This window comes from Rossellomorea sp. ABR4_004 (genome assembly GCF_056159585.1).
This window is the reverse complement of the sequence record NZ_JBSWVM010000001.1, coordinates 1091770-1207112: the sequence shown is the minus strand read 5'-3', so window position 1 is coordinate 1207112 and position 115343 is coordinate 1091770. Positions and strand designations below refer to the sequence as shown.

At 39.9% G+C, this 115343-nt stretch carries 117 protein-coding genes, 2 pseudogenes and 1 riboswitch (2 of these 120 only partly in view); of the genes and pseudogenes, 101 read left to right on the top strand and 18 right to left on the bottom strand.

Features of this window, described 5'->3' with window-relative positions:
* Positions 1–146 carry the 3' end of a nucleotide-binding domain-containing protein gene (locus ACXAF2_RS06440; protein WP_475137853.1) on the top strand. The gene continues 1147 nt to the left of window position 1, outside the view, so the window shows 146 of its 1293 coding nt (coding positions 1148–1293); its start codon lies beyond the left edge, outside the window; the stop codon is at positions 144–146.
* Positions 147–151: 5 nt separating this feature from the next.
* Positions 152–628, top strand: coding sequence for a Pycsar system effector family protein (locus ACXAF2_RS06435; protein ID WP_475137852.1), 477 nt, complete (start codon positions 152–154; stop codon positions 626–628).
* Between the two features lie 301 nt (positions 629–929).
* Here the strand turns inward: ACXAF2_RS06435 and ACXAF2_RS06430 are convergent, their stop codons facing one another.
* Positions 930–2258, bottom strand: coding sequence for a purine-cytosine permease family protein (locus tag ACXAF2_RS06430; RefSeq protein WP_475137851.1), 1329 nt, complete (start codon positions 2256–2258; stop codon positions 930–932).
* Between the two features lie 241 nt (positions 2259–2499).
* Here ACXAF2_RS06430 and ald point away from each other — a divergent pair, with 241 nt between their 5' ends.
* From ald to ACXAF2_RS06410, 4 genes are all read left to right on the top strand, one after another.
* Positions 2500–3618, top strand: a complete 1119-nt coding sequence (gene ald / locus ACXAF2_RS06425; RefSeq protein WP_475137850.1) for an alanine dehydrogenase — start codon at positions 2500–2502, stop codon at positions 3616–3618.
* 161 nt (positions 3619–3779) lie between these two features.
* Entirely contained in the window at positions 3780–4460 is a 681-nt protein-coding gene (locus tag ACXAF2_RS06420) for a metal-dependent hydrolase (RefSeq protein ID WP_475137849.1), read from the top strand.
* A 105-nt stretch (positions 4461–4565) separates the two neighbouring features.
* Positions 4566–4808, top strand: a complete 243-nt coding sequence (locus ACXAF2_RS06415; RefSeq protein ID WP_397551920.1) for a hypothetical protein — start codon at positions 4566–4568, stop codon at positions 4806–4808.
* A gap of 305 nt (positions 4809–5113) precedes the next feature.
* Entirely contained in the window at positions 5114–6433 is a 1320-nt protein-coding gene (locus ACXAF2_RS06410; protein ID WP_475137848.1) for a DRTGG domain-containing protein, read from the top strand.
* A 73-nt stretch (positions 6434–6506) separates the two neighbouring features.
* On the opposite strand, the gene ACXAF2_RS06405 is transcribed toward ACXAF2_RS06410, so the two are convergent.
* Entirely contained in the window at positions 6507–6812 is a 306-nt protein-coding gene (locus ACXAF2_RS06405; RefSeq protein WP_148970857.1) for a YtpI family protein, read from the bottom strand.
* Between the two features lie 93 nt (positions 6813–6905).
* Between ACXAF2_RS06405 and ACXAF2_RS06400 the strand changes: the two genes are divergently transcribed.
* The 8 genes from ACXAF2_RS06400 to ACXAF2_RS06365 all read left to right on the top strand — a co-directional run bounded on the left by ACXAF2_RS06400 (position 6906) and on the right by ACXAF2_RS06365 (position 16079).
* On the top strand, positions 6906–7847 hold the full coding sequence (locus ACXAF2_RS06400) for a DHH family phosphoesterase (protein WP_475137847.1): 942 nt from the start codon (positions 6906–6908) through the stop codon (positions 7845–7847).
* Positions 7848–8136: 289 nt separating this feature from the next.
* The gene (locus tag ACXAF2_RS06395; RefSeq protein WP_475139125.1) at positions 8137–8415 is read left to right on the top strand and encodes a heterocycloanthracin/sonorensin family bacteriocin; all 279 of its coding nucleotides are present in this window, start codon (positions 8137–8139) and stop codon (positions 8413–8415) included.
* Positions 8416–8550: 135 nt separating this feature from the next.
* Positions 8551–10455 carry a putative thiazole-containing bacteriocin maturation protein gene (locus ACXAF2_RS06390; protein WP_475137846.1) on the top strand — a complete coding sequence of 635 codons (1905 nt, stop codon included), beginning with the start codon at positions 8551–8553 and terminating at the stop codon, positions 10453–10455.
* Positions 10452–12398, top strand: a complete 1947-nt coding sequence (locus tag ACXAF2_RS06385; protein WP_475137845.1) for a TOMM precursor leader peptide-binding protein — start codon at positions 10452–10454, stop codon at positions 12396–12398. Before ACXAF2_RS06390 ends, ACXAF2_RS06385 begins: the two co-directional genes overlap by 4 nt.
* A 20-nt stretch (positions 12399–12418) precedes the next feature.
* Positions 12419–13993 (top strand): SagB family peptide dehydrogenase, encoded by a 1575-nt coding sequence (locus tag ACXAF2_RS06380; protein WP_475137844.1) that lies wholly within the window; start codon positions 12419–12421, stop codon positions 13991–13993.
* Between the two features lie 232 nt (positions 13994–14225).
* Positions 14226–14603 (top strand): iron chaperone, encoded by a 378-nt coding sequence (locus ACXAF2_RS06375; RefSeq protein WP_475137843.1) that lies wholly within the window; start codon positions 14226–14228, stop codon positions 14601–14603.
* A 58-nt stretch (positions 14604–14661) separates the two neighbouring features.
* Positions 14662–15129, top strand: coding sequence for a GNAT family N-acetyltransferase (locus ACXAF2_RS06370; protein ID WP_475137842.1), 468 nt, complete (start codon positions 14662–14664; stop codon positions 15127–15129).
* Positions 15130–15482: 353 nt separating this feature from the next.
* Entirely contained in the window at positions 15483–16079 is a 597-nt protein-coding gene (locus ACXAF2_RS06365; RefSeq protein ID WP_475137841.1) for a DUF1062 domain-containing protein, read from the top strand.
* 257 nt (positions 16080–16336) lie between these two features.
* Here the strand turns inward: ACXAF2_RS06365 and ACXAF2_RS06360 are convergent, their stop codons facing one another.
* Positions 16337–17119: a helix-turn-helix domain-containing protein gene (locus ACXAF2_RS06360; protein WP_475137839.1), complete on the bottom strand. Its 783-nt coding sequence runs from the start codon at positions 17117–17119 to the stop codon at positions 16337–16339.
* 480 nt (positions 17120–17599) lie between these two features.
* Between ACXAF2_RS06360 and ACXAF2_RS06355 the strand changes: the two genes are divergently transcribed.
* The 3 genes and pseudogenes from ACXAF2_RS06355 (at position 17600) to ACXAF2_RS06345 (ending at position 19912) form a co-directional block, all read left to right on the top strand.
* On the top strand, positions 17600–18085 hold the full coding sequence (locus ACXAF2_RS06355; protein ID WP_475137838.1) for an NUDIX hydrolase: 486 nt from the start codon (positions 17600–17602) through the stop codon (positions 18083–18085).
* Between the two features lie 235 nt (positions 18086–18320).
* Positions 18321–19144 (top strand): annotated as a pseudogene (locus tag ACXAF2_RS06350) (lipid II flippase Amj family protein).
* A gap of 483 nt (positions 19145–19627) precedes the next feature.
* Positions 19628–19912 carry a hypothetical protein gene (locus ACXAF2_RS06345; protein ID WP_475137836.1) on the top strand — a complete coding sequence of 95 codons (285 nt, stop codon included), beginning with the start codon at positions 19628–19630 and terminating at the stop codon, positions 19910–19912.
* Between the two features lie 337 nt (positions 19913–20249).
* Here ACXAF2_RS06345 and ACXAF2_RS06340 read toward each other — a convergent pair whose 3' ends face one another.
* The gene (locus tag ACXAF2_RS06340; RefSeq protein ID WP_475137835.1) at positions 20250–20852 is read right to left on the bottom strand and encodes a LysE/ArgO family amino acid transporter; all 603 of its coding nucleotides are present in this window, start codon (positions 20850–20852) and stop codon (positions 20250–20252) included.
* A 98-nt stretch (positions 20853–20950) separates the two neighbouring features.
* On the opposite strand from ACXAF2_RS06340, the gene ACXAF2_RS06335 reads away from it, so the two are divergent.
* The 24 genes from ACXAF2_RS06335 to ACXAF2_RS06220 all read left to right on the top strand — a co-directional run bounded on the left by ACXAF2_RS06335 (position 20951) and on the right by ACXAF2_RS06220 (position 42027).
* Positions 20951–22372 (top strand): aminotransferase-like domain-containing protein, encoded by a 1422-nt coding sequence (locus ACXAF2_RS06335; RefSeq protein ID WP_475137834.1) that lies wholly within the window; start codon positions 20951–20953, stop codon positions 22370–22372.
* Positions 22373–22600: 228 nt separating this feature from the next.
* A complete protein-coding gene (locus ACXAF2_RS06330) occupies positions 22601–22969 on the top strand; it encodes an NUDIX domain-containing protein (protein ID WP_475137833.1) in 369 nt (122 codons plus the stop codon).
* A gap of 179 nt (positions 22970–23148) precedes the next feature.
* Positions 23149–23685: a hypothetical protein gene (locus tag ACXAF2_RS06325; protein ID WP_475137832.1), complete on the top strand. Its 537-nt coding sequence runs from the start codon at positions 23149–23151 to the stop codon at positions 23683–23685.
* 611 nt (positions 23686–24296) lie between these two features.
* Complete coding sequence (locus ACXAF2_RS06320; protein ID WP_475137831.1) at positions 24297–24593, top strand: hypothetical protein; 297 nt, start codon at positions 24297–24299, stop codon at positions 24591–24593.
* 727 nt (positions 24594–25320) lie between these two features.
* Complete coding sequence (locus tag ACXAF2_RS06315; protein WP_475137830.1) at positions 25321–25491, top strand: hypothetical protein; 171 nt, start codon at positions 25321–25323, stop codon at positions 25489–25491.
* Positions 25492–25655: 164 nt separating this feature from the next.
* Complete coding sequence (locus ACXAF2_RS06310; protein WP_475137829.1) at positions 25656–25964, top strand: hypothetical protein; 309 nt, start codon at positions 25656–25658, stop codon at positions 25962–25964.
* 112 nt (positions 25965–26076) lie between these two features.
* A complete protein-coding gene (locus ACXAF2_RS06305) occupies positions 26077–26502 on the top strand; it encodes a hypothetical protein (protein WP_475137828.1) in 426 nt (141 codons plus the stop codon).
* 112 nt (positions 26503–26614) lie between these two features.
* Positions 26615–27052: an NUDIX hydrolase gene (locus ACXAF2_RS06300; protein WP_475137827.1), complete on the top strand. Its 438-nt coding sequence runs from the start codon at positions 26615–26617 to the stop codon at positions 27050–27052.
* A gap of 192 nt (positions 27053–27244) precedes the next feature.
* Positions 27245–27937 (top strand): aspartate/glutamate racemase family protein, encoded by a 693-nt coding sequence (locus tag ACXAF2_RS06295; protein WP_475137826.1) that lies wholly within the window; start codon positions 27245–27247, stop codon positions 27935–27937.
* Between the two features lie 288 nt (positions 27938–28225).
* Entirely contained in the window at positions 28226–28555 is a 330-nt protein-coding gene (locus tag ACXAF2_RS06290) for a DUF6678 family protein (RefSeq protein ID WP_475137825.1), read from the top strand.
* 161 nt (positions 28556–28716) lie between these two features.
* On the top strand, positions 28717–29226 hold the full coding sequence (locus ACXAF2_RS06285) for a GNAT family N-acetyltransferase (RefSeq protein WP_475137824.1): 510 nt from the start codon (positions 28717–28719) through the stop codon (positions 29224–29226).
* Between the two features lie 340 nt (positions 29227–29566).
* Positions 29567–30232 (top strand): HAD family hydrolase, encoded by a 666-nt coding sequence (locus ACXAF2_RS06280; protein ID WP_475137823.1) that lies wholly within the window; start codon positions 29567–29569, stop codon positions 30230–30232.
* Between the two features lie 131 nt (positions 30233–30363).
* Positions 30364–30807: a hypothetical protein gene (locus tag ACXAF2_RS06275; protein ID WP_475137822.1), complete on the top strand. Its 444-nt coding sequence runs from the start codon at positions 30364–30366 to the stop codon at positions 30805–30807.
* Positions 30808–30898: 91 nt separating this feature from the next.
* Positions 30899–31528, top strand: coding sequence for an immunity protein Imm33 domain-containing protein (locus tag ACXAF2_RS06270; RefSeq protein ID WP_475137821.1), 630 nt, complete (start codon positions 30899–30901; stop codon positions 31526–31528).
* A gap of 493 nt (positions 31529–32021) precedes the next feature.
* Positions 32022–33062 carry a serine hydrolase domain-containing protein gene (locus ACXAF2_RS06265; RefSeq protein ID WP_475137820.1) on the top strand — a complete coding sequence of 347 codons (1041 nt, stop codon included), beginning with the start codon at positions 32022–32024 and terminating at the stop codon, positions 33060–33062.
* 539 nt (positions 33063–33601) lie between these two features.
* A complete protein-coding gene (plsY, locus tag ACXAF2_RS06260; RefSeq protein WP_475137819.1) occupies positions 33602–34183 on the top strand; it encodes a glycerol-3-phosphate 1-O-acyltransferase PlsY in 582 nt (193 codons plus the stop codon).
* A gap of 140 nt (positions 34184–34323) precedes the next feature.
* On the top strand, positions 34324–35586 hold the full coding sequence (locus ACXAF2_RS06255; RefSeq protein ID WP_475137818.1) for a neutral/alkaline non-lysosomal ceramidase N-terminal domain-containing protein: 1263 nt from the start codon (positions 34324–34326) through the stop codon (positions 35584–35586).
* A 201-nt stretch (positions 35587–35787) separates the two neighbouring features.
* Positions 35788–35934, top strand: a complete 147-nt coding sequence (locus tag ACXAF2_RS06250; protein ID WP_475137817.1) for a hypothetical protein — start codon at positions 35788–35790, stop codon at positions 35932–35934.
* Positions 35935–35976: 42 nt separating this feature from the next.
* A complete protein-coding gene (locus ACXAF2_RS06245) occupies positions 35977–36264 on the top strand; it encodes a hypothetical protein (RefSeq protein WP_475137816.1) in 288 nt (95 codons plus the stop codon).
* A gap of 211 nt (positions 36265–36475) precedes the next feature.
* The gene (locus ACXAF2_RS06240; RefSeq protein WP_475137815.1) at positions 36476–37249 is read left to right on the top strand and encodes a class I SAM-dependent methyltransferase; all 774 of its coding nucleotides are present in this window, start codon (positions 36476–36478) and stop codon (positions 37247–37249) included.
* A 200-nt stretch (positions 37250–37449) separates the two neighbouring features.
* On the top strand, positions 37450–37935 hold the full coding sequence (locus ACXAF2_RS06235; RefSeq protein WP_475137814.1) for a hypothetical protein: 486 nt from the start codon (positions 37450–37452) through the stop codon (positions 37933–37935).
* A 717-nt stretch (positions 37936–38652) separates the two neighbouring features.
* On the top strand, positions 38653–39435 hold the full coding sequence (gene bioW, locus ACXAF2_RS06230) for a 6-carboxyhexanoate--CoA ligase (RefSeq protein ID WP_475137813.1): 783 nt from the start codon (positions 38653–38655) through the stop codon (positions 39433–39435).
* A 102-nt stretch (positions 39436–39537) separates the two neighbouring features.
* Positions 39538–40707, top strand: coding sequence for an 8-amino-7-oxononanoate synthase (bioF, locus tag ACXAF2_RS06225; protein WP_475137812.1), 1170 nt, complete (start codon positions 39538–39540; stop codon positions 40705–40707).
* 114 nt (positions 40708–40821) lie between these two features.
* The gene (locus ACXAF2_RS06220) at positions 40822–42027 is read left to right on the top strand and encodes a cytochrome P450 (protein ID WP_475137811.1); all 1206 of its coding nucleotides are present in this window, start codon (positions 40822–40824) and stop codon (positions 42025–42027) included.
* A 286-nt stretch (positions 42028–42313) separates the two neighbouring features.
* Here the strand turns inward: ACXAF2_RS06220 and ACXAF2_RS06215 are convergent, their stop codons facing one another.
* Entirely contained in the window at positions 42314–42676 is a 363-nt protein-coding gene (locus ACXAF2_RS06215; protein ID WP_475137810.1) for a hypothetical protein, read from the bottom strand.
* Positions 42677–42815: 139 nt separating this feature from the next.
* On the opposite strand from ACXAF2_RS06215, the gene ACXAF2_RS06210 reads away from it, so the two are divergent.
* From ACXAF2_RS06210 to ACXAF2_RS06190, 5 genes are all read left to right on the top strand, one after another.
* Positions 42816–43115, top strand: coding sequence for a hypothetical protein (locus tag ACXAF2_RS06210; RefSeq protein WP_475137809.1), 300 nt, complete (start codon positions 42816–42818; stop codon positions 43113–43115).
* A gap of 275 nt (positions 43116–43390) precedes the next feature.
* Positions 43391–44227: a S8 family peptidase gene (locus ACXAF2_RS06205; RefSeq protein ID WP_475137808.1), complete on the top strand. Its 837-nt coding sequence runs from the start codon at positions 43391–43393 to the stop codon at positions 44225–44227.
* Positions 44228–44240: 13 nt separating this feature from the next.
* Positions 44241–45041 (top strand): SAR2788 family putative toxin, encoded by an 801-nt coding sequence (locus ACXAF2_RS06200; protein WP_475137807.1) that lies wholly within the window; start codon positions 44241–44243, stop codon positions 45039–45041.
* 15 nt (positions 45042–45056) lie between these two features.
* Entirely contained in the window at positions 45057–45611 is a 555-nt protein-coding gene (locus ACXAF2_RS06195) for a hypothetical protein (RefSeq protein WP_475137806.1), read from the top strand.
* 276 nt (positions 45612–45887) lie between these two features.
* A complete protein-coding gene (locus ACXAF2_RS06190; protein ID WP_475137805.1) occupies positions 45888–46331 on the top strand; it encodes a GNAT family N-acetyltransferase in 444 nt (147 codons plus the stop codon).
* A 253-nt stretch (positions 46332–46584) separates the two neighbouring features.
* Here ACXAF2_RS06190 and ACXAF2_RS06185 read toward each other — a convergent pair whose 3' ends face one another.
* The gene (locus ACXAF2_RS06185; RefSeq protein ID WP_475137804.1) at positions 46585–46989 is read right to left on the bottom strand and encodes a DUF4279 domain-containing protein; all 405 of its coding nucleotides are present in this window, start codon (positions 46987–46989) and stop codon (positions 46585–46587) included.
* Positions 46990–47493: 504 nt separating this feature from the next.
* On the opposite strand from ACXAF2_RS06185, the gene ACXAF2_RS06180 reads away from it, so the two are divergent.
* From ACXAF2_RS06180 to ACXAF2_RS06135, 10 genes are all read left to right on the top strand, one after another.
* Positions 47494–47964: an N-acetyltransferase family protein gene (locus ACXAF2_RS06180; protein WP_475137803.1), complete on the top strand. Its 471-nt coding sequence runs from the start codon at positions 47494–47496 to the stop codon at positions 47962–47964.
* Between the two features lie 91 nt (positions 47965–48055).
* Complete coding sequence (locus ACXAF2_RS06175; protein WP_475137802.1) at positions 48056–48652, top strand: class I SAM-dependent methyltransferase; 597 nt, start codon at positions 48056–48058, stop codon at positions 48650–48652.
* Between the two features lie 153 nt (positions 48653–48805).
* Positions 48806–49498, top strand: coding sequence for a response regulator transcription factor (locus ACXAF2_RS06170; protein ID WP_475137801.1), 693 nt, complete (start codon positions 48806–48808; stop codon positions 49496–49498).
* A 108-nt stretch (positions 49499–49606) separates the two neighbouring features.
* Positions 49607–50530: an ATP-binding cassette domain-containing protein gene (locus ACXAF2_RS06165; protein WP_475139124.1), complete on the top strand. Its 924-nt coding sequence runs from the start codon at positions 49607–49609 to the stop codon at positions 50528–50530.
* Positions 50523–51272: an ABC transporter permease gene (locus tag ACXAF2_RS06160; protein ID WP_475137799.1), complete on the top strand. Its 750-nt coding sequence runs from the start codon at positions 50523–50525 to the stop codon at positions 51270–51272. The genes ACXAF2_RS06165 and ACXAF2_RS06160 overlap by 8 nt, the downstream gene beginning before the upstream one ends.
* 20 nt (positions 51273–51292) lie before the next feature.
* Positions 51293–52201, top strand: a complete 909-nt coding sequence (locus tag ACXAF2_RS06155) for a sensor histidine kinase (protein ID WP_475137798.1) — start codon at positions 51293–51295, stop codon at positions 52199–52201.
* A gap of 193 nt (positions 52202–52394) precedes the next feature.
* A complete protein-coding gene (locus ACXAF2_RS06150) occupies positions 52395–52733 on the top strand; it encodes a PadR family transcriptional regulator (RefSeq protein ID WP_148969987.1) in 339 nt (112 codons plus the stop codon).
* 1 nt (position 52734) lies between these two features.
* Positions 52735–53079, top strand: coding sequence for a DUF1048 domain-containing protein (locus ACXAF2_RS06145; RefSeq protein ID WP_475137797.1), 345 nt, complete (start codon positions 52735–52737; stop codon positions 53077–53079).
* 156 nt (positions 53080–53235) lie between these two features.
* Positions 53236–54009, top strand: a complete 774-nt coding sequence (locus tag ACXAF2_RS06140; protein ID WP_475137796.1) for an ABC transporter ATP-binding protein — start codon at positions 53236–53238, stop codon at positions 54007–54009.
* Positions 53999–54748, top strand: coding sequence for an ABC transporter permease (locus ACXAF2_RS06135; protein ID WP_475139122.1), 750 nt, complete (start codon positions 53999–54001; stop codon positions 54746–54748). The genes ACXAF2_RS06140 and ACXAF2_RS06135 overlap by 11 nt, the downstream gene beginning before the upstream one ends.
* 349 nt (positions 54749–55097) lie before the next feature.
* Here the strand turns inward: ACXAF2_RS06135 and ACXAF2_RS06130 are convergent, their stop codons facing one another.
* Both ACXAF2_RS06130 and ACXAF2_RS06125 read right to left on the bottom strand, forming a co-directional pair.
* Entirely contained in the window at positions 55098–58133 is a 3036-nt protein-coding gene (locus ACXAF2_RS06130; RefSeq protein ID WP_475137795.1) for an efflux RND transporter permease subunit, read from the bottom strand.
* A gap of 1155 nt (positions 58134–59288) precedes the next feature.
* Complete coding sequence (locus ACXAF2_RS06125; protein WP_475137794.1) at positions 59289–59900, bottom strand: YitT family protein; 612 nt, start codon at positions 59898–59900, stop codon at positions 59289–59291.
* Between the two features lie 156 nt (positions 59901–60056).
* Here ACXAF2_RS06125 and ACXAF2_RS06120 point away from each other — a divergent pair, with 156 nt between their 5' ends.
* Positions 60057–60860 (top strand): MerR family transcriptional regulator, encoded by an 804-nt coding sequence (locus ACXAF2_RS06120; RefSeq protein WP_475137793.1) that lies wholly within the window; start codon positions 60057–60059, stop codon positions 60858–60860.
* Between the two features lie 203 nt (positions 60861–61063).
* Here the strand turns inward: ACXAF2_RS06120 and ACXAF2_RS06115 are convergent, their stop codons facing one another.
* Together ACXAF2_RS06115 and ACXAF2_RS06110 are read right to left on the bottom strand one after the other, a co-directional pair.
* Positions 61064–61378 (bottom strand): DMT family transporter, encoded by a 315-nt coding sequence (locus ACXAF2_RS06115; protein ID WP_475137792.1) that lies wholly within the window; start codon positions 61376–61378, stop codon positions 61064–61066.
* Between the two features lie 2 nt (positions 61379–61380).
* Positions 61381–61719: a DMT family transporter gene (locus ACXAF2_RS06110; protein WP_475137791.1), complete on the bottom strand. Its 339-nt coding sequence runs from the start codon at positions 61717–61719 to the stop codon at positions 61381–61383.
* A 67-nt stretch (positions 61720–61786) separates the two neighbouring features.
* Positions 61787–61884: riboswitch (guanidine-I (ykkC/yxkD leader) on the bottom strand.
* Between the two features lie 93 nt (positions 61885–61977).
* Here ACXAF2_RS06110 and ACXAF2_RS06105 point away from each other — a divergent pair.
* The 10 genes and pseudogenes from ACXAF2_RS06105 to ACXAF2_RS06060 all read left to right on the top strand — a co-directional run bounded on the left by ACXAF2_RS06105 (position 61978) and on the right by ACXAF2_RS06060 (position 70877).
* Positions 61978–62178, top strand: a complete 201-nt coding sequence (locus ACXAF2_RS06105; protein WP_475137790.1) for a hypothetical protein — start codon at positions 61978–61980, stop codon at positions 62176–62178.
* 201 nt (positions 62179–62379) lie between these two features.
* Positions 62380–63048: a DNA alkylation repair protein gene (locus tag ACXAF2_RS06100; RefSeq protein ID WP_475137789.1), complete on the top strand. Its 669-nt coding sequence runs from the start codon at positions 62380–62382 to the stop codon at positions 63046–63048.
* A 275-nt stretch (positions 63049–63323) separates the two neighbouring features.
* Complete coding sequence (locus ACXAF2_RS06095) at positions 63324–63806, top strand: DUF2975 domain-containing protein (protein ID WP_475137788.1); 483 nt, start codon at positions 63324–63326, stop codon at positions 63804–63806.
* A gap of 11 nt (positions 63807–63817) precedes the next feature.
* Positions 63818–64033 carry a helix-turn-helix domain-containing protein gene (locus ACXAF2_RS06090; protein WP_299739043.1) on the top strand — a complete coding sequence of 72 codons (216 nt, stop codon included), beginning with the start codon at positions 63818–63820 and terminating at the stop codon, positions 64031–64033.
* A gap of 28 nt (positions 64034–64061) precedes the next feature.
* Positions 64062–65309, top strand: coding sequence for a DUF4153 domain-containing protein (locus ACXAF2_RS06085; protein ID WP_475137787.1), 1248 nt, complete (start codon positions 64062–64064; stop codon positions 65307–65309).
* 192 nt (positions 65310–65501) lie between these two features.
* Positions 65502–66419 carry a GNAT family N-acetyltransferase gene (locus ACXAF2_RS06080; protein ID WP_475137786.1) on the top strand — a complete coding sequence of 306 codons (918 nt, stop codon included), beginning with the start codon at positions 65502–65504 and terminating at the stop codon, positions 66417–66419.
* A 154-nt stretch (positions 66420–66573) separates the two neighbouring features.
* Entirely contained in the window at positions 66574–66792 is a 219-nt protein-coding gene (locus ACXAF2_RS06075; RefSeq protein WP_475137785.1) for a cyclase, read from the top strand.
* Between the two features lie 190 nt (positions 66793–66982).
* Positions 66983–67509, top strand: a pseudogene (locus ACXAF2_RS06070) (DinB family protein).
* Between the two features lie 180 nt (positions 67510–67689).
* Positions 67690–69636, top strand: coding sequence for a S9 family peptidase (locus ACXAF2_RS06065; protein WP_475137784.1), 1947 nt, complete (start codon positions 67690–67692; stop codon positions 69634–69636).
* 398 nt (positions 69637–70034) lie between these two features.
* The gene (locus ACXAF2_RS06060; RefSeq protein ID WP_475137783.1) at positions 70035–70877 is read left to right on the top strand and encodes an alpha/beta fold hydrolase; all 843 of its coding nucleotides are present in this window, start codon (positions 70035–70037) and stop codon (positions 70875–70877) included.
* A 347-nt stretch (positions 70878–71224) separates the two neighbouring features.
* Here ACXAF2_RS06060 and mraY read toward each other — a convergent pair whose 3' ends face one another.
* A complete protein-coding gene (gene mraY / locus ACXAF2_RS06055; protein WP_475137782.1) occupies positions 71225–72175 on the bottom strand; it encodes a phospho-N-acetylmuramoyl-pentapeptide-transferase in 951 nt (316 codons plus the stop codon).
* 338 nt (positions 72176–72513) lie between these two features.
* Here mraY and ACXAF2_RS06050 point away from each other — a divergent pair, with 338 nt between their 5' ends.
* The 3 genes from ACXAF2_RS06050 to ACXAF2_RS06040 all read left to right on the top strand — a co-directional run bounded on the left by ACXAF2_RS06050 (position 72514) and on the right by ACXAF2_RS06040 (position 74681).
* Positions 72514–72753: a hypothetical protein gene (locus ACXAF2_RS06050; protein WP_475137781.1), complete on the top strand. Its 240-nt coding sequence runs from the start codon at positions 72514–72516 to the stop codon at positions 72751–72753.
* A gap of 858 nt (positions 72754–73611) precedes the next feature.
* On the top strand, positions 73612–73959 hold the full coding sequence (locus ACXAF2_RS06045; protein ID WP_475139121.1) for a VOC family protein: 348 nt from the start codon (positions 73612–73614) through the stop codon (positions 73957–73959).
* Between the two features lie 59 nt (positions 73960–74018).
* On the top strand, positions 74019–74681 hold the full coding sequence (locus ACXAF2_RS06040; protein ID WP_475137780.1) for an AraC family transcriptional regulator: 663 nt from the start codon (positions 74019–74021) through the stop codon (positions 74679–74681).
* A 34-nt stretch (positions 74682–74715) separates the two neighbouring features.
* Here the strand turns inward: ACXAF2_RS06040 and ACXAF2_RS06035 are convergent, their stop codons facing one another.
* On the bottom strand, positions 74716–75678 hold the full coding sequence (locus tag ACXAF2_RS06035; RefSeq protein WP_475137779.1) for a helix-turn-helix transcriptional regulator: 963 nt from the start codon (positions 75676–75678) through the stop codon (positions 74716–74718).
* Between the two features lie 112 nt (positions 75679–75790).
* On the opposite strand from ACXAF2_RS06035, the gene ACXAF2_RS06030 reads away from it, so the two are divergent.
* Positions 75791–76276 carry a GyrI-like domain-containing protein gene (locus ACXAF2_RS06030; RefSeq protein WP_475137778.1) on the top strand — a complete coding sequence of 162 codons (486 nt, stop codon included), beginning with the start codon at positions 75791–75793 and terminating at the stop codon, positions 76274–76276.
* A gap of 164 nt (positions 76277–76440) precedes the next feature.
* Here the strand turns inward: ACXAF2_RS06030 and ACXAF2_RS06025 are convergent, their stop codons facing one another.
* Positions 76441–77112: a 5'-methylthioadenosine/S-adenosylhomocysteine nucleosidase family protein gene (locus ACXAF2_RS06025; RefSeq protein ID WP_475137777.1), complete on the bottom strand. Its 672-nt coding sequence runs from the start codon at positions 77110–77112 to the stop codon at positions 76441–76443.
* A 538-nt stretch (positions 77113–77650) separates the two neighbouring features.
* Between ACXAF2_RS06025 and ppsA the strand changes: the two genes are divergently transcribed.
* From ppsA to ACXAF2_RS06000, 5 genes are all read left to right on the top strand, one after another.
* Positions 77651–80242: a phosphoenolpyruvate synthase gene (gene ppsA / locus ACXAF2_RS06020; RefSeq protein ID WP_475137776.1), complete on the top strand. Its 2592-nt coding sequence runs from the start codon at positions 77651–77653 to the stop codon at positions 80240–80242.
* A 284-nt stretch (positions 80243–80526) separates the two neighbouring features.
* Positions 80527–81495 (top strand): glycerophosphodiester phosphodiesterase family protein, encoded by a 969-nt coding sequence (locus ACXAF2_RS06015; RefSeq protein WP_475137775.1) that lies wholly within the window; start codon positions 80527–80529, stop codon positions 81493–81495.
* Positions 81496–81639: 144 nt separating this feature from the next.
* A complete protein-coding gene (locus ACXAF2_RS06010) occupies positions 81640–82062 on the top strand; it encodes an SRPBCC family protein (RefSeq protein ID WP_475137774.1) in 423 nt (140 codons plus the stop codon).
* A gap of 183 nt (positions 82063–82245) precedes the next feature.
* The gene (locus ACXAF2_RS06005; protein WP_475137773.1) at positions 82246–82800 is read left to right on the top strand and encodes a sigma-70 family RNA polymerase sigma factor; all 555 of its coding nucleotides are present in this window, start codon (positions 82246–82248) and stop codon (positions 82798–82800) included.
* Positions 82784–83794: a hypothetical protein gene (locus tag ACXAF2_RS06000; protein WP_475137772.1), complete on the top strand. Its 1011-nt coding sequence runs from the start codon at positions 82784–82786 to the stop codon at positions 83792–83794. The genes ACXAF2_RS06005 and ACXAF2_RS06000 overlap by 17 nt, the downstream gene beginning before the upstream one ends.
* Positions 83795–83894: 100 nt before the next feature.
* Here the strand turns inward: ACXAF2_RS06000 and ACXAF2_RS05995 are convergent, their stop codons facing one another.
* The gene (locus tag ACXAF2_RS05995) at positions 83895–85136 is read right to left on the bottom strand and encodes a TolB family protein (protein ID WP_475137771.1); all 1242 of its coding nucleotides are present in this window, start codon (positions 85134–85136) and stop codon (positions 83895–83897) included.
* A gap of 185 nt (positions 85137–85321) precedes the next feature.
* Between ACXAF2_RS05995 and ACXAF2_RS05990 the strand changes: the two genes are divergently transcribed.
* The 6 genes from ACXAF2_RS05990 (at position 85322) to ACXAF2_RS05965 (ending at position 89975) form a co-directional block, all read left to right on the top strand.
* Complete coding sequence (locus ACXAF2_RS05990) at positions 85322–85792, top strand: DinB family protein (RefSeq protein ID WP_475137770.1); 471 nt, start codon at positions 85322–85324, stop codon at positions 85790–85792.
* 284 nt (positions 85793–86076) lie between these two features.
* Entirely contained in the window at positions 86077–86799 is a 723-nt protein-coding gene (locus tag ACXAF2_RS05985; protein WP_475137769.1) for an HAD family hydrolase, read from the top strand.
* A gap of 92 nt (positions 86800–86891) precedes the next feature.
* Positions 86892–87662, top strand: coding sequence for a hypothetical protein (locus tag ACXAF2_RS05980; RefSeq protein WP_475137768.1), 771 nt, complete (start codon positions 86892–86894; stop codon positions 87660–87662).
* 312 nt (positions 87663–87974) lie between these two features.
* Entirely contained in the window at positions 87975–88442 is a 468-nt protein-coding gene (locus ACXAF2_RS05975) for a GNAT family N-acetyltransferase (protein WP_475137767.1), read from the top strand.
* Positions 88443–88571: 129 nt separating this feature from the next.
* Positions 88572–89351: a nitroreductase family protein gene (locus ACXAF2_RS05970; protein ID WP_475137766.1), complete on the top strand. Its 780-nt coding sequence runs from the start codon at positions 88572–88574 to the stop codon at positions 89349–89351.
* A gap of 90 nt (positions 89352–89441) precedes the next feature.
* Positions 89442–89975, top strand: a complete 534-nt coding sequence (locus ACXAF2_RS05965; RefSeq protein ID WP_475137765.1) for a chloramphenicol phosphotransferase CPT family protein — start codon at positions 89442–89444, stop codon at positions 89973–89975.
* Positions 89976–90158: 183 nt separating this feature from the next.
* On the opposite strand, the gene ACXAF2_RS05960 is transcribed toward ACXAF2_RS05965, so the two are convergent.
* On the bottom strand, positions 90159–92291 hold the full coding sequence (locus ACXAF2_RS05960) for a carbohydrate-binding domain-containing protein (protein WP_475137764.1): 2133 nt from the start codon (positions 92289–92291) through the stop codon (positions 90159–90161).
* Positions 92292–92470: 179 nt separating this feature from the next.
* Here ACXAF2_RS05960 and ACXAF2_RS05955 point away from each other — a divergent pair, with 179 nt between their 5' ends.
* From ACXAF2_RS05955 to ACXAF2_RS05885, 15 genes are all read left to right on the top strand, one after another.
* Positions 92471–93157 (top strand): response regulator transcription factor, encoded by a 687-nt coding sequence (locus ACXAF2_RS05955; protein WP_475137763.1) that lies wholly within the window; start codon positions 92471–92473, stop codon positions 93155–93157.
* Positions 93150–94451: a sensor histidine kinase gene (locus ACXAF2_RS05950; RefSeq protein ID WP_475137762.1), complete on the top strand. Its 1302-nt coding sequence runs from the start codon at positions 93150–93152 to the stop codon at positions 94449–94451. Before ACXAF2_RS05955 ends, ACXAF2_RS05950 begins: the two co-directional genes overlap by 8 nt.
* A gap of 105 nt (positions 94452–94556) precedes the next feature.
* The gene (locus ACXAF2_RS05945) at positions 94557–95255 is read left to right on the top strand and encodes a polyphosphate polymerase domain-containing protein (RefSeq protein ID WP_475137761.1); all 699 of its coding nucleotides are present in this window, start codon (positions 94557–94559) and stop codon (positions 95253–95255) included.
* 28 nt (positions 95256–95283) lie between these two features.
* A complete protein-coding gene (locus ACXAF2_RS05940; protein WP_475137760.1) occupies positions 95284–95967 on the top strand; it encodes a DUF4956 domain-containing protein in 684 nt (227 codons plus the stop codon).
* A 154-nt stretch (positions 95968–96121) separates the two neighbouring features.
* Positions 96122–96766 (top strand): TetR/AcrR family transcriptional regulator, encoded by a 645-nt coding sequence (locus tag ACXAF2_RS05935; RefSeq protein WP_475137759.1) that lies wholly within the window; start codon positions 96122–96124, stop codon positions 96764–96766.
* A 4-nt stretch (positions 96767–96770) separates the two neighbouring features.
* Complete coding sequence (locus ACXAF2_RS05930) at positions 96771–97679, top strand: ABC transporter ATP-binding protein (RefSeq protein WP_475137758.1); 909 nt, start codon at positions 96771–96773, stop codon at positions 97677–97679.
* A complete protein-coding gene (locus tag ACXAF2_RS05925) occupies positions 97679–99280 on the top strand; it encodes an ABC transporter permease (protein ID WP_475137757.1) in 1602 nt (533 codons plus the stop codon). The genes ACXAF2_RS05930 and ACXAF2_RS05925 overlap by 1 nt, the downstream gene beginning before the upstream one ends.
* A gap of 173 nt (positions 99281–99453) precedes the next feature.
* Positions 99454–100008: a nitroreductase family protein gene (locus ACXAF2_RS05920; protein WP_475137756.1), complete on the top strand. Its 555-nt coding sequence runs from the start codon at positions 99454–99456 to the stop codon at positions 100006–100008.
* A gap of 159 nt (positions 100009–100167) precedes the next feature.
* A complete protein-coding gene (locus tag ACXAF2_RS05915; protein WP_475137755.1) occupies positions 100168–101784 on the top strand; it encodes an AraC family transcriptional regulator in 1617 nt (538 codons plus the stop codon).
* A gap of 74 nt (positions 101785–101858) precedes the next feature.
* Positions 101859–102827 carry an ABC transporter substrate-binding protein gene (locus ACXAF2_RS05910; RefSeq protein ID WP_475137754.1) on the top strand — a complete coding sequence of 323 codons (969 nt, stop codon included), beginning with the start codon at positions 101859–101861 and terminating at the stop codon, positions 102825–102827.
* 18 nt (positions 102828–102845) lie between these two features.
* Positions 102846–103862, top strand: a complete 1017-nt coding sequence (locus ACXAF2_RS05905; RefSeq protein ID WP_475137753.1) for a FecCD family ABC transporter permease — start codon at positions 102846–102848, stop codon at positions 103860–103862.
* Positions 103849–104865 (top strand): FecCD family ABC transporter permease, encoded by a 1017-nt coding sequence (locus tag ACXAF2_RS05900; protein ID WP_475137752.1) that lies wholly within the window; start codon positions 103849–103851, stop codon positions 104863–104865. The genes ACXAF2_RS05905 and ACXAF2_RS05900 overlap by 14 nt, the downstream gene beginning before the upstream one ends.
* A gap of 17 nt (positions 104866–104882) precedes the next feature.
* Positions 104883–105701: an alpha/beta hydrolase gene (locus tag ACXAF2_RS05895; RefSeq protein ID WP_475137751.1), complete on the top strand. Its 819-nt coding sequence runs from the start codon at positions 104883–104885 to the stop codon at positions 105699–105701.
* A gap of 46 nt (positions 105702–105747) precedes the next feature.
* Positions 105748–106200: a GNAT family N-acetyltransferase gene (locus ACXAF2_RS05890; protein ID WP_475137750.1), complete on the top strand. Its 453-nt coding sequence runs from the start codon at positions 105748–105750 to the stop codon at positions 106198–106200.
* Positions 106201–106423: 223 nt separating this feature from the next.
* On the top strand, positions 106424–106612 hold the full coding sequence (locus tag ACXAF2_RS05885) for a hypothetical protein (protein ID WP_475137749.1): 189 nt from the start codon (positions 106424–106426) through the stop codon (positions 106610–106612).
* Between the two features lie 682 nt (positions 106613–107294).
* Here ACXAF2_RS05885 and ACXAF2_RS05880 read toward each other — a convergent pair.
* Positions 107295–108260, bottom strand: coding sequence for a quinone oxidoreductase family protein (locus tag ACXAF2_RS05880; protein ID WP_475137748.1), 966 nt, complete (start codon positions 108258–108260; stop codon positions 107295–107297).
* A gap of 379 nt (positions 108261–108639) precedes the next feature.
* Between ACXAF2_RS05880 and ACXAF2_RS05875 the strand changes: the two genes are divergently transcribed.
* The 3 genes from ACXAF2_RS05875 (at position 108640) to ACXAF2_RS05865 (ending at position 111162) form a co-directional block, all read left to right on the top strand.
* Entirely contained in the window at positions 108640–109845 is a 1206-nt protein-coding gene (locus ACXAF2_RS05875) for an MFS transporter (RefSeq protein WP_475137747.1), read from the top strand.
* Between the two features lie 130 nt (positions 109846–109975).
* Positions 109976–110101 (top strand): hypothetical protein, encoded by a 126-nt coding sequence (locus ACXAF2_RS05870; protein ID WP_475137746.1) that lies wholly within the window; start codon positions 109976–109978, stop codon positions 110099–110101.
* Positions 110102–110313: 212 nt separating this feature from the next.
* On the top strand, positions 110314–111162 hold the full coding sequence (locus tag ACXAF2_RS05865) for an alpha/beta fold hydrolase (protein ID WP_475137745.1): 849 nt from the start codon (positions 110314–110316) through the stop codon (positions 111160–111162).
* Positions 111163–111538: 376 nt separating this feature from the next.
* Here ACXAF2_RS05865 and ytrI read toward each other — a convergent pair whose 3' ends face one another.
* Positions 111539–112042, bottom strand: a complete 504-nt coding sequence (gene ytrI, locus ACXAF2_RS05860) for a sporulation membrane protein YtrI (protein ID WP_475137744.1) — start codon at positions 112040–112042, stop codon at positions 111539–111541.
* Positions 112039–112374 carry a sporulation membrane protein YtrH gene (ytrH, locus tag ACXAF2_RS05855; protein WP_044339284.1) on the bottom strand — a complete coding sequence of 112 codons (336 nt, stop codon included), beginning with the start codon at positions 112372–112374 and terminating at the stop codon, positions 112039–112041. The genes ytrI and ytrH overlap by 4 nt, the downstream gene beginning before the upstream one ends.
* A 137-nt stretch (positions 112375–112511) precedes the next feature.
* On the opposite strand from ytrH, the gene dnaE reads away from it, so the two are divergent.
* On the top strand, positions 112512–115343 hold the 5' portion of the coding sequence (gene dnaE / locus ACXAF2_RS05850) for a DNA polymerase III subunit alpha (RefSeq protein ID WP_475137743.1). 519 nt of this gene lie beyond the right edge of the window; 2832 of the gene's 3351 nt are visible here — the first part of the coding sequence; its start codon is at positions 112512–112514; the stop codon falls past the right edge of the window.

The following is a 115343-nucleotide window of genomic DNA, read 5'->3' as shown; positions in this document are numbered from 1 at the left end:
AATCAACGGCATATACTGGCATGCATTTTATGGAGTGTCATATATATAATTATAACGGTAACTTAATTGCGAAAGATAAGTTTGGTATATTTATAAATGATGAAATAAGAGAACTAAGAATACTAGGTGTACCGGAAAGTGGGTGAAAGAAATGGAAAAAGGAGATTTTGCTAAGCACCATAACTCATATCTAAATGATTATATTAAATTTGCAGATGCAAAAGCACTTGCAATTATTACAATAAATGGATTAATTATTAGAATCCTTTTTGGCTATCTTACCAACGACTTGGGTGTGACGAAATATTTCTTAACTTTGTTATCTTGTGTATTGCTACTAGTTGCTATATTTATTGCAGTATTGGTAGTGTATCCAAGAACTTCAGCAAAGAATTCAAAGGGACTAATATTTTGGGAAAATGTTAGTTCTATGGATAAAGAGGATTACATGATGGAATTAAAGCAAATTAAGGAAGTAGACTTGTTAGAAAAAGTGGTTGAACAGAACTATTTTTTATCTAAGACTGCTACAATGAAATATAAAGTTCTCAGAAAAGGATTTTGGTTTTCTGGTCTTGGATATGTTGGTTTAACAATAGCAGGGCTATTTTGGGTATTTGGTGGTTAAAACCAATGCCTTTTTTAGAATAATGGGATTTGACCCCCTGCCCGGTAAGCAGATGAAGCTAGGATCTGATCCCGATTTTCTCACTCATTACTTTTGGGTTACTGAAGAAGAGGTGTGAACAGGCACGAATGGGTAACTGAGTTGGAGCTGCAATATATCGATCAATTGAAGGTGTAAGGTAAGATCTCTGAAAAAGAGTACGAAACCCGAAAAGAAGGATTGATATAGGAGAACTAACAATAGGTTACAATCCATATAAAGAGAAAATAGTGAACCTTATATGCAGGTTCACTATTTTTCCTTAACCAAGTTTCTGAACAGGATTCTGTTCTTCCATCCTACCCCTTATTTTACTAATAACATATATAATAGAAGTCATAATAAAACAACTAAACCCCGGCGAAAACGAATCTGGTATCACCAAATAAACCACCATCCCAAATACTAAAACAACTAAAGCCTCACGATTACAATTCGCCTCCCCACTCGCAAGTCTCACCAGCGCACTCTCAGAAATTCTCCCTTTCCGAATAACCAAATAATCAGCCACCACAATAGCCGATATCGGAATAATCAGGATCCCCAGATAAGAAATATACTCCTGAGCATTATAAACCAACTGCGGAAACGAACTTAGAATAATTCCGGCAACACTGAACAATAGAGCACTTTGAATCCGCGATAAGGAAGGCAGTGCATTAAGCAAACTATATCCCCCTGTATACGCATTGCTTAAGTTAATAGAAATCATCGACACCATCGCACAAGCAGTAATCACCAAGAGAAACAAACTGGAGTCAGTCAGCTGCCCAGCTGCCACGAATGGATTCAGATCCTTGAACAAGCTGGCACTCATTCCTCCGAGCAAGGCGGTCATCATAAATCCGACGACGTTTCCTCCATACAGTCCCCAGTATCCGTGCCGATCACTCTTGCTATACCGGGTAATGTCGGAGGAAGCACTCACGCCCGAGATGTATTGGACGAAGACGAGGCTTGAGTAGAATAGGAACGTTCCGATGGAAAAGGGTTCCTGGCCTTGGCTTAGGGTTGTGAGGGAATCAGCTCCTTTTGTCAGGAACAGGTAGAGGATGATTCCCTGGCCGATCACGAGTATCGGGATGAATAGTTTCGTAGCTTTCTTGACGGCTTCGAAGCCGATGAGGGCCAGAAGGGCCATGATGATGGCGAGTCCGATGGCGACTGGTATGAATGGTATGGTGTACGGTGTTACTTTTTCCACCATGGAGATGATGACGAAGGTTCCTCCGATGGTTTGGACGCTGAACCAGTAGAGGGACGTCAGGGACCGGATGGGGGATGCGATGAGCATCGACAGCCGGGTTCCGATGATGGACCGTAGGACGTATTGGGCGGGCAGGCCGTAGCGGGAGCCCGGTAGAGACAGGAACGATACGAATAGGAAGGCGACGCTTGCTCCGAGTACGGTGGCTGTGAACGCTGCCTGAAAGGATAGTCCGCCTTCCAGGACGGCCAGTGCCGGAATGAGGAAGTTTCCTGCGTTCACGGAGAAGGCGAGTTGCATGATGAAGTATTCGATCCATGTGGTTGATTTTAATTGGGTTGGGACCGTTTCAAGTCCGAGTCTTTCGATCATGGGTTGTTTCATGAAAAAGTCTCCTTTGGGTATACTAGGATGCATGGTTTCTATTTTAAAGAATTTTTGGAAAAAAGCGAAGAAATAATCATTAAATTTTTTAAAGAAAAATAGAGATATTTCCTTATTTATTTGTTAGAATGTAAGTGCTTACAGGGTGAGTAATTGCCCTTCGCTATTATATATGAATAGTGTTATATTTAGGAAGTAAATGCTCCAAGGAGCAATAGTGCATTTAGGAGGTTGGCTTAGTATGCGTATTGGTGTACCAACGGAAATTAAAAATAATGAAAATCGGGTGGCTATGACTCCCGCAGGTGTTGTGAATCTGGTTCTTTTTGGACATGAGGTTTACATCGAATCAGGAGCTGGGTTAGGCTCAGGATTCACAGACGAAGATTACGTAGCAGCAGGTGGACACATCGTTGATTCTGCAGCGGAAGCATGGTCCATGGACATGGTCATGAAGGTAAAAGAGCCACTTCCAAGTGAGTACTCTTATTTCCGTGAGGGACTTATCTTATTTACATATTTACATCTTGCTCCAGAACCTGAATTAACGAAAGCGTTAATCGATAATAAAGTGATCGGAATTGCGTACGAAACGGTTGAACTGAATCGCGCCCTTCCATTATTGACTCCGATGAGTGAAGTGGCTGGACGTATGGCGACTCAAATCGGTGCTCAGTTCTTAGAGAAGATCCACGGTGGTAAAGGTGTATTACTTTCAGGTGTACCAGGGGTTCGCCGCAGTAAGGTAACGATCATCGGTGGAGGAGTTGCCGGTACGAATGCAGCGAAAATGGCTGTCGGACTTGGTGCCAACGTAACCATCCTTGACCTTAACCCGGATCGCCTTCGTCAGCTGGATGATATCTTCGGTAGTGATGTAACGACGCTTATGTCCAACCCGCTGAATATCGAACAAGCTGTAAGAGAAGCGGACCTTGTCATCGGAGCTGTTCTGATTCCAGGAGCGAAAGCACCTAAATTGGTAACAGAAGACATGATCAAAGCGATGACGCCTGGTTCTGTTGTCGTCGATATCGCCATCGACCAAGGTGGAATCTTCGAAACAACGGACCGCATCACAACGCATGACGATCCAACTTACGTGAAGCACGGCGTTGTGCACTATGCCGTTGCCAACATGCCTGGTGCTGTACCACGTACGTCTACGATTGCACTGACAAACGTAACCGTACCTTACGCGGTTCAAATCGCAAACAAAGGCTACAAACAAGCGTGCCTGGACAACGAAGCGCTATTAAAAGGTATCAACACATTGAACGGATATGTGACATACCAAGCCGTAGCCGAAGCACACGCTGTAGACTACTCGGACACAAGAACACAATTAGAGCAACAATAACACCACGAAGCCGACTGCATGGGAATGTTCAGTCGGCTTTTTTTATATGCTGAATTCTTTATCGATGAACAAACTCACTTTTATTTTTATGAAATACGGGTATAACATAAAGTAGCATACGAGATAAAAAAATAGATAAGTTTATTTGGAGGAGATGCAAAATGAAGATTTCTTATCATGGACATTCAGTAGTGAAAATCGAAACAAACGGTAAAACCATCCTGATCGATCCGTTTATTAACGGAAACGAACTGACAGACCTTAAAGTGGATGACGAAAAACCGGATGTCATCATCCTTACACACGGTCACAACGATCACGTAGGTGACACCGTCGAGCTTGCGAAGAAAAACGACTCACTTGTCATTGCCAATCATGAACTGGCGACGTACTTAAGCTGGCAATTAGTGAAGACTCATCCGATGCATGTCGGGGGAGCGTATGAATTTGACTTTGGGAAAGTGAAATTGACACAGGCGTTCCACGGCTCGGGCCTGATTACAGACGGCAATGAAATCATTTATATGGGTATGCCAGCCGGCGTCCTTTTAATGATTGAAGGGAAAACCATTTTCCATGCAGGGGATACCGGATTATTCTCCGATATGAAGCTGATCGGGGAGCGACATCCGATTGACCTTGCTTTCCTTCCGATCGGGGATAATTTCACAATGGGACCAGAGGATGCGGCAACGGCCGCAAGCTTCTTAAAAGCGAAGAAAGTCGTTCCAATCCACTATGATACATTCCCGCCAATCAAGCAGGATCCAAACAAATTCATCGAACTGCTCGAGGATTCTGAAGGGCAAATCATGAAAGCCGGAGACATAATCGAATACTAATAAAGGATGGGTGGTGCATTTGCATCACCCTTTTTCTCATGTTTACACAATATCCTCCACTCCCTCGCATATACATAATACAAGCCTAGAGGGGAGGAAAAACGTGTGAAACAACGATACATTCTCTGTCTACTATTCACAGGGGCTCTCATCTATTACGGAGCCCCGCGCATGTCCATATTTGCAGAAGGTTTGCAAGGGACCTTTGCCATCAGCTGGCTTGTACTTGCCACCTTTGTTGTAGCAGGAAACCTTGCAGCCCTACTTTACACACCTAAGGGAACAAGTAAGGGCAAGAAGTTGAAATCGAAGCCGGTACGGAAAGTTAGATCAAGATCATTTGGATGAGCTTTTTATTTTATAGGGTATTGTTTCATGTGAACTTGATAGAACCGAACCGCTGATGTTGATTGGAGCGGAAGGTGCTCGACTCCTGCGGGAATAGCGTGAAGGTTGAGACCCCACAGGGCTTTAGCCCGAGGAGGCTCAACTCACGCCCCGCGGAAAGCGAGCACCTGCAGCGGAAATCAACCAGCACTCTCTAATCTAAAGTGGGGCTTTCACCACCGAAAGCCCCGATTAAATTGAAACACCACGCTTTTCACATTATAATAAACATATGAAGCAGGACGTTATAAAGAAGGGTGAAAAGCTTGGCTACTAAACACGAACAAATAATAGACTACATAGATACCTTGCCAGTCGGTGAAAAAATCTCTGTCCGCCAAATTGCAAAAGCTCTGAACGTGAGCGAAGGCACCGCGTACAGGGCGATTAAAGATGCGGAAACCAAAGGATATGTCAGCACCATCGAACGCGTTGGTACGATCCGGATCGAACAAAAGAAGAAAGACAACATCGAAAAGCTCACCTATGCAGAAGTGGTCAATATCATTGATGGACAAGTATTGGGTGGAAGAACCGGATTACATAAAATGCTCAATAAGTTCGTCATCGGAGCGATGAAGCTTGAAGCCATGATGAGATACACAGAAGCGGGGAACTTGTTGATCATCGGGAACCGGACCCAGGCCCACGAGCACGCACTACGAGCCGGGGCTGCCGTATTGATCACCGGTGGATTCGATACAGAAGATCATGTCAAGAAGCTTGCAGATGAGCTCGAACTCCCGATCATTTCTACTTCCTACGATACTTTTACCGTGGCGACTATGATCAACCGAGCGATTTATGATCAGCTCATCAAAAAGGAAATCGTATTGGTAGAAGATATTCTGACAAAAGCGGATGACACGGCTTACCTGCATATTAATGATACGTTAGAAGAATGGTACGAAAAAAATCAATATACCTTCCACAGCCGTTTCCCGGTTGTCGATAACAATCTGAAAGTACATGGGATGGTCACCTCTAAAGACGTCATGGGGCAGGAAAAATATACGGGCATCGATAAAATCATGACCAAACAACCGATCACCGTCAGCCCGAATACCAGCGTTGCCTCAGCTGCCCATATCATGATCTGGGAAGGGATCGAATTACTCCCGGTCGTGAATGAACAAAACAGGCTCCAGGGAATCATCAGCCGTCAGGACGTATTAAAGGCACTGCAAATGATCCAAAGGCAGCCGCAGGTCGGGGAAACGATTGATGATCTGATCAGTAACGGAGTAGAAGCAGCCGCTGAGAAGAAAGGCGATAAAGAAGTCTACCTTTTTGCGGTGACTCCACAGATGACCACGGGAATTGGTACGATCTCGTATGGCGTATTCACGACGCTTATGACCGAAGCAGCCAATCGTGCATTGAAGCCCTACAAAAAAGGCGATATTGTCATCGAAAACATGACCATCTATTTCATCAAGCCTGTCCAAATGGAGAGCATGCTCGAAATTCACCCGAAAGTTCTCGACGTCGGAAGGAAATTTGGTAAAGTGGATGTAGAAGTATATTGTGAAGGTGTAATGGTCGGGAAATCATTGATGATCTGTCAGTTGATTGATCGTCATTAAGGTAGTTAATTGATAAACAAAGGCTACGGAATCAGAAAAAAAGACCGGATAAGCATCCAGTCTATTGTCGCATTTATTGGTTATCCAGTTCTTTCGCTTCTCTTTGAGCATAAGGAAGCACGTGCTTGTACAGCTTATACCCTGCCCAGCAGCTTCCAAGCCCGATCAGGATGAAAAGACCGCCGATAAAATACGTCAGCGTTCCTGGGAATAAAAACAGCTGATTGATCCCAAACAGGGCAACAAACAGCCCGAGGGCAATGCTTGCCTTCGCCGATAACCATTTCTTTTCCATCGGTCGATTCGTTCGAACCTGTCTGATTTTATAAAAGACATAAAACGTGAATGTTACGACAATCAGTAGTGCGAGAAAATACATAGTTTTGTCCTCCATCGTTGACTTCTCTCGCTACTATTTTACAGATATCAGGACAGAATGCCAAATAATAAATCCACTACAAAGGAGATTCCCATGAAAGAACAAATACTGGAACTCATCAAACAATATGAAACGATTATCGTACATAGACATGTTCGCCCGGATCCTGACGCATACGGCTCTCAGGGAGGACTGGTGGAAATGCTGAAAACGTCCTTCCCGGAAAAAAAGATTTATGCCGTCGGGCAAGAAGATGAAAGTCTTCATTATTTAAAACGCCTGGACGTCATTGAAGACCATGTGTTCGAAGGAGCGTTAATCATCGTTTGCGATACGGCGAATGAAGAACGGATCTGTGACCGTCGTTATTCATTAGGGGATAAGCTCGTGAAAATCGATCATCACCCCAATGAAGATGCTTACGGAGACTATTTATGGATCGATACATCTGCAAGCTCAGTAAGCGAAATGATTTATGAATTCTACTTGTTCGGTAAGGATAAAGGACTCACACTTTCTAATGAAGGTGCAAGACTTTTATTTGCCGGGATTGTGGGGGACACGGGAAGATTTCTTTATCCGAGCACAACCCAGAATACGTTTGATATCGCAGGTGAATTGATTCGCTTTGATTTTGACCGTAATGAACTATTCAATAAAATGTACGAGATCGATTCCAATGTCATCAAGCTGCATGGATATGTCCTTCAAAACTTCGAAATGGATGGGGACGGCTGTGCAAGTATGATCATGACGAAAGAAATTCTCGAGGAGCATCAGGTGATTCCTTCAGAAGCTTCTTTACTGGTCAGTACACTGGGGAACGTAAAAGGCATCAAAGCGTGGGTATTCTTCATTGAAGAAAGTGATCAAATCAGGGTCCGTCTACGCTCAAAAGGACCAGTCATCAACACCATCGCCAAAAAATACAACGGCGGCGGGCATCCACTTGCTGCAGGGGCTTCGATCTATTCATGGGAAGAAAAAGAAGAAGTGATGAAGGATTTAAGAGAAGCGTGCAGGAATCATCGATAAGTGTTAAGAGGAGCCGGCAGATGCCGGCTCCTCTATTTCATGTTCTGATGGAACTAGATAAAAAGGTCAAACTCCGGTCCATTGACGGGAGTATTTTTGTGTTCATCCCCTGTAAAATAGGCTTTTGTATCAGTCACAATACCCAGCCAGATGACATAAATTGTTTGGGAGTGTTCATATTTATAGTGAATTTACCTAAATGACAGAATTTTTTCTTGGAAAGCTCGACTGTTCTTGTTCCTTAATTGTGAGAGACAATGGGTAACTTACTTGGGAGGTAATAAAATTGATGAATCATTTTCATAATGAACTTCAAAATCTGAATGTTGGTGATTTCCAGGCAACACAACCTGTTTCATGGGATCAAAACATGTATGATCCGAATGACGAACGACTTTTCCTTGGATTTGGAGGCTGTTTCGGCTTTGGATTCTCATGCTTCTTTAGCTGCTTTGGCTGTGGTGGATGTTTCCGTTGCGGAGGCTGTGGCAGATGCGGAGGCTGTGGCAGATGCGGTGGCTGCGGAAGATGTGGCGGTTGCGGCCGGTGTGGACGCTGCGGGCGTTAATCAGCTTTTAGAATATCGTGTTCAACTTGATCCCTGCATGACTCAGTGCAGGGGTCTTTTTTTATACATAAGGGACAAAGTGAGACTCATACGATGATAATGATAGTCACATTAGCGGGTGTAAGGAGGAGCGCTATGGAAAAATTGGACCCTTCTATGCGTTTAAAAGTAAAGAGGGATACGTTTTACCTCCCTGAACCAAATAGCGGTGTTTTCTTTAGGAATAACCAATGCTCTTTCCGCATGGAGGGACGTGGAATTGATCAATGGGTGGAGAAGCTGCTTCCGATGTTCAATGGGGAGTACTCCCTTGAGTATTTGACGAACGGACTGCCTGAACCTTATAAAAACAGGGTCATGGAAATAGCGGAGGTTTTGCATAAGAATGGATTTGTCCGGGACGTGAGCAGGGATCTGCCACACCAGCTGCCCCAGCATGCAGTGAATAAATTCTCCTCACAGATCGAATTTGTCGACAGTTTGGCAGGTTCAGGGGCTTCAAGGTTTGAAACCTACCGAGGGGCCAATGTCCTGGCAGTGGGGTCTGGTCCTTTTCTCACTTCACTCGTTTCATCGCTGATAGAATCTGGTTTGGCTAAGCTGCAGGTACTGTTGACCGATGAGGTACCGACGAATGGAGGGCGGCTGCAGGAACTCGTGGAACATGCGCGTAAAACGGATCCGGAGGTAGAGCTCCTGGAAGTCGGTTTCAGTGAAGACGGGTGGCGGGAGACCCTGAAGCCCTTCGATTCCATTTTATATGGTAGTCAAAACGAAAACCTTGAGGAATTGGAGCTCCTCCATGCCATTTGCCGGACCGATAAGAAGCTGTTGATTCCGGCGATATATCACGGACAGAAAGGAATCGCAGGACCCATCATCCATCCTGATTCCGAGGCTGGATGGGAATCTGCATGGAGGCGCATTCACACTAATGCCTTACGAAATGAAAACCAGGTTATGATCAAATCGGCGGTCCCTGTATCGATGCTTGCGAACATGATCGTCTTTGAACTATTCAAAGAGATGACGGGAGTGTCAACATCCAAGCAGAGAAATCGAATCTTTCTGCTGGATACAGAAACGCTTGAAGGAAGCTGGCATTCCTTTCTACCTCATCCCCTGGAGACAGGACATTTAGCTGCTGAAGCGGTTCAGAATGTGGAAACACGGATTGAACAGGTTTCAGAAAGGTCTGACCGTGAAAAAGTGCTGTATCTCTTTACCCTGCTGACGGCAAAAGAGACGGGGATTTTTCATGTGTGGGAAGAGGGAGATACGAAGCAGCTGCCATTGGCTCAATGCCGTGTCCAGTCGGTTGATGTCCTGTCAGAGGGCCCTGCCGAACTGTTGGATGAGGTGATCTGCAGCGGCTTGACCCATGAAGAAGCACGCCGGGAAGCAGGGTTAAGAGGGATAGAGAGATACGCTTCAAGAGTGGCCAGTTTGATCGTTCCTCGAGAGACGGGTGAATATATGGCCACCTGCGCAGGCGCAACGTTTGCAGAGTGTGTTGGCCGCGGTCTTCGGGAGTGTTTGACTGATCGGCTGAGGAAAAGAGAATCGGTTCAAAGCAGCACGATTTCCCGTCTTGAATTGGATAGGGTTGAGGATGAAACATGCCGTTATTATTTACAGGCACTGACCACCATGCAAGGAATGCCGGAAATCGGATTAGGTGAGGATTTGGATGGATTTCCTGTCGTCTATGTTCGCGGAAAGAATGGCTGGTATGGAAATACCGATGTAACGATCACCATGGCACTGAGGAACTCTCTTCAGCATGCACTCTTTCAAGCTCAGAACGATCAGGAGGCTTCCGACGCAAAACCGGTTGTTGTTGAGGTAGAGCAAGGGCAGCCAGAGAGAATCACCATTCCAGCCAATGAAGACAGGACCCAGTCTCTGAAAGAAGCAATCAAAACCTTGAAAAGGAATCAGAAGCAGGTAGTGGTGTATGAACTGAATATTGAGCCCGTTTTTAACCAGGAGCTCGAAGGCGTGTTTGGTGTGCTGCTGCGAGAGGAGGAAACTGGATGAATTCTTTCGTGGTGATAGTGGGGGATGGGCTGCTTGCGGACCTTGTATGTGCGCAAATTTCAGCCCGGTATCCCGTTTTCAGGCAAGAAACTGTTGAAAAAAAGTTCCCGGCACAGACAGATTTGGTGCTGACTTTGGATGATACATGGAATCCGGCTGTGCATCAAATGGCGGAAGAAGTGATGAAGGAGTCGTCTATCCCATGGCTGAGAGGCTTCGTTTCGTTTGGAGAGGGAATCATCGGCCCGCTGGTTCGTCCGAACACACCAGGATGCTCACAATGTGCCGATTTAAGACGTCTCCTTGGAGGGAAGGAACGGAATGAGATGCGGGAGGTACAGGAAAAACTCGCTGATGAGGGAGGAATCACGAAAGACCCATGGGCTTCGAATACCGGTTTAATGCACATGACTCACATCATCGCAGCAGAAGTTGGCCGGGTCCTTGAAGGGGCAAAGCCACACTCCAAAGGACAGGTATGTTTAACCGACTTGAAAACATTAAACAGCTCCTGGCACTCCTTCGTTCCCGATTCATTATGCCAGAATTGCAGCCCGATACCGGACGATTCGCCGGAGTTATCCCGTCTTTCCCTGAAATCCAGCCCTAAAATCAATGCCGGCAGTTTCCGCTGTACTCCCCTGGATGAACTGAAAGACATCCTGATCAAAGACTATCTGGATAATCGGACCGGACTTTTCAACAGCAAGATGTATGACCTGGTGACGCCATTTGCAGATGCGAGTGTCAATATGCCGATGTTCTCCGGGGATGAAGGGACGGCTGGACGGACCCAAGTCTACTCAGATAGCGAACTGACAGCCATTCTTGAAGGATTGGAGCGTCACTGCGGCCTAGAGCCCCGGGGCAAACGGACCGTCGTCCATGACAGCTACCGACAGTTGGAGGACCATGCACTGAATCCCCTAAAGGTCGGCGTGCACACCGATGAACAGTACGCGATGCCAGGTTTTCCGTTTGAAAAATTTGACCCTGACCGGGCAATGGACTGGGTGTGGGGTTATTCACTCATCGAAGAACGTCCGATTCTCGTCCCTGAGCTCCTTGCCTATTACAGTCTGGGCTGCAGCTCATCCGGTTTTGTTTATGAAACGTCCAATGGCTGTGCACTTGGCGGAAGCAGGGAGGAAGCGATTTTTTATGGAATCATGGAGGTAGTCGAACGAGACTCGTTCCTTTTGACCTGGTATGCCGAACTCAACCTGCCTCGACTTGATCCTCTTACAGCAGAGGACGAGGAGCTGCAGTTAATGATCGAACGGATGCGGGCGGTCGCAGGGTATGATCTCTATTTATATGACTCTACCATGGAGCACGGAATTCCAAGCGTCTTTGCGATGGCCAAGAACAGGAAGGATAAAGGATTGAATCTGATCCTCGCGGCAGGTGCCCATCTGGATCCAGTGAGAGCGGCAAAAAGCGCGATTCAGGAGCTCGCCGGGATGATGCTGAATCTGGATGAGAAATTGGAGAAGAACAAGGCGAATTATGAAAAAATGCTCAACGATGATTCTCTCGTAAGGCAGATGGATGATCACGGCATGCTGTATGGATTGCCCCAGGCCGAGGAACGTTTCACGTTTTTACAGGATGACAGCCGGCCGTCTCGAAGTTTCCAGGAGGAATTCAACTGGAGGTCCGATCACAGTGATCTGACGGATGACCTGAAAGGTATCCTTGAAAGATTCCAAAGCCGGAACCTTGATGTCATTGTTGTTGATCAAACCGCCCCGGAACTTGAAAAGAACGGACTCTACTGTGTGAAGGTCTTGATTCCCGGCATGCTTCCCATGACATTCGGGCATCATCTCACCCGTCTGACAGGATTGGAAAGAGTCCTTAACGTCCCGGTGGAACTGGGATATGCCGACAAGCCATTGACCTATGATCAGCTCAATCAAAAACCGCATCCGTTTCCTTAAGGTATTAGGAGGTAAGGAGGATGAGTCTGGAAGAATTTTTACAAGATCTGCAATGTAATATCAATCGGGCCAATCAGCCAAACTGGGAAGTGGACTGGGAGGATGCCCCTCTTCCCTACAAGCTTTACAAGGGTTTACGGGCTGTGCCATTGTCTTTGGAAGTACCTGTGTCACTCACCGTAAGCCCGTCGCCGTCAATACCCGATTTAGAAAGAATCGGGCATTTTCTCTGGTATGTCTATGGCATCACCGGGGTTAGCCAGTCGGTGGATTCTGAAGACTCCGAGCATCAGGAGTCTTACCCCATCCACTCCTATCGGCGGTTTGCTCCATCAGGAGGGGCGCTGTATCCAAATGAACTATATATCTATTTAAAGTTGGATGATTTGCCCGGTGGAATCTACCATTATGATGTCGCCCACCATCGCCTCGTCCTGCTCAGGGAAGGGAATGTCGATTCGTACTTAGAACGGGCACTCGGCAATCGCTGCGACATCTCGACGTGTTTTGGCACAGCTTTTGTTTCCACCCGATTTTGGAAAAACTTTTTTAAATACAATAACTTTTCCTACCGGCTGCAAGGACTGGATGCCGGTGTCCTTAAGGGACAGCTGCTGGAAACGGCCAAACGGTTTGGATTCGAGTCAGGGGTGTATGTTCAATTTCTGGACTCAGCGATCAATCATTTACTTGGACTGACCGAGGAAGAGGAAAGCGTTTATTCCGTCATCCCGCTTTCTGTGGCTGCAACGAATTGGGCTGGAACCGGGAGGGGAATGGACCGGAGATTCAGCGCAGAAGAAGTATGCCGAGAGCTGCCGGCTATTTCCGCAGAACTCTACGAAAAATCTAAAAGAATTAGAGAGTTTCCTATGGTACTGGCAGTGAATAAGTCTTCGCAAATCGATTCAACAGGAGATTTTCTGAAACTAGGAAAACAACCGGCTTTTAGAACAGGGGAAAACGAAATCCTTCTGCCAGAGGTGGAGTCCTTTACGTATGATTTTGTTGAAGCATGTAAAAACCGCCATTCCCCGGAAATGGATTTTGTCATGGGGAAGGTCAGTCAGCAGAAACTCGCGACGATATTGAAAAAAGCCACTCAGTCCTACTCGTTCCGTAGTGACATCGAGGAAGTTCCTTACGGCAATGAATCAGGTGTTTCTATTTTTTGTTGTTTGTATAATGTGGAAGGAGTACCGAATGGCGCATACGCATATGACAGTGGCCGCCACTCATTACAGGAGATCAGCACAGGAGATTATCGTCTTCAGCTTCAATCAGGTCTGTCCCTGGATAACGTCAATTTGCTTCAAGTGCCCCTCTGCCTTCATATCATTGGAAACAAAGGTTACTATCAGGCTCTGGGATACAGAGGCTACAGGATCATGCAAATGGAAGCGGGAATGCTTGTACAGCGCCTGCTTTTGGCTTCGTCTGCGGCCGGTTTTGGCGGACATCCCCTTCTTGGGTTTGATACAACGTTGACAGATGGGATATACAAACTAGATTCAAAGGGCCAAACGACCTTGATCCAACTACCGATCGGTCCTTCTCGGGAGCGGGCTTGGATGAAAGGGAGTTTGCTAAGTTGAAAATGAGTAAGGAGTATAAGGAGAGTAAATCTGTTTGTAGTGGATTTGCATCTCCTTTTTGTTTTGGCAGTATAGCGGGTACGGTTTCTTTTCTAAGGCTTCGGAATAAAGTGAGGGTGCTGGCGTATATTTTTTTTAGTGTTTTGAAATATAATAGAAGAACTGAAGACGAGGCATGAAATTATCTGTAAACTAACAAAAAAATTGAAAAATGTAGGAGTGAGACTTCAACATGCAATATGATGTAAAGAATTCTGAAGAATATTTAGAAATGCTTGAAGACGATTGGAGAAAAGAGAAACTACTCGCGATTCGACAAATGATTTTTACATATGCACCAGAAATGGAAGAGGTGATTCGCTATAAGATGTTGAATTATGGTAAAGATGATAACTATGTCTTTGCGTTAAACGCGCAAAAACATTATGTCAGCCTCTATGTAGGTACAATAGATAAGATAGGAAATGCAGAAACGCTATTAGCGGGCTATAACTATGGAAAAGGCTGCATTCGCGTTAAGAAATCGATAAAGATGGAAGATACGGGATTGGAGCAATTTATCCATAAAACCGTTGATATGTGGCGTGCAGGTGAAGACACGGCTTGTTAATACGGAATCAAGAAACAATGTTTGTTCATATGAAGAAAATGGGAATGTGAGGTGCCCAATGGATAAGGTAGAGCTTAGAAAGATCGATTCAGATAACTGGCGGGAAGCTTTGGGACTTTCAGTATATGGTGAACAGCAAAAGTTTGTTGCAGCAGTTACACCGCCTGTTGCAATTGGTCTCACTAAAGCTTATATCAAACCAGAAGGTAAAACAGTCGAACCATATGGAATTTACGATCGAGACAAAATGGTTGGCTTCTTCAATCTGCATTATACACCTGAAAGTAAAGAAGACTATTGGCTTTTTCATTTTTTCATCGATAAGAGATTTCAAAGAATGGGATATGGTTCGGAATCAATAAAAGAGTTAATTAAACACCTTAAACATACTCATCCTTCTTGCCATCGACTTCGTTTAACCGTGCATCCGAAAAACGATGCGGGCAAGTGGTTTTATATGAAACTTGGATTTATTGATGATCATACTCTAACATATGGAGAGCCGACTTATTCCATAAACATTTAAGGCACATATTCTTCTTTATAGGCAAAAAAAGGCCAGATTATTGAACGTGAAAAAATGGTGATTATTGTATAATGATGGTATCCTTAGTGTTAAGGAGAAATACGGAAGGTGGAATTGGTTTTGCCAACATACTTGTAATGGTTAAGCAACTAAATAGTACATTTCTTTTTTTGAACATCATTGTTCAACGACGGGAGAAGTGTGCCTATTTTTAACCATTACAGGGAACGCAGGATAATCAGTTGTTTTAATTCCGGCGGGATACCTAGATGGTATTCCGTTTTTTTAATGGGAAATCTTTCTCCATTCAACCGTTCTTTGCGTTCCTCTGAATAAATAGGAGGAACTGGTGTATGAGCTTAAATAATTTATTCACGTATGAGATCATTGCTCAGGAAACGCCTTATATAAAACGAAATTGTAGTAAATGTAGAACGAATTCAACATTTTATTGTAGTGAGAAATTCAGGGTAAATGCGAATCAAAAAATAGTTGATATTTGGCTTATTTATAACTGTATACATTGTGAGGGAACTTGGAATTACCCCATTTTATCCCGAGTAAATATCAATAAAATTGATTCAATGCTAATTCAAAAATTTATGAAAAATGATAAAGAGACCATTTGGTTCTATGCTTTTCAAATCAACAAATTAAGAAAACTATGTAATGATGTAAATACAGATATACGATACGAGTTAAGAAGAGAAAAGCTCGAATCACTATCTAACGAGGTTACGATTAGACTTTCCTATAAATATGATTTTGGTCTTAGAATAGATAAACTACTATCAGAAATGTTGGGCATTTCAAGGTCAAAAGTAAATAAACTGTCTCAGAATGGAACGATTTTACTAAATCCAACCATTAAGATGAAGAGCAGTGTTATAGATGATTTGCAAATTACAATCAAAGGTGATTGGTGCCATTTCGATGCTTTGACATCATAATCTATTATCATTGCTAAGCCTATTCTCTAAGTGGGTATAGCTGAAGGTCAGACAGACGATCTTCAGTTATACCATTTTTCTATTATTGGGTTGGTTAAAGGAGCAAGAGAACCATTTATATTAGGGTTCTTTTTAGTTATGATTGATTTGAATCAATTTCTAAGCTCCCTTGAATATGCTTTACCTTCAATCTCTTTCTGGCTCGCTGTTTTCTTTTTTCAGAAAATGACCCCATCAGTATTGCAGGAAGTGTACCTTTAAAAATCTTCGAATTTCTTTTTTGCTTTCTGCTTTAATTTAAACCTAAATCGACTTGTATGCTCATCGTTATTTACTAATAATTGATATGCGGAAAGAATGGTAAGAGTACGAACTGACATATATAGGCCTACAGCGATTAAAAACGCAAAAATCGGATAATAAGGGACCAAGATTCCCATCTCTAATTTTTTCTCCAAGGCAAAAGCCAAGAAGCCCACTGCTAGAAACCCACCACCTATCACCATCATTCCAGAATATTCTCTTTTAAACCCCTCATATCTCCCTGCCAGCTCTTTAAGGTAATTTGAATCAAACAATAAAACTTCTTTTTTGAGAATTGTATACTGTCTCTGATCAAATCCTAATGTCGCAAAAGAAATAATCCCTAATGTTGTAATGACAATTATTAGGAGTATTCCTAGCATGGAATTATTCCCTAGAATTAAATACGGTTCAAACGCCAATGCAAAAAGCCCAAAGCCTACCCCAATATGCTTAGCATTTTTTTGTGTGCTTAACAAAAATCCTTCTGCCATTTCTCTGCTTACATAATAACCTTCTTCATTTCCTTTATTGTTCTCAGCAGAATCCTTCAATAAGTAATCAATAGATACCTCAAAGATATTTCCAATCATTAAGAGCTTTTCTGTTTCGGGAAATCCTTGACCATTTTCCCATTTGCTTATTGCTTGTCTGGAGGTGTTTAGTTTTTCAGCTAAAGTTTCTTGAGAAAATCCATTTTCTTTTCTAAGCTTATAAAGTTTTTTCCCAAATTCCATTCATTTCAACCCCTTTCATTTTGTTAGTTATAATGTATAAAAACATTGCTGCTCTTTCTATCACGTAGCGAATGCACATTGTCAACTTGTGGTTGCATTATTGTTATACCGCGTCTTATAAAGCCTTTTTCTTATGTATCTTTGAATGTGATGATTCATTCGAGTATAAATTAAGGGAGATGAAAAAATCCCCCTTTTTATTCTCAAGATTTCCCTCAAATTTTTGTTCTCCCCACATTGAAACTATCCTCAATCTGGCTCCAATTGCGGAATAGAATTAAAAAGTACCCTTTAATTAAAATTATAACATGTAAATATTTTACAGGATAGATATATGTTACAAAACTCGTCTTTTTGCAGTCGGTGTTCCAAGATCTTCCGGTTGTTCCGCAATAGGGCCATTTAATGGAATAAAAGCAGGATATTTTGCAGGGAAATCGAAGTTGTTTATAAATCACATTTTGGTGGAGGGAATAGACGATGCAAATGCCAGTACATATCGTTGCAGCATTAGGTTTTGTAGAGAACGATCAAGAAGGGATATTGGTTGTTAAGGAACGGCGAAGTGGTAAGTGGGTTTTTCCCGGTGGTCAAGTGGAGGTTGGTGAAAACTTGATGGATGGAATAATTAGAGAAGTAAAAGAAGAAAGCGGCATTGATGTTGAAATCTCCCATCTAACTAGCATTTATTCAAATACTGGAACATACGAAGGACATAGTGGTGTAAAGATTGTACCTACAAAAGTTATGTTTGATTTTGTATGCAAACCCGTTGGTGGAGAACTGGCAACATCGGATGAAACATCGGACAGCCGTTGGGTTAGTAAAGAGGAAGTTCTTGATATGGTATCAGCCCCAGCTCTACGTACACGTTATCAAGCCTATTTGGACTATAACGGAAATATCAATTATATGGACTATATAACTAGGCCGCAATTTGAATTGAAACTGAAGAGAAATGTGTAGGAATAACTGATTGACATATTCCGGAATTATTGGGTAATCGAATAACACAGTATCAACAAACGGGTGCATTTCTTGAATAAGAGATGCGCTTTCTTCCTGTAAAGGTCCAGATTGTTGAGGAATGTTTTAAGCGATCCTGTCTTAAATTTATGAAGAAATACACTTAAACTGAGCAGGTTAAGTAAAGAAAAAAATGGTAAAATAGTGGTAACAAATTCATCTGAAAGGTAGCTAAATGGGGTTCTTAACTGTAGGATTAATATTTATAGCTTTGTTTATTTTTATCATTCATTCGATAGAAACATTAGCTTATGCAGTGAGGTTATCAGGTGCACGGGTTAAAATGATTGCCTCAGCTTTATCACTCTTTAACATAATGGTTATCGTATCAAGATTAGCTAATATGATGCAACAACCTTTCACTGGAAGTCTAATTGATAACGCTCCAAAAGAAAATACTCTAGAGTTTGTAGAAGCTCAATTGCGTTTTCTCATTGGTGCATCAACACTTGGAACATTATTTGGAATAATTCTACTTCCTACTTTCATAGCTTTATTTTCAAGAGCAATCATTCATTTATCGGAGGAAGAAGGTTCTGTTCCTTCCTTAATCAAAAGGCTTTTTTCCTTGCAATACATAAAACGGGGATTACCCATTTTAGTCTTCCTAAGTTTGAATACTTGCACGGAACTAGAATTAAGGAAATTCCCATTAGGCTCTTTTGTGTAAATATGATAATAACAGCGATTTATACGATAGGTGTTTTATCTGCACTCTATGCAGCATTATTAGTACCTGAAAGAGCTGCTACAGCAATTATGGCATCGGGTTTAATAAACGGGATAGCAACAATTCTGTTGGTTATTTTTATCGATCCTAAATTATCTGTCATAGCAGATGACGTTGTTAATCAAAGAGGGAGTTACAATAAGCTAAAAAGTTTGTCATTAATGATGGTAACCTCGAGATTGTTAGGTACAATACTTGCTCAAGTGTTTTTCTTATGGGGAGCAAGATATATTGCTTGGTTTACAAAATACATTGTCCTATTCAGCTAAAGGGGCAGCATTCACGTAATAAGCTAAGTTTGTGAAAAGATGTATTTTTAGTAACAAGTGCGTTAGTTCAATAATGATCCTAGCAATTAAGCGCGTTTTCCGTACAACTTTACGCCAGAAAAGGGCCATTTTACGGGAAAATGCCTTGGGGAGAAAGGAGTTATACGCTTGATTCTTTTTGTAGAAATTTTACGAGCCGTAGCTAATGTTTTGTTGATTATAAGTGCTGGTTTCTATCTAAGGCATTTAGAAAAGACTAAAAGGCAAAGGAAACTTGTCCCACTTGAGTTGATTATGTATTTCACGATACAGTTTGCATTTATTCTCTTTGCTATCAGTTTACTAATTGCAGTATTTTTTTAGATAAAAGTTGTTCATCAATCGGGCGCTTATCCGAAATACTCTAGGTAAGCACCCCTTTTTATGAAATAAAGGATTGAGTTAAAGAATGGACTTAGAAATAATTTAGAGAGGGCTGAAGAAATGAAAAAAATTTTGGGTATTTTGTCATCAATAATTATAGTATTTACCGGATTTACTTTATTCACTAAGGCCTATAAAAGTAAAACGAAACCAATAGAGGATTCATTTAATGTTTACCCAACTGAGAATGTAAAAACTAATAAAATAATAATACCAAGTAATGAACAAAACGATTTACAGGAGGATAAAGATTTATACAATGAAAAAGAGCTAGTTGAATTAGCAAGGAAACAATATAAACAGTTTAAAAACGAAGAAATTACGGTTGGTGGGGAAAGCAATTAGGATAAACCCCGCATTTTATGAAGATGCCTAAGGTTCGGGAACGATTCTGGATTTCAGGGGCCACTATGGAGAGAAAAATCAAAAAGTTAGATATTTACTTTCAATAAAATAGTTCCAGAATAGGGCGATTCTGGAACAAGGGAACTGCGCCCTATCTTGCAGAAACGGGCCATTTAATGGATTATTGATTCCTATAAATATCACCCCTTTTTTTAAAAGAATGTTCCAATTAAATATAGAAAAATCGTGTTTTAATCGATCTTTTTTCAAAACACGATTTTTCTATTTGCTCTTTTATCATGGTTTATCATCTTTTTTTCAAGGCTGTAACGGTACTTTATTTTAATCCAATAAAAAGATAAATCGCAGTTCCCCAGATAAACAGGGCTGAGCATTTGTTGAATATGTTCATTAAACTTCCAGTATTATCTATCCTTTTCACAACTGAACCCGCTATTGTTAATCCAAAGAACCAAATCCAAGATACTGTAATACACCCGATGGTAAAAAAAGCTTGTTCCGTTCCGACATATTTTAATGCACTTGTCCCAATGACACCGACTGAATCTATGATGGCATGTGGATTTAATAAAGAAACTGATAAAGCGAAGATGATTTGTTGACGGATGGGTAATGCTTTGTTCGTTTCAGCCATGATTGGTTCAGAACGCCAAATAGCATACCCCATGTAAAGTAAAAACAATATCCCGGTTATCATTAGGCTAAGTCGCAGCCATTCAAATTGTAAAACGATAACAGATAGTCCAAAGACAGCTAACAGGATTAAAAATGTATCACATAGTGCAGCTGTAACAGTTGCTGGAAGTGCTCGAAGAATTTTTGGCTGCGTGGCTCCTTGTGAAAATACAAATACATTCTGTACCCCTAAAGGTAAAATGAGGCCGAACGCTATGATTACTCCATGAAGAATGGCTTCCATGTATTCAACTCCCTTTCAATTACTATCGTACTATGATACAACTAAAAGAAAACACCCAATTGGGTGGTTTTTTATCCATCCAATTTAGGAGGGGAGTTATGAATTGGCAACCAAATCGGCATTCACATTTGACCGTTCAAGACCAAATTGTAGATTGGATAAAATCTCGTATTGAACGAGGTGATTGGACTGTTGGTACAAAGATTCCAACACAGCGCCAACTTGCTACAGAATTTAATGTGAATAGAAGCACTGTGCAACTTGCACTTGATGAATTGAAGGCGGAGGGTTTGCTTGAATCAAAAATGGGATCAGGAGTATTTGTGGCTAATCATTCGTGGAATGTGCTGTTGAACAGTGCTCAACCGAACTGGCAGCGACACATTGAATCAAGTATTCACAAACCGAACTATCATACGATTCAACTCATCAATGAATATGAGCAAACAGATCATATCATCCGACTTGGAACAGGTGAATTATCACCAGATCTACTCCCAACGGAACAAATTGAACAGTCGCTAAAAGAGATTTCACTTGAATCAAAGGCGATTGGTTATTCACCACCGCAAGGAAGCGAAAAGCTTAGAAGAGTTTTATGTGAGTATTTAAAAAAACGTGGTATTCAAACAGCACCAGAAAATATTTTAATTGTCTCAGGTGCACTTCAAGCACTTCAATTAATTGCGATTGGCTTATTAGAAGAAGGATCCATTGTCTTCCAAGAGCAACCTTCATATTTAAATTCTGTGCATCCCTTTCAATCTGCCGGAATGCGTATGATTTCAGTTTTGCGAGATGCACAATTAACAGACAATCTGCGGACACTCAAAAGAAAAAGACAATCTATATTTTACTGTGTACCAACATTACACAATCCGACAGGGCATAATTGGTCGTTTGAAGAAAAGAAAAGCCTATACAATGCGTGCAAAAAGTTACAAATCCCGATTATTGAAGATGATGTGTATCACGAACTGTTATTTGAATCATCTTCCCTTGCCATAAAGTCATTTGATGCATTAGGACAAGTGCTTTATATTGGCAGTGTATCCAAAACACTGAGTCCGGGATTACGGATTGGTTGGGTTGTTGCGCCTACACCTGTTATTAGGCGATTAGCGGATATTAAAATGCAAACAGATTATGGTTCAAGTGCCTTTTCTCAAGAAATCGTCGCACACTGGCTCTCATCAGGTTTATATGAAAAGCATCTGAATAAACTTCGTGAACAATTGAAAAGAAGGGCTGGATTTATAGAAAAAATATTAGAACAGCAATTTCAACAAATCGCTACGTGGAAAAAGTCTGAGGGTGGTTTCTATATATGGATCAGGTTTCATGAACCTATTGTAAATAAAGCGTTATTTCTAAATTTACTTAAACAAAATGTTTTGATCAACCCAGGTTATATTTATAATTCAAGCGATTTACATCATATTCGTCTTTCTTATGCTTATGCTTCATTGGAAGAATTAAAAGAAGGGTTGTCTATTTTACTAGAACTAACCCGGCATTAGTTCGCTGTGATTACAGCATATTAAATAAGTCTTCAATAAAATTAGGAAAAAATTTGGATTCTGAAATCTTGTGAATAATTGTAGATTCCTTTTATGAGGGGCTATAGTTAATTGACAATCTATATGAGGAGTGCCTAATTATATTATGTTTACATACACAGTTTGCTTTGTTAAGAAAAAAGATAACATACTAATGCTTAATCGTGAAAAAGCTCCCATTATGGGCGTTTGGAACGGAGTTGGAGAGGTAAAATCGAGAAAGATGAATCACCTGATAAAGGCGCATTACGTGAAGTATTTGAGGAAACGGGCATAAAATTAGAAGCCTTTTTTTCTAAGGGGACTGTAACCTGGGAAACTACGAGTGGTGAACTGGATGGAATATATGTGTATTTGTATGAAGTGGATGATGATTTCAACTTTGGCACACCTCTAAAGACACCTGAAGGTATTCTGGAGTGGAAGTCTATTGATTGGATCCTTAATCCTCATAATCTTGGAATCGCGGAAATGGTTGCTCAATTCTTACCAGTTCTATCTAGGGAAGAAGGAAGCCATTCATTCGATTACAAAGATAGTCATACATTAATTACTTAAGTAATTCTATTCGGGTGTTGGGGGATATACTTTAATAGTAATGCATCAGTAATAAAAAAGGATATTTAGCTAAAAGGGGCGTTGATCTAAGAAGGATCAACGCTTTTTATGCTGAAGTTATTCCATTATTGGGGCAGGTTAGTGGAAGACCGATATAAACTAAAAGGGGGATGATGTGATTGAAGAAAAATAAAATATTCGTTGTTTTGTTTCTCATTGGCCTTGGCTCAATTTGGTTCATTGGAAGAGGAGACGACAAGGAACAGATAGCAAATGAAATTAAAGAACATTGGAGCATAACAAATATACAAGAAATTGAACTTATCGATAATAATAAATCTATTGCCCTATTTAAAGATAGTGAGGGTGTGGAATGGGAAATGTATCTTGAAAAGTCTTTTTTATCCTGGAATAACAAAATGGATTTCTCATTTTCTCCTCCAGAAGGGACAAATGAACCTTTCTTTATTTCAATGTTCGATTCCCCTTTTAGTAATGAAGGAGAATATCACGTGATTTCACTTAGTGTGTTGGATAGTGAAATAGCTAACGTAAAAATGGTTAACGGGAAGAATATCATTCATAATTTTGAACTGACAAGTGTGGATTCAAGGGAAAAATTTGCTTTTTACAGAACTAAAAGTGATGCAATATATGAAGCTGAGTTTATTGCTTATAATAGTAAAGGCGAAGTAGTTTCAAGTCACAAGAATTAAATATAATTAGGTTTCTCAACTAACGGGGGCGTTGATCTAAGAAGGATTAACCCTTTTTTTGTTGAAGTTATTGGATTAACGGGCAGGATAGTGAAATAAGATTTATCAGGGTATTAAAGTTTTGATATAAAATTTATGGGTTAACTTGGCGTTATAAGGGGTGAAACAACTTGGAATTTTTATTTACAGAAGGGATTATTGTAGGTATAGGTATTCTTATTTTCTTCCTGGCTTACATAAATGTTACAAGGAAGAACTTAAAAGATAAAAAGAATGATAAATAAAAAGTGGATTACTATTAGGAATTGTTGAAATAAGTAATACATTAATTGAATAACGGTAATTCACTCTTCCTATTCAACGGTGGCATTTACTGAACTAGCAGCCGCACTTTATTCAAGTAAAGGGAAGTTTAACGGGAAACTTAATTCTTTTGGTTTTCGTCTAATTCAAAAGGGGGCGTTATTATCAAGTATTGTTTTTATATAATAATGGTTGCCTTGCTTCTTGTCGGATGTTTTGAGGATTCTAGGGATTCCATAGTTTTTGAGAAGCTAGAAGTATCACAGGATGAAGCTGTTCCAGAGTTCACCCTACTAAGCAGTGAAGAGATGGACAACCAAAAAATGCGTTACACTAAAGTGGTGATTGAGGATGCCGGTGAACAAGCTGCTAGGTTGTCTGTTGCAGATAGTTTTTCTGGGTTGAATGACCACTTTTCTTCAGGATTGGTAGACGTTATAGACAAAGAGGGTAATAAGTATCGTGCAATTTATATAGGTGAGTATTATGAAGAAAATTTCAGTGCAGAAAACGAGTATGAAAAAGAAGTTTTAGAGTTGTATCGTTCAAGGGAAAAGGCAAAGGAAGATGATATGCCGTACATCGAGTTTAAAGAAATTGATTAGAATTTAAGTTATTCCATTATCGGGGCAGGATAGTGGAATAAGCTTAATGTCCTTTAATCCTTCTCTAAATGAAACCCTGAGGATTGCAATTACTTCTTCTCCTATTCTTATTTCTATTGTTTTAACACAACTACTCATTGATAGAATTAAAATGAAACGAGATGAATAGTTTCTGTTCCATTTTCTATCTTTTTACATAGAGGAGTCGTTTGTACAAGACATTCCTAAAAAATTTAAGACAGTTAAATGGGAGAGCTTAAGGTTGATCATAGGTGATCTTGGTAATATCCTTATTCAACTAACGATGGCCTTTGCTGAATAAGCAGCCGCCTCCCTACAATTAGGTCAGAAAGCGTTAGCATCTTCGGCTAACGGGCAGGATAGTGGAAGAAGTATACACTCACTTAATACAAAATGTTACAATTTGGTAGAGGTGAAATGAGTGAATATTTTTCTTTTTGTTATTGTTCACATATTGGTAGGATTAGCAATAATTTATTTTTATGGAAAATTACCTAAAGTACTTACTGTTTTTACATCTGTGTTTTTTACTATGAGTTTTCTTTATTGGGGAACAGTATTTATAAATTCATTGTTAAAGTAAATGGGGCGTTTGCTGAACAAGCAGCCGTCCCTTTGTTCGAGTAAAGGGCAGGATAATTCAACAACCAATTTAAAGAAATTATGATATCAACTGTTAAAAGTAAAGAAAAAAGGAGAAGGAGAAATGGCTTACGAATTTATATTAACCTTTATTTTTACTTTCCTTGTAGTAGTTTTAATCAGCTTTATATTAAATACATACTTATCAAAAGGTAAAGCAGGCAAGAAAAAAGGATATTCAATTTTACTCATTCAAAGTTTTATAATCTCAGTTCTTCTTACTTGGGTTATGTAGATGTTATTAAGCTAAAGGGGGCAATAACTGAAGATCAGGTAATGGATCCAGTTATTGCCCTTATTCAATTATTGGGCAGGATAGTGGAATGAAAACATTTCCTATTAAGGGTTTATTTGCTATGATTAGTGTAAATTTACACCCCTTAGTAGGAGGAGAGGGCATTGAAAAAAGGACATTTGTATTTATGGATGTTAATGACAATTGCAACTGTATTAGGCATTTACGGACAATCTTTAGCGTATTATGTGGATGAACAAATAGCTAATACAAATCGTGCGGTACATTACTTAACCATCTTTACGTTTATTAGTGTTTTTATATACATCGTTACCCCTTTATTAGCGTATTTGATGATTAAGGTTAAAAAAATTGGTGGAAAATTTACTCTTTTATACATATTTGGTTTTGGAATGATAGGTACATGCGTTTCCATATGGTCAGTATTTATTTGTGCGATGTGGTGGGGCTAAATTATTATTTTTGATACCGAATTGTTTGAATGACTTCGTATGATTCTTCCTTATTAAGGATTATAAGTTATACATAAATAGAATGACAAAATTCATAATCAACAGGATGTCTGTGAACTTACGTTCTTCAACTATAGGGGGCGTTGATCTAAGAAGGATTTATGCTTTTTTTGTTGAAGTTATTGGATTAGCGGACAGGTTAATAGAATACTATGTAAATGTTGTCCTATGGGAAAAAGAGGGAGTGAGTTATATGGATAACGTGATAAAAAGGTTTTTACAATCAGAAATAATGTATCAAGATTTATATGATGAAATAATAAATTTCATCTCAAACGTTCATATAAGAAATGGCGAGTTTGAAGGTAACGAGTTTATCATAAAAAAAATGGACCTAGAGAACTTCATTATCTTTCCAGAATATACATTTCGTGGTGAAAGCCAAAGAGATATTCCATATAGTACATCTATTTATAGAAAAAACCTACTAAAAGAAATTAACGATTATGCACAAAAACAAGATATAAAAATGAAATAGCTATTTTCGCTAAGGGGGCGATAATCCAAGAAGGGTTATGCCTCTTTTGTTGAATACAATAAAGGTTGGTTAGATTTTAATTGGTAGCCAATATTTTTAGGAGGGATTTTATATGTTTGTAGTAAATGTCGAAGGTGCTATTCATCGTAATGGTAAGTGGTTGCTAATCCGAAGAAGTGAAAAAGAGGAACATGCTGGTGGTATGCTTTCACTAGTTGGAGGTAAGTGTGAAGTTGAGGGATTTTCAAGTGATATCCTTGAAAGAACGTTAATTAGAGAAGTTTTTGAAGAAGTAGGCATCAAAGTTATTGATCTTAAGTATGTGAACAGTTCCTCTTTTGTAACTCAAGCAGGAATCAATGTAATTGATATCGTGTTTCTTTGTCGTCCTGAATCGGGGGAGCCATACGCTAAATGTACAGAAGAAGTTGATGATGTTTTATGGATGGCTACTTCTGAAATCCTGAGTCATGATGAATTGCCTGAGTATTTAAAGAAAAATTTAAAGCTTGCGGAGAATGCTTTAGTAGAAAAATTTTATGTAAAATAAAAACGGTTATTCCGTTATGGGGCGCTATTCTGTAACAAGAATAAGTGTTCATTTTTCATTTTGTACCATATTATTGAATACTACGTAGGGATTATCAAACAGTTTATTGAATGTTTTAAGAAGTTGTATTTTTGTTCCATAGGAACGTTGATTTGAATTAGAATGACAAAAAGGCTGAGGCGGGGTTTTAACATGAAGGTTATTGGTCTTATTGGTGGAATGAGTTGGGAATCCTCTGTTGAGTATTATCGGATTATTAACGAAGAAGTGAAAAGAAGATTAGGGGGGTTACATTCTGCAAGATGCCTTTTATATAGCGTAGACTTTGAAGAAATTGAGCGTTATCAGTCAGAGGGTGACTGGAAAAAAGCTGGTGAAACATTGGGTGACGTTGCACTTTCTCTTGAAAAAGCTGGCGCAGACTTTATCGTCATATGCACCAATACCATGCACAAGGTTATTGGTGATATACAGGAAAAAATAACTATACCTATTTTGCATATTGCAGATGCAACAGCGCATCAAATTAAAGAGCAAGGAATTAGTTCAGTAGGGTTACTCGGCACAAGGTATACAATGGAGCAAGATTTTTACAAATTACGTTTAGAGTCTAAGGGTATAAAGGTAATCATACCAAATGACAATGAAAGAGAGATCGTAAATAAGGTTATTTATGAAGAGTTATGTTTAGGTAAGGTTCAACAAACATCTAGAGATTATTATAGAAAAGTTATCCAAGGTTTAATCGATACTGGAGCTAAAGCTATTGTATTAGGTTGTACAGAAATTGGATTATTGATAAAACAGGAGGACTCCGATGTTCCTCTGTTTGACACAACTTATATTCATGCTCTTGAAGCAGCGAATATGTCTATAAAGAAGTAGCGATTTCTGCAGCTCTTTCACGTTTATTGATAGTACACAAACTGGGGGCGTTTGCCTTATATATGGATATCAGCTGAATGATTTTCATTTAAACCATTATAAAAATGCCATCTAATAGAAGAGAATTATTCCATTAACGGGGCTTATCCGGAGCAGGATAAGCTCCTTTTTTGTTTAAATTTTTTCTTGAGTAAGATGCCATTTTTTGAAATAATTGGTATTAAGTTAAAGGGGCAGTTTAGCTGAATAAGCAAATATTCGAGTTAAGCAGCAAAGAGGTGAGGGATGATGGAAAGTAAACAAAAACAACAATTAATGAATAATACAAAGTGGGAAGAAATTAGAATAGCGATTTCTAGTTGCCCATATAATGTCCAATGGCGGACAAAAGATCTCGAATCGGGATACATATCTACTTGGAATGGTGAATGGTACTATCATTTTAAGGACGGAGGATATAAAACAATTGAGTGGTTAGAGATAAAGGTAGAAACCGAGGAAATTAGGGATGAAGTTATTATCATACTCCGTAATATCCACGTTACTGGTGTGGCTAGCGCTAAAGTAATTAGGGTTTATGGGTATGTAGAGGCTGGTAGCTTTATGGACTATCTTTAGAATTTTCTACTTCAACAAACAGGCAGGTTACTTGAAGAAGAAACCCAAATAACTGGTATCGAATTATATTATAAATTTCATTAGGAGATAACAAACGATGAAGTTCAATACCGTTCACATGATAGATTATTTATATAATGTCTGAAAGGCTGGAATACATCATGGAAAAAAAAGAAGCACCGAAAATTCAAACAGAACGATTGGTTTTACGTCCGAGAGCGGAAAAAGACATTCCCAATATGATGAAAATGTTGAACAATGATGAAGTAAGAGAATTTCTAGGGCTTAATCCCCCTCGTGATGAACACTCAATGTTAGAAATGGTTAGGAATCGCACTGAAACAAAATGGACGGTCGCCTTAAAAGATACGGATGAATTCATCGGTGATGTAATGATCCCAGAAATAGCAGAAGGTTACCTTGGCGGAATTGGTTATCGCTTCATGAGGGAGTATTGGGGAAGCGGTTTTGCGTATGAAGCGGTTTCCGCGGTCATCGAGCATATTAAAAGCACATTACACCTTAAACGCCTATTTGCTACTATAGATAATAAAAATATACCGTCAAAAAAGTTAATTGAAAAACTCGGATTCACTTTGGTAGCGGTGTTGCCTGAATCGCATTTACACGGCCGAGTTGCCGATGTAGCTTACTATTCTCGTATAGTATAAGCATCCTTACGCTCTCCTGAGAAAAATGAACAAACAGGTGAGTGTTTAAATGGGGGATAATTTTGGTCAAGCGATATGATTTTAGTGAAGAGGAATAGGCGGGAAGATATTGAAAGAGTGATTAAACAACTAATAATAGATTGTGAATTTGAAAGAGTATTCAGTCATTGTGAATAATAGGCTTATTCCACTAACGGGGGCGTTGATCTAAGAAGAATTAACGCTTTTTTTGTTACAGTATTGAACTACGGGTAGGATAGTGAAAGAAGGATTGGAACTTAAATGGGTTTCAAATGGTAAAATTAAGTTGAATAATTGGTGCTAGGAGGGTAGTATCCACATGGATAACTATAAAGTAATTTTATTTGATTTAGATGGAACACTTTCAGACCCAAAGGTAGGAATAACTAAATCCGTTCAATATGCGTTAAATAGAATGGGAGTTGATGAGCCTGACATTGATAAACTAGAATGTTTTATTGGACCGCCATTACAAGATTCATTTGCTGAACATTACAATTTTGATGAGACATGTACCCAAAAAGCAATAGATTTATATAGGGAGAGGTTTAAGGAAAAGGGAATGTTTGAGAATGAGTTATATTCGAATATCCCCTTGTTATTAAAATTATTAAAAGAACAAGGATATACTTTGATAGTTGCAACTTCAAAGCCTACTGTTTTTGCAGAGCAAATATTAAAGTATTTTAAAATTGAGCAGTATTTTCAACTTATTGTAGGAAGTAACCTTGATGGAACAAGAACGTCAAAAACTGAGATCATTCAATACATATTAGATAAATATAATGAACATAAACTTAGTGAATTTATTATGATTGGAGATAGGAAGCACGATATTATAGGGGCAAGTAATACTGGAATTGATTCTATTGGAGTTACTTATGGATATGGTTCATTTGAAGAACTAAGTCATTCTAATCCTACTTATATTGTAAGAAGTGTTAACCAGTTAAAAGATTCTCTGATGGGTACCAAAATAATTTAAATATACTTTCATGTTAAGCTAACGGGGGTGTTTGCTTAACAAGCAGCGGCGCTTTGTTCCAGTAAAGGGCAGGTTAATTGAAGAAGAAACCTATGATACAGTTAATGTAAAAAGATAAGATAGGGGAAGTTATGGAAATAGGACAAAAGAAAATATTCAATAAAGCATTTGCTGAAAAAGATTTGAGTAATGTAGTCCTTTGGGATGTGCAAAACATAAAGAATGGGCAACGAATAAGGGTTAAATTCATTAGTAAAAACTCCACTTATAGACAAGGATTATGGTTACGAACTGACGAAGGAATTAGGATTCCAGTATTAAGTAATGAGGTATTTACCAATGTTAATCTTTGGGAAGACACAGCACCTAAAGAAGTGATTTGTAAATGCTTTAGTAAAGACGGTAATTTAAGTGTTTATAATATTTGGGATAAGGGCGATGGAAGGCGAGCACAAGGGTACTCATCAGGTATGCTAATTGATGAACAGGAAGATGGTACTTTAATTTACAAATGTAACGATTATGGTTTTAAAACTGACTTTACTGATTTAGTCTTTTCTATCGAAAAATTATAACGGACTTATTCGATAAATGGGGGGGCGACAGCTGAAGATCACGCAGTAGGTATTCAGCTTTTCGTTTATTCGATTAAAGGAGGAGTAAAAATTGTCTTGGGAATTAGATAATGTTTACGAGAGAAATAAAGAATCTCCTTATACTTTTTATTTACCAAGCAAAAAAGTGATAGACATATTGGGTGTTGGAGATATTGTTAAGTTAATTTTTTTAGGTGAGTCTGAACAAGATGGTCTTGCAGGAGAGAGAATGTGGGTGGAAATCACTGAAAGGAATGACGGGGATTTTAAAGGCTTATTGACAAATGAACCCTATGACTTAAAAAATTTAGTAGTAGGACAAGAAGTTGTATTCAAGGTTGACCATATTTGTGATACAGAATACGAAGACCCTACATCTTCTAATTGGAATTACTATTTTGATACTAAGGTTATTGTTAGTAGAGATGTCCTCGATAAAAGGGAATTCAATTTTTTGTTGCGAGATAACCCTAATAATGAACAAGACTCTGGTTGGACAGTATTTAGTGGTTATGAAGAAAATGATTTCCTGAGTGACTCTACTAATTTCCAACCTATTTCTATCGGTGTAATATTAAATATTGATGACTCTATTTTATCTATTCTTGATGAAAGACCCTTGTGTGCATTTGAGAGAAATGAAGAGGGTTTATTTGAAGTAATTGATGATTATGATTGGGATACCTATTTAAATAGCTAATATTGTTTATTAAGCTAACAGCGGCGATAGCTGAAGATCAGGCAGTAGGTATTCAGCTTTTCGTTTATTCGATTAAAGGGCAGGTTAATGGAACAAAGAAGTAAATATTAAGGGTGAAAGAAAATGAGGAACTTTATATTTTTGAATGCAAATAGGTTATCATTCATAATTATTTCTATTTTGCTAATTGGTGAGGTTATAGCTGTAGTAAAGGAACAATCAATTTGGAATATTGTATATGTAATTATGCTAAGTATTTCGTGGTTGAGCTTTTTGCTACTTGTTTTAGTAAAACCTAAAAAAGTCGAAGAGTAATAATTGTGTATTCAACTATAGGGGGCAATAACAGAAGATTAGCTATTGTCCCCCGGCAAATGGCTAGGGAGTTTACACAGAAAAATTACTGAATTAAGAGGCATAACCAAAAGCAGGCTTATGCCTCTTGGTGTGGAATAGATAATTAAGAAGTAAATTCTAACTTTGTAAAACAGAAATGGGTGAAAAATTGACTGTAGAAGCTGATGAAAAATCATTTCAGGATATCACTAGATATACCGAAGAAATAAAAGAGAAGATGTACGCGTCAGGAGCAGCATTAGTCATTATGAAGGATAACGAGGTAGTACACGAATGGTATTCGGGTACCCATCATTTTGAACTTGGAGCTAGGAATATAGATCACTATTCACAATTTAATGTGTATTCAACTAGGGTTACATACGTTGGTTTAGCAGCAGCAATAGCGGTATATGAAGGTTACTTAAATCTTGATGATAAACTCAGTGACTATTTAAAACAATTGGATAAAAGAATCTTAGGTGAGACGACAGTAAGACATTTGATAACCAGGTGCACTGGTTTAAAGATTAAGAATGACACAGTCCAAAGGGTTTTCGATTTAGGAACCTCCATTGAAGGGAAGCGTCCTGATCTATTAGCTGAAATTGTAGAGCAAGCTACTGGAATGACAGTTAACGAAATACTAACTGAGAGGGTATTTGAACCCTTGGATTGGAAAAGTACAGAGTGGGCTACAGAGGGGAAAGGCACATTAGTATGTGACATCCACTCTCCAGGAAGTCATCCTTCTATAAGGGTTGGATCGAATATAGGTGATGAAAGAAACTTATTTGTTAATAGTAGAGAGTTGGCTCTATGGGGAAGCTTACATTTGAATAAAGGATTAATGGATGGAAAACAAATCTTACCAGAAGGGGTATTTAACCTTGCTACAACAATACAAAGTCCTAAAGTGGTTGAGCAGAGTCTGCCCAAATTCGGATTTTTCTGGTGGTTAAAAGATAATCAAGTTTCGTGGGAATATAATGAATTAGGAGTAGAATTACCTGAAGGGAGTTACCAAATTCTTGGGGCTTCAGGCTGTTCTTGTCTGGTTATTCCCCGATATAACGCTGTTGCTGTAAGGATGTACAATAGTTTATATACATATGAGAATAAGAATTTCGATTATATTCAAGATATACAAACATTTGGGAACCTGGTTGTGAAAGAGCTTAATTTGAAATATAACTGAAGAACGGCCAAGTAACCTCTTCGTTCCTTCGGTTCCTGCCTTATTCAATAATCGGGCAGTTAAACAGAAGACCTCTCGCAATGCGTAATCCGAAATGATTACGCATTAATTTTTTATTAGGGATTGTGGAACATTTAGGAGTTTGAAATAATTAAAATAACAGTTTTTTCTATTTTCTTCAAAAGAGTGAAAATGTTGGATAGATTATTTGGATCGTTAATTATATCACTAACCTTGTTAACATCTGCCTTGGTATCAGTAATTCTCTCGGAAGAAGGGTTTATTTTCTCTGTGGTATGTTAGGACTAGCAGCCTTGATCGGCATCATGCTGTTGACTAACCGAGATGAAAAAACAAGAAGAACAGTAAAAAATAAGAAATAGAAAAAGGAATTAGAAGAAGAGCTTACTAAAGGCTAAGCAAAAATTGAAGTGATCCTCAATAACCGGGGCAGTTTAATGCAAGAAGGATAGCAGGAAATAATATACAACAAATAGAAATGCTTAAATAACAAACTAAATGAGGAGATAATACCTAATTTGAACATTCTAACTCTGATTTTAAGTTACTTAATAGGCTCCATTTCATTTGCTTTAATAATCGGTAAAGTGTTTTATAAGAAAGATATTCGTGATTATGGTAGTGGAAATCTTGGTGCAACGAATGCTTATAGAGTTTTAGGCATAAAAGCAGGAGTAATTGTTGCAATTGCTGATATATTAAAAGGTACGCTTGCTTGTTTACTTCCACTAATACTTAGCTCCACGGTTAACCCAATTGTATGTGGTTTATTAGCCATTTTGGGTCACATATTTTCGGTATTTGCTAGTTTTAAAGGTGGAAAAGCTGTTGCGACAGCAACCGGAGTTTTCTTATTTTTGACTCCATTAGGTGTTCTTGTTGGTTTTGTTGTGTTTGTGTTAACTTTGCTAATTACTAAGTATGTATCCCTGAGTTCGATATTGGCCAGTATATCATTATTTATATATAGTCTTATATTTGAAGGTGAAATTATCATAGCACTATCACTATTAATATGCGTATCAATAATCGTTCTTCATCGACAAAACATAAATAGAATTCTAAATGGAACAGAGAACAAAATAGTCGAAAGATATTGAGTGTTACTGTAAAAGGTATCTTGGGAACTGCTTATCTACACCTTTTTCTTTGTTCTGTTAAAGGGGACGACTATTGAATAAGGTAATCACTTTATACATATATAACTTGATCAGAAAAATGAAGTAATGGAGGGGTGCAAATGAGCAAAGTAGGAGTTTATAAGGTAGATATTACACCCCCACTAGGGATCGAGTTTATTGGATATCATAGACCAGCAGGAATTAGGAATATTGATGAACGTATTTATTCAACAGCATTTGTGTTCGAAAGTAATAATGTTAAAACTGTATTTATTAGTATAGATAACATTGGAATGCTGATAGAAGATACAACAAAGATTCGTGAACAAATTGCAAGTGAACTAGATGTACGCGTTGAAAATATAACTGTCGTTTTTACTCATACGCATTCTGGCCCTGCCACCGTCAGTAATAGTGAAGTAGTTAAAGCTTATAAAACGATTCTTATTGAAAATGTGGTTATATCTGCAGTTTATGCAAATGAAAATATGCAACCTTCTGAAGTTGGCTGGGACGTTACGCTGGGAGAATTAGGGGTGAATCGAAGAGAAGAAACGCCTGAAGGAAGAGTTAAGATGGGCACAAATGAAAGAGGAATTGTTGATAAACGAATTGGTGTTTTGGCAATAAGAAATCAAAATGATCAACAGCCCCTAGGAGCAATTGTATTTTGTACTGCTCATCCCAATGTCTTAAAGTCGGATAGTGACATTTTATCAGGAGACTATCCAGGATTGACAAGAAAAATTCTCGAACGAACACTTAACTGTCCTATAATCATCGTACAGGGTGCTGCTGGGAATGTTAATGCAAAATATCGGGGATCAATAGAGGCCATAAAGCAGATGGCTTACGTATTAAGTGGCAGTGTTTTAACTATGATCCCTTCAATTACTTACAATAAAATTAATAGAATACAAACGACTTCAACTACCCTCCCAATGAAGTTAATAGAGATACCAGAACCAGAAGGTATTAAAAAAATGGCAACATCTGCCCAAGAGCAATGGGAAGTTAATACAAATAAATGGCTAACAAGCGTATTAGAAAAGTACGAACAAAACGACAGACAATTATTTATTGATTTAGAGATTCAATTATTCCAGATTAACGAAGGTTCATTTTCAGGCATTCCGATGGAGCCTTTTTCAGAGTCAGCTCTTGAGATTCAAGAAAAAATGAATAATAAACTCGCATTCTTTGGAGGCTATACCAATGGTTATCTTGGTTATTTACCTACAAAAGAAGCATACCCTTATGGGGGATACGAAGTGGAACTCAATCCAGTAGTTTATGGGCCTATTACAAACCTCTGGATGCCTCCCGTCGAGAATACTGCTCAATTGGTGGTTAATAAGGTACTGGAATTGCACAATCTTTAAAGTATTCTTTTATATTATTATTGAACGATTATTCAACAAACAGAAGGCAATACCTTAAGATCAGCTAAATCATCAGGTATTGTCCTTCTTCATTTTATCTGACAGGTTAATGATATAATACGAAACTAAATTACTTCGGTTTCCGTCTAATTTCTAAACTGTTACTTAAGGTAAGGGAACTTACAAGGGGGCATAGAAACAATGGAAAAGAAAAACGGATTAATACCTTCAATAATTTTTGGATTTATTATTCTGTTGTCCATTTTGATACTAGGCTTATTTATTTTTAAGGGAGAAAACATCTTGGAAATAATTAAAGACGGATTAACAGACAATGAACCACATTAGTATTATTACCTGAGATAAATAAAAATAGATGGAGGTATAGTTATGTGGGTAATATTAGGGGTTGTTGCAATAGTAGCAACTTTTATAAATCTTTATATGTATACAGCAGGAAAGGACTATAAGCTCGCTATGGCGTTAGCATTATCTTTTACAGCATTAACAGTTTGTGCAGATTACAGTTATGTATCTGAGTGGGTAAAAGTGGAAGATTGGGCGGCATTATCGGATGTAGTACCTGGTATGGCAAGGGCACTATGGTTTTTGACAATTGTTTCTATCTTACTAAATATAGCCCCTATATTTTTAGAACGAAAACGTAAGCAATTATGACTTATCACATTAACACCTGTCATTTAGAGTAATCACAGAGTCATTTGAATCAGTTTTTAAGTTGGATCAAGCAGCTGATGGACCAAAATAAGATGAACAAGTTCATTATGGAACCAAGTGAGCTAAATAAGTACAGTAATAATCCCATGATTCGGGGAGCTATCTTAGGGGGCTACCACCGACCAATACTGATGAAAGAGATGTGAACAGTATGCCCGTTTACAATCAAATAGGAAGGACCTATAACACGACCAGAAAAGCAGATCCACGCATCACTCAGAGTATCCTGCAACAACTCAACTTAGAACATTCTGCAAACGTATTAGATATTGGTGCGGGAACTGGCAATTATAGCTATGAACTTGCAGAGAAGGGCTATAATGTCATTGCTCTTGAGCCCTCTGAAATCATGAGGACCCAAGGCAAACAACATAGAAATATCAATTGGAAAGAGGGGATTGCAGAGCGGATCCCATTAGAAGATGCGTCTGTAGATGGGATCATTTGTACTCTTGCTTCTCATCATTTTCAAGATTTGCCCCTTTGTTTTCAGGAAATGAGAAGAGTGTTAAAGGAGAATGGGAAAATCATCATTTTTACTCTAGACCCTAGATTATGCCAAGAAGAATGTTGGCTGTTTGATTACTTCGCACCAATTTTAAAAAGTGCGTATAGGATTCATCCACCAATGAAGGAAATCTCCCAATTACTTAAAGAGCAGATTGGTCGCCCTATTACTATTATTCCTTATCCACTGCCCTATGATTTGGTTGATCAGTTTTTCTTTGCAGGCTGGAGAAAGCCAGAACTCTATTTAGACAATGATTTTCAGCGCGGCACTTCTCCACTCGCTAAAGGGGAAGATGTTATGCGGTGTCTGGATAAATTAAGTACGGACCTGGAGAATGGAAGTTGGTTTGAAAACTATAACCACATTTTGAAATTAGAGGAGTACGATTGTGGTCATTTCTTTTTAGTCGTTTAAAAGGTATTCCTTATCGGAACCTTTTGTTGATGTCCAGCTACTTGTATGTAGGTGACAATAAAGTATTATGTCTCCAATCTTCCAGTAATGAGGGCGTTGATCTAAGAAGGATTAACGCTTTTTTTTTGAAGTTATTGGATTAACGGGCAGTTTAATGGAATTATCATGTTAGCAAATTTTTTAGGATAGGAGGCACACTTTTGTATTTATATCATATGGTCATTCATAATAATAATGGAGAAAATATAAGTCCCCAAAGGGTATTAAAGGAAGGGTTAAATCATAAGACAGCAACCAAATGGTATTCAAATAGTGGTAATTTCTTTGCGGAATTAACAGAACGTTTCAGACCTGCAAATGTTCCAAAATGGGTTGATTTAAAGGTAGCTTTTAGAGCAGATTTGGAAGCGTATGAAAAACCATACTATCGATTTCCTATATTTAGTGATAAGATTTTAGTTTTTAACCTAGATATATCAAGTGATTTATTTGCTTATGTTGAAGATAGATATGATGGTGGAAAAGGACGTTTTGTTGAAGGATTACCTACAAAAGAAGATTTAATGAAACATTATTGGGGAAGTATGGTAACTCTTGATGAGTTTTTGAAAAGCAAGCCTTTTAATAACCCTGAACTTTATATTTTTGAACAAGTTCCAGCTAAGCTAATTGACTATATTGAGTAAATTCATATTCCATTATCAGGGGCGTTTGCTGAACAAACAGTTGACCTCTGTGCAAGTAATGGAAAGTTAAACACCATAAAAAATGTATAAGAGCAGGCGTGATTCCAAAGGAATTGCGCCTGCTCTTATTTATTGGAGCATTTAATTTAGTATAAAAATACTAGTATTGACATTTGTGACAATCATTACTTACAGAATATGGATCGTTATGACCGAGCTTTTGCTAGCTGAGATTCACCGCTCATGATATTTTCTTCTGTTAAATTCCTAACCCAAATAGAATATATAATTTAACTTATTCCCATTATAGAACGATTGTTCCTATTATCAAAATAATCATTGTCAGTTACAAATAAAAAAAAGGTCACCTCTCTACTACTAGAGGGTGACTAAATTTATGATATATCATGGCTTTTGATATACCATTTAGGGAGAAATTTAATAAATCTCTTAGGTACATTATCAACTATATTGATGTTGGTGTCAACCAAAAAAGTTTGCCTAAGGAAAAAAATAAGAAATTGGTTTTTTTGTTCCTTCAAAAAGTTCCCCTTGAATCCATTATGTTAACTTATTTATAATTCGAGTTAACATTTTTGGTGATTTAATGTAAACTGATATTTGTATTTGGGTTACAATAAAAGAACCCAAGACACTTTATGACAGCGATATAAATGACTTTTTTTCCAGCTATAACTTAGATTAGGAGAGAGACGTATGGATCAGAGTAGAATATATAGTGTAAGGATGCGAGCTTCAGAAAAGGAATCACATGAAAATGGGGGGAAGCACATTTCTGGTGGTGAACTTCTCTCTTCTTATCATGATTTACAGGTGTCAGTAAATACATTGCTGGAAAAGGCATTACATCACCCAAGAGGAAAACCCGATTTTTTTCAAATACAATGTGAAATGGTCAATCAACCTATAAAACGAGTAAATCCTTTGACAGTCCAAACAAATGAAGTAACGACCGTTAAAGAAGGACAGGAGCTAGCTAGGTCTCTTCTTGAGAAAACGGGTGTCCCTCAAGACATTATTGAACAAGCCTATAAGCAAATCCCTGAATATGCGGTTAGAGGAGCAATCCTAATCGATATTCAAACCGGGGAGCGGATAGATGGGAGAATCGATAAAGGTGTTCGAGTCTCTAGAATGGATTGGCAAAGGGAGAATTTTGAGAAGTGGGCTAAATCAAAAGCCGTTCTTGCTAGCCCGAGGTTAAAGGAAGCGTTGGCACTTGCGACTAAAGTGTGTAATCACCCATTAACCATTGCAGAATTATGTTGGTCAGATGATCCAAATTACATTACTGGATATGTAACTGGTAAAAACATAGGTTATCAACGTATAACGCAACTCAAACACTATGGTGATGAGAGGGGATGCCGTATCTTTTTTGTTGATTCGTCATCTACGATCCATACATACGTGTCTTATTTAGAAGAGCAACCAATCATTGTTCAATGGGAGGAAGATCATGATTCAAGAGTTGATTGAAAATAACCAAAAATCTTTATGGTATGTCCGTGGGTACAGTATGGAATTAGAAATTTTGATCAAAACGCAAAAGCTCCCACTCTTTATTAATGGTTACGTGTAATGAGCATTAATCAATGGTTAAGCGAAAGGATAGAACAGACCAAACAGGCTGGCTTATATCGAGAATTAAGGACAATGAATACTGCACCCCAGCCACAAATGATAATCAATGGTACCCGACAGATTGTTTTTTCATCCAATAACTATTTAGGCTTAGCAAATGATCCAATTGTAATGGAAAAGGCATTAAAAACGGTACAGGAATTTGGAATGGGAAGCAGCGGATCTAGGTTAACCACCGGCAATACGGAATGGCATGAAGTGCTGGAGCAAAGGATTGCCAGTTTTAAAAGGATGGAGGCTGCTCTTTTATTCTCAAGTGGCTATTTAGCTAACATTGCTGTTCTTTCATCCTTGCCTGAAAAAGGGGACGTGTTATTAAGCGACCAACTGAATCATGCAAGTATCATCGATGGCTGCCGACTATCAAAAGCTGAAACGGTCATTTACAAGCATTCTGACATGAGTAATCTAGAGGAAAAATTAATAGAAACACAAACGTATACTCGTAGATTTATTGTCACAGATGGTGTTTTTAGTATGGACGGAACGATTGCTCCATTAGATGACATTATGAAACTATCTGAACGATATGATGCTTATGTCATTGTAGATGATGCGCATGCTACAGGTGTTTTAGGAGAAAGAGGAAGAGGAACAAGTGAGCTTTTTGGAGTTTCTCCGGATGTCGTCATTGGAACGTTGAGTAAAGCAGTAGGAGTTGAAGGTGGTTATGTAACGGGTTCTAGAGTTTTGATTGACTTCTTGATCAATCATGCCAGAACGTTTATTTTTCAAACGTCTCTTCCTCCGGTAAGCTGTGGAGCTGCCTATGCCGCATTCGATATCATAGAGAAAAGACAGGAATTAAGGGAACGATTACATAGACAGATTAACGTAATAAAAGGCACATTGGAATCAATGGGATTCACAGTATACGGACAGGGTACACCTATCATCCCGGTGATTATCGGGGATACAGAAAAGTCGGTTAGGTTTTCTAAAAAGCTCGAGGGAAATGGTATCTATGCACCTGCGATTCGTCCTCCAACTGTTCCTGAAGGAGAGAGTCGTATCCGACTAACTGTAACGGCTACTCACAATGATTCACACATTGAGCATTTGCTTGCATCATTTGAAGAGATTGGAAGAGAGTTGAAGATTATCTAATGAAGGCGAATACAGCTGCATGATACTAAAAGATGCGGAAAAGCGCATCTTTTTTTGAAGGCTTCGCCATTACGTTTTTCTAACTCAATATAAAGGAAGTTTAGGAGGTAGAACATGATGAATCAGAGTAAGCATAGATATACATTTGAGATGGCAGAAAACCCGTATTCTTTATATGAGGAAATTCGTTCCATTCATCCGGTTTATAAAGGGAGTTTTTTGAAATATCCTGGATGGTACGTAACTGGATATCAAGAAGCGTTAACCATTCTTAAAGATAATCGTTTTCAAACTCGAATTCCTCTTCCCGAGACAACGAAAAAGTATGAAGCCTTAAAAAAAATCCAAAGCCATATGATGCTTTTTAAAAATCCACCTGATCATGGAAGATTACGGATGCTTGTCAGCCACAAATTTACTCCTGCCAGAATTGAAAAGTGTCGTCCATTTATAGAAAAAATAGCAAATGATTTATGGGATGACATAAAGAATAAGAAGAAAATAGATGTGATCTCCGATTTCGCATATCCTTTTGCCAGTCTTGTCATTGCAAAAATAATAGGGATACCAGATCAAGATAAAGATATTTTTCGTGGATGGGCATTGAATTTGATTCAATCAATCGACTTTACACGTTCAAGACGATCCATTGTTAACGGAAACAATACAACATTTGAGATGCTATCATTCTTTAAAGATCTGATTAATAAAAGGAGCCAATCTCCTCAGGATGATCTGATTAGCGAATTATTACATCAAGAAGATAAGAAACTAACGGAAGAAGAACTATTAGCAACGTCTGTGTTACTTGTGATTGCTGGACATGAAACAACCGTCAATTTAATTAGTAATTCACTCTATTGTTTATTAAAAAATCCACAAGAATACCATAAATTGATTGAAACCCCTTCTCTTATTGAATTCGCAATAGAGGAATGCTTACGATATGAAAGCCCTACTCAAATGATAGCCAGGATCGCTTCAGAGGATGTAGAACTGAACAATGTTCAGATTCGAAAAGGTGATCATGTGTACGTCCTCATTGGAGCAGTTAATCGAGACCCCAATCAATTTTCAAACGCGGATACCTTTGATATTACTAGAAACCCAAACCCTCATCTTGCATTTGGGTCAGGTATTCATTTCTGTTTAGGTTCTGCTTTAGCGAGGGTAGAAGCTCAAATTGCAATACAGACGCTTTTACAAAGCGAAGTAAACATCCAGCTAGAAACCAAAGAGGTCGAATGGAGAAATCTGGTGGGCTTTAGAGCGATGAAAGAAATGTACGTACAATTATATGATCAATCAACAAATCATTAGGCGGCTTCTGTGATGAGGCCTGACACCGGTGCGGTGAAGCTTTAACGTACTGGGACCTGGCTCGAATTGCTATGAAGGGATTTATGCATCTATTTTACAGCCGGGTCAGCGCCTGGGGTAATGCTGGTATCGTTGATAGGGTTTTCAATTCATTCACGACTCCTTCAGACGGTTAAGAGTTAAAAATGCAAGCTGAAAAAGTTACAGGGGAAAAGCAAAATATTTGATAGTAGACCAGGGACGGTTTCCTCCTATCCGATGTAAAATGGGAATCGTCCCCACCCAGCTAGTTGACCGAATCATTCAGATAGAAAACGGCAATCTGAAATGCCTTTATCCTTCTCTCGATGTAGGTACGCTGCCCACTTCCGGGCTTCAGCTTCTCAAGAAAGGAAGGAAGCGTCAACAGCAAGCCCTCCAGAACCCCTTTTGCCTCTTTCAGATCTTCTTTGCTGACATCTACATCCTTGCCTTCCCAACGTGCATTCAGCACATCTGTGCCAATCCTTGCTGCTTTCAATCGCTTCTCAAGCAACTTTGTCTGAGGAGCACCAGGTTTCATATGAGCAAGGGCATTTTCCGATTTACGAATGATCGATAGAAACGCTTCAATTGAATGCTGCTTTTCTTCAGCTGTCATATTTTCCATGAGTCAATCACCTCGTTTTTCTTAGAATAGACTATTAGTAGTGTAACAAAAATACATAACCAGTACTGATATTTGATAAAGTGAGTCTAGATAAAAAAATGCTCAACTCTTTTTAAACATTGAATCTAAGTGGTGCCTTTTGTCCTCAAATGTAAAACAGTATCCTTCAAAAGAGGATGAAATAGAAGATCTTTCTGAAGAGGAAAACGATCTCCAAATCATTCGAATGAGAAGACAAGTGGTGGAAAAAATAGAATTGGTTGACGAGCATGCACCCCACTTACTCATTCGATTTGAAAACGATCATTCATTATTTATAAACGGATATCATGACGAATTTGAATGTTGGCAAGCAGGGGTTGATGGAGATAGTGAACTTGTCATTGCCTTACCAGGGAAAGATCTGGCTATATGGACACTTGATCATTTTCCTGAGTGATGAATGCGGATCGAGTTGATTTGAAGTAGAAGTAAAGGATTACTGTGAACAGAGTTTGATAATACGCTTTTTCCCTGATGGGATTAGGCGTATTTTTTGTGTCCTTTTAATGAGGAAAGAAAAGTGAAAAGTTAAGGTTCCTTTAAGCTTCCGTTAAGCTTCCTGTAAATTTTCACCAGTATAATAGTGAAGGAAGAATTCTTCAAAAGGTTGAATCGATCGATTTATTAACAGAATGGATCTTGTCAAAAAGTGAGTTGACCAAGAGAAAGGTTATGTCAAACAAAATGAAACGTAAAGAGACTTATCGTGTAATAGGCATCATTGCATTGTTGTTCGGAGTAGCGCTGTTGCACTTGATGAATGAGAAGCAGCCAATCAAGGTCGCTGTACTTGATAGTGGAATCAATAAAGACCATCCGGCATTGAAAGGAAAGATACATAAATCATTTAATGCCATTCAGCCGAATCAGAAGATTGAAGATCATTATGGTCACGGGACTCCAATCGCAGGCATCATAGCTGCCGAGGATTCGGGAGGCGAAATGAGCGGACTGGCTCAACATGTGTCCATTTATGATGTAAAGGTTCTAGATAAGAAAGGCAACGGGAAGGTAGCTGATTTGGTCAAAGGAATCAACTGGTGTATCGAAGAGAAGGTAGACATCATCAATATCAGTTCCGGTTTTCAAGTAGATGATCAACATCTGAAGAAAGCCATTGAAGAGGCGCTTTCTTCCGGGATTATCATCATAGCTGCAGCAGGAAATACACTGGGACAAGAGGCTGACTATCCGGCCCGTTATGAAGGGGTGTGGTCCATCACATCCGTAAACTCCGACATGGTCCGGTCTTCATTGGCGGCAAGGGGAAAGGTTGATTTCGCCGCAGCTGGAACAGAGGTTCTTTCGACCAATAAAGATGGTGACTTGGAAACTTTCAGTGGTACTTCCTTCGCTGCTGCCCAAATAGCTGGATATACTGCCCGCATACTAGATCGTGAGCATAAAGGGATCAAGAACATATACAAGATGTTACAAAAAGAAGCGATCGATTTAGGAGAAACAGGACCGGACCAAGACTATGGACATGGACTTGTAAGAATAAAATAAAGAGGTGCGCACATTGAGAAAACTAGTATTAAAGTGTTTGGTCATCACATTATTGTTCTCCATACTCCCTCAAGGGACCATGGCAGCAGAGGAAAACGCTCCACCACAAGGAATCGATTTAGAACAGGCTGAAAGGTCGCTTAGTGAGGAACATGATGTCGATCTTTCAGAACAGGTGAAAGTAGAGGTTAAAGAAGATACGGATGAGAAACTTGTTTTAGATATGAAAGTGGATGAGGAAGATCTTAAAGTTGATACAGAGCTTATCATGGACCTTGATAGCCAAGATGCGATGATCACAGGTAAGGTCATGGATGAATCAGGAAATGAATATGATGAATCCTACCATGTTGTCTTCCACGAAGTAGATGATGAGAAATTCATCGCTACTTTAACCGATACGCAAACAGGTGAAGAGTACGAGATTAACTCTACCACTCTACAAGCTTCCGTTATTCCGATTATCGTGGGTATTGTATTAAGATTAGGTATCAAGTATGCTATTAAAAAGTTTGGAAAAACAGCCGTAAAGAATGCCTTGAAACAAAGCTTGAAGAAAAAATGGAGTGCAGACGATTTAAAATCACTTCCAAAAGCAGATCAAAATGACATCAAAAAAATGTACGGCACTGCGTCCGATGCCTGGGATTTCTTCCATGCACAAGTGTCCAGTCATAGGGAAGTATCACCTGGAGTTTTTGTCGGAAAAGACAAAAACGGAGTAACCTTTACATACAGGAAATCTTCTAAATCAGGGCCTCCTACCATTGATGTCAACGGCATTAAAGGCGTTAGAAAAATAAAGTTTCTATAGGGAAGAGGTATATAAATGGAAAGAGTACAAAAGGCAGACGACATTTCCCGGTTAAAGGAAGCCTTCCAGAGAGTATGTAAGAAATCGGATCCATTTGGCAATCCATTTCAAGAAACCCTGAACGAAAGGGTGCTGATCTTCCCGACCAACGGTTATTACCTTCAGGAAAATCAGTTCTATGCTCTGATGAAAACCATTGTACAGGTTGGACAGGGAACCTTTTTCGTGTCGGAGTCAGAAGGTGATTCTTTTAATCTTTCACAGGACTTTCACTCGGAATTGGCACCGCAACACTGGATCGCCGAGAATGCCATTGCCTATGAAGACTATCAATCCATCCCTCTTGTGGTCGAGAATTCCCTCTATTCACCACAAGGAGAGTGGGGCTTGCAAATATCTCATGAAGACCACGCAGTCCTTGCCGGGAATTCATTATTCATTGACACATTTAAAGAAGCGTATCCCGAATGGAAAGAGGATAAAGAAAAATTTCTTCACTATTGGGTTGATGCAAATAAAGAATTTTCTACGGATATTACATGGATTGACGACTTCTTAAAACAATTTTAAGTAAAAGGTCTACAAGATCGTTTTCCACATTCATCATAAAAGCCGGCCACGTTTGTACTGGCCGGTTATTGTGGTTTTTGGTGTATGCCCTTCCGCATGTTAATGTTTTATTGTAGTGAGGGTCAGACACTACTTTTCTGTTCTTTTTCTATTAAAGATCAAGTTAATGGAAGAACTCTCTTGTTCAAAAAGCGAGATTTTGAAATAATTGTGATTATATAGGTAGCATTCAATTATATTTGTTTTTTTAAAATTTGTGGAGGTATAGATAATTCCATGAGCAATTTGTATTTTAGAGATATTGATAATACTAATGTATGTATCGTTAAAAATATAAAATTAAAACCTGGCCAAGATACATTTATTGAAACCGTAGAAGAATGTCTGGAAGAAGCTAAGGCTCACCATGAATGGCACCCAGTAGCTATCTATTCTGATGAGGAGATTATTGGTTTTGCAATGTATGGTTCGTTTGGTTCAACTAAAGATACTTGGATTGATAGAATAATGATCGATCAAAAATTTCAAGGTAAAGGCTTTGGGAAAATTGCAATGACTAAACTTATAGACATAGTTTCGAAAGAATATGGGGTAAACGTTATATATCTAAGTATCATTGAAGAGAATAAAATAGCTCATCGTTTATATGAAAGCATAGGTTTTGAGTTTACGAATGAAAGAGACCCAAATGGAGAACTTATTTTTAAGTACACAAGATAATGAAAAGATACTATTTTTCATAATAGTGAAGGGGTTTATCCGATGGTGGGTAACCTTTTTTTATTCAAAATCTTCTTGAGTAAGATACAGGATTTCGAAATGATTGGTATCTGTGAAAAAGTAGCTTGATCGATAATCGAAAAATTCAGTGGACAGATATTATAGTTTATTTATGTATTTTTGATTTCAGTGTCTGACCTTCAGCACGTTAATCTTTTATTGTCGAGAGGGACAGATACAAGTTTTCGTGGACTTACATTACATACGTACAAATATCCATTTCAGCCTCTAAATCGTTCACAATAAAGGATAATATAGATGGAGAAAAATACATGCCAGGTACTTCATTATTATAGATCTTAATAACAATCGTTATTTTACAATCAAACGTATTGGTCCTTTTAAACTGAAGGATTTTCTCTGTCTTTTCATCGAGAATTTCTTTCATTTTACTCAAAGCATCATTAATATCTCCTGATGGAGCGTAGCCTGTATTCATTTCCCGACATCCCTCTAACCTTTTCATTAGTCCATTCTCTCTAATGAAATCGCCTTTTCTATAACTTAGGGAGGGCTGCAATTCTAGAAGTTTAGTAATTTCATCAGGATTTAATTCATCACCATATATGCAAAACTCTACATTGATTTCTGTATTCATTAAAATCGCCCACTCTCATCTCATTGTCCATTGAGAAATCATCATTAACACAAATAGTTCTGAACTTTATAATCATACCTGCAGAAAGTGAAATAAACCTTAATAAAACATTAAATTAACCATAAATAACTCTTTTTGTAAAAAATCTTCTTGAGTAAGATAGTAGATTTTGAAATAATTGGAATTAACTATACTTGTAGTTTATGGTTAACCACCCGTTAAATCAATTTACAAAGAAGGGAGTAGGATAAAAATGTTTAAGGATAGCATCAAGCTCCCCTTTATCTATTTCTTATCATCAACTGTTTATCAAATAATCGATGATCGACAAGTTCAGTGGACAGATAATAGTATGATCTGTTTTTTTATGTTCTTGTTTATAATGTTATATAATTGGTCGAAAGTCCCCTATGAATGGAAGAAGGATAAGGTGGAAAAGGATTTGATAAATGACTATGAGAACAAACACTAAAATCAACACAGCAAACATCGGGGGAAAGTATATTGAATAGGCACATTAGAGAAGCCACTAAGAATGATTATGATGTGGTTCATCAAATCCAAAGACAGGTACATGAAATTCATACAAAGGAAAGACCAGACCATTATAAGATGGCTGATACTACGTTGGATAAAAAGTATTTTAACAACTTGATAGAAGGAGAAAATACAAAGGTATTCTTACTGGAAGAAGACCAACCAATCGCGTATTCAATCCTTACGATCAAACATACAGAGGAAAGGCCCATTCTCATTCCAAGGAAAGTGGTCTATATGGACGATTTCGGGGTTGATCGTATGTACAGGGGAAAAGGAGCCGGGAAAATATTCTTTGAGAAAATAGTGGAGTTCGCAAAGGGTATAGAAGCAGACTCATTAGAGTTAGGCGTGTGGGAGTTTAACGAAAATGCCATAAAATTTTATGAATCAATGAATGTAAAGACAAAAATGAGGAGGATGGAAATAGAGTTATAAAGCTCTCCTTGTCCCATCGCGTCTTTGGATCTTCATGATTTGATATAATGTTTACCACGCAGCTTCAATGCTATGGATAGGAGGATGAAAGATGGAAAATAACGTCTTTGAAGAGATGGCGAAAAGATACGATACAGAAAATCGAATAGAATTGGCAAAGGTAATTGTTAGTGAAGTAAAACAAGAACTACATAATAGTCAATCAAAATCTCTGATCGACTACGGGAGCGGCACCGGTCTTGTTAGTCTGGAATTAACGGATTTAGTGGAATCCATTTTGTTGGTCGATTCATCAGAACAAATGGTAGAGGTTGCGAAAGCAAAGATTTCTCAAAAAGGTATCACGAACTCGGAAGCACTTTATTCAGATTTTACCCAGGGAACTCCTGATCTTAAGGCTGACATCGTGTTAATGTCACTCGTCCTTCTTCATATTCCAGATACTAAAAAAATTCTAAAAGAGTTGTTCAACATTCTGATTGATGGTGGCAAGCTCATAATTGTTGATTTTGACAAAAACCATAACATCAGCCACCCGAAGGTTCATAACGGCTTTGTCCATGAAGAACTGAAAGAAAAGCTATCCGAAGTGGGATTTAAGTCAACGGAAATCAAGACATTCCATCATGGAGAACGTATTTTCATGAATCAGGATGCCTCTATGTTTATATCCAGTAGTATAAAGTGATTTAGGGGAAACAATAACAACATAGGAAATCGAGTTTGAAATCATAAAGATTTTAGGCTCGGTTTTTTTTAGGCGGGTACAATGATTATTCAACACTTGACATTGACGTGAATTCAATCAATGATGATGGTAATAAATGTGAGGGTGATTCAGTTGAAGGATTCAGTGGATATTCTAATAATTGAAGACGATGAGGATATTAATCGCTTACTATGTAATATTGTCAGGAAAAGTGGCTATTCCCCGAAGCCCGCATACTCAGGTACGGAAGCAGTGATCTACCTGGACAGTCAGAAATGGGATATGGTATTAATTGATCTCATGCTCCCGGGTTTATCTGGTGAAGATCTATTAAAAAAGGTCACAAATGAAAGTAATGTGCCGATCATTATTATTTCGGCAAAGCTTGAAACACAAACGAAGATCCATTCGTTAAGAGCTGGTGCAGATGACTATATTACAAAACCTTTCGATGTTGATGAGGTATCGGCCAGAATTGATTCCTGTCTTAGAAGGTATTGTGATCTATCAGATGCTCCGCTAACAAATCAAATGATTTATAAAGATATTGTATTGGATACGGACTCAAAAATAGTGACAGTGAATGGAAATGAACTCAAATTAACGGCACGGGAATATGAGATATTGCTTCTCATGATGTCCTCTCCTAAAAAGGTTTTTTCAAAGCCTAATTTGTTTGAGAGTGTGTGGAATGAGAAATTCCATGGAGACGACAATACCATTAATGTTCATGTAAGTAATATCAGAAGTAAGCTTGCGAAAGCGAATCAGAATGAAGAGTATATTGAAACCATTTGGGGAATGGGCTATAAACTTAAAACTTAAGGTTTTCTTAAGATATGACTTAAGACTTTCTTACGTTTTCCTTCTTATACTTTAAGAGTGTTCAAAGAGGAGCCCTTTGAACAAGTGAATAAAGGAGGGAAATAGTTGATGAATGAGTATGTATTAAAAACCAGTCAATTATCAAAAACATATCAAAATAAAATGGCGCTTCGTAAAGTGAGTGTCATGATCAAAAAAGGGTCTATTTATGGCTTTATCGGTCAGAACGGGGCCGGTAAATCAACGCTGATTCGCCTAATAACCGGTCTCGCATATCCAACGACAGGTACATTTGAATTGTTTGGAGAAAGCCAGGAACGAAATATTATTGAAGCCAGAAAAAGAGTAGGAACCATCATCGAAGGGCCGGCCCTATATCCGCAAATGACCGCCGCTGAAAACTTGGAAGCTCACCGTTTGCTGAAAGGGATACCGGGAAAAGACTGTATCGAAAAAACCTTGAATTTAGTCGGTTTGCAGAATACAGGAAAAAAGAAGGCAAAGAATTTTTCATTAGGAATGAAGCAGCGTTTAGGCCTTGGTATCGCATTATTAGGGGATCCTGAGTTTCTGATCCTGGATGAACCGATCAATGGACTGGACCCTATGGGAGTTGTCGAAGTACGGGAATTACTTAAAAAGCTGAATAGAGAATATGGAATTACTATACTAATCTCCAGTCATATATTAAGTGAGCTGCATTTACTGGCCACTCACTATGGGATTATTCATGAGGGAGAATTGTTAGAACAACTCTCCGCGAAAGAACTGAATGAAAAATGTCAGCAGTACTTGCATATTAAAGTGGATGATCCAAACAAAGCTGCAACGGTAATAGAAAATCATTTTTCAACACAAGAGTTTGAAGTCATGCCTGATGGAACCATAAGGTTGTTTGCCTATGTTGACATACCGGGTGAAGTTTCCAAAATCTTAACCAGTGAAGGGTTGGTCATAGAAGAATTTATGCCAATGGGAGAAGATTTGGAAACGTACTTTAGTCATCGCATCGGAGGTGTACAGCATGGGTAATCTACTAAAAACGGAATGGTATAAATTAAAGAAAGACCGATCATTTCGGTTCCTGACCTGGATGTTAGTTGCGGCTGCAGTGTTGTTTCCACTAATAGAATTCGATAATGGGGCTTCAGGATTGCCAACCGTAAAGGATTACTATCGGGAGAGCATTCTCGGTCCTCATGCGAATATAGTGAAGCTTATTCCAAGTATTTTGGCAGGCTTCTTTATTACAAGCGAATATTCCATGGGTACGATGAAAAGTATCGTATCTTCAGGCAATAGCAGGTTCCGAATCTACTCTGCGAAGCTTATCGTATTTTCAATTGGAGCCATTCTCATATCATTAATATTACCGATTATCATGACGGGGACCAGCGCCATCTATTTTGGGTTTGCAGAGATGCCTGAGTGGACCTATTACCTGCAAACACTGGGACTGATTATATTGTACGGGGCAGCCTTCGCTTCCATCATGGCGATCTTTTCTATCCTGTTTACGGACAGTGGGAAAACGATAGGGTTTCTTCTTCTGTTTTTTGTATTTGCTGATTGGCCCCTGCAAATGTTAGCGGCAAAAGTACCCTTGTTTGAAACTATGATAAATCATTCCGTCTTTAAGTTGATTTATGACATTATCATAGTGGATACGTTGAAGAACGGGGATGTTTTCATCATTATTTTGGTTCCCATTCTGACGTTTCTGTTATTTGGTGCCTTAGGAAGCAGCATTTTTCAAAGAAAAGAAATTAAGTAAACGGAAGTGGGTGAGGTCAAATGATACTCTATATATTGATGGCAGTTTTGGCAGCCTTCGCATATGTCCTCATCCGTTTTTATCTACTGAAAAAGGAAATGAAAAGTGCAACCCTGCAACTCCGGCAATTACACCAACAGGATTCAGCGAAAAAAATGACGATTCGCTTTTATGACCGCGATTTCGAGGAATTAGCACAGGAAATAAATAAGCAGATTGATTTAACGAAACAGGCTGTAGCAGTCAAGCGCTCCACTGAAAATGAATTAAGACAAGCTATATCCCATATTTCTCATGATATTCGAACACCCATGACATCAATCTTAGGATATATTCAATTTCTGGAATCAGATGAAATGAGCCACGAGGAAAAAAAGAAATACATTGAAACAATCAAAAATAGTGCAGGAAGGTTAAAGGTGTTACTTGAAGATTTTTTCGAGCTATCGATTATTGAACAAGCGGATTACCCTTTGAAAATGGAGAAGGTCAGTTTGAACCATTTGATTATCGAGTCACTATTAGGGTTTTATGAGGAGTTTAATAAAAGGGACATAGAACCGGACATCTATATCCCGGAGCATGAAATTATAATGATGGCGGACCCCTCTCTCATTAAAAGAGTAATCGAAAATCTCGCAGTGAATGCCATTCGATACTCTACAGGAAATGTGACCATTCAGCTTAAAGAAACGGATACAGCCGTTCAGCTGAAAATTTCAAACTCGGTCGGGAAAATGAGTGAGCTTAACGTACATCAGATGTTCGACCGTTTTTATAAGGCTGATCAAACAAGAACCGGGAAAGGTACTGGGCTCGGATTACCGATTGCGAAAAGCTTAATGGAAAAAATGAACGGAAGCATTTTTGCTGAATTAAAAGAGAATCATTTAACGATGATTTGTGAATGGAAAGCGGAATCGGATTAATACAATGCTTCACAATTACCATCAGAACTGAAGTTTAGTCAGTTACCAAAAAAATGGGCTATTATTTGATTGACAATTTGTGCTATTCTGCGATACTATATACCAGTAGTTAGTATTACTGAATATCAGTAATACAATACACCTGAGCGACAGAGTACTGGAACTATAACGAAATACAATAGGGGGTGAACATTTGGAGAATTTTACTGAAATGCTGAAAGGAGTGCTTGAGGGTTGTGTGCTTGAAATCATCAGCCGCGGTGAAACGTATGGCTATGAAATCACGCAACAGCTGAGAGAACTTGGCTTCACGGATGTGGTTGAAGGCACAGTTTATACGATTACCATGCGCCTTGAGAAAAACAATCTGGTGGACATTGAAAAAAAGCGCTCTACTGTGGGGCCACCGAGAAAATTTTACACACTCAACGCAGCAGGTCATGAGAAGCTCGAAACTTTTTGGGGAAAATGGGATTTCGTCTCAAGCAAAATGAACGAACTCAAAACGAAAGAAATCAAAAGGAGAGGGTAAGATGAAGTTTATAGAAAAAATTATCGGAAGTCTGGCTGACAAGCGGGAATGGAGGGAGATGGAGGCGCGTGCGAAGACACTCCCAAGTGAGTACTTCAACGCATACAAAGCAATCCAAAAATATATGTGGACCGCAGGTGGTCTCACTGATTGGAAGGATACCAGCCGTATCTTTAATGGCATTCTAGACCTGTTCGAAGAAGGAGCAGCGGAAGGCAAGAAGGTAACTGACCTCACGGGTGAGGACGTAGCTGCTTTCTGTGATGAACTGGTGAAGGACTCGGAGACCTGGAGTGACAAGCATCGCGCTAAGTTGAACGATACGATCGGCCGTGGAAAAAAGTGAATGCAAATGAGAATACCGACTGAATAGCTGGTTGAATGTGGTAGTACCTTCACTATTCAGTTATTTTTTTTATCCGGTAGTAAGTATTACAGAATATCAGTCTGACTGAGTACTGGAGGAAAGGTAAACTAGCTATTTTTATAAGGAGGAAAAAAGATGAGTGAAGCAGCGATTTCTGTAAAAGGGTTGAAAAAGTCCTTTAAAGACAAGGAAGTCTTAAAGGAAGTGGACTTTGAGGTGGAACGTGGTGAAATTTTCGCATTGCTGGGCTCTAATGGAGCGGGAAAGACAACGATCGTCAATATCCTTTCGACGCTGATGAAGCAGGATTGCGGTGAAGTGAGTATTTGCGGCTTTGATGTTCAGCGTCAACCGGATCATATTCGACAGAGCATCAGCTTGACTGGTCAGTTTGCCGCTTTAGACGGCATGCAAACCGGGCGGGAAAATCTGATGATGATTGCCAAGTTGCGTGGGGTGCCCAATCCCTCTCAAGTCGCCGAGGATCTGCTTGCAAGATTCAGTCTCACCGATGCAGCCAACCGACGTGCCGATCATTATTCAGGGGGGATGAAGCGCAGGCTTGATATTGCCATGAGCCTGATAGGGAAGCCGGCCGTTATATTTCTCGATGAACCGACTACAGGGCTTGACCCCGAAGCGCGGATTGAAGTCTGGGAGACCGTCAAGGAGCTTGCCGGCGGTGGCACGACCATATTGCTGACGACCCAGTATCTGGAGGAAGCGGAACAACTGGCGGACCGCATTGCCATCCTGCATGGCGGAAAAATCATCACGACGGGTACCCTTACGGAACTCAAGGAGATGTTCCCGCCTGCGAAAGTGGAGTACATCGAGAAGCAGCCGACATTGGAAGAAATTTTTCTCTCAATCATTGGTAAAAAAGGGGGAGATGTAAATAAAAAGTAAAACAGGGGTATTACTCGGACGTTTAATGCGCAATATTATGCGTAGCCCGGATACGATTATCACGGTGGCGATCACGCCGATTATGATGATGCTGCTGTTTGTCTACGTATTTGGCGGAGCTATCGAGACTGGCACGGACAACTACGTCAATTACCTATTGCCGGGTATCCTGCTGATCACGATCGCATCCGGCGTCGCGTACACTTCTTTGCGGCTCTTTAATGATGTGAAGAGCGGGTTGATGGCGCGCTTCATTACCATGCCCATCAAGCGCTCTTCGGTATTGTGGGCTCATGTATTGACATCGCTTGTTTCTAATGCGCTTACTGTTTTGGTGGTTATCCTCGTCGCTCTCTTGATGGGTTTCCGTTCCAGTGCTGATATCCTGGATTGGCTCGCGGTAATTGGGATACTCGTACTGTTTACGTTAGCGCTGACATGGCTGGCGGTTATCCCCGGATTGACAGCACGGTCCATGGAAGGAGCCACAGCATACTCGTACCCGCTGATTTTTCTGCCGTTCATCAGCTCAGCCTTTGTCCCCACTGAAACGATGCCTAAAATTGTTCGGGCTTTCGCAGAGAACCAGCCCGTGACTTCAATCGTGAATTCGATTCGTGCCCTCTTATTTGAAGGGACTGTCGGCAACGATATCTGGACCTCGCTTGCCTGGTGCGTCGGTATCATGGTCATCGCTTATTTCATCGCTGGTCAATCATTTAAACGCCAGTTAGGGTAAGTGGTAAAGGACATGAGGGTACTGATGGATGATGAGGTAAGAATAATGAACAAAGGAATAATTAATGAAAAGTATAAACGGAAATCTGATGAAAAGGAAACTGAGCAGTAACATTTGAGAGTGATTGCTTTCATGAAAAGGTGCATTTCTTGATCAAGAAATGCACCTTTTTATTGGTTTTTCTTTTTGCAGAAAAATAAAGCTTTATTCTTGAATAGGGAAAAGCCAATTTAAATAGAATGTAATCACTTTAAGAGTTAATTGGTGTAACGCATTGAATAATTAAAGCAATCAGATAAAAAGAAAGGCTGTCGAGAGTTTCTCGACAGCCTGAATCCATGATCTTATGTCACAACTGAGCTACTTGCTCTTCTGCGGTCATTTGCTGATTCCGTTGACGTTTCGATTTCTTGAAATAAAGTAATTCGTAGAACACAGGGACTACGACGAGCGTCAGCACGGTGGCACCGGCAAGACCGCCGATGACGACAACAGCAAGGGATTTTGATACCAGACTTCCATCTTCTGTGTGACCGAAAAGAAGGGGAAGCATGGCACAAATGGTGGCAATCGCGGTCATGACCACCGGGCGGAGTCGAGTTCCGCAGGCTTCCAGAATGGCGTCACGAATGATCATCGTTTCTTCATTCTGCTTGACGCGGTCGATCAATACGATGGCGTTCGTAATGACAATACCGATCAACATCAATGCCCCAATCAGAGAGGTCGCGTCTGCTGGTACCCCGGCAATGAGCAGTCCAAGAACGGCTCCAATTGATGCGAGGGGCAGTGTAATCAATATGGCTAGTGGAGCTTTTAACGTCTTAAAGGTCAGGACCATGATGAGGTAGACAATCAGGATAGAAGCAAGCATGGTCATTCCAAGGTCCTTAAAGTCTTCGGCCTGTTGGGCAGCGGCACCGCCGGTATCGAGAGAAACGCCTTTCGGAAGTTCGATATCCTTGATTTCGGTATCGATATGTTTCGAGATGACCGAAAGCTCTTCAGGTTCCACCTCTGCCGTGATTCGAACATATAATTCACCATCCTTATGAAGGACGGTACTTGGTTTCTCTTCTTCGGTGATGGAAGCTACTTCAGTTAGAGACTGGATGCCTGAACTTGTTACAATCGTCAATGCATTCAGATCTGACTTCGAATCAGGATTGACTCCTGCGTCCAAAAATACTGGTGTTGTCTCGTTATTCAGGTTGACGGCCCCGATTGGCTGTGGGTTCAGTAATGAGCGGATTTGCATAGCCGTTTGCTGTGCATTCGCTTTCTCCGTATTGACGTTCACTGTGAATACAGGTGACGTTTTCTCCTGGTTGCTTGAGACTTTCTTTACGCCATCCACATTCTTGATCTTATCCACAATCGTTTGGGAAGTGTTCATAATTTCATTGGTGTCATTTCCGACCACGTCATAGGTAATACTGGAATTGGATGATCCGCCAAAGATGGACGATGGTGACGCAGTGATGGTCACGTTCTTTTCATCTTTTTTCGTTTCATTCACATTTTGGATAAAGGATTCGGCATCTGCTTCTTCCTTCATGATCACGGTATAGAAAACAGTGTTTGGATCACTCACTGCTCCGTATTGAGCATTCTCTTCACTAGATCCATACTGGGTAATCAAATAATCGTACCCTTCAAACTCTGATAGTTTGTCTTCAAAGTCTGTCATGCGCTGCTTCATGATGTCTTTTGGTGTATCACTCGGGAATTCCATCGTGACAGAAACAAATGAGGCATCATTCGCATTTGTAGCGGCTTTCGGTAATGTGATATAAAGAGCGATCGATCCCCCAAACACAAGTATGGCCAAAAGGATGGGAACGACTTTATGATTCAGTGACCATCGTAATATGTTCACGTAGCGGTGAGGCGTATGGTGTTTCGGCAAGGTGGTATTTTTCAACATGCCACGGCTTAACAATGGCACTACCGTCACGGCTACAAGCAGGGAAGCGAGCAATGAGTACGTAACGGTCAATCCAAAAGGAAGCAGGAACGCTTTTAACGATCCATTGACGAGTCCCATCGGCAAGAACACGGCCACAGTAATGAGAGTGGAAGACGTAATCGCACGGGAAACCTCCATGGTAGCTTGCAGAACATTCTGTTTTGAAAGCTTCTCATTTTGACTGCGACGGAAAATATTTTCGACGACGACGATGCTGTCATCGACCAGTCTTCCCACAGCCACAGCGACTCCTCCCAGCGTAAGGATGTTCAAAGTGACTCCGGATAACCAGAGAAGGAAAAGGGTGATACAGAGTGATAATGGAATGGAAATGACGGTAATCAATGTCGGCTTGAATTTTCTTAGGAACAAAAGAATAACAAGCGTTGCGAATAATGCACCTAAGGCTACTTCCCGAACCATGCTGTCCACCGAGTTCTTCACCATATCCCCCGTCGTGAACAATGTCGTTGCTTCGACTCCATCATAGTCACTGTTGATTTTATCTACTGTGTCTTGCACTTCTTTCCCAGCTGTAACGGCACTGGCATCACTTTCTTTGAACAGGACGAGTGCCAGGGCTTCTTTCCCGTTTACCCGTGTGATCGTGTTTTCGGCTTTCACTGTCTCAACGGTTGCGATGTCTTTCAGTTTGATGGTAGGAGCATTTGGGACTTGCAGCGGAACAGGCAAGTTTTTCAGCGCGTCCACGGAAGTCAAATTGTCTGTGACGGTGACCGTACTCTTCTGACCATCAATCGTCGTGCTTCCGGCAGAGGCGGAAACATTTTGTCCTTGCAGCACTCCCATCACGGCGTTGACCGGGATATGTAACGTCTTCAGTTTGTCGTGGTCAAGGTTGATTTGGACTCGGGGGCTATTCTCTCCGGCGACGCTTGCTTGAGACAGGCCGGATTGATTCTCGAGCAGCGGTTTAAATTCATCGTTGACGAGGTCTAAATTTTCTTTCGTCAATCCGTCGTCAAATGTCACGGACACCTGACCAATCGGAATCATAGAAGTATTCAGCTGAGAGATTTGAGGTTCTCCGACTCCCTCAGGAAGCTGGATTCCGTTGATGGCATCCTCGACTTTATTTTTAGCTTCCTTCATGTTTGTTTTGGAATCAAAATTGATGGAAACCTGGGAATATCCCTCCCCGGTGGTGGAAAGGATGGATGTCTTTCCTGATATGGATGTGACCGCTTGTTCCACGGGCTCTGTGATGTTTGTTGTCATGGAACCGGCGTCATACCCCTGCCCCAGGGTAACGACTGTGACTTGTGGATTATCCGCTTCAGGCAAGAATTCCATAGGCAGACGGAAATAACTTATGATGCCGATAAGCAAAGTGATGATAACAAAAAGACCCATGGCCGCCTTATTGCGGAAACCCCAGTTTATTAAAGCTTGCATGTGTTTCCCCCCCATACTGATTTGGTTTTTGTTCTTACTTTTTTAAGATACTCGATTACTGACTGAATCACAGCCTCCTCCAGGCTAATATTCTCCTAGGTCTTGAGGCGTAGTTCATCCTCCTTTACAGACCGTGGACCACAAAATTCATTTTACTGATGAACAGCGCCTGGTATTCTTAAAAAATGGTAAATATTTTTTAAGATATGGGATTTGCTGTGATTCTTTTTATAGGTAAAAAGATTCCTGTTGCATTATAGAATGATAGTATGGATTGAAAAAAATGAAAATATTTAATTGGTTTACAAATATTTAATAAATGAGTCTATCTTTGGATAGTTAGTATCGGTGTCAGACCTTCAGCATGTTTGAATTACTTAGGTGATTCTTTTATAAAAGGTAATATATACTGATAGAAAAGTAGTGAGGGTGAAATATTATGGAATCAAACGAGGTACGTCTTCTTTCACATAATGATTTAACACATGCAGTTATCGTCATGAGAAACGCTTTTTTTTTATGATCCACTTTGGGTTTATTTAATTTTCTTTTGAAAAAATCAGGGGGTAAATATCTTTTAGTGGTATTGAATTAGAGGATGCTAATTCGGAGGCTAGGTTGTTGAAGATGCCTGTCGATAGCCAAGGGGAGAAAGCCAAGCGGACAGGTAACGTGGCACGATTTTCAGATGAGCCGCAATGCCTATTCAGGTGGTTCACATCGGTAGTTCAAACGGAATGGGCCTGGGAGACATGATCATTGGATCTCTAATTATTAGGTAATATATAGTCGCCCAGCTTAGAATGATTACTAAAGGAACATATATTTAGAATAGGGATTGTATTTTTCTGAAATGGATCATAAATGCAGATAACGGGGCGTATTTTTTGTCGAATGGATTATAAAATTCCGAAAAAGGATCATAACCCGATAGTAAACGTATTTCCACCAAAAAAATAAGCATTTCAAATGAAAACTAGACTTGATACAAGAAAACTATTAATTGTTTATCAACAGACAAGATAAAAGCATTAATGAGGGCAGATACCAGCTCAAAGGATCTGCCCTTTTATATGTCTGCTTCCATTAATCATCAAGTTACCTTGTAAAGAAGGAACCGTACCTATTTACAAAGTAATTTTAATTTTCAACCCTTCAAACTTCATTCAGCGATTCATGCTTCAATCGTTTACCTTCCCTTCCCGCATTCTGTACTAAATCAATCATTAAAGATGAAACAATAACCGTTAAGAATGAATAAACAATACGATGAAGTGGAATATAGGATAGTGATAGTAACAATACGATAATATCCATTGCTAGATAAGCAACCGATATCCTGCAGCGTATAAGCTTAGAAATTGTGAGTGCCAATGCGTCATCTCCACCACTTGATCCTCCCTGCCTGACGACCATTCCTACTCCCAGCCCAATAAACAATCCACCCAAAACGGATGCAATAAAAGGAGTGGAAGAGAGGTCTGGGAGCAAAGGTGGGAACAGTTCCCATATTCTCAGAAATCCAGCTAAAGATAACGAAGCTACTACTGACATCTTAATAAAGTCTTTACCCATATACTTATAGGCCAAGAAATAAGCAGTCAGATCAAGCAATAGAGAAAGAAATGACGTTGAGATGCCCAACCAGTAATTGAGCAGCAGTGATAAACCCAGATTCCCACCTTCAGTTATGTTGGTTTGTTGATGAATGTTATACAATCCAAAAGAGATGAAGGCAGTCCCCAGTAAAATCATAGCTAATTTCATTGGAGTAAATAACCTTCTATTTGCATTAATTAAGTTGGTAATAAACATAAATAATCAGACCTTTCATTTTGAGACCAAGTTAACGCCTGTCATTTATGCTAAACCCTGGTACAATACTAAGGTCAACTATTTTTTCAGTCAAAAAGAGGAGTATTTATGAAAAAGTATTATAAAATCAATGAAATATCTAATCTTTACGGTATCGGTGCCGATTCCCTGCGATATTACGAAAAAATAGGTGTATTATTTCCGCGACGTGATACGAACGGATATAGACTTTATGGTCTTCATGATATATACAAACTAAATATTATCAGGGATTTACGCGGATTAGATTTCTCCATGAAACAGATTAAGGAATACTTGGATCATCAGAGCGTTGAGAATACGCTTGGTTTATTACATAAGGAGCAAGAGCTTATAGAAAAACAACTCGATAAACTTCAAAATACTCAAAGAAAAATTCAAGATAGAATACAAATACTATCAACTGCTTCACAAATAAAGACAGGTGTATTCAACTATAAAATTTTTCCAGACCGAACTTGCTTGCAGCTGAATACACGTATTACCAGAGATGAAGAAATGGATTTTGCTATCAAAACATTGCATCAAAAACATGAGAGTAAAATTCAGGATTTTGGCAATCAGCTTTATGGCGCATCTATGTCTATTAAAGATCTTAATAAGGGTGTAAAGGATGTATTTAACTCCGTTTTTTTTATTTTGGATCACGGGCACATTGAGTATGATTCCATCCTTCCAGAAGGGAATTACCTTTCTCTCTACTACCGGGGTGATTACCGTCAAAGCTATGATAGAACCCTTGATTTGATTACCTATGCTAAAGAAAAAGGCCACCAATTATTAGGTGACCCTTTCGAGATATATGAAATTGATAATCGGGATACGATGCGCAGTCAAGAATTCCTGACTGAAATTCAAGTTAGAATTGAATGAAAATACATCGTTTAAAACACGTTTTTTGAAATATCAGACGGTTGCCTGGATCATAAAATCATGGAAATAGAGAGGTGTTATGATTATGGTCCTGCAAACGAAGAATGGAAAAACCGTCATTTTTTGACGAGTTTCTATACTAATAAAAAATGATCATTAAACCTGTGAAATACCTGAATGTAATCAAGTAGGAATGTGGCCAGTTATGATACAAGTTTTAATCCTATTGCGGAACATAAAACCATAGCAATGAAGACAAGCCTTTTCCAATCTTTAGGTTCTCCATAAAGAAGCATTCCCACTATTGCACCGCCAGAAGCGCCGATCCCTGTCCATATTGCATAAGCTGTCCCCATAGGCAAAGATTTCATGGCATAGGCAAGAAATAGAAAGCTTGCTCCAAACCCAATGCTCAAGTAAACCATTGATTGCACGTTTCGGTCTTTATGAAGTTTATTGATCATTGTAACTCCAAACATTTCGAATATGCCTGCTAAAATTAATGAAATCCACGCCATTATTATCCTTCCCCTTCCTGGACATGATCCTTCGTAACTAATTTCAAGCCGATTACACCTGCTAACAAAAGTAAAATGAGAAGTATTTTGCTTGCTTTAACTGGCTCCCCAAATAATAAGATTTCAGAAAATACAGTTCCGGCTGTCCCCAATCCAACAAATACTGCATACACAGTTCCTACAGGCAGTCTTTTTCCAGCCATAATCATTAAATAAAAACTGATGACGATTGCTATTACTGTTCCAGCCCAAGTCCACAGGTCATCTGCGTGTTTTAATCCAATAACCCAAAATACCTCGAAGAGAGCCGCAATAAATACTTTAATCCAGTTTGTATTCATTCGAATACACCTCCAATTTTATTCTAACCAAAAAACAAAAAAGCCCGGGAGATAACTGTTAAACAGTTTCTCCCGGGCTTTTATCCCTCCGTGACACAGCAAAGCTGTGAGTTTTCTCTCGGACCAGCCCAACATTTAAGTTGCGGAACCCTAGAAAACATTTAACTTATACAATTAATCCAAATTATACACACATTCAAGAATTATTCAAGAATAAATTTATTCTATTTTTAAGTAAATGATGGGATTTCATTAGATATGATGGAACTTAATGATAGCATTCAAGGTTCGTACCCAGAAATACTAAATACAATGAAAGTCATTAGTGAAAATGCTCCTAAAATTAGTGTTAACACACCAATCATTAATTCGTATAGAAAATTAAATGACAAAGAAGCTACTAAAGAACTTGAGAGAATGTACTTATCTTTTGTTACTGTAACTGATAACAAAGGGTAAATGATTGGTTTTGACTTTTTAAACAAATGGTTGGAAAGGGAATTGATGATTTTCAAAAATATTGTTGAAACGAGAACGAGTCATGCTGAAGAGAAAGCTTTAATAAGATATATGCTACAATATGAAAAAGGGAAACGTTGGAGGCACACCACTGTAATAAGACTATGCTTTAGTAAAGGATGAGTAAAGGAGTTGTGTCAAATGAATAAAAATAATAGCACAGAAATAAACCGCTCTTCAAAAGCAGAAAACATTTTATCTGAGCTCAATAGTAAAACGAAACTAGGCGACTTACGAAAAATCGCGAAGGACATCAAAAAAGATCACGAACTAGCTATGGAACTTTGGTCAACCGAAGAATTTTTGCCCAGACTAATGGCAATCTTAATTATGGACAAAAAACTTCTTTCACAGGATGTACTGAATAAGCTTGATCAGGATATGCAGACTCACACTCTTGATGAGCGAAATAACTTAATGGATTGGTTAATGGCTAATCAGCTTACCAAAGACAAGAAGAACATAGCATTGATGGAGTCCTGGGAAAATAGCCCTTCTGCTCTTCAAAGACGAGCTTTCTGGTATTTTCAAGCGCGATTGAGATGGACTGGACAAACACCGCCAGATAACACCGAAGACTTACTCTCTGCCATTGAAGCTACTATTACGCATGAAGAACCGGAAGTTCAATGGGCTATGAATTTTACCGCAGGCTGGATAGGCGTTTATGATGAAAAGTATCGAACACGTTGTATGAAACTTGGTGAGAAAACCGGTCTTTACAAAGATGAAATGGTGTCAAAAGGATGTACCCCCAATTATTTGCCGGAGTTCATTACGATTGAAGTTAACAAACGAATTAATAAGTAGTTACCACTGAAACATCCATAAGATTTGATGTGAAAATAAAGCAATTCAAAGCCTCAAGATGGTAAGGATCTGAAAGTAACATTCCAGATCCTTTTTTGCTTGGAGGGAAATATCAAAATTTATTATGAGGGGACCCTTTTAAGTCAAAGGTTCCCTTTTTTGTTGGCAAACAATTCATTTTCAATAAAATCATTATAATAATTAATAAAAATTTATTGTAAATCAATAAACTTTGTATTAAAATCAAAATCAGAATAAATCAATGAGGTGTTTTTATGAAAAATATTACAACGATGTTCTTAAAAATAGCTGTTATTTTTTTAGGAGTCCCAGTTCTTGCTCTGTGCATTTTTTTGGTGCCTGAGATGGCGAACCTTTCAGCAACATTACTTCCAGAGTTTGCGGTGATAAAATATTTCGTTTTCATCGTATTTGATGCATCAGCCATACCTTTTTATTTTGCTTTGTATCAGGCTTTTAAACTCCTGCGCTACATTGACAAACATAAAGCTTTCTCAGATTTATCTGTTAAAGCATTAAAGAATATTAAATATTGTGCGATCGCAATCAGTATTTTGCATGTCCTGGTTTTGCCGCTCTTCTATATCTTTGCGGAAGTAGACGACGCTCCAGGAGTTATCTTTGTCGGATTGGTTGTACCTTTTGCTTCGATGGTTATCTCAGTGTTTGCGGCAGTTCTCCAGAAACTTTTAAAAGAAGCAATTGATATAAAATCAGAAAATGATTTAACGGTCTGAGGTGAATAACAATGGCAATTATCATCAACATTGATGTGATGTTAGCAAAAAGGAAAATGAGCGTAACAGAGCTTTCGGGTAGGGTTGGGATAACGATGGCGAACCTTTCTATATTGAAAAACGGAAAGGCGAAAGCGATTCGATTATCCACCTTAGAGGCAATTTGTAAGGCTTTAGAGTGTCAGCCTGGGGATATTTTAGAATACAAACGTGACGAAGATAGTTAAAAATTGTGGAGGAAAGGGAGGTATTACAATGGAATGTAACAATTCAATTATTGAAAACATGGGTAACCCTCATGAGCTGGAGAGAATTTATAGAAAAGACCCAAAAGCTTTTAAACATTCATTCTTACAGGCATGGGAACAAAATCCTGATTCTCAGGTCCTTGGCGTTTGGTATGAACGATTGCATTTCAAGGAGGCAGCAAATACAGAAAGATCTTCCAAGATCCAAAAAGATTTCATATTCATGGGCATTTTAGCCATTATGGCAGGGATATTTACCAGGATCATTTTCCATTTTGTCGAACAGGAAGTGATTGCTCCCATTAACCTGGCCTTTGGTATTGTTCCTTTTATTGCTACCTATTTTGTTTACAAAAATACTCCGAAAAAAAGTGTTATTTATTCCCTTGTAGCATTGTTCCTAATATCTGGGGTTTATCTTAATATGCTGCCTATAAATGATAAAGACAGTATTATCCTTGTTTATTTACACATTCCCATATTCTTATGGATATTGTTAGGGCTTGCATTTACAGGAAATGAGTATTCAAAAGGTAGCACTAGATTGGCCTATATCAAATTTAATTTGGAATATAGTATTCTTTACGCCAGCATGGCTGTGAGTGGAATGGTACTGGCAGCGTTAACCATGCAGTTATTCAGCTTTATCGGCTTGAATATAGAGGAATTTTATTTTAGTAATGTCGTTTTATTTGGTGCTTCCGCTCTCGCTATTGTGGCTGCATACCTGGTATCAATGAATCTTACACTTGCTAAGAATATTACACCCTATCTAGCTAAAATTTTCAGCCCTCTTGTCCTGGTCACCTTGTTGGTCTATCTTATTGCTGTTATATGGATCGGAAAAAATCCATTCCTGGACCGTAATTTCCTGATAGCCTTCAACGGAATACTCCTTGGTGTATTGGTCGTTACCATATTTTCCATTACCGAAAGCGACTCAGACGAGAAAAAAACCATTTCAGACTATATAAATTTTGCCCTGATTGTTCTTGCCCTTATCATTGACAGTGTGGCATTGTCAGCCATAGTGTTCAGACTTTCTTCTTATGGGATTACTCCAAACAGACTTGCTGTTTTAGGTGTAAACATACTTATCTGGGCAAATCTAATTTGGATTATGTTCTCTTATATGCGTTTTCTACAAAATAAATCCGGACCTTCAACTATCCAGGATTCCGTTACTAAGTATTTACCGGTCTACGGACTTTGGGCTGCATTCGTAATCTTTACTTTTCCTTTACTTTTTAATTAGAAAATTCTATTAGGCAGGTTAATTGAAGATTAGAACATTGGGAAAAGCTTAAACTCCCAATGTTCTTTTTGTTATCTAGATAGGGAACGTTCATCTTTTTTTCGACCATTTACTTGAGTAACTTGTTTGGATTTGAAATAATTGGAATTGAGTGAAAGGTCAACATAGAGCTGAAGACGAGGGGAGAAGAACATGAGTGTGCATGGTCAATCTTTGAAACAACTTATTCATCTAGAAGACGGATTAAGATTAATTTACCAAGAGCCCAAAGAATACGTACGATACTATTCCATTTATCATGGACAAAAAAATGCAGATTCCTATTTTAGAAGGTCCTCTGAGACTTTAATAGAAATCGCATCCATTTTTGACTGCGGATATTTCATTATGGAAGGTGAAACCATCATTGGCGGTGTATTTCTAAAACCTAATTTCATGTCTGATTTATTTGTTGTGCCACCTTATAGGGACTATGAAGGGTTGGCACACAGAATATTAAACTATGTCAAAAAGATATCTGCGAATGAAGATAAAATCCTTGTAAGAGAAGTGGTAGAAGAACATGTGGCAGCGTATGAACAACAAGGATGCAAGATTCATGAAGTGAATGTATGGATGATCCGTCCGACGGAGCCAATGGAAGCCATTCTTCCTGAAGGGTATAGTTCAAGGGCTGTTTCAAGTGAAGATGCCAATGATATCGCATGTTTACTCATGAAAGCCTATAAAGCCAATCCGGCGTATAAACAAATCGGAACGAAAGAGGATTACCTTCTTCATGTAAACGAATTTCTCGATCAACATAAACATAATAAGATCATGGATGAGTGTTCAAGAGTTGTGATCGAGAATTGGACGAACAATATTGTCGGCGTCTGTCTGCACATGGAATTTGAAGATTATCCACTTATCATGAGTTTAGTTGTAGACCCTATTCATCAACAGAAGGGGATTGGGCGATACTTGTTAACCCATTCGATTCATCATTCGAGTAAAGCGTACCCTGCAACCCGTTTATCAGTCATCAAAGATAATCCAGCGATTAAGCTTTATGAAGACCTTGGGTTTCTTAGAAGTAAATCGATAACTGATATGTATTTAGAGTACTGAATTGTTGGAAGTACGTGTTCAATCTGCCTGAAAAGATGTGAGAGATATTCATTACAAATTCTCTATCTAAGATTTATTCTCCTTTAGTTTTGGGCGAACACGGAATTTATTCGTTTCTTATAATAAGTAAAGATCTTAACTAAGGGGGATACACATGGACAAACGGGTTCAGTTTGATTTTGAAATCGATTTTACCAATGGCGGTGGAATACAGGGGCAGGGATTCCGTCTTGATATTGAGGGGGATGACATCTCTGATCAGGAGCTGGCTGAATATATCGTAGAGGACATGAGGTTACTGATGGTAGGTGAAGTGAGGATATTGAACAAAAAGATCATTCATGAGAAGCATAAACGAAAACCTGAACAGTAACAGTGAATTCTTCGAAAGTGCATTTCTGGATCGGGATATGCATATTTTTTGATTCGAAAATCATTATTAAGACCGTCATAGAATAGGGAGCTTGTAGGTTAAATAAAGTGATTGTATGAAGTAACTGAATTTGAAATAATTGGATTATTATAGATTGGAAAGTGAATGGTAAACAGAAGGGGTAGAAGCTATGTTGAGGAAGCCAGAAACAAACGAATATCCTCCGTATTATAAGGGATATGTAAACAACGTCCCAGATGGAGAACTGCTCCAAATTCTTGAGGATCAACAAAAGGAAACGATGAAACTGTTAAAAGCCTTAAGTGAGGAAACAGCAGAATATAAGTATGCTCCTGGAAAATGGACAATCAAGGAAGTCATCGGCCACATAACAGATACGGAGCGCATTATGTGCTACCGCATTCTCTGTATTGCTAGGGGAGAACAGGAGATGCTGCCTGGATATAATGATGATGAGTATGTGAAGAGGGGGCAGTTCAATCGCTTTTCATTATCGGACTTTTACATCATCAATCTCTTGTCCGCCAAAACACCATTCTTCTTCTAAGCAGCATGGATGTCGAAGCGTTGCGGCAGCGTGGAAACGCCAATGGCTCTGAATTGACAGTCCGTGCGATAGGGTACATCATTGCGGGGCATGAAATTCACCATCGAAGGTTGATTGAGGAGCGATATCTGAGTCGAGATTTTGCATGAGGAAGGAGAAGTGGCCAGAGAATTAGAGGACTCAATAATTTATTCACTGATAGGCGACATTCGTTAATCAAATCAATGAACTTTTTCAAACGTATGCAATACCGGTATATACGAAAGGTTTTTAAGTTGAACTGAACTAACATCATCTAAAATACTAAATCATGCTGAAGGTGTCTATGAATGAATAGCAATGAAAAAACATATCTAAGTATAGAAGAGCTTCTTTCAATACCAACCATATCAGGCTTAAATATAAGTGAGGATGGTAATAACGTAGCATTTGTCAAAAGCATAGCTGACTGGGAAGACAATACATATAGGAATCACATATGGATATATGAAAAAAATAAGGGGGAATGTTTCACCAACGGTATAGAAGGTACCTTCCCATTATGGTCTCCGGACTCTAAACATATTGCCTACCTTCGTTCAGTTGGTGACGGTGATAAGAAGAATCAGATCTTTGTGGAGTCGATCGATGGTGATGGCAGGGTTCAAATGACGGATGAGAAAGAAGGAGTAAGTCAATTCAAATGGGATCCTACTGGCAAGGGCTTTTATTATGTTACACAGTCACGGGAATATGAGGAAATCAAGAAGCGCAGGGAAACATATGGAGATTTCCACCATGTAGGCAGAGAATACCAGAATGATTGTTTATGGTATGTGGAAGTAAAAGATTCTACTGATCTTGATGAAAATGTTCCGTATCAACTAACGGACGGTAAGGATTTTCACATCCACGAATTTAATGTTTCAGATACGGGGGAAAAGGTAGTGCTCATGGCTACTCCAAGCCCCAATGGAGAAGATGATCAGAATAGAGACCTCTACATACTCAATCGTCAATCAGGAGAGTTACGGAAGCTGAATGGAGATAAGCTATTGGGAGGGAACGTTTGCTATTCTCCTCATGGTACCCAAATATGCTATTCAGCAAGTATACGAGAGAAAGAGTACTATAAGGCACATATCATGGACAGTACACTCGAAATCTATGATCTTATGAGTGGAGAGCGGATTCAACCATTAATAGATGTTGACCGGACGGTTACTCCAATACGTTGGACAGATAAAGGGATTTTACTGATGTGGCAGGATAAAACAAATTATCTTATCGGGTTACTAACTGAAGATGGAAAGCTGGACATGGTAAGCGAAACAACAGAGTGCTGCATCATGGAGGCTTCTATAACAAGGGATGGAAATCATCTAGCCTATCGTAAGGCTGCACCCAATGAAACCTTCGAAGTCTATGTAGATGATAAAAAAATAACAAACGAGAATGGTCTGTTTGAGGGGAAGCTGAAAAGTAACAGGGAGATCATCTCATGGAGTAGCAGTGATAATCTTGAAATTGAAGGGGTATTAACAACCCCAATAGACGTTGATTGGAATAAAAAATATCCCTTATTGGTCTTCATCCATGGGGGTCCAGCTTGGGCTTCCTTCCCCATTCATTCAAGCTGCTTCAATGAAAAATATCCTGTTGAATCGTTTATTGAAAAGGGCTTTATCGTTTTAGAACCAAACTACAGAGGAAGCTCAGGATATGGGAATGAATTCTTAAAAGCGAACTATCGAAACCTGGGAATCGGTGACTACCAGGATGTGATTTCCGGGGTGGATGCACTCGTGGACCGGGGGATTGCCGATAAGGATCGAGTAGGGGTGATGGGATGGAGTCAAGGTGGATTCATATCAGCATTCTGCTCTACCTATAGTGATCGATTTAAGGCGATTTCAGTTGGAGGCGGAATTAGTAATTGGACCACCAATTACGTCAATACAGACCTACCTTCATTTATCAGGATGCATGTTGGAGATACTCCGTGGAATGACCCAGAAATCTATGCTAAATCTTCACCGATGGCCTATATTCAAACAGCCTGTACGCCCACCTTGATCCAACATGGTGAAAAGGATGCAAGAGTTCCACTGCTCAATGCAAATGAGCTATATAAAGGACTAAGGGATATGGGAGTGGATACAGAATTAATCATATTCGAAGGAATGGGATATAGCTCTGAGAAACCAGGAGTACATCGAGCAATTATGAAGCAGAATCTGATGTGGTTTTCATATTATATACTTGGAGAGAGTATGGATGATTTTAGAATAATTTGATTAAAAAATGATATCCAAACATCTTTTTTAAAAGCCAATAAATGAAGTTCAACCTACTCAATGGTACAAATTAAATAGAAATTGGCCATTAGATTAATAACATTAAAGGGGCAATAGCTGAAGATCACCAAAATGATCACCAGCTATTGCCCTATTTATTTTTCGATGAAATGAAAAAAATCGAAACTTTCACTCTTCGACAAACGTCTAATAGATAGGAAGTACTAGTTAAATGAGCAAGAATCATATTGAAGGAGAATTTGGTGCACGATAACATCCTATCCCCTTCTTCTCCGGGGAAGAATCAATTTAGATAAATAACACTCAAATGAATAGCTCCTCTCTGGCTTTTCTTATTTTCAGTTAACGGGCCGTGAAGAGTGAATGGGGGATCAAACATGTGGGAACAAAAGCTAATTAAAACAGATCGCGGGAATTTCGAAATATTTGAAGCCGGCAATGGTGAACCATTATGTGTGACTCATCTATATAGTGAGTTTAACGAGCGTGGCTACCACTTTGCTGACCGGTTTGTGGACGACTTTAAAGTGTACCTTGTCAACTTGAAAGAAACGGGGAATTCCACTGAGATTCAAGATGAAGATGAATTAAGTATGAGTGAAACCAGCAAGGATTTAGAAGCTATCCGATCTGCTTTAGGGTATGATAGCTGGAATTATGCAGGACATTCCACAGGTGGGATGTTGGGATTAGTTTATGCTGCTGATTATCCCGATTCTTTAAAGCGGTTAATTGTAGGTGGGGCCTCAGCTACAAATGGATACGTAAAACATCAGGAAAGTATTTATTGTGATAGAAATCCTCTTAACAACAGATTACAAGAGGTATTTTCCATCCTTCAATCCGATGATGCAACAAAAGAAGAACGGGTTCAAGCAGGCAGGGAATGGACGGAAATGTCATTGAATGAACCAAGCAGATATGATGAATACTTTTCTAAGCCAAGCAGTGGTAAAGTGGTTCAAAAACGGCTAGAATATTATGCTTATAATGAACTGCCAACATATGATATCAGAGAGGACATTTCCAACATAAAAACCCCGACAATCGTTTTTTGTGGGAAACACGACTCTCAATGCCCATTTGTGTATTCAGAGGAAATTTTCAATCTTGTTCCCAATTCAACGTTTTATATCTTTGAAAATAGTAACCATTCACCTCATCTGGAAGAACAAGAAAAATTCAGCGGGATGGTGAAAGACTCTTTTCATTTGGTCTGAAATGATAGAAATGAATAAATCAGAAGAGGCTGGGACAAAAGGGTTTTAGTCTAAGGAAGATCCGAACCAATCCGCTTCTTAGAGGCAGAGTGGTTCGGGTTTATTATTTAATCTTGGGCCATTTGATTTTAGCAGTCTCCAGCGGTTGATTGGAGTGTAAGACGAAGACTCCTGCGGGAAAAGTAGCTTATGTGAGACTCCGCAGGCTTGCCGAGGAGGCTCACGGGCTACCCGCGGAAAGCGTAGTCTTGCACGGAAATCATTAGCGGTATTAAGAACCTACACTTCTATAGTTCGTTTTTATTTCGTGATTTTTTAGTTTTGTCCCAGCCTCTTTTACCTTATGTCTAGAGAACAAACTTCCAATAAGCATAACAGATAAACGTACAAATCCACGAAACAAACCCAAAGGCGGTAACAATGGTCGTTTCACCCCAACCATATTTTAAGCCATAGTGATAATGAATCGGAGTCATTCTGAAGATTCGTTTCCCTGTCGATTTAAATGAAGCAACCTGTAATATGACAGATAGCTGTTCAGCAAAATAGATAAAGAATAAAACGGGAATGAGAATCTCAACTTTCTCGATAATGGCAAGAAAAGAAAGGGAACCCCCTATCGCTAATGACCCTGTATCCCCCATAAAAGCTCTGGCAGGAAAGATATTATAAATGAGAAAACCGAGTAAGCATCCGATCATGATTATACAAAAAAGCTGAACCTCTGCTTTGTCTGAAATCATAAAAAAGAAAAAATAAGTAGGGATGGCCACAACCCCCAAAAGGCCGTCCAAACCGTCTGTAAAATTAATGGCATTTGCAGAAGCGACAATAAAGAACATAATCACAATGAAATAAACCACTATTGGAAGATTCAAAGAAAGATTTTGATAAATACCAATCGTAGAGTCTATTCCGAGCTCGTTCATCAAATAAAAAAGCAAAGCCCCCGTAAAGAGAAATTGGAAAATAAGCTTGGTTCTACTTGAAACTCCTCCAGGATCCTGGCGTGACGCTTTCCAAAAATCATCCAGGAAACCTATAAAGCTGAATAGAATATACGTAACCGCCAGGAAATCCATCAGTGGTGTAGGTGAAAAAAATAACGATACGATAATCCCTACAAAAAGAATAATTCCAAACATTAACGGCGTTCCTTTTTTAACCTGATGATTCGAAGGAAGTTCTTTTCGTATCGGTTGCAGGAGCTTCAATTTCCGTAAAAGTGCAATGAATAGCGGGGATAAAACGGAGACTAATAGAAAAGCAATAACAGCCGGAATTAGTTGATCAATCACTTCTTATTTCCCCTTTTCTATTTACTATCTATAAATAAATTCTAGTAAGATTGGAGATATCCTCTAATCTACTTTCAAAACTTTTTCTACATCTATAATGCATAAAACAAGAATTATAGAAGAAGCTGCTGAAGTTGAACTAAAATTCAATGGGATGCATTCAAAAAAATGGTGTCTATAAACGATCCTTAAATAAACCTTAAAATCTACTAATACATTAAATATATGTTTTAGAATTTGTTAGAACACTTTTTGTTATTGAAAGGAAGAAATAAAAATCTACATCTAGATCGATAAAAAAATGTTAGTAGTAATTCAAACTTATTGTGGAGGGAAAAATGAAAAAGATCTCTTTTTTTAATTGGGAAATAGAAATAGATGAAAGCTTGTTTACTATTGTCGATAAAGAAGAAAGAAAAATGGCTATTATGGAAAACTCATTTGAATTAAATGCTGTAATTTGGATGAATTCAAATGACGAAATAAAGGTAAAACCAACTTGGGATTGTGTCTTTTCAGTGAATGAAAAGAAAAGAATCATTTCGATAAGACACGCTGATTATCTGAGAGAAAATTAATAACCTAGACCAAAAGCGTACAGTATGTTAACAAGTGGTTTCCTTTAGAGGTGCAAACATTGTAAAACACATATGAAAACGCACTTGAATTCACCATATCATTCACAGTGCGTTTTTTATTGTTTCAGCAGCATTTTGACGAATGTTAATTGTTTATTGTTCCCTAATTCACATAGTAATTCACAGGGTATGAAATAATTATTGGAGGATATGCGAATTGGGTGTGATTTAGGAAGATTGAGCAACCAGTGATAGGTAAAATAAGAGGAGGTTTTTCCGATATTCTGTGGAATAGAGCTCTATTCGGGGGTGAATAAGGGGAGTTTTTTCCCTTATGCAAAGCAACATTAATGATTCTCACGTTTTTTGAGTCAATAGGGGAAATCTTTCCTTCTATTTAGGCTTTTTTCAGTGCTATTTCATCATTAAGAGTAAATTCTCCGCTTATTTATCAGACTCGCCTCGCTTTAGCGATATTTAGTGAAAAAAGAAAATTTAAAAAAGGTTTAGAGATATTTGTATCTCTAAGCCTCTTTGTCTGTGAATTATGCTGTGAAGTTTATGAGATTAGCTAATAGATCTGGTCTGCGAGTTACCGTTTTGCACCTCACAAGTAAACCCGTTAGTATGTTAATGTACGCTTTTAATTTTCACGGATTGAAGTCTGGAAAGGCGGGACTTTGTAAGGCAAGGAGTATAGATAAATAATAACGTCGGAAAGGCAATGTCAATCAATGACCTCTGAATATTGTCTTCTTCAACTATCGTATGATGGAAGAAGGAATTTGTTTTTATTTCTTGAATTTCTAACTTAAACGGAAAATGAAAGAAAGTAGAGATGGGAGCGAGTTTATGATGATGATAAAAGGTTTCGGTGGAGTATTTTGGAGGACTAAAAACCTGGATGCTTTAAAGAAATGGTACAGTGAAGTGTTGAAGATTGAAATGGAAGATTGGAATGGGACTATTATTAAACCCCAATCAGGAAATGAAACCATTTTTTCTTTCTTTACTGAAGATGACCCTTACTTCCCAACAGATCAGCAAGTGATGTTGAATTTCCAGGTTTATCATATAAACGAGACGATTGAGCATCTGGAACAAGTCGGTGTACCTCTTGTAAAGGAAAAAGAGGTTAGTGAATTTGGTACGTTTATTTGGATTAAAGATCCTGAAGGTAGACTGATTGAGTTGTGGGAGAAATAAGTAAGTATTCGGTACAGGAAATGCTGCAGAATCAAGTCAACAGAGCAGGAGGTGTCAATGTGAATCCAACAGGAACCGTACATATATTAAATGGAACAGAAATGTATAAGAATTTCAAAGAGACAAAGTTTCTTGAAGCCGAAAGGATGTTTCCCTTCAACGAGGCCATGTGTTATGGGGAAACCTGCGGAGATTTATTTTCCGATGAATTTATTGAAATGCGAGCGAATGTTCATCAAGTAACAACTGCGCAATATGCTGACATCACCTTAAAACCATTGCAGCCTCTCTTTTGTGGGGGTTTTGATCATATAGCCCTTTGGTTTGATGAGGATATGTTTTGTCAAATGAATCTTCTCACCATACTCGCCTGGTTAGATCAAACAGATTATGAAGGTTCAATTGATCTCCATCTTGTCGGTGATGATTTTCAACCTGAAAGTCATTACAGCCTAAAGGCAAAAGGATATGATCCACTCTACAAACAAGTGATGATTCATAAAACTATGCCTAAGGAAGTTCATCCATTCCCTTTATACAAGGGGGTTGAACTGTATTTGAACTATCTTAAGAAAGATAGTGATCTTATGTTGTATATTCAGCAGCACCCGGACGTCCCGATAAAAGAACTGGTGTCTCTTCTAATCGAAAATTTCAAAGACCACGGCTTAGGAGATACACAATACTTTGAAATGATAAAATCTTATCGTCAAAATGTATGACATCCAGTTGGCGTACGTTCAATTATTGCCACTGTTATTCCCGGTATTGGTCTAATCCCTTTCGTATATTATGTAAGATCTTTTCCGGCATTTCCCTGATCTTGAGATCTTTGCCGAGGAAAAGCAACCAGTTTGTGAATTCGGTTAATTCATCGGGCTTATGAACATGAACAAAAGTCTTTAGAATGGCTGTGGTTTGGTAAGGGTTCGTATAGGCGATTGAAACTCTTAAAGGGTGGTATTTTTTATACTGCGCAATCGCTTTTGGACCAAGTTCAAGGACAAGGTTAATTCCTTCTTCCCGCATTTTCAGTTTTTCTAAAATCTCTTGCTCTTTTAGCCTTTTTTCCGGCGAGAAAGGTATGACATCGATGAGGAGGTCGGCGGGGAAAATCCGCTTCTTTTCTTCCTCTAAATCAAAGCCTTCTATGATCCAGAAGCTTTTTTCATGGTAAAGGTGCAGCAGATAGATGGGATAAGATTTGATGTCCTTTTCTTCTTGGATCGTGAGCAATACATGTCTATCCAAGAGTAGGACTTGGAAAAGTTTCTCCACCAAGGGATGGGGGAGGTCTGAAAGGTCCAGTAAGTCAGGATTATGGGGATTGGTCCCTTCAAACAACAAGAGCTGGTTCAGGAGAATCAGGTCATCTTGCTGGCTTTCTGAGATGAGACTGAGTAATTTTTCAGCTATTGATTGTCGGCTCTTTAGATAGGGGAGCTGCTGATTACGTGTCGCCATAAAGGCAATAAATAGAGCTTTCACTTCATGATCGGTAAAACGGACCTCGGGCAGGACAGAATTGTGCATGACAAAATAACCCCCATCCCTTCCAGCTTCAGAGACAAGTGGCATCCCCATGGACTCAATCTCTCTGATATCTCGAATAGCTGTCGACCTGGAGACGTCAAATTCACGCATGATTTCAGAAATGGTAAAGTGAGCCCGGTTGTTGATATATCTCATCATCACATTAATCCGTTCAACCTTTTTCATCAGGACCTCCATAAAAGGTGTCATTTTTTGATACTATTTAACGCTATTATATAGGTATCAAGTGATGGAGACAAATCGCTTGAAATAAATGAACAAAAGGATGGTTTTTAATATGGCAGAGTATAAGTTAGAAGAAAAAGACGGTTTTATCGTAATAGGGTTAGGAACCGATCTTAAGAGCGATTATACTGATTTTGCTGGATTGAGTAAGGAAAAGGCGGATTTTTGGCAAGCTGTAAGCGAAGATGGAAGGCTTGATACTTTAAAATCCATAGCCACAAACGACTACATTTTTGCCGTGAACGAAGCGGTGAATAATAAAATGATGCATTATGCCGGCGTCATGGCAGAGGCATCGTCACCAGTACCGGATGGAGCTAGAGTGATTCAGTTTCCAAAGGGAGAATACGTGGTTGTGAAAGGCGAAGGGAAAACGGCTGAAGAATTAAACAATATGGTTACTGCCATTGCCTTTGGTCAAGTCTTACCGGAAGAACAGGATGTTGCTTATGTTGGTGCACCTAATGCAACGGTTGAAATGGAACACCGAAACGGGCAGGTATTTGGTGAAATGTGGATTCCTGTTGTTAGGAAATAATGAGAACAAATGAAAAAACTCCAAAAAGGATGCTCAGAGCATTCCGATAACGTGGAGAAAACTAAAAATACGAACGAACAATACCAAAAAAGCTTGGGGTTTCCCAAGCTTTTTGTTAGTGAATATGTAGTTCTTACACAATCTTTCTATCTACTCAAATGTATTTAAATAAATTTCTTTAAATATTCATCAAATATTTTGTTCATCACTATTGGGGTGTTTTCTAAATAAATATTCATTTGTTCAATGTTCGATTCGAATGTATCAGAGTTACTTTCTTCTGTTGGAAAATCAGATATTCCTTTTATAATAATGCACTCAACATCATTCTTCTTACAGATATAAGCAATTGCCCCCGCTTCTGTATCGGCTATTATTATTTTATTTTCCTTAAGTTCTAAATAGTCCTTCCACATAACTACTGCTTTATCAGCGGTGCCAATTGTTCCGGTATGAAAATCATTTCCATATTTTGATAGTTCAATATCGACTATGAAGGACTGTTTAATAAAAGGCTCAATTTCTTTTACTGTGCAATCATATTGAACAGCTTTATCGGGTACAAAAATATCCAAATTACTGAACGTATCATCTATTCCTGCACATGTCCCAGCAACAATTACTTTCGTTAATTGAAATTTAGAGATCATATACTGATTCCCACCAACACCATTGACTTTTCTTACACCGGTACTATAAAAAACAAGCTCAGTATCATTGATTGTTTTCATGAAATATTCGCCATAAGGATAACCGAAGCGTTCGTTATCTTTTATGCTAAAGTATTCCAATGTCGCTTCATATTCCCACTTCGTCGCAATACTTATTCCAATCATTGATTTATCACCGTACATTTTTGTAAATAAAGAACTTTATCCATTGACACCGACTTCTTTCAAATCCATCATTATATTGAGTTGTTAAGCTAACCTGACCCGTAATTGAAGAACTGAATTTTCATAATCTTTAAGTGTATTTTACCACATATTGTTATATATCCTTGAGTTTTCCTGGAATAGTATAAAATCAAACCTCAACTATCAAGTAAAATAGCACCCTGACTCGTACGAGGACAATAGTCATTGTCAAGTCGTTATTCAGGGTGCTATTTGTCATACTATTATATTGTTATTATGTGATTTACAGTGCTAAAAGGTATGCTAATTCATATGCCACCTGCAGTGTTTCTCCACGGAAACGGAACTACTTACAATAGAACTCTGAGCTTTTTTACTATCATATAGTAAACCTTCTCCACCATATCGATCTCTTCCTACTACCATTATACCACGCTAAAAATTCTTATTGTAGACTGTTTCTTCCAATACACTCCTGCTAAAATCAATAGAACATTGATGGATAGGGGGATGTCGAATGAGTTCGTTGGTTATCAGCTTTGAAGAAATGGAACAATCCCAGCTCTTGCTCGTAGGTGGAAAAGGATTAAATCTAGGTGAGTTATCAAGTATTCAGGGAATACAGGTGCCGGAAGGGTTTAGTGTGACGACGGTTGGATTTCGGAAATCGATTGAACAGAATGAAACGTATCGCGTTTTGTTGGCCAGATTATCTAAGCTCAAGCTGGAAGACAGGAATCAAATTAGTGAAGTCAGTAGAGAAATTCGGAATGTCCTCCTGGGTGTAACAATTCCTTCTGATGTAGTGGAAGCTGTTACTCACTATCTCTCCCGATTCGGTGAGGACCATGCTTATGCCGTGCGTTCAAGTGCAACGGCGGAAGACTTGCCTCATGCTTCTTTTGCAGGGCAGCAGGACACTTACCTCAATATCATCGGCAAAGAAGCCATCCTGGAGCATATCAGCAAATGCTGGGCCTCCCTCTTCACTGATCGTGCAGTCATCTACCGTATGCAAAATGGGTTTGACCACAGGGAAATTCACATTTCCGTCATCATTCAACGAATGGTATTCCCGCAGGTTTCAGGGATTCTCTTTACCGCTGATCCAGTGAGTTCCAACCGGAAGGTAGTCTCCATCGACGCAGGCTTTGGACTTGGTGAAGCATTGGTCTCCGGTTTGGTCTCAGCGGACAATTATAAAGTGAAGGACGGAAAGATCATCGAAAAGAGGATCGCATCAAAGAAATGGGCTATCCATGGACGGAATGGTGGAGGAACGGAGACACACTCCATCCATCCGGATCAGCAGATGGCAGAAGCCCTTACGGATGAACAGATCGGACAACTGGCACACCTGGGTAGACAGATTGAAGCACATTTCGGCTGTCCCCAGGATATTGAATGGTGTTTAGAGGATGACACCTTTTATATTGTTCAAAGTCGCCCGATTACGACCTTATTCCCGATCCCGGAAGCGGCTGATGGGGACAATCGTGTGTATTTATCGGTAGGTCATCAGCAAATGATGACGGATGCCATGAAGCCGCTCGGATTGTCCTTTTACCTGTTAACGACCCCTGCTTCGATGCGAGTGGCCGGCGGAAGGTTGTTTGTTGATTGCACGCCTCGCTTGGCATCTCTGGCCAACAGGCAAACGTTCATTGATTCACTGGGGAAATCCGAACCACTCATAAAAGACGCCCTCACGACAATCGTAGAGCGGGAAGGATTCCTCCAAACAGTCGATGATGAAGGAACGTCTGCTCCAAGACAGGCGGGCGTGGATCCAATGGACAGTGATCCTTCAATCGTCGCTGAATTGATCAAAAGAAGCGAGACCTCGATCGAAGAATTAAAACAAACCATTCAAATGAAATCAGGATCCGAATTATTCGACTTCATCTCAGAAGACATCCAGGAATTGAAAAAAAAAATTCTTTTTGACCCGCAAAGTTCACAAGTGATTATGGCTGCGATGGATGCTTCATTCTGGATCAATGATCATATGTACGAGTGGTTAGGGGAAAAAAATGTGGCAGATACGCTGTCTCAATCTGTCCCGAACAATATTACTTCTGAAATGGGCCTTGCCCTGATGGATGTAGCCGATGTGCTTCGTCCATATCCGGAAGTCATTGATCTTTTACGACATGTAAAAGAGGAACCCTTTCTTGATGAACTGGAGAAAGTCGATGGCGGACAGGAAGCCAGAGAAGCCATCGATGCTTTTCTCACCAAATATGGAATGAGATGCAGCGGAGAGATCGATGTTTCGAAAGCACGTTGGAGCGAAAAGCCAGCGGCACTTCTCCCGATGATTCTCAGTAACATCAAAAACTTTGATCCTCATGCAAGCAAGCGGAAATTTGAGGAAGGACGGCTGGAAGCGATTCATAAAGAACAGGAATTACTAGACCGATTGAAGGCATTACCCGATGGTGAACAAAAGGTGAGAGAAACGAAAAGAAGGATCGACCTCATACGGAATTTCAGCGGGTATCGTGAATATCCGAAATACGGCATGGTCAATCGCTACTTCGTCTATAAGCAGGCTTTATTGAAAGAAGCCGAACAACTCGTACAAATGAACATCCTACATGAAAAAGAGGATATTTTCTATCTTACGTTTGAAGAATTGAGGGAAGTCGTGCGGACCCACGAACTGGAAGCGGATCTCATCCATGAGCGAAAAGACGAGTACACCTTATATGAGAAACTAACGCCTCCTCGCGTGATCACGTCTGACGGTGAAATCATTACAGGGAAATACAAACGGGAAAATCTTCCCGCAGGAGCGATCGTTGGTTTAGCTGTCTCATCAGGAGTCATTGAAGGGCGTGCACGTGTGATTGTAAACATGGAAGAAGCAGACCTGCAAGACGGTGATATATTGGTGACCCCGTTTACCGACCCGAGCTGGACACCATTATTTGTATCCATAAAAGGTTTAGTCACCGAAGTTGGTGGACTGATGACCCACGGTGCCGTGATCGCACGTGAATATGGCTTACCGGCAGTAGTGGGTGTGGAAAATGCTACCAAAAGGATAAAAGACGGGCAAAAAATTCGAGTGAATGGAACAGAGGGGTATATTGAATGGTTGTAATGGATGGACTCGAGTAGGTATCAGAGCGGTGTGTCACCATGGGAAACCACTAAGATTACGACAAAACAGACACAAATATCATTCATGACAATTATTAATGAAGCGGCGCAAAACATACCCTTGCGTCGCTTTTTACATACGGTTTATAAAGTATGAGCGTTTGTTAACAGTAGACAAATGTAATGAAAGGGAATTAAATATATGTAAAGGGTACACTGTCCGAACATTCTATAACTTTAGATCGTGGATAGTGAATGTATGATGTTAGATAGGATGGGAAACGAATGAAAAAAGGCTTTAAAGTAACGATACTGGTCTGCCTCGCATTAACGATTTTTGTTTATCTAAATAATAGCTCTTTGTTTACTGAAGAAAGAAAAGGAGAGCCCAACCTTTTGGCTCATCGGGGCTTGGCTCAAACCTTTCCAATGGAAGGGATTACTGGCGAAACGTGTACAGCAGAAATAATCAATGAACCCGAGCACCCATACTTGGAAAATACGATTCCTTCAATGGAAGCAGCTTTCAAAGCAGGAGCAGATATAGTGGAAATGGATATCCAACCTACGGAAGATGGGGAATTTGCCATTTTCCACGATTGGACCCTTGATTGTAGAACGGATGGTACTGGGAAAACAAGAGAACACACTATGGAAGAGCTGAGAAAGCTGGATATAGGATATGGTTATACAGCTGACAATGGAAAGACGTATCCTTTTCGAGGAAAAGGGATAGGGCAGATCCCAACATTAAATGAAGTATTAACCTACTTTCCCAATAAGGAATTTTTAATTCACATTAAGAGTAACGATCCAACGGAAGGAATACGGTTAGCCGATTACCTTTCTACTTATTCAAAGGAAAGGATAGGTGATCTATCAGTATATGGCGGGGATGAACCCATTGAGATTCTAAAGAAGAAATTGCCTGAAATGCGGGTCATGTCAAAAGAGACACTAAAGAGCTGTCTACTTTCTTATGAAGCGTTAAGTTGGACAGGCTATATACCTGACTCTTGTAAAAATACGCAAATTCATATACCCGAGAAGTATGCTTCTTACCTTTGGGGGTTCCCCGATACGTTTATTAATAGAATGGAAGATGTCAATACGAGGGTTATTCTTGTTGCCGGTGATGGTGATTGGTCAGAAGGTTTTGATGAGAAGGCAGACCTTGAGCGTGTTCCAGAGAGTTATAATGGGGGTATTTGGACAAATAGAATAGACCGGATAGCCCCTATTATAAACAATTGATTCCTGAGATCCCATTTGGGGCGTTGGGTACCTCTTCAAGAAATAAGACTATTGAAAACGGAATGGTATAATAAATAGACAACAAATAGAGACAGAATATAAATAAAATAATGCAAAAAATATATGAAAGTGAGTGGAAGATGTATGGATAATCTCTCTCAAATGAGAATTCAAAAGCCGGTACATGAAATTTTCGAGGCATTTGTTGATCCTGAAAAAATAGGTAACTTCTGGTTTTCTTCAAGTTCTGAAAGGTGGGAGGAAGGAAAGACTGTTACTTTAAGATATGAAGAATATGACGCACAAGGTGATATAGACATAAAAGAAATTCAAGAACATAAGAAGATTGTCTTTGAGTGGGCAGGAAACCATAAAGTAACCATAACATTTGTCCAAGAAGAAAAAGGCAGCACAATTGTCGTAGTCAAAGAAGAAGGATTCGATGAGACCAACGAAAACCTTATCAGCCAATTACTAGACAACAAAGAAGGCTGGGTATACATGCTGACATGCTTAAAAGGATACATGGAGTATGGTGTCAATCTTAGAGCAGCGCTGGTTAAGTGAGACTTAGAGTAAGTGAAAAATAATATCATTTGGTAAGACAAGAGGGACGGACCTTCAGCTTTAGGTAAGCATAGGTCCGTCCCTCTTGTCTTACAACCTGTTAGAGTTAGTTTTTTTAAATAAAATGAAACCAAACCCTGATTGATTCGTCTTAGCATTAAAGGGGAATGAGGTGAGGATCGTGTGAGAAAAGTTAAGGATGAGGAGTACTTTGAAGATCGGGATGCCTGGCTTGAAACGATAATGGATGAGTACGGCGAACGGCTCACCAAGTTAGCCTATAACTATGTGAAAGAATGGAAACAAGCCGAAGACATTGTTCAAGACGTATTTATCACATGCTACAAGCATCATGAAAAAATAAATGAGATTCAATCTTTCAAAGCGTGGATTTATCGCCTGGTCATTAATCAATCGAAGGATGTCTTGAAGAGTTCTTCATTTAAGAAAGTGGTGATGAATTCAAGTCTTTTTTCCCTTTTCATATCAAGGGACTTGTTACCTGAAATGAGTCTTCTTAAGCGAAGTGAGGAAGAGTTTCTTTCCAAGTGTGTATTGTCCTTGCCTGTAAAGTATCGTGAAGTGATCACGCTATATTATTATGAAGAATGTTCGATTGAAGAAATGAAAGGGATTTTAGGTCTGAACCACAATACGATCAAAACGAGATTGAATAGAGGCAGGACAAAGCTGAAAGATATGATGGAAAGGTGGGGGAATGATGGAGAGCAAGCTTAAAGAATTAAAGAACGCGATGGATTCGACGACTCACAAAGGTCTTCACTTTACGGAATTTCAAAAAAATAAGATTAGAAATGCCGTTCATACAAATCGTACGGTCAAGACAAAAAGCCCTAATACATTCGTAATTTTCCTCATGACCACTTTCGCCATCTGTTTAATAGGCTTCTTCGTTTCAACTGAGTTTTTGATCAAACAGAATGAAACCATCCACGGCAGCCCAGACACATGGCAAGTAACACACGATTATAAGCAGAATCAGAAAGTCGTATTCAGCATCTTTCCTGACCCTGAACTTCATGCGGGAGAGCTTTATGGCTATGTTTTCAGTTTCAAGGAGCCCTTCGACATCTTTAAAGAAAAAGAACTCTCGATTTTGGCGGTTCACAAGGAAACGGGGCAACGTATTGAAGTATTATCTCCTCAAAAAATAACCAAACCATCACCAGGGTACTCAAGTTTACAGCGGTTCACCACCAGTTTTCAGGTACCTTATAGCGGATTATGGAGGTATGAAGTCTACCTTGACGGCAAGGCTTACGGCGATGTTGTCGTGAGTGTGGCTGAAAAGGAAGAAGCAAAACCTGTCATTTTACCGAATGATCTCCCGGACTACGTTAAGAAAAGTGATTTTGACAAAATCAACTGGGATCGAAAAGCAAGCATATTTGGACGTAATATAATCGGAAATGAACATCAATCAGGTATCATTGGTGCGGATATGCCAAGCTTGACAGCACAAAAATGGATGTGGCATTTGTGGAATACCCATGCTGCAGAACTAACAGTGGTTGGTTATCACCGAGCGACGGGAACCATCCACCCCGTATTGAATAATGGTGAAGGCTGGACCATTCCTCTGGGTGGAGAGAACAACGGTGCTGATGTCCATGCTCCATCGGCTGTTACTATACCTGAACGTGGGGAATGGGCGTTCTTACTTTATACGGAAAAGGAATTATTTGATGTGATTGTTTGGGAGGTTAATTAGTGATTGGTAAAAAGACCAGGCCGCTTTAATAGATGAAAGGATAGAGAGCCGGAAATATCACCGGCTTTCTGTTTGGGCTCCATACCTTTTAAACTTACAATCAACCTTTGTAAAATACAATTTCCTCTACATTTTTAAGCCATTCCCTAGCTTCAGTCCCATCGGCATTTCCTATCCAGAGATCCCTTTTCTTATCGGTTAGGGATGTGGCCCTTAACCAAACGAGCTTTTCGATGGATGGGATGAACTGAGGGGAATAGTCTCCAAATCCTTTAGGGGGTTCGGTTATTTTCATTTGTACATTAGATTGGATATTCAGCGTGTAAAGAACAGGGAGAGGATGCTTACTGAAGTCATTGCTCCACTCCTGCTCTTTGATTCTTGAAACCACTAAAGAATTGTCGGTGATCCAATTGAAATCAAGGTCTGCATAATGGGCAGGAGTGTAGGTTCCTGAAACTGGCATTTCCTTTACCTTTAAGTCCTTGTTTTTGAAGCCGAACACAATTCTTCCACCGCCAGCGATATAGGCAATCGTATCAGTGGAGGGTGACCACTTGGGTTCGCCTACATGTAATATCATTTCGTCTAATACTTCGAAGTTTTTTCCTTCCCTATCGATGATGCAAACCATATTACTGTCCATGGACCATGAGGCGGTTGGAGACACAACAAAAGAGATCCATCTACCGGTCGGCGAATAGGTCAGCTGGTCGGCATATACGGCAATCAGTTTGTTTTGATCCGTTGTCCCGATTTCCCTTGGGAGTGTGAAGAAAGGTTCCACACCTCCAAAAAGAACAATATCCTCATAAGCATCGCCGACTTTTTTGGTGAAGAGAGAGGCGCTTGACCAACCATCCGGGCTGAGAGTGCCAGATGAAGATAGCAGGAATCCTGAACCGTCCGGAAGCCACGTGAAGTCACTGACCCCGGTTGCGATGTTGTAGAACTGTGTAAGGTCTGAGATATTTAAGATTCCTTTGTCATTAAAGGCAATAACGTTTTTATCGGGTGCCCATTCAGGAGAATATCCGTTATAAGAAATTTTCTTCTTGTTACCCGTTTTAAGATTGTAAGTCCATACCTCTGACTGCACTTCTCCTTTATCGAATTCAGAAGGTGTCTCTACTTGATAGGCAAGCCAGGTGCCGTCTTGTGACCATGTAGGTTTAGAACGTAGGTTGCCGGTATGAGTAATTTGTTTTTCTTGGCCATCTATCAAGGTCCACAAATCCCCCTCTCTTATAAAAGCAGCTTTAACTTGATCCACTAACGATGCGGAAGGTGTTGATGGGAAAATAAGAGCAAGGATCATGGTAAAAAGGATAGCTTTTTTCATGGTGAATTCTCCTTTTCTCATATGCTCTTACTATTTTCCTGGAAGGCTTACTTTATGTGAAAAAGAGTGTGGGAATGAAAGATGTGGTCTGGGCACTGATTTTATAACGTTCAAAGAAGGAGTTTTTTCACTTTTTGATGAAGTACTACCCATATGAAATATCCTTATCAAGGAGGCAAATATTCATGAATCGAACTGACTTGCTCTTAAGAATGCTTGATACTACGTTCGACAAGGAGAGTTGGTATGCCCCGTTCAAACCTGCTATAGAAGGGCTCACTGCAGAACAGGCTAGGTGGAGACCGGCTGGAGAGGCGACCAAAACCATATGGGAGAATGTTAATCACCTCATTTATTATAAAGAGAGGTTAACAGCAAAATTAGAAGGACGTGAATGGACACAAACCCTCGATGGTAATGAAACCTTCTATCTTACCGAACAATTGAATGATGACAGGGAATGGATAGCGGTCGTACAGCGTGTAGAAATGGCTCAAAGCCGTTTAAGAGAAGCACTTAGTAAAACAACGACTGAAATGCTTGAACGAGATGCTCTAGAAGAAAAGCTATTAGATATCATGCTTCACGATGCCTATCATACGGGCCAAATTATTCAAATGAGGAAGATGCAAGGATCTTGGCCGTCACATCGCTGATTGGTGGAAAAGACTATTTCTTACTATACCTAATGAAAGGCATCTTTGTGAAAGAACTGCTTGCATAAGTGGGGGATAAACTCATCATTACCTTGTTCACGTAATATTTATCTTATTTGAAATTTTTTATAAATAGTAATGGTGAGTTATTCTAATAATTTTTCAGCAAACAGGATGAGGTCTGAAGATGATCCAGTTTCCTCAACTTTTTCAGACCCTGTTTACTAATGCGTAAAAAACATCACTTTCATATCTATAAAAAACTAAAAAGGGTTGATACGTCAATGAAAAAGTATAGCCTTCTTTTATTTGACCTGGATGATACGTTGCTTGAAAACTCGTCTTGGTTTGACGATGGACTGGTACAGTCTCTAACGGAACATCCTCTGACAAAGGGAATGGATGAACAACAATTTTTGAAGAAAATAAAACAACCTCCTAAATCCTTAATAGAAAAACTTGTAAGTGGGGAAATAAATACATTTGAATTTAAGAGAGAAAGATGGAAGAGTGCTTTTGAATACTTTGACGTGAAGGTGAACATTGAAGCAATTGAACAGCTCGAAGCTCTTTTTACTAACACAAGTATGAAATTCATAACTGTTAACGAATATGTATTAAATTTAATGAATGAACTGAATAAGCATTATGAGGTAGGAATTGTAACAAACGGACTTTATGACCCTCAACAGAAGATAATCAACATGGGCTTGGGAGATATATTCAGCCACACTAACATCTTTCATGCTGAACAATTAGGTTGTAGAAAGCCTGATAGCAGAATCTATAATATTGCTCTAAATACTTTTAATAAGAAACCTGAAGAGACAATATTCATAGGTGATTCGTGGACACATGATGTAATCGGGCCCATTGAAGCTGGAATGGAAGCAATATGGGTCAATTTTAGAGGGATAGAAAAACCAACCAATCATACTCCCTACGCAATTGTTTCTACTATTGAGGAAATTAGAGATATATTGCTAGGTAGCGGCAGTAATAAATAGTTACGTCATTAATGCGTGTAGAGGCTATCCATAGACCGATTAAGTTATTAATCTACTTATCAACGAATCCAATTTAGAAGGTAGGAACTCAAATGTTAGCTCCAGAAAGCATTATAAAGACATGGGGAAAATTCAATGATTTTCCCATGGAGACGTTAACGAAAGTTTGGTTTTATAACCAGGGAACTATTAAGAAACAGCGGGATGTCTCTCTTATGCGTGAACATCGGGAGCAATTCGGGATGTCCGGGAATTGTTTCGATCTTGCACTATGGTTACTTGATGAGTTTAAGAGGGATGGGGTCGAGGCGTATCCCGTCGGTCATAACCTGAACTCTGAAGATGCTCATGCGGCCGTTATTGCCTTGAATGAAAAAGGGGAACGATTTTTATGTGACTTGGGTGATCAATGGTTGAAACCTATTTTAATAGATACGGATAGCATGGATTATACCAACGAAAAGGTAAGTGGGTTCTTCCCTGCAGCAAGGGTACAGGTTCAAGATCATCCAGCAGGTAAAGAAATTCTGTATCACCGACCGAATGGAAAAGTATCGAAACAAGTGTTCGAGACGCAACCAATTGAAATGGATACGTTCTTAAAGGCCGCAGAGCATTCTCAACATTTAATTAAATCAGGACCTCTTCTGGAGTGCAGAATCCCATACAAATCTGAAATCGCTCATTGGGAATTTTATTATTGGGAGAGCTTTCTAAGTACAACAGAAGGATTAGTGAAGGATGCCAAGCTTGAAAAGGTGGAAGACTGGGCTGAAAGAATCCATGGGAAAACGAACTATAATAAAGAGGTTTTAATCCAAATATTAGAACGATATAAGCATCTTCAAACGGAACAGGTGTAGTGTTGATCGATGATTTTAGCTCCTTATGCTGGCGGTCTTGGTGGACATATTAATCAATTGTTCGAGTGAAGGCTATTTGAGATCTTCTTAAGGAAGAAATCGGCTATTTATTGAACATAAAAATGAAACAAGTGCGGATGACCTAACTTGATATCTTTATTTTCACATAAGCAGGAGAACTCCCTGTCCTATCGAAAAGCCGACGGTCAATCTCCGCGGCTTTTTTAAAAAATTTATCTGAAATCAACCAGCTTAGTTGTATAATAAGTGTTGGGATAATTGAAAGATAATTCGGACAAAAAGGGGGACATCATGAACATTCGGAAGGTAATGCCAGAAGATGAACCTGTAATTAAAGGATGGTTAAACGAGCCAAAGGACTGCAAATATGTCACTGGCAGGCAAATATATTCAACAGATATGTTTTATAACTGGTACGAAGCACATGATCAATTTGGGTATATGTTTGAGGAAGGCTCAAATAGTGTGGCATATGGGGAGATATGGATAGATGAGGAAGAAAAAGATATAGAGCTTGCACATATAGTTATTCACCCCTCTTTAAGGAATAAAGGATTGGGCAAGCGATTCATTAAAGAACTTCTTGAAGAGTGTAAGAGCTATCCATTTGAATGGGTCTATATGAGAATAGAGCCTGGAAATGTACAAGCGATTCAATGCTATAAGGGAGTCGGCTTTGTTGAAGATCCAAATCTAAGATCCTCCTTTGATAGTAGATGGATTTGGATGAAAATAAGGATCACGGAGAATAAGAAATAGATTTAAAGGTAACGAGAATATCTTCTTGAAGTAACGGTAAGAAATTATGACTTAATAACCTATTCTGATTGGGAATAGTACTAGGTTGTATCAATAAAATTTGTATGAAATTATAAAAAGGGTGATTATATGGAATTCACAGATGTTATACATGGGCACAGATCCATACGAGAATATGAAGATAGGGAAGTAAGTCAAGAATTGCTCGATGAAATATTAGATGCGGGTATTCGTGCCTCTTCAAGTGGTAATATGCAATCTTATTCGATCGTCGTCACAAAAGACAAGGTGCTAAAGCAAAAATTATATACCGCACACATGGAACAGTCGATGGTTGTTGATGCACCTATACTATTAACATTTTGTGCTGATTTCAATAGAATGAGAAAATGGCTTTCGCTCAATGATGCACCTGTACATTTTGATAATTTCATGAGCTTTATGATAGGTGCCATCGATGCGACTTTGGCAGCACAAAACTGTGCTTTAGCTGCTGAAAATGCGGGGCTGGGCATTTGCTATATGGGCTCAACGCTTGCAAATTGTGATCAAATTGGTGAGCTACTAACATTACCACCAAATGTCGTACCAGTTGTGGGTTATTCATTAGGGTACCCAGCAGAAAACCCTGCCCAACGTGATCGACTGCCAAAGCATGGTATTGTCCATTATGACCAATATCGTGATTATTCAGATGAAGAAATTCAGGAAATCTACAAAGAGAGAGATGAGAAGGGATGGAAACGCTACATGGACATCCCTAAGCTTAAGGAAATGACAGAGCAATTAGGATTAAAGAATCTTGCTCAAATTTATACCATTGCCAAGTATACGAAAGAATCTCACCACGAGTTTTCGCAGACAGTGCTGAATTACTTGGAAAGTCAACATTTCATGAATAATGAGTGATGTTTGTCCTGACGGATGAGATGGTATTTTATGAACCTTTTCAACATCAATCTACATACGATTTGCAGGTTTGAAAGTGAGGTTATATACATGACAGACGTTATCATCCTAAACGGTGGATCCAGCTCCGGAAAAACCACTATCGCGAAATGTCTTCAGAATACATCTGATTCGTCTTGGCTAAGGTTCAGTATTGACGATTTGATTGAGGCTATGCCCGATGCCATGCTTAAGAAAGATAGCGGAATTAAGCTGGGTGAGGATGGCTCGGTCATTCCGGGTACGGAATTTCGTGTTATGGAATCTGCATGGAGGCACGGTATGGGAGAGATGGCACGAAGAGGAGCAAGGATCATTATTGACGATGTCTTCCTTAGTGGAATAGAAGCCCGTAAACGATGGGAAATTTCCTTTGATGGGTTGCAGGTGTTGTGGGTCGGTGTCAGGTGTGATCCCACTGTAGCGGCAGTACGGGAGAAGGAACGAGGGGACCGCATGGAAGGAATGGCCGTTTCGCAGGCTGCTGTGGTACACGAAGGCATGCAATATGATCTTTCAGTTGATACAACTAAGACATCGCCAGAAGAATGTGCACGAATGATCGAACGGAAAATCAATGTTTGAGAGTTATTGAGATGTTACTGAAAAACAATGTGAGCAGGGAGATAAGAAGTATTAATGTTCTATCTTTATAGAGGGAGTTTAACGGATTAATATATGCTTTGCTAGATTTAGCTGAAACGCTTTAAAGGACCGTTCAAATGAACGGTCCTTTCTTTTTATAGGAATCATGCACAATGATCCATTTTACTGTTCGGCTTGTTCTTGCGGCTCTCTTCTTTGTGGAAGCTCCACTCTAAGTTCTTCGAGTTGTGCCTGGGCTTCTTCCATAGTAATGGAGCCATCTTTTTGTTGTTCCATGATGCTTTGGACTTTCTGCCTAGTGCTCTCATCAAGATCTGCGAACATATCCCCTGGGTTTCCATTTCCTGGCGGCATTTGACCGTCCCCAGGTCCTCCCATCTCGCCAGGTTCTCCCATGCCTCCGGGTCCTCCCATACCAGGACCGGAGCTCTTGGCCGTCGTGACACCTGATTCATCCAGCCATGTAACGGTGTCTGAAGTGGTGAACTCAACTACTTGTGTTCCTCCCTGATAATCTCCGTCTGCATAAAGGCCATTACTTTCTTTACCGGTTGCTGTTCCTTCAGAGTAAAGGGTGTAAGAAGCATCCTTTGTTAGACTTGGTGAATTAATCACTACGGATTGATAGTCTTTGACCGGAGCAAACGTCACGACTGTGTTTCCTTTGCTGTCTTCAAGATGAAGGATCGTTCCGGCCGCTTGTGTCTCAGGATAACTCATCAGGATGGAGTTTTGTGTTGATTCTTCTGATGGTGCCATAGCCATTCCTGAGCTCCCTGTAGCGATAAGGAATCCACCGCTCATGTCAAAGCTTTGGTCATAATCGAGTGCGCCATTTCCGTTAGTGGTTGGTCCGCTAACGATCACCGTACCGTCAGTCATGGAAATAGATCCGTTTGAATCAAGCCCATCACCACCGGAATCGACATAGACATAGCCGCCATTGATGGATAGCAGATTGTCTTCAGAATCTGTTTGTTGCATATCCAGGCCTGAACCGTCGTTTCCTCCTCCAATGTTTATGCCATCATCACTGGCCTTGATATGAATCTTGCCATCTGCGATCGTGATGGCTTTACTTTCAACACCTTCATAGCTTTTGGTAATGTTGATGCTCCCGCCTTTGGTGAGGATGGATGAATCCGCATGAATTCCGTCATCTCCTGTGGCAACGTTCAAATCTCCGCCTGTGATGGTGATAGAGTTATTGCTGTGAATAGCATCATCGGATGAATCCAGGTGAAAGCTTCCTCCACCGATAGCCACTTCTACTGCTGCTTTCAAACCTTTGGCGCTTTCAGTTGCTGTATCGGAGCTTGAGCTGCTTGTACTCATTTCCCCAGGTGCCTGCCTGTTAGTTTCACGGTTCGCAATGGTGTCAGGGCTCCCGCCACCAGATGAAACGGTGAAATCCCCATCGGCAATCAGCAGTGACGTCTCTGCCTGTATCCCGTCCTTTGCCGCCTCGATATCGAAGGTTCCCCCTTCAATGGCGATCGTTGCTTTGGAGGCATCTTTGTCATTCGTGGACTTCATACCGTCTCCGCCTGCTTTAATGCTGACATTTCCTTCTTTAATGGCCAGGAGATCCCGTCCCATTAAACCATCGTCCACAGCATCAATCTGAATCGTTCCTCCCGTGATTTTCAATTGATCTTTACTGGTGATTCCGTTGTTATAATGTCCATTCACGACGAGTTTCCCGCTGCCGTTGATGGTCAGATTGTCTTTGCTGAATAAAGCTGCATTGGGCTCATCCTCGTCTGAATCCTCATACACATATTTTTCCCCGTCTGATAATATGTTTTCTGTTCCTTCTTCCAGTGAAACAATAGTTTTTTCAGCCTGTTTCACGTAGATTGATGAAGTAGTAGAAGAATGAATCTCTACTCCATTCAGAACGAGTCTGACGGTTCCTTTATCTTCTGCATCCACAATGATTTGTCCATCATCCAGCTTACCGCTGATCACATACACACCTGAAGTCTTAATGGTGATGATGTGATCGTTCATGATCACTCCGCCATCTCCATCAATGCTCGCGTTACGTCCATTCAATTGTATAGACGTTGCATTCTCCCATTTGCTGTAGAAATCCTCATCAGCATACATTACATTCTCGCTTATCACACTGGCTATTTCCTGATTGCCAATTGTACTCAAGATCTCAGCTTTTGCCACAGCCTCACTATTGGAATTGTTTACAGTTTCCGATTCGTTGCTGCAAGCAAATAATAACGATGTGCACATTAGGGATGCGGTTACTTTTATGAATGTCGATTTTCGATTTTTCATCATAATCTCCTCTTCTTAAATAAATCTCAACTTGCTATGAGTCACATGATGGAGGACGAACCTTAAACAAACCTTAAAAAGAGGTGATCGGAATTAATGTTTGATTTTATTTCGATTGGTCCTATAATCTAACATAACCAATTAAAAAATGTGATAGATGAAATAAAGGGGAGCGGTATATGAAATTATTAATCATTGAAGATGATAAATATCTCTCTGAATCCATATGTGAAACAACGAAGGAAATGTTCGAAACGGAGCAGGCGTTCGATGGGGAAGAAGGACTGTTTCGTGCAGAACAAAATATTTTCGATGTCATTATTTTAGATATCATGCTGCCGCATATGAACGGCTATGACGTATTGCGGCATTTAAGAAAGAAGAACATCACCACTCCTGTCATCATGCTGACAGCTAAAGATGGAATTGATGACAAAATTCAGGGCTTTAAAGTAGGCGCAGATGATTATTTGGTGAAACCATTTCACCGTGAAGAGTTGTTATTGCGCCTTGAGGCCATGGTGAGGAGGTCAGGAGGTCTCCTAAAGGAGAATGTCCTTACGTTTAAGGAATTAAAAGTAAATATTAAACACAAAACAGCAGAAATCATTGGGGAATCCATTAAGTTAAACGGGAAACAATTCGATCTGTTGGAGTATTTGTTAAACAATAAAAATACGATTTTAACCAAGGAACAAATCTTTGACCGGATATGGGGATTTGAATCGGATACCTCTATGACAGTGGTGGAGGTATACGCCAGTCATTTACGTAAAAACCTTAAACCATTCGGATACGACCAATACATCAAGACCTTCCGTGGATTGGGCTACATGCTGACAGACACTGGTGAAGGTCATGTTTAATAGGGGAATCTTCAAGAAACAACAGCTCAAGTTTATGTTGTTCAACATGATTGCGTTTACGGTTATTTTCACCATTTTCAGTATCATCATTTTCAGCCAGGTTCAAAGGACGTTATTTTCAAAAACAGATGAGGAGCTATTATCATTTAAAGAAATGCTGACAGACAACCATTCAGAGGGTATGCGGCCACCTCAATTAAAAGAAGGTTTCGACCAGAAACCGCCGGACAAAGATCGGCAAAGAGATGCTCCAAATCCAAGAATCATCGTCATACATTGGAATCACGCAGGGGAAATACTCAATGAAAATGAAATCGGAACTTCATTCTATGAGAATTATCTAGAGGGTTACAAACTGGATAAAACTAATTTGGACGAAATTACAATGACGGATATTAATGACCTGTACCATTTCAGGTATATAGTTTTCAAAGACAACAATGATCAGGATGACACGGCCTATACACAGCTTATGATCAATGTGGATGCAGAGCAGACGATCATTACAAACTTCGAAAAATTGATCTTTATCTGTTCGGCCATCTTCATCGTTCTCTCTATTTCCGCAAGCTTCATATTATCAAGGAAGATGATGAAGCCGATCATTCATTCCTGGAATAAGCAGGCTGAATTTGTTGAAAATGCTTCCCATGAACTCAGGACTCCGTTAGCCATCATTCAAAATAAGCTGGAACTTCTTCTTACCGCGCCACAGGAAAGAATTAAAGATAAGTTTGAAAACATAGCCTTAAGCCTATCTGAAACACGGCGATTGTCGAAGCTTACATCTGATTTGTTAACCTTGGCAAGGGCGGATTCAGCTGAAACACAGCTTGTTAAGCAGTCCATTCATGTTGATACGTTTGTAGAAGATGTATGTGCACCTTATAAGGAAATTGCCGAGTCACAGGAGAAGCATTTTTGGCTGAATTTAACTTGTCCTTTCACGATCAAAGGAGACGAAACCCGCCTTCACCAGCTGTTGGTGATTTTACTGGATAATGCGCTAAAATACACGGGTGAAAACGACAGTATTGGTGTAAAAACATATGCAGAAGACCAGAAGATCGTCGTTGAAGTCAGCGATACGGGAATGGGGATCAAAGAAGAAAATATCCAATATATTTTTGACCGATTTTACCGCGAAGACAAAGCACGGTCCAGGGAAACAGGCGGCGTCGGATTAGGATTATCCATCGCCCAGTGGATTGTATCGAAGCACAACGGGACGATTAAAGTGTTGAAGAATCATCAGCATAAAGGGACCACCTTTAAAGTGAAGCTGCCTAAGTAAGAGATCACAGACACGTGATCTCTTTTTTTATCGTTTTAAGGTTTGTTTAAGGTTTGTCCTTAATAATGTGATTCATAGACCGATTGACAAAGGAGAATGTTGAACTTGGAAGCGATGACCTTGAACGGTGTGAAAGGGAGAACAGAGTTGAAACATGAAATCACGAAGATGGACTGTTATCTTCTAAGAAATAAATTGAAGCATGTCATGAAAGCGGACCCTCATGCCAAAGAAAACGGGAAGTATCTCATTCGAAGCGTTTATTTCGATAACTTTGATCATAAAGTCCTTACCCAGAAAAAGGAGGGCTATTATGAACGCGACAAGTTCCGGGTTAGATTGTATGACTACAAGATGGACTATCTCAACCTTGAAAAAAAGAGCAAACGGAATAACCTGACGTACAAACAAAAATGCAGGATTACACCTGAGGAATACGAAAAGATGAAAACGGGAGACCTATCATGGATGGAAAATGATTCACGAATGCTCATCCAGGACTTATATATCCAAATGAACTTGTTTCAATTAAAACCAGTAACGGTCGTTGACTATGAAAGAGAAGTGTTTATTTATGAACATGGTAATGTCCGCGTTACATTCGACGGCGCCATTAAAACAAGCTTTCGAAATAATGATGTATTAAATCCTGATTTAGCCATGGTGGAAACGAACCCTGACATCGTCATACTTGAAGTGAAATATGACGAGTTCCTTCCGGATGTGATTAAGTATTTGCTTCAACTTGGTGACAGACGGAAAGGTACGTATTCAAAATATCAAATCAGTAGAATGTTTGGCTAAAAAATTGATGATCACCGGAGGATGACAGATGGATACAACAAATTTCAAGGATATTTTTAAATCCAGCATTTTAGAAAAAACAAGCAGCTTTTCAATCATTGATTCCCTCATTGGACTACTCGTAGCATTCGCAGTGGGATTATTCATTTATTTCGTGTATAAGAAAACGTTCACGGGTGTCCTATACTCTCACACGTTTAATATTTCCCTGATCATTATGTCAATGGCAACAGCATTAATCATCATCGGAATTTCATCCAATGTTCTCTTATCACTGGGTATGGTTGGTGCACTATCGATCGTCCGGTTTAGAACCCCGATTAAAGACCCTATGGATATTGTGTATATTTTCTGGGCGATTGTTTCTGGTATCTTATGCGGAGCGGGCTTCATTCCCCTCGTCATCATCGGTTCTATTCTAATCGGGTCAGTCTTGATCTTATTCATTAACCGTATTACCGTCGAGAATCCCTATTTATTAGTCGTGCGCTACAATGAAACATCCATTGAAAGCTCGTTGGAACATGTCATTTCCGGACTTTCAAAGAAACATTGCCTTAAATCAAAATCGGTGATGCCTGGAAATGACTTTGAAGTAACCTACGAAATCCGTGTCAAAGAGAATGACATGAATTTTATGAATAACATTTCAAACATGGAAGGTGTTAAATCAGCCATTATGTTAAGTTATGACGGTAATTTTACTGCTTGATTAAAAAGAGAATTAGTAGACAAAACAAGGCGGGCAAAGTATCAACTTTGCCCGCCTTGTTTAACAGTCCATTTCTATTTCCACAAAATACTTGAAGTTATTGACCGTAATGGTCATTTTTTGTTATATTTAAAATGACCCAAGTGGTCATTTTGTGAAGGGAGGCAGCATAAATATTAGTACTAAATTTAATAAGTTGAAAATCGAGAAACAAGAACGAATTATCAATGCTGCAATGAAAGAGTTTGTTAACAGTGGTTATGATAAGGCATCAACGAATGAAATAGTAAAGGAAGCACAGATATCTAAAGGATCCTTGTTCAACTATTTTAAAAATAAAAAGGAGTTGTACTTGTTTTTAATTGAACATTCAATGAAAATCATCGAGCGAATTTATGAGGAAATCGACATGAACGAAAGGGATCTCTTCAAAAGGATCTATCAAGTGGGGTTGGTGAAATTAAATATTCAACAAAAATACCCCTTAGTATTTGATTTCCTTAAATCGATTGGTGACGAGAAAGCACCGGAAGTAAAATCTGATATTGAGCGGATAAGGGGGAGCATTCTGGATGATGGGTTGAATAGAATCTACCAAAATATAGATTGGTCAAAATTCCGAGAAGGTGTTGATCCGGAAAAAGCAGTGCATATACTTAATTGGACAATGCTTGGTTTTGCAGAATTGCAAATGGCGAAGTTAGATTCTTTTCATTATGTTGGAATGGAGATATTCAATGAATGGAACAGCTATTCCGACATTCTGAGACGTTGTTTCTATAAAGATGGGGAGGAATGAAGAAATGAGTTTATTGAAAGTAACCGACTTATCGAAGAAGTTTGGCACGTTTACTGCATTGGACAAGATCAATCTTGAGGTGAATAAAGGAGAGGTTGTGGGGTTCATCGGTCCAAATGGTGCAGGTAAATCAACCACAATCCGCGTATTATTAGGAATCTTAAAGGCGTCAGGTGGAGAGGTGAAAATTTTCAATAAAGACGCCTGGCAGGATGCTGTAGACATTCACAAGAACATTGCTTATGTCCCTGGGGATGTGAATTTATGGCCAAACCTGACAGGGGGAGAGGTCATTGATTTATTTGTGAAACTCAATGGTACAACAAATAGGGCAAGTCGTGAAGAATTGATAAAAAAATTTGATTTAGATCCATCCAAGAAGTGTAGAACATATTCCAAAGGGAATCGACAAAAGGTAGCTTTAGTTGCGGCCTTTTCATCTGATGCAGATCTCTTTATTCTGGATGAACCCACCTCCGGACTCGACCCATTAATGGAAAAGGTATTTCAGGATTGTGTGATGGATGTAAAAAGACAAGGAAAAAGTGTCCTGCTTTCCAGTCACATTTTATCAGAGGTAGAGAAGCTGTGCGACCGAGTCAGTATCATTCGCCAGGGTAAGATTATTGAGTCTGGGTCCTTAAGCGAGCTTCGTCACTTAACACGAACACAAATGCTGGTCGATACCAAGATGCCGATAACAGGTTTACATGAGCTGAAAGGCATTCATGAGGTCGAGGAAAGCGAACATGGTATTTCGTTTCAGGTTGATACTGAACAAATGGATGCTGTTATCAAGCATATTAGTCCATTTGTTATTGTGAAGCTGGAAAGTGCCCCACCGACATTGGAAGATCTATTTATGAGTCATTATGAAGGAGTAAAGGATACAGGAGTGGGAGGTGTCCACTGATGGCAGCCAAATTAATGGCTAAAACGGCTTCCCTTTCTACATTCATTTTTCGTCTTGATCGTATCCGGATCCCTATCTGGATCATGTCCCTCACGTTTTTTACAATAGTCGTCCCAACAGCATTTAAGGATTTGTACAGCTCTCAACAGGAAAGAGATGCGATGGCCCAAACAATGGCCAATCCCGCGATGACTGCCATGACGGGTCCAGCTGATTTGAGCAATTATACGATTGGTGTCATGACAGCGCATCAGATGTTACTTATGACCGCTGCAGTGGTAGGGTTAATGTCCATCCTGCTTGTCACTCGCCACACGCGGGCAGCTGAAGAGGATGGACGTTTGGAAATGCTTCGTTCGTTACCGACTGGGCGTCTTTCCTACTTAAATGCAGTCTTACTTGTCATAACGGCTACGTGTGTTGGAATCGCATTAATCAATGGTTTCGGCCTCTTTGCCCTTGGGATTGACAGCATTGATCTGGAAGGGTCCTTACTATATGGTACGGCATTAGGGGCAACTGGTTTATTCTTCGCCGGGGTAACAGCCATATTTGCCCAGCTGTCAGACAGTTCACGAGGTACCATCGGATATTCAATGGCCGTACTTCTTCTTTCCTATCTCCTTCGGGCCATCACGGACGTAAGCAACGAAGCGCTATCGTGGATTTCACCACTGGCATGGGTAACAAAAGCAGAAGTATACGATACAAATAATTGGTGGCCGATCATTTTAATGATTGCAGTTTCAATCGTTCTTTATGCCGCAGCGAATTATTTGAACGCCATTCGTGACTTGGATCGTGGCTTTTTACCATCCAAACCAGGGAAAAAACATGCATCCCGCTTTTTGCAAAGTCCAATCGGTCTTGCATTAAGATTGCAACGAACCGGAATCATATCATGGGCCATTGGTATGTATGTGTTAGGTGCCTCTTATGGATCTGTTTTAGGAGATCTCGAATCCTTTTTTTCTGAAAGCGAAGCAATGAAACAGCTGCTGCAACCAGCGGAAGGGGTCACGTTGATAGAACAGTTCATCCCCATGTTGATGATCGTCATGTCATTGCTGGCAACCGTCCCTCCCGTTATGTCCATGAATAAACTGCGCGGGGAGGAGAAGAAGGAACGAATTTTCCACCTGTTAAGTAGAACCGTTTCACGAACAAAACTATTGGGCAGTTACTTCATCATTTCTATAGTCAATGGTTTTGTCATGATTTCCCTTGCAGCGCTCGGACTATGGTCGGCGGGGAATGCAGTGGTGGAAGGAGGATTATCCTTTGATATGATCTTTGGCGCAGCCCTGTCCTACTATCCAGCCATGCTCGTCATGATCAGTATAGCTGTATTACTTATTGGGTATTTGCCAAAGCTTACGAGCATGATATGGCTTTATGTTTTTTATTCTTTTATCGTGTTGTATCTGGGAGGCTTATTCCAATTTTCCGATTGGATTGGCAACATTTCACCTTATGGTCACGTGCCACAAACACCGATTGAAGACTTTTCTTTCATGCCACTTCTACTTTTATGCTTGATTGCCTTGGTACTGACGGTGGCAGGGTTTATTGGCTTTAATAAACGTGATATTGAAACGTAATCGTTGAAAAATAGGACCTCCAGTGAGCCTCGCTGGAGGTCCTTGATTCCTTTTGAGCCAGGATGATCTATTTCCCATTAGGAATCTCAGAGAGTTACAGAAATATATCTTTACAAATGAGAATGATAATTGTTATCATTTATATGGTATCTATTATGTGAGGGGATTGTACAATGGAAAATACAAAATCAAATTTAGCAACTATCATTCGGGAACGTCGTTCGATTAAAAGTGGATATACAGATAAAGAAGTGACAGAGGAAACTGTGCTTGAGATATTGGACGATGCCATCTGGGCACCGAACCATGGCTTAAGAGAACCTTGGCGTTTTATCTTTGTGTCAACCAAAGAGAAGGAAGGCTTTGTAGAAAATCTAGTAAAAACATTTTCTTCAGACATGCAGGAGAACAGAAGGAATTATTTCAGCCAACCGGCTGCATTCCTTATTGTGGTCATGGAGGAAGATCCGAGACAGAAGCAATGGGAAGAGAATTTTGGTGCGGTCAGCTCGCTCATTCAAAACTTTCAGTTGCTGGCTTGGGAACAAAAGCTCGGAGTTGTATGGAAAACGAATCCGCATATTTATGATCCAAAAGTGCGTGACTTATTAGCCGTGAAGCCTGGCGAGAAGATTGTTGGATTCTTGCATATGGGATATTTTGATAAAGTACCTCAGGTGAGGGAGCGAACATCAGCAGAAAAGAAGTTGACGGTGTACAAGAACTAATTCCTGGGGAAAGTCCTATTAAAAAAAAGCAAACGACTCTTGACTCGCCATAACGGTTGGGTCTTTTTTTATGGTCATCAGTCAAGCATTAGTGTTTAGATGAAATATGGATATAAATTAAAATTATCATAAAAGAGAAGAAGAAAGGAGATCATTCCTTTGCAGAATTGTTCAATCGACGATGTTGTTTGCAGACTAAACGATATTAAACGGATGAAAGCAATCTCTGAGCCCCGGAAACTTACAAATTCATTTGAACTCCTGTTCGTGAAAGATGGAAGAGGTTTCCTGGAGATTTCAGAAGATACATTTATCCTTCAGCCATCGAATTTGCATATTATTTATCCATCCCAAGTGTATGCTATCCGTTCTAAGATCAAGAGTGCTCCAATAGAGTATGTCCTCTTCACGTTTGATGTGTATAGGTATCAGCGGGATGAAGAGGCGTTTCGCTTACTTAAAGACAGAGGGGGATTTCCCTTGAAAGGGGAGGTGACGGCGCGCTCTCTTTCAAAGGTGATGGACTTAACTGACGCTTTATTCAAAGCATTGGATGGACACGCTCCAAAGCGGCTTTTGTTTGAACAACTCTTGAATGAGCTGGTTGAACCTCAACAGACAGGAAATATTCAGGATACAGTGATAGCGGTTGAAGAAGTCAGGAAATTCTTGGATACCCATTACCATGAATCAATCTCGATCGAACAGATGGCTTCTATGGCAGATGTCAGTCCGAAATACTTCTCTGCCTTTTTCAAAAAAGAGTACGGTATTAGCGCAAGTGATTATATATCCACTTTACGGTTAAACCAAGTGAAACGGCTCCTTTCAAGAAATGACAATCGTATACGGGACATCGCTCAGAAAGTGGGATATCGGGACGAATTTTATCTAAGCCGCAAGTTTAAGGCGACAGTGGGAATCTCCCCATCCGCCTATCGTAAAAGAAAGATGCGGCGTATTGCTGCTTATGATTTGTCTACCATCGGACATTTATGTGCCCTGAACATTTACCCATATGCCGCTCCGATTCATCCGAAATGGACTTCTTATTATTTTCATCAGCTGCGTCAAGATATTCCGGTCCATCTTAGCGCTTATCAGATCAATAAAGACTGGGAGGAAAATATTCATAAGCTTGCTCTCCAACCACCGGATATGATCATCACTCACGATGACATTTCTGAGGAAGAGAGGGCACGTTTGTCAGAGGTTGGACCGGTTTATTATTATCCAAGGGACGAAGATTGGCGTAAGCAATTATCCATGATTGCAGATCATTTAGGAGAGACGGAGGAATGTGAAGCATGGATGAGACAGTATGATAGGCAACTTACATATGAAAGGAACCAAATGAATAAGCGTTTTAAAGATGAAACTTTCCTTCCATTGAGGCTATTTCATGGCGAGCTATATTTAGACTACAGTCGTACAGTGAAAGAAGTCTTCTTTCGTGATGTGGGGATGCAGTCTGCTGGTAGTCCAACCAACAAGTCACAGGTCCTTTCATTGGATGAACTTGCAGAAATCGATCCAGATCACCTTCTATTAAATATCTGTCAGGAGTCTAATACACTGGAAAGCTGGAATTCTCTTCAGAAGAACATTGCATGGAATGATATTCGATGTGTTAGGGGAAATCACGTTCATATCCTCTCATCTGATCCTTGGAGGGAATATTCGCCTAGCGCCCACGGCAGGGTGATCAGTGAAGAGCTGAAAAAGGTATATGGAAAGAGTACAAAGGATCTTGCGGAAAATGTCCATGTTCAATGAAAACAGGCTGGCGTATAATCATAATTGATAATGATTATCATTATCGAAAGTGATGAAAAAGGAGAGAAAGAGTTATGAAGAAACTACTTATGCCATTGCTGTTAGTCATGCTGATTACATTAGCGGCATGCGGCAATCAAGGCACAGCAGATAAAGAAGAAGGAACATCTGAGGTTGCGGCAACAACGGAATCTGAAGAAATTAAGGAACAAACGATCACATATCTTGGAGAGGAATATACGGTTCCTGCCGGCAGTGACAAAATCGTAACGGCAAGCCAGGAAGCCATGGAGGATGCAGCGATGCTTGGCGTGAAACCGATCGGAGCCATCGCAACAGGAGGGACATTCCCTGAATACCTTGGGGATTCCATGTCAGAAGCCAAAGAAATCGGCGATAAGAGACAGCCGAACAGTGAATTATTACTGCAGATGGATCCGGATGTCATTCTAGGAACTTCTAAGTTCCAGCCGGAAGTGGTGGAAAGTTTAAATAAAGTTGCGACCATGATTCCTATTTCCCATATATCAACGGATTGGAAAGAAAACCTGTTGGTGTTGGCAAAACTGAGCGATAAAACAGAAGAGGCAGAAACAATCATTGAGGATTATGAGAAGGAAGCAGCTGAAGGGAAGGAACATTTCAAAAAGACAATGAGCGACAAGGAAGTTGTGATGGTCCGCATCAGAGGAGGGAATATCTTCGTCTATTCTCCTGACGTGTATTTCAACCCTGTCCTTTATAACGATTTAGGACTGCCTGTCCCTGAAGAGATCCAAGCTTCAAAGAGTCAGGAAATGATCTCCCTTGAGAAGCTGGCTGAAATGAATCCGGATTACTTATTCGTGCAATTTGAAGAAGGGGAAAATGCCGATTCACCACAAGCGTTAGAAGACTTAAAAGGAAATGACATCTTCAAAAGCATCACAGCGGTAAAAAATGACGACATATTTTATAATTCCGTTCCACCACTTGCTGCAGGAGGTACTGCTTTGAGTAAGACAGAGTTCTTGAAAGTCATTATGGACAAGCTGGCACACTAAAAAAAGGTGATGGGTACTATGCGTAGGAGAAGTACATTGTATAAAATCATATTGTTGGTATCACCGGTAGGAGTACTTCTTTCTCTGTTCATATCCGTGCGCAGCGGCTCTACGACCATCAGCAACGCTGAAATCATGAATGTACTATTTTCATATGATCCAGACAATATCCAACATAATGTGATCGTAACGTCCAGGATACCGAGGGCGATAGGTGCGATGGCCATCGGAGCATTACTTGCGATGTCGGGTGCGTTAATGCAGGGGATGACAAGGAATTACTTGGCATCCCCTTCCATTATGGGAGTATCCGATGGAGCGGGGTTTGCGATTACGCTCTCGGTCATATTTTTTCAAGGATTGTCTTCCCTGCAGCTGATGACCCTTTCATTGATAGGATCGGCAGCAGGTACAGGCATCGTCTTTGGCGTGGCCTCCCTTGTAAGGCAGGGCTTGTCACCCGTCAAGCTTACGATTATCGGGACCATCATAGGAACATTTTTGAGCAGCGTATCTGCTGCGTTAGCCTCTTATTATCAAGTGTCTCAAACGATGAGCTTTTGGTATAATGCCAGGCTTCATCAAATCGATCCCGTGCTTCTGTACTTTACGCTTCCATTTGCCGTTTTCGGCATTCTGCTCGCCCTTTCCCTCTCTCGGTCGATTTCGATATTGTCACTGGGTGAAGAAACGTCAGCAGGGCTTGGACAGCGTAAAGGCATCGTGAAATCTTTAACCATGTTGTCGGTTGTCGTCATGACAGGGATATCGGTCGCCTTAGTCGGTAAAATCGGCTTTGTCGGACTGATCATTCCTCATATTACACGGTTCTTGATCGGTGTTGACTACAGACGGGTCATTCCGTGTGCGGGTATCTTGGGGGGAATCTTTTTAACGTTATGTGACTCCATGAGTCTGTATATGAATTATCCTTTCGAAACCCCGATTGGTGTCGTCACTTCTCTGATTGGTGTTCCTTTCTTTCTATACCTGATCAAGAAGAGGGGAGTGATCAGACAGTATGAAAAAGGGTAAATCTTTTATTGTCATGATGGTATCAGGGATTCTTTTATTACTATCCCTGATTTATGTGAGCTTGACTGGAGGAATCTATGAACTTACCATTCAACAAGTGTTTTCAGCGTTCTTCAGACTGAATCCGTCTGAAGAACTGGATCTGGTAGTGTTTACATTCCGACTGCCTAGGATCATACTGGCCATGCTGATCGGGCTTGGACTGGGTGTTGCCGGAGCCGTTCTCCAAAGTGTCACGAAGAATGGGCTGGCAGATCCGGGAATAGTGGGGATCAATAGTGGTGCCGGTGCCGCCATCGTCCTGTTCATGTTCTTCTTTCAACAACAGGTGACAGAAACCAATTGGGTCATGATCATGCTGATGCCCCTGTTTGGATTGATTGGGGGACTAGTGGCGGCCCTTATCATTTTTTGGATTTCATGGGAGAATGGGCGGCTTGATTCGAAGCAGTTTTTATTGACTGGGATAGCGATTGGAGCTGGCTTTGGGGCATTTACAATCTATCTGTCTCTTAAAATGAATGCACAGGATTTTGAAATGGCGACGGTTTGGTTATCCGGCAGCATTTACAATGCGAATTGGCTCTTTATCCTTTCGTTCCTTCCATGGCTATGTATCCTGTTACCTATTATCTTACGAAAATCATATATTCTTGATTTGTTTGGGTTGGGTGAAGTATCCCTTATCGGATTAGGGGTTTCCGTCAAGAAGGAAAAAGCCATTCTGCTATTGAGCTGTATCGGCCTGGTCAGTGCTTCCGTTTCAGTGGCAGGGAGCATATCGTTCATCGGGCTGATCGCACCTCATATTGCCAGGACCCTCACAGGCAACGGGCACAGCAGGATCCTGCCTCTAAGCGGACTTGTTGGGATGGTGTTGGTGGTTGGAGCTGACTTCCTAGCCAAAACCATTGTAGCACCGGCAGAAATACCAGTCGGAATCGTCATTGCGATCATCGGCGTACCATATTTTGTTTTTCTATTATTGAGGTTGAAAATGTAAAAGAAAGGGGAATAAGGATGAAGGCAGAGAACCGTCAACCATTTACAATTGCAGGGGCAACACAACATACAATGATATCGAACCAAGGTCATCCATACCGTATTTTGATCTCCGCACCACAAGAGGAACCTCCCTCTGAAGGCTTTCCGATCATTTATCTCCTGGATGGTAATGCAATATTCGCAACGGTAGTGGAAGCGATGCGGATACAGTCAAGAAAACCGGAGAAAACAGGCGTATACCCTGCCATCATTGTTGGCATTGGGTATGATACGGAAGCCCCTTTTTCATCACGTCGCTATACTGATTTCACAATGGGGAATCCTGAGATCGATTTGCCGAAACAGCCTGATGGCAGCCCCTGGCCTGAGCATGGAGGGGCAGAGGTATTTGCTTCCTTTATCGAAGAAGAATTAAAGCCTGAATTGGATTTTAGCTATCCTGTTGACAAGAACAATCAAGCGATTTTTGGCCATTCGTTAGGCGGGTTGTATGTCTTGAACAGTTTGTTTACACGTCCTGCCTCCTTTAAGACCTACATAGCCGGCAGTCCATCCATTCATTGGAATAAAGAAATCATTTATCAAAAGGAGAAAATGTTTCTCCAACAGTCGGAAAGCGGAAATATCAGTGCCAATTTATTGATCGGATTAGGAGAACACGAGCAATGGCATCATACAAAAATGGGGGACCTCGCAAAGGAGATGGCAGACCGTCTCCAGTCCTGTAAGGGATTGAATGTCACATTCATTGAGTTCTCAGAAGAAGGTCATGTATCGGTCTTACCGCCGCTCATAAGCAAGTCGTTGCCTTTTATCTTTTCAGAAAATGGGTAGTATAATAACTTATGATAGAAATCTCAATTTTTAAGCGAGGTAAACAATGATCATTAGAAAACGGAAGACAGATGAACATCTTCCAATGGAATTACTGCTATTGGCGGATCCTTCAGAAGAAATCGTAAAAGAATATGTCACTCGGGGAGAGTGCTTTGTAGCTGAACTTGAACAGGATATTGTTGGAGTGTATGTACTCCTTCCAACAAGACCTGAGACCATCGAATTAGTGAATGTGGCGGTTGCGGAAGAGATGCATGGCAGAGGGATCGGAAAGCAGCTGGTGATGGATGCTGTTAAGGTAGCAAGGTCCAAAGGCTACAAGACCATTGAAGTGGGTACCGGGAATTCTGGAATTGGCCAATTGGCTCTTTATCAGAAATGTGGATTTAGAATCGTTGGTGTGGATATGGACTTTTTCATCAGACACTATTCAGAAGAAATCGTTGAGAATGGAATTCAGTGCCGGGATATGATTCGGTTAGCTCAGGATTTATAGACGGCAAGAGGTTGAAACTTGAAAAAATAGACCCCGTCCCTACAAGTGAAAAATTTAATTTCTCACTCTAAAAAAACTATTTTTCACATTGTGGATCAAATGTGAAAATATACTATCATTCATAAGAGTAATTACACCATTATTTTTAAAAAATACCTTATAATTAAGTTAAGAAACTGATGAAGTGTCGACTTATATTCTTCATTAGAAAGGGATGATAATGATGACGAAATTATCTTATAGTGGATTAAAATATGGAGAAAGAGATGTGGAAATAAAATTAATGGTGGATATACAAAATGATTGGTTTGAGGTAACGCACACTAAGGAAGTGTCTCAAGTAATGAATAAGTCGACTGGTAAGTATATCCAAGTACATCGAAACACTTTGAAATTTGAGGTTGTATCATAGTATGTAGAAAATGCGAAATTGAATTTAACGTTAAAGCCATAACGAATAGCTAAATTCGCAAGTGGTTTACTTTAGAGGTGCAAACATTGTAAAACACATAGGAAAACGCACTTGAATTCACATATCATTCACAGGGTATGAAATAATTATTGGAGGATATGCGAATTGGGTGTGATTTAGGAAAATTGAGCAACTAGTGATAGGTAAAATAAGCGGAGATTTTTCCGTTATTCTGTGGAATAGAGCACTATTCGGGGGTAAATAAGGGGAGTTTTTTCCCTTATGCAAAGCTGAATTAACGATTCTCACATTTTTTGAGTCAATAGGGGAAATCTTTCCGTCTATTTAGGCTATTGTCAGTGCTATTTCCTCATTAAGAGTAAATTTTCCTCTTATTTATCAGACTCGCCTCGCTTTAGCGGTATTTAGTGAAAAAAGAAAATTCAAAAAAGGCTTAGAGATATTTGTATCTCTAAGCCTTTTTGACTGTGAATTATGCTGTGAAGTTTATGAGATTAGCTAATAGATCTGGTCTGCGAGTTACCGTTTTGCACCTCACAAGTAAACCCGTTACTAAATTTATGTTAATTTCACAGCTGTATTCGTAATCCTATTTAACACTCTACAATAAATCAGTACTTACCCTACAGGGATTGGGTCAATTTTATTTTGTCTGTCCTTTTTACGGAATCAATAAAATTTTCCCTGTACTTTTCCTGCTTTCCAGGTATTCATGGGCTTTAGCGCCTTCGCTTAATGGAAAGACCGTTGGTTCAGAAACCATTAACTGTCCTTCCTGTATCCATCCAAATAACTCGTGAGAGCGTGTCACCCGTTCTTCGTGAGACGTCAATACATTCCATAGATCTCCGCCTGTCAGGGTTTTCGAGGTGTCCATCAGCATGCGGGGATCAACAGAAACAGGATCGCCTCCCGCCATACCGAAGAATACGACCGTCCCTCCGATACGCGTGACTTCAAAACTGTCCATTAACGTGGAACCTACGGATTCATATACAACGTCCGCCCCGTTACCACCAGTCACATTCTTGACTTGCTGTTTCCAGTCTTCGCTATATAAAAACATGTGGTCAGCTCCAATAGACAGGGCAGCTTGCCTTTTTTCTTCCGAGGAAGTTAACCCAATGACTGTGCCCCCTAAAATCTTGATGATTTGGACAAGGAGCTGTCCGACTCCTCCTGCTGCCGCATGGATTAAAGCAGTATCCCCATTTTTGATCCTATAGCTGTCTTTCGTTAAGTAATGAGCAGTGAGCCCTTGTAATAAAAGGGAGGCAGCTGTTTCGTACGATATATCGTCAGGCAGTGGAATGGCTTTTTCTTTTGGGACCGCCACAAGTTCAGCGTTCGCATACGGTACATCTGCAAAAGCTATGCGATCCCCGACTTCAATTCCTGTCACGTTGCTTCCAACACGATTGACGATCCCTGCCCCTTCATATCCACATATGTACGGAGGATTTCCTGCTAAGTGATAGTTTCCTTTTCTTCTGTATACATCGGCGAAATTCAGGCCGATCGACTTCATTTCAACTAACACGTCATCCCGTCCCATTTGGGGAGAATCGATCTCCTGGTAATGGAGGACGTCCGGTCCACCGAACTTTTCAAATATGAGTGCTTTCATCATTTACTCTCCTCTATAGAAACATTCAATTTTAGTGTAACCAGTTCCTATCCTTTTGACTAGCAATGAGCTTCCTTCTTCTTATGGGTACTTCCAGGTGCCTATGCCACTTCAAAGTGCGTTCTTCTCAAAAGTGTATATCTCATTCATAATTCAGTTTAGCTTTTCAAACAGTACCTACTGGATTTTACAGAAGATGTTTGAAAAGCATATAGGCACAAAAAAGTCCTTAGGTTACAAAAAAGTACCTACATGACTTTAAAGTGCGTACTTCTAATATATATTTGTACACATTATCATGATGTGTACAGAGAAACGAAAGGCGCCTTCGATTCTCAATTCAATAAACGAATTATCCACTTAAGGAGGAATAAACGTTATGAGTTCAGCCTCAGCTACAATTGATCAGACAAAAACGAAAGGTGGCACGCCGGCGTTACTTGCCCTTGCCATCAGTGCCTTTGGAATTGGAACGACAGAATTTGTACCCGTTGGATTATTATCATCGATTGCCGATGATTTATCGATATCGATTACACTCGCAGGACTATTGATTTCAGGCTATGCCATCGGAGTGGCCATTGGAGCCCCCATATTGACGGCATTGACCAGTAAGATGAACAGGAAAACCCTTCTTATGTCGTTGATGCTTATATTCATTGTTGGGAACTCGGTTGCAGCACTTTCCACCAGTTTCGGGTTATTGCTCGTTGCCCGATTTATCACAGCATTCTCACACGGAATTTTCTTCTCGATCGGATCGACAATTGCCGCCGATTTAGTGCCTGCCCATAAGCGGGCCAGTGCAATTGCCTTTATGTTCACAGGATTGACGGTCGCGACAGTTACAGGAGTACCCCTTGGAACATTCATCGGACAAGCGTTTGGATGGAGAGCCACATTCTGGGGAGTAGCCCTTCTCGGTGTCGTAGGGATCATTGCCAGTTCTATCCTTGTGCCGAAAAACTTAAAAGAAGCACCACCAGCTAAGTTCAGCGAACAATTGAAGATCCTAACGAATGGGCGATTATTATTAGCCTTTGCCATCACAGCACTTGGATATGGCGGTACGTTCGTCGCGTTCACTTATTTAACACCATTATTGCAAGACGTGACGGGATTCAGCGCGAAATGGGTGAGTATCATCCTGCTTGTCTACGGAATTGCCGTTGCCATCGGAAATGTCGTCGGAGGGAAAGCATCCGACAAGAGTCCTTTAAAAGCTTTATTCTGGATGTTTGTTATGCAAGCCATCATTCTATTAGTTCTTACATTCGCAGCACCATTCAAAGTGGCGGGTCTGATCGCGATCTTCCTAATGGGATTATTCGCTTTCATGAACGTGCCGGGGCTTCAGGTCCTTGTTGTCAACCTGGCTGAAAAGTATGTACCGTCAGCAGTCAATGTGGCGTCAGCCATGAATATCGCTGCATTTAACGTCGGGATCGCGATCGGTTCCTTTGTCGGTGGAATGATCGTGGATGGAATCGGCTTGATCCATACCCCTTGGATCGGTGCCATCATGGTGGCAGGAGCTGTTGTATTAACAGCATGGCTCCGCAGCATTGAACGAAAGTCAGCCTGAGGACGTTAGAACGGCTCAAGTATGGAAAGAGCGAACCATCGTTTGCGCAAAAAGGATATTTTCATGACCAGTTGGACAGTGGCGGCCCCATACGCCGCCACCTGTCAAATGAAAAAAGGGAGAGGAAAAGATGAATCCATTCTTACAACACAAAGCTTATAACCGCATGTATAAAGAGGGAGAATTGACGTTAGGCCTTCACATTCCCCTTGAAAATTATCGTTTGGACGCCCCTACGATGGACTGTCGTCAATAAGGGAAACTATTACATATGTATTGATCGTTGTTTTACTTGGATTTTTAACCATAGATATAAAAAGGAAAAAGAAGACTAAAAAATCATCAAGAAATGCTTAAAAGTATGTGATGTTAGTATTTTTATTTTCTTATTTAGGATCATTTTAAATAAATCATGTTTTAAGTTTTGGTATCATTGCCAAAGATTTTAGCTTAGAAAGGGACGTGATTATGGGAAAATGGAAAAGAAAATTACTACATACAACACGCGGAGTATTTGAGCTATTTATCAAGGGTAAGGGAGCCCCGCTTTGTGTGACCCACCATTATTCAGAATTTAACCATACCGGTGACAATTTTGCAGAGTCATTTACAAGGACAAACCAAGTCTTTTTAATAAACTTACGGGAAGCTGGTCAATCGGAGAAAGCAAACGAACCCTATCAGCTGAGTATGTTGGAATCCATATTCGACTTGGAAGCGATTCGTGAAGCATTAGGGTTTCTTCAGTGGGGGTTTGCCGGACATTCAACAGGAGGGATGTTAGGGATACTATACGGGATCCACTTTTCAGAAAGTCTCCATGTTAATGTGATTGTTGGGGCGGCGGCAAGAGAATATATGACCTTCTCGAAAGATTGCATTTACAATCCTGCGCACCCGGATTTCCACAGGATGCAGGAACTTATCGAAACGTTAAAAAAACCGGATTTACCAATGGAAAAAAGAAAAGAATTATCGATAGAAAGAACGAAATTATCGTTATATGCACCTGAGAAATATAGTGAGCTTTTCTCCCTCGATATTCACAAAGGGATGTCTGCTGCGAGAATGAACTTTTTTATCCGTGAATTACAAGTATATGATGTTACTCGAAAAATGGAGTTCATATCAGTCCCCACGTTAGTCCTGTGTGGCAGATATGACGTCCAATGTCCTTTACTGTATTCCATTGAAATGGCTGAAGGTATACCTCATTCGAGATTAGTAATCTTTGAGAAAAGTAACCATTATCCATTCCTGGAAGAGGCAGAGCGATTTGCGGATGAGTATGATTTGTTTTTGAAGGAAAATATTTGAAAGTGGAATAAAGGGGTATTCCAGTTTGTGAATATATTATTTCCTCAGCCTCCACGAATGTGTAATAATATGGAAATAGACGCAATAACTCAGAATAACGGCGCAATTATGATGATTCTAGACGCAATAATGAATAAAATGACGCAATGACCGTCATTCTAGACGCAATTGTGAAGGAAAACGACGCAATCACAATCGAAAAGGCTGGAAAAATACACTCGAAATGCCTTTTAAGTAGAGCTTGAGAAAGGCAGGAAAGGACTATCCCAATCGTTTTCAAGAAATGAATCCTTTTCAGCAAAGAATAGCCTTTACAAACAAAAGACGAACCTCTCAACAAAGGCACTAACGCCTCAAACAGGTTCGTCCAGCAATATCATTCCTCATACTTCAACTCCAACGTAATCTGTGTAGTCGTATAAAAGTACATTTCCCGCACTTTCAAATTAAAGGACTTATCATTCAATTTGACTGTTTTATTTTCAATAATCTTCTTGATGAGTTCCTTATTCCCGAACACCGTTTCTAAGTCCTTAGTCAAAAGGCTCCGTAAATCCTCGCTCAACTGGTCCTCTGTTTCGTGTATACTGAGTAATTCAACTTTTGTTTTCGTGTTGTTGATGATCTTCACTTTGACTTCCTGGATGGTGAGTACGTCTTCGTTTTCGGTGTTTAGTTGTTTGTATTCTTCTTGAAGATAGGACAGGGTGTTTTTCAGTTTGCTGATGTCGTTTTTCTGTTCTTCTATCCTTTGGGCCTGCTTCTCATGCATGGTTCCGAACATGAATAAGAAGATCATCCAGCTGATGATTCCGCCTACCACCATCCCTGCGAAGAATCGCTGCCAGGAGGGAAGCCGATAAAAGGGAGGGATTCTCATGACGGCATATGCTCCTGTGTGAGCCATGAGATGATCATGGCAGCGGTGTTGGCTCCTCCTAAAGCGGAAAGGATTAAGAGGAATTGTTTGAATAGCTCTTTTGTCTCCCCGTTCAGAAAGCCTTTTTCAAAGCTATAGACTGTATCGAATGTGCCGCCGATCGCTGCGATGATGGCCCAGATGCGCAGGAAATCGGATAGTCGTCTCATTTCAATGAATAAAGGCTGTCCCATGGCGAATGAAGCCAGCCCGCCGAGGAGTGATCCCCCCAGTAATACCCCCATAGCAATAAAGAAGCTTTTGAATAGTTCCGGAAAGAAAGCTTCTGCCATTTCATCATCTCCATCTATTACGTGTCTTTACGATAACTATATGGGATTAGTAGACAAGATATGAGGGAGAACATATTTTCTTTTTTGCGGTTTCTTTCCTATAATAAAAGTATATTGAGAAAAAGGTTGTGCATAACATGTCATTTGTTCATTTACAAGTAGCGAGTGCCTATAGTCTCTTGTCTAGCACGATATCGATAAATGGACTTGTACATAAAGCGAAGAATTCAGGGTATAAAGCACTGGCTTTAACCGATAAAAATATGATGTATGCCGCCATCCCTTTTTATAAGGCGTGTTTAAAAGAAAACATAAAACCGATTATCGGGTTAACCGCAGATATTGCGTCAAAGGAAGGTTCCTATCCCCTGGTGCTCCTCGTGAAAAATCAAACGGGGTATCAGAATCTATTAAAGATTTCGAGTGCGATCGGGGCAAAGTCGAAAGATGGTCTCCCGTTGAAGTGGCTCTCTTCCTATAGTGAAGGGTTGATTGCCATCACTCCGGGGATCAAAGGTGAGATTGAGAACCTGTTATTGAATGATGAAAGTGAAAAAGCAAAGGAGTGCATCCACACCTATCAACAGATCTTCGGCAGGAATTCCTTTTACTTAAGCCTTCAAAAGCATGGGATTCCGTCTGAAGATACTCTTATTTCTTTGCTGCAGCAGGTGGCCAAAGAGACGGGGACGGATATGGTGGCTACCAATGATGTTCAGTATTTAAACCAGGAAGATCATTTCGCCCATGAATGCATGGGTGCGATACGTGACGGAGTGAAGCTTTCTGAAGATGACCGGGACGTATTGGGTTCACAGGAGTACTACTTCAAGTCCAAAGAGCAGATGGTGGATTTGTTTTCTGATCATGTAACGGAGCTTGAAAACACGATGAAGATTGCCGATCAGTGCCACCTGACCATTCCTTTCCATCAGCAGCTCCTCCCGAAATATCCTCTGCCCGAGGGAGTGTCTGCCCTTCAGGAATTGACCCACCTTTGTGAGAAAGGCCTGAGCGAACGGGTAGAGTCGATTTCAGATGAGTACATAGAACGGCTGGATTATGAGCTTGAAGTCATCGGCAGGATGGGATTCAGCGATTACTTCCTGATTGTCTGGGATTTTATGAAGTATGCGAAGGAAAGAAAGATCCTGACGGGACCGGGAAGGGGATCGGCAGCGGGTTCCTTGGTATCTTACGCATTGAGGATTACAGATGTGGATCCGATCGAACATCATTTGCTGTTTGAACGTTTTTTAAATCCTGAACGTGTATCTATGCCGGATATTGATATCGATTTTCCCGATCACAGGCGGGACGAAGTGATCGAGTATGTAGAAGGGAAGTATGGGAGCCTTCACGTTGCCCAGATCATTACGTTCGGGACCTTTGCAGCAAAGGCAGCCCTTCGTGATACAGGTCGTGTATTCGGCTTGAATATGAAGGAGCAGGAGCAAGTATCCAAGCTTGTTCCGAATCAGTTGGGGATCACGCTGCAGGAAGCCTATGAAAAGTCCAAGGGATTCCGCGAATTTGTGACAAGCTCTGATCATTATAAGAAATTATTTCAGACGGCTCTTAAACTTGAAGGACTTCCAAGACATACGTCGACCCATGCAGCGGGAGTCGTGATGAGTGAAGCTCCGTTAGTGCAGTGGGTACCCATCCAGGGAAGTTCATCGGGAATCCATCTGACTCAATTCTCTATGGATATCCTGGAAGAAATCGGGTTGTTGAAAATGGACTTCCTCGGACTTCGTAATCTAAGTATATTAGAAAGAATTGTGAAGAACGTTCAAATGGGAACCAATAAATCATTCTCCATTGAGTCTATACCCATGAATGATCCTAAAACCTTTGAATTATTAAGTAAAGGGCTGACCAATGGGATTTTCCAGCTTGAATCAGAAGGAATGCGGAATGTTTTAAAAAGACTGAAGCCTAATTCATTTGAAGATATTGTGGCCGTTAACGCGTTATACCGTCCGGGTCCAATGGAAAACATCCCGACGTATATTAAGAGGAAGCACGGCGTGGAAAAGGTGGAATATCCATTGCCTGACTTAAAGCCGATTCTTGAAATGACTTACGGCGTCATTGTCTATCAGGAACAAATCATGCAAATTGCTTCGAAAATGGCCGGTTTCTCACTCGGGGAAGCAGATTTGCTCAGAAGAGCGGTTTCGAAGAAGAAAAAGGATGTCCTCGATCAGGAACGGGAGCATTTTGTTTCCGGTTCAATACGGAAAGGGTATACCGAAAAAGTCGCGCACACCATTTATGACTTGATTGTCAGATTCGCAGATTATGGATTCAACCGCTCCCATGCTGTTGCCTATAGTATGATCGCCTATCAATTGGCTTATTTAAAGGCACATTACCCTGCTTTTTTCTTATCATCTCTCCTGACATCGGTAGTGGGAAATGAGACGAAAGTGGCTCAGTATATCCGGGAGGCAAAGCTTTATGATATTGAGATTCTGCCCCCATCCATTAACACGAGTCAATTCGTCTTTACGGTAGACGGTAAGAACAGGATCCGTTACAGCTTAGGGGCAATCAAAGGAATAGGGGCAGCTGCTTTAAAGGAAATCATCCGTGCCAGAAAAGAAAAACCATTTCAGGACCTGTTTGATGTTTGCATGAGGGTATCTTCCAAAACGATTAACCGGAAAATCCTCGAAAATTTAGTATTGTCCGGGGCGTTCGATGAATTCGAAATGGACCGTGCTACGTTGCTTGCGAGCCTTGATGTAGCGGCCCAGCATGCGGAGCTTGTCAATCCTGAAGGTGATCCCGATCTGTTTCATGAGGAAGAGGCGTTCCTGTTAAAGCCTAAGCATGTCGAAGTAGAGGATATGACGATCGATACGAAGCTTCAATTCGAGAAACAGGTGCTGGGTCTTTACTTATCTGACCACCCCGTTTCATCCTACCGTCACCTGTATGATGATCTTGGCTTACAGCAA

Excerpts from the sequence above, each read along its gene's own strand:
- ACXAF2_RS06130 (WP_475137795.1), bottom strand. The coding sequence starts at position 58,133 with ATGCAAGCTTTAATAAACTGGGGTTTCCGCAATAAGGCGGCCATGGGT.
- ACXAF2_RS05925 (WP_475137757.1), top strand. The coding sequence starts at position 97,679 with ATGGCAGCCAAATTAATGGCTAAAACGGCTTCCCTTTCTACATTCATT.
- ACXAF2_RS06300 (WP_475137827.1), top strand. The coding sequence starts at position 26,615 with ATGTTTGTAGTAAATGTCGAAGGTGCTATTCATCGTAATGGTAAGTGG.
- ACXAF2_RS06160 (WP_475137799.1), top strand. The coding sequence starts at position 50,523 with ATGGGTAATCTACTAAAAACGGAATGGTATAAATTAAAGAAAGACCGA.
- ytrH (WP_044339284.1), bottom strand. The coding sequence starts at position 112,374 with ATGGCAGAAGCTTTCTTTCCGGAACTATTCAAAAGCTTCTTTATTGCT.
- ACXAF2_RS06255 (WP_475137818.1), top strand. The coding sequence starts at position 34,324 with ATGAGCAAAGTAGGAGTTTATAAGGTAGATATTACACCCCCACTAGGG.
- ACXAF2_RS06285 (WP_475137824.1), top strand. The coding sequence starts at position 28,717 with ATGGAAAAAAAAGAAGCACCGAAAATTCAAACAGAACGATTGGTTTTA.
- ACXAF2_RS06400 (WP_475137847.1), top strand. The coding sequence starts at position 6,906 with ATGAAAGAACAAATACTGGAACTCATCAAACAATATGAAACGATTATC.
- ACXAF2_RS06215 (WP_475137810.1), bottom strand. The coding sequence starts at position 42,676 with ATGGAAAATATGACAGCTGAAGAAAAGCAGCATTCAATTGAAGCGTTT.
- ACXAF2_RS06185 (WP_475137804.1), bottom strand. The coding sequence starts at position 46,989 with ATGAATACAGAAATCAATGTAGAGTTTTGCATATATGGTGATGAATTA.
- ACXAF2_RS06065 (WP_475137784.1), top strand. The coding sequence starts at position 67,690 with ATGAATAGCAATGAAAAAACATATCTAAGTATAGAAGAGCTTCTTTCA.
- ACXAF2_RS06080 (WP_475137786.1), top strand. The coding sequence starts at position 65,502 with ATGAGTGTGCATGGTCAATCTTTGAAACAACTTATTCATCTAGAAGAC.
- ACXAF2_RS06190 (WP_475137805.1), top strand. The coding sequence starts at position 45,888 with ATGAGCAATTTGTATTTTAGAGATATTGATAATACTAATGTATGTATC.
- ACXAF2_RS06090 (WP_299739043.1), top strand. The coding sequence starts at position 63,818 with ATGGCAATTATCATCAACATTGATGTGATGTTAGCAAAAAGGAAAATG.
- ACXAF2_RS06420 (WP_475137849.1), top strand. The coding sequence starts at position 3,780 with ATGAAGATTTCTTATCATGGACATTCAGTAGTGAAAATCGAAACAAAC.
- ACXAF2_RS06030 (WP_475137778.1), top strand. The coding sequence starts at position 75,791 with ATGGCAGAGTATAAGTTAGAAGAAAAAGACGGTTTTATCGTAATAGGG.
- ACXAF2_RS06205 (WP_475137808.1), top strand. The coding sequence starts at position 43,391 with ATGTCAAACAAAATGAAACGTAAAGAGACTTATCGTGTAATAGGCATC.
- ACXAF2_RS06010 (WP_475137774.1), top strand. The coding sequence starts at position 81,640 with ATGGATAATCTCTCTCAAATGAGAATTCAAAAGCCGGTACATGAAATT.
- ACXAF2_RS06220 (WP_475137811.1), top strand. The coding sequence starts at position 40,822 with ATGATGAATCAGAGTAAGCATAGATATACATTTGAGATGGCAGAAAAC.
- ytrI (WP_475137744.1), bottom strand. The coding sequence starts at position 112,042 with ATGAGAATCCCTCCCTTTTATCGGCTTCCCTCCTGGCAGCGATTCTTC.
- ACXAF2_RS06275 (WP_475137822.1), top strand. The coding sequence starts at position 30,364 with ATGGAAATAGGACAAAAGAAAATATTCAATAAAGCATTTGCTGAAAAA.
- ACXAF2_RS06110 (WP_475137791.1), bottom strand. The coding sequence starts at position 61,719 with ATGAATACAAACTGGATTAAAGTATTTATTGCGGCTCTCTTCGAGGTA.
- ACXAF2_RS06380 (WP_475137844.1), top strand. The coding sequence starts at position 12,419 with ATGAGTCTGGAAGAATTTTTACAAGATCTGCAATGTAATATCAATCGG.
- ACXAF2_RS06240 (WP_475137815.1), top strand. The coding sequence starts at position 36,476 with ATGCCCGTTTACAATCAAATAGGAAGGACCTATAACACGACCAGAAAA.
- ACXAF2_RS06375 (WP_475137843.1), top strand. The coding sequence starts at position 14,226 with ATGCAATATGATGTAAAGAATTCTGAAGAATATTTAGAAATGCTTGAA.
- ACXAF2_RS05985 (WP_475137769.1), top strand. The coding sequence starts at position 86,077 with ATGAAAAAGTATAGCCTTCTTTTATTTGACCTGGATGATACGTTGCTT.
- ACXAF2_RS05920 (WP_475137756.1), top strand. The coding sequence starts at position 99,454 with ATGGAAAATACAAAATCAAATTTAGCAACTATCATTCGGGAACGTCGT.
- ACXAF2_RS06165 (WP_475139124.1), top strand. The coding sequence starts at position 49,607 with ATGAATGAGTATGTATTAAAAACCAGTCAATTATCAAAAACATATCAA.
- ACXAF2_RS05875 (WP_475137747.1), top strand. The coding sequence starts at position 108,640 with ATGAGTTCAGCCTCAGCTACAATTGATCAGACAAAAACGAAAGGTGGC.
- ACXAF2_RS05905 (WP_475137753.1), top strand. The coding sequence starts at position 102,846 with ATGCGTAGGAGAAGTACATTGTATAAAATCATATTGTTGGTATCACCG.
- ACXAF2_RS06395 (WP_475139125.1), top strand. The coding sequence starts at position 8,137 with ATGAATCATTTTCATAATGAACTTCAAAATCTGAATGTTGGTGATTTC.
- ACXAF2_RS06245 (WP_475137816.1), top strand. The coding sequence starts at position 35,977 with ATGTGGGTAATATTAGGGGTTGTTGCAATAGTAGCAACTTTTATAAAT.
- ACXAF2_RS05885 (WP_475137749.1), top strand. The coding sequence starts at position 106,424 with ATGACGAAATTATCTTATAGTGGATTAAAATATGGAGAAAGAGATGTG.
- ACXAF2_RS06320 (WP_475137831.1), top strand. The coding sequence starts at position 24,297 with ATGGACAACCAAAAAATGCGTTACACTAAAGTGGTGATTGAGGATGCC.
- ACXAF2_RS06315 (WP_475137830.1), top strand. The coding sequence starts at position 25,321 with ATGGCTTACGAATTTATATTAACCTTTATTTTTACTTTCCTTGTAGTA.
- ACXAF2_RS06105 (WP_475137790.1), top strand. The coding sequence starts at position 61,978 with ATGATGGAACTTAATGATAGCATTCAAGGTTCGTACCCAGAAATACTA.
- bioW (WP_475137813.1), top strand. The coding sequence starts at position 38,653 with ATGGATCAGAGTAGAATATATAGTGTAAGGATGCGAGCTTCAGAAAAG.
- ACXAF2_RS06075 (WP_475137785.1), top strand. The coding sequence starts at position 66,574 with ATGGACAAACGGGTTCAGTTTGATTTTGAAATCGATTTTACCAATGGC.
- ACXAF2_RS05880 (WP_475137748.1), bottom strand. The coding sequence starts at position 108,260 with ATGAAAGCACTCATATTTGAAAAGTTCGGTGGACCGGACGTCCTCCAT.
- ACXAF2_RS05870 (WP_475137746.1), top strand. The coding sequence starts at position 109,976 with ATGAATCCATTCTTACAACACAAAGCTTATAACCGCATGTATAAAGAG.
- ACXAF2_RS06035 (WP_475137779.1), bottom strand. The coding sequence starts at position 75,678 with ATGAAAAAGGTTGAACGGATTAATGTGATGATGAGATATATCAACAAC.
- ACXAF2_RS06365 (WP_475137841.1), top strand. The coding sequence starts at position 15,483 with ATGAGCTTAAATAATTTATTCACGTATGAGATCATTGCTCAGGAAACG.
- ACXAF2_RS06295 (WP_475137826.1), top strand. The coding sequence starts at position 27,245 with ATGAAGGTTATTGGTCTTATTGGTGGAATGAGTTGGGAATCCTCTGTT.
- ACXAF2_RS06125 (WP_475137794.1), bottom strand. The coding sequence starts at position 59,900 with ATGAAATTAGCTATGATTTTACTGGGGACTGCCTTCATCTCTTTTGGA.
- ACXAF2_RS06175 (WP_475137802.1), top strand. The coding sequence starts at position 48,056 with ATGGAAAATAACGTCTTTGAAGAGATGGCGAAAAGATACGATACAGAA.
- ACXAF2_RS06250 (WP_475137817.1), top strand. The coding sequence starts at position 35,788 with ATGGAAAAGAAAAACGGATTAATACCTTCAATAATTTTTGGATTTATT.
- ACXAF2_RS06195 (WP_475137806.1), top strand. The coding sequence starts at position 45,057 with ATGGAAAGAGTACAAAAGGCAGACGACATTTCCCGGTTAAAGGAAGCC.
- ACXAF2_RS05970 (WP_475137766.1), top strand. The coding sequence starts at position 88,572 with ATGGAATTCACAGATGTTATACATGGGCACAGATCCATACGAGAATAT.
- ACXAF2_RS05990 (WP_475137770.1), top strand. The coding sequence starts at position 85,322 with ATGAATCGAACTGACTTGCTCTTAAGAATGCTTGATACTACGTTCGAC.
- ACXAF2_RS06145 (WP_475137797.1), top strand. The coding sequence starts at position 52,735 with ATGAAGTTTATAGAAAAAATTATCGGAAGTCTGGCTGACAAGCGGGAA.
- ACXAF2_RS06015 (WP_475137775.1), top strand. The coding sequence starts at position 80,527 with ATGAAAAAAGGCTTTAAAGTAACGATACTGGTCTGCCTCGCATTAACG.
- ACXAF2_RS05950 (WP_475137762.1), top strand. The coding sequence starts at position 93,150 with ATGTTTAATAGGGGAATCTTCAAGAAACAACAGCTCAAGTTTATGTTG.
- ACXAF2_RS05910 (WP_475137754.1), top strand. The coding sequence starts at position 101,859 with ATGAAGAAACTACTTATGCCATTGCTGTTAGTCATGCTGATTACATTA.
- ACXAF2_RS05900 (WP_475137752.1), top strand. The coding sequence starts at position 103,849 with ATGAAAAAGGGTAAATCTTTTATTGTCATGATGGTATCAGGGATTCTT.
- ACXAF2_RS06390 (WP_475137846.1), top strand. The coding sequence starts at position 8,551 with ATGGAAAAATTGGACCCTTCTATGCGTTTAAAAGTAAAGAGGGATACG.
- ACXAF2_RS06335 (WP_475137834.1), top strand. The coding sequence starts at position 20,951 with ATGAATTGGCAACCAAATCGGCATTCACATTTGACCGTTCAAGACCAA.
- ACXAF2_RS06435 (WP_475137852.1), top strand. The coding sequence starts at position 152 with ATGGAAAAAGGAGATTTTGCTAAGCACCATAACTCATATCTAAATGAT.
- ACXAF2_RS05955 (WP_475137763.1), top strand. The coding sequence starts at position 92,471 with ATGAAATTATTAATCATTGAAGATGATAAATATCTCTCTGAATCCATA.
- ACXAF2_RS06085 (WP_475137787.1), top strand. The coding sequence starts at position 64,062 with ATGGAATGTAACAATTCAATTATTGAAAACATGGGTAACCCTCATGAG.
- ACXAF2_RS06155 (WP_475137798.1), top strand. The coding sequence starts at position 51,293 with ATGATACTCTATATATTGATGGCAGTTTTGGCAGCCTTCGCATATGTC.
- ACXAF2_RS06290 (WP_475137825.1), top strand. The coding sequence starts at position 28,226 with ATGGAAAGTAAACAAAAACAACAATTAATGAATAATACAAAGTGGGAA.
- ACXAF2_RS05960 (WP_475137764.1), bottom strand. The coding sequence starts at position 92,291 with ATGAAAAATCGAAAATCGACATTCATAAAAGTAACCGCATCCCTAATG.
- ald (WP_475137850.1), top strand. The coding sequence starts at position 2,500 with ATGCGTATTGGTGTACCAACGGAAATTAAAAATAATGAAAATCGGGTG.
- ACXAF2_RS05940 (WP_475137760.1), top strand. The coding sequence starts at position 95,284 with ATGGATACAACAAATTTCAAGGATATTTTTAAATCCAGCATTTTAGAA.
- ACXAF2_RS05890 (WP_475137750.1), top strand. The coding sequence starts at position 105,748 with ATGATCATTAGAAAACGGAAGACAGATGAACATCTTCCAATGGAATTA.
- ACXAF2_RS05995 (WP_475137771.1), bottom strand. The coding sequence starts at position 85,136 with ATGAAAAAAGCTATCCTTTTTACCATGATCCTTGCTCTTATTTTCCCA.
- ppsA (WP_475137776.1), top strand. The coding sequence starts at position 77,651 with ATGAGTTCGTTGGTTATCAGCTTTGAAGAAATGGAACAATCCCAGCTC.
- ACXAF2_RS05895 (WP_475137751.1), top strand. The coding sequence starts at position 104,883 with ATGAAGGCAGAGAACCGTCAACCATTTACAATTGCAGGGGCAACACAA.
- ACXAF2_RS06000 (WP_475137772.1), top strand. The coding sequence starts at position 82,784 with ATGGAGAGCAAGCTTAAAGAATTAAAGAACGCGATGGATTCGACGACT.
- ACXAF2_RS06345 (WP_475137836.1), top strand. The coding sequence starts at position 19,628 with ATGAAAAAAATTTTGGGTATTTTGTCATCAATAATTATAGTATTTACC.
- ACXAF2_RS05965 (WP_475137765.1), top strand. The coding sequence starts at position 89,442 with ATGACAGACGTTATCATCCTAAACGGTGGATCCAGCTCCGGAAAAACC.
- ACXAF2_RS06360 (WP_475137839.1), bottom strand. The coding sequence starts at position 17,119 with ATGGAATTTGGGAAAAAACTTTATAAGCTTAGAAAAGAAAATGGATTT.
- ACXAF2_RS06385 (WP_475137845.1), top strand. The coding sequence starts at position 10,452 with ATGAATTCTTTCGTGGTGATAGTGGGGGATGGGCTGCTTGCGGACCTT.
- ACXAF2_RS06120 (WP_475137793.1), top strand. The coding sequence starts at position 60,057 with ATGAAAAAGTATTATAAAATCAATGAAATATCTAATCTTTACGGTATC.
- ACXAF2_RS05930 (WP_475137758.1), top strand. The coding sequence starts at position 96,771 with ATGAGTTTATTGAAAGTAACCGACTTATCGAAGAAGTTTGGCACGTTT.
- ACXAF2_RS05980 (WP_475137768.1), top strand. The coding sequence starts at position 86,892 with ATGTTAGCTCCAGAAAGCATTATAAAGACATGGGGAAAATTCAATGAT.
- ACXAF2_RS06355 (WP_475137838.1), top strand. The coding sequence starts at position 17,600 with ATGCAAATGCCAGTACATATCGTTGCAGCATTAGGTTTTGTAGAGAAC.
- ACXAF2_RS06370 (WP_475137842.1), top strand. The coding sequence starts at position 14,662 with ATGGATAAGGTAGAGCTTAGAAAGATCGATTCAGATAACTGGCGGGAA.
- ACXAF2_RS06100 (WP_475137789.1), top strand. The coding sequence starts at position 62,380 with ATGAATAAAAATAATAGCACAGAAATAAACCGCTCTTCAAAAGCAGAA.
- ACXAF2_RS06405 (WP_148970857.1), bottom strand. The coding sequence starts at position 6,812 with ATGTATTTTCTCGCACTACTGATTGTCGTAACATTCACGTTTTATGTC.
- ACXAF2_RS06095 (WP_475137788.1), top strand. The coding sequence starts at position 63,324 with ATGAAAAATATTACAACGATGTTCTTAAAAATAGCTGTTATTTTTTTA.
- bioF (WP_475137812.1), top strand. The coding sequence starts at position 39,538 with ATGAGCATTAATCAATGGTTAAGCGAAAGGATAGAACAGACCAAACAG.
- ACXAF2_RS06025 (WP_475137777.1), bottom strand. The coding sequence starts at position 77,112 with ATGATTGGAATAAGTATTGCGACGAAGTGGGAATATGAAGCGACATTG.
- ACXAF2_RS06115 (WP_475137792.1), bottom strand. The coding sequence starts at position 61,378 with ATGGCGTGGATTTCATTAATTTTAGCAGGCATATTCGAAATGTTTGGA.
- ACXAF2_RS06265 (WP_475137820.1), top strand. The coding sequence starts at position 32,022 with ATGGGTGAAAAATTGACTGTAGAAGCTGATGAAAAATCATTTCAGGAT.
- ACXAF2_RS06140 (WP_475137796.1), top strand. The coding sequence starts at position 53,236 with ATGAGTGAAGCAGCGATTTCTGTAAAAGGGTTGAAAAAGTCCTTTAAA.
- ACXAF2_RS06340 (WP_475137835.1), bottom strand. The coding sequence starts at position 20,852 with ATGGAAGCCATTCTTCATGGAGTAATCATAGCGTTCGGCCTCATTTTA.
- ACXAF2_RS06430 (WP_475137851.1), bottom strand. The coding sequence starts at position 2,258 with ATGAAACAACCCATGATCGAAAGACTCGGACTTGAAACGGTCCCAACC.
- ACXAF2_RS06280 (WP_475137823.1), top strand. The coding sequence starts at position 29,567 with ATGGATAACTATAAAGTAATTTTATTTGATTTAGATGGAACACTTTCA.
- ACXAF2_RS05865 (WP_475137745.1), top strand. The coding sequence starts at position 110,314 with ATGGGAAAATGGAAAAGAAAATTACTACATACAACACGCGGAGTATTT.
- ACXAF2_RS06050 (WP_475137781.1), top strand. The coding sequence starts at position 72,514 with ATGAAAAAGATCTCTTTTTTTAATTGGGAAATAGAAATAGATGAAAGC.
- ACXAF2_RS05975 (WP_475137767.1), top strand. The coding sequence starts at position 87,975 with ATGAACATTCGGAAGGTAATGCCAGAAGATGAACCTGTAATTAAAGGA.
- ACXAF2_RS06060 (WP_475137783.1), top strand. The coding sequence starts at position 70,035 with ATGTGGGAACAAAAGCTAATTAAAACAGATCGCGGGAATTTCGAAATA.
- ACXAF2_RS06045 (WP_475139121.1), top strand. The coding sequence starts at position 73,612 with ATGATAAAAGGTTTCGGTGGAGTATTTTGGAGGACTAAAAACCTGGAT.